General features: G+C 63.5%; 104 protein-coding genes, 1 tRNA gene and 2 pseudogenes (2 of these 107 cut by a window edge). 69 read left to right on the top strand and 38 right to left on the bottom strand.

Features of this window, described 5'->3' with window-relative positions; all coding sequences use genetic code 11:
* Positions 1–1637: the 5' portion of an ATP-binding protein gene (locus QRN63_RS16410; RefSeq protein WP_285031721.1), read on the bottom strand. 979 nt of this gene lie to the left of the window's left edge; 1637 of the gene's 2616 nt are visible here — the first part of the coding sequence; the start codon lies at positions 1635–1637; its stop codon lies beyond the left edge, outside the window.
* Positions 1638–2518: 881 nt separating this feature from the next.
* Between QRN63_RS16410 and QRN63_RS16405 the strand changes: the two genes are divergently transcribed.
* The 5 genes from QRN63_RS16405 (at position 2519) to QRN63_RS16385 (ending at position 9153) form a co-directional block, all read left to right on the top strand.
* Positions 2519–3625 carry a hypothetical protein gene (locus QRN63_RS16405; protein ID WP_285031720.1) on the top strand — a complete coding sequence of 369 codons (1107 nt, stop codon included), beginning with the start codon at positions 2519–2521 and terminating at the stop codon, positions 3623–3625.
* A gap of 278 nt (positions 3626–3903) precedes the next feature.
* On the top strand, positions 3904–5550 hold the full coding sequence (locus QRN63_RS16400) for a peptide ABC transporter substrate-binding protein (RefSeq protein WP_502888147.1): 1647 nt from the start codon (positions 3904–3906) through the stop codon (positions 5548–5550).
* Positions 5551–5553: 3 nt separating this feature from the next.
* Positions 5554–6480 carry an ABC transporter permease gene (locus tag QRN63_RS16395; protein WP_285031719.1) on the top strand — a complete coding sequence of 309 codons (927 nt, stop codon included), beginning with the start codon at positions 5554–5556 and terminating at the stop codon, positions 6478–6480.
* Positions 6473–7432: an ABC transporter permease gene (locus tag QRN63_RS16390; RefSeq protein ID WP_285031718.1), complete on the top strand. Its 960-nt coding sequence runs from the start codon at positions 6473–6475 to the stop codon at positions 7430–7432. Before QRN63_RS16395 ends, QRN63_RS16390 begins: the two co-directional genes overlap by 8 nt.
* Complete coding sequence (locus tag QRN63_RS16385) at positions 7432–9153, top strand: dipeptide ABC transporter ATP-binding protein (protein ID WP_285031717.1); 1722 nt, start codon at positions 7432–7434, stop codon at positions 9151–9153. The genes QRN63_RS16390 and QRN63_RS16385 overlap by 1 nt, the downstream gene beginning before the upstream one ends.
* Before the next feature lie 113 nt (positions 9154–9266).
* On the opposite strand, the gene QRN63_RS16380 is transcribed toward QRN63_RS16385, so the two are convergent.
* A complete protein-coding gene (locus QRN63_RS16380; RefSeq protein WP_285031716.1) occupies positions 9267–10418 on the bottom strand; it encodes a GGDEF domain-containing protein in 1152 nt (383 codons plus the stop codon).
* A gap of 550 nt (positions 10419–10968) precedes the next feature.
* Between QRN63_RS16380 and QRN63_RS16375 the strand changes: the two genes are divergently transcribed.
* Together QRN63_RS16375 and QRN63_RS16370 are read left to right on the top strand one after the other, a co-directional pair.
* Positions 10969–11103, top strand: a complete 135-nt coding sequence (locus tag QRN63_RS16375; RefSeq protein WP_285031715.1) for a hypothetical protein — start codon at positions 10969–10971, stop codon at positions 11101–11103.
* A 115-nt stretch (positions 11104–11218) separates the two neighbouring features.
* Positions 11219–11968, top strand: a complete 750-nt coding sequence (locus tag QRN63_RS16370) for a TetR/AcrR family transcriptional regulator (RefSeq protein ID WP_350224448.1) — start codon at positions 11219–11221, stop codon at positions 11966–11968.
* A gap of 162 nt (positions 11969–12130) precedes the next feature.
* On the opposite strand, the gene QRN63_RS16365 is transcribed toward QRN63_RS16370, so the two are convergent.
* Positions 12131–13435: an MFS transporter gene (locus QRN63_RS16365; protein ID WP_285031712.1), complete on the bottom strand. Its 1305-nt coding sequence runs from the start codon at positions 13433–13435 to the stop codon at positions 12131–12133.
* Positions 13436–13663: 228 nt separating this feature from the next.
* On the opposite strand from QRN63_RS16365, the gene QRN63_RS16360 reads away from it, so the two are divergent.
* The 5 genes and pseudogenes from QRN63_RS16360 (at position 13664) to QRN63_RS16340 (ending at position 17736) form a co-directional block, all read left to right on the top strand.
* Positions 13664–14206, top strand: coding sequence for a TetR/AcrR family transcriptional regulator (locus tag QRN63_RS16360; RefSeq protein ID WP_285031710.1), 543 nt, complete (start codon positions 13664–13666; stop codon positions 14204–14206).
* A 50-nt stretch (positions 14207–14256) separates the two neighbouring features.
* Positions 14257–15492 carry a phytanoyl-CoA dioxygenase family protein gene (locus tag QRN63_RS16355; protein ID WP_285031708.1) on the top strand — a complete coding sequence of 412 codons (1236 nt, stop codon included), beginning with the start codon at positions 14257–14259 and terminating at the stop codon, positions 15490–15492.
* Positions 15493–15861: 369 nt separating this feature from the next.
* A pseudogene (locus QRN63_RS16350) lies at positions 15862–16142 on the top strand (3-ketosteroid-9-alpha-hydroxylase); the annotation flags it as partial.
* A 32-nt stretch (positions 16143–16174) separates the two neighbouring features.
* The gene (locus QRN63_RS16345; protein ID WP_285031706.1) at positions 16175–16927 is read left to right on the top strand and encodes an SDR family NAD(P)-dependent oxidoreductase; all 753 of its coding nucleotides are present in this window, start codon (positions 16175–16177) and stop codon (positions 16925–16927) included.
* A gap of 125 nt (positions 16928–17052) precedes the next feature.
* A complete protein-coding gene (locus QRN63_RS16340; RefSeq protein ID WP_350224451.1) occupies positions 17053–17736 on the top strand; it encodes a GNAT family N-acetyltransferase in 684 nt (227 codons plus the stop codon).
* Between the two features lie 531 nt (positions 17737–18267).
* On the opposite strand, the gene QRN63_RS16330 is transcribed toward QRN63_RS16340, so the two are convergent.
* Together QRN63_RS16330 and QRN63_RS16325 are read right to left on the bottom strand one after the other, a co-directional pair.
* A complete protein-coding gene (locus QRN63_RS16330; RefSeq protein ID WP_285031704.1) occupies positions 18268–18966 on the bottom strand; it encodes a TetR/AcrR family transcriptional regulator in 699 nt (232 codons plus the stop codon).
* Positions 18967–18978: 12 nt separating this feature from the next.
* Positions 18979–19398 (bottom strand): hypothetical protein, encoded by a 420-nt coding sequence (locus tag QRN63_RS16325; protein WP_350224450.1) that lies wholly within the window; start codon positions 19396–19398, stop codon positions 18979–18981.
* Between the two features lie 387 nt (positions 19399–19785).
* On the opposite strand from QRN63_RS16325, the gene QRN63_RS16320 reads away from it, so the two are divergent.
* Both QRN63_RS16320 and QRN63_RS16315 read left to right on the top strand, forming a co-directional pair.
* Positions 19786–20175 carry a BlaI/MecI/CopY family transcriptional regulator gene (locus QRN63_RS16320; protein ID WP_285031702.1) on the top strand — a complete coding sequence of 130 codons (390 nt, stop codon included), beginning with the start codon at positions 19786–19788 and terminating at the stop codon, positions 20173–20175.
* Entirely contained in the window at positions 20172–21116 is a 945-nt protein-coding gene (locus tag QRN63_RS16315; RefSeq protein ID WP_285031701.1) for a M56 family metallopeptidase, read from the top strand. The genes QRN63_RS16320 and QRN63_RS16315 overlap by 4 nt, the downstream gene beginning before the upstream one ends.
* Before the next feature lie 60 nt (positions 21117–21176).
* On the opposite strand, the gene ripB is transcribed toward QRN63_RS16315, so the two are convergent.
* Positions 21177–21845 (bottom strand): NlpC/P60 family peptidoglycan endopeptidase RipB, encoded by a 669-nt coding sequence (ripB, locus tag QRN63_RS16310; protein WP_502888146.1) that lies wholly within the window; start codon positions 21843–21845, stop codon positions 21177–21179.
* A 436-nt stretch (positions 21846–22281) separates the two neighbouring features.
* Here ripB and QRN63_RS16305 point away from each other — a divergent pair, with 436 nt between their 5' ends.
* From QRN63_RS16305 to QRN63_RS16285, 5 genes and pseudogenes are all read left to right on the top strand, one after another.
* Positions 22282–22539, top strand: a complete 258-nt coding sequence (locus QRN63_RS16305) for a hypothetical protein (protein ID WP_285031700.1) — start codon at positions 22282–22284, stop codon at positions 22537–22539.
* A 219-nt stretch (positions 22540–22758) separates the two neighbouring features.
* The gene (locus QRN63_RS16300; RefSeq protein WP_285031859.1) at positions 22759–23604 is read left to right on the top strand and encodes a polysaccharide deacetylase family protein; all 846 of its coding nucleotides are present in this window, start codon (positions 22759–22761) and stop codon (positions 23602–23604) included.
* A gap of 113 nt (positions 23605–23717) precedes the next feature.
* Positions 23718–26285, top strand: a complete 2568-nt coding sequence (locus QRN63_RS16295) for a heavy metal translocating P-type ATPase (RefSeq protein ID WP_285031699.1) — start codon at positions 23718–23720, stop codon at positions 26283–26285.
* 126 nt (positions 26286–26411) lie between these two features.
* A pseudogene (locus QRN63_RS16290) lies at positions 26412–26620 on the top strand (lipase family protein); the annotation flags it as partial.
* Positions 26621–26788: 168 nt separating this feature from the next.
* On the top strand, positions 26789–26926 hold the full coding sequence (locus QRN63_RS16285) for an SDR family oxidoreductase (protein ID WP_285031698.1): 138 nt from the start codon (positions 26789–26791) through the stop codon (positions 26924–26926).
* A gap of 66 nt (positions 26927–26992) precedes the next feature.
* On the opposite strand, the gene QRN63_RS16280 is transcribed toward QRN63_RS16285, so the two are convergent.
* Positions 26993–28054 carry a flavin monoamine oxidase family protein gene (locus tag QRN63_RS16280; protein WP_285031697.1) on the bottom strand — a complete coding sequence of 354 codons (1062 nt, stop codon included), beginning with the start codon at positions 28052–28054 and terminating at the stop codon, positions 26993–26995.
* A gap of 229 nt (positions 28055–28283) precedes the next feature.
* Positions 28284–29507 (bottom strand): PucR family transcriptional regulator, encoded by a 1224-nt coding sequence (locus QRN63_RS16275; protein ID WP_285031696.1) that lies wholly within the window; start codon positions 29505–29507, stop codon positions 28284–28286.
* Positions 29508–29728: 221 nt separating this feature from the next.
* Between QRN63_RS16275 and QRN63_RS16270 the strand changes: the two genes are divergently transcribed.
* The gene (locus QRN63_RS16270) at positions 29729–30580 is read left to right on the top strand and encodes an alpha/beta hydrolase (RefSeq protein ID WP_285031858.1); all 852 of its coding nucleotides are present in this window, start codon (positions 29729–29731) and stop codon (positions 30578–30580) included.
* Between the two features lie 17 nt (positions 30581–30597).
* Positions 30598–31530 carry an SDR family NAD(P)-dependent oxidoreductase gene (locus QRN63_RS16265; protein ID WP_285031695.1) on the top strand — a complete coding sequence of 311 codons (933 nt, stop codon included), beginning with the start codon at positions 30598–30600 and terminating at the stop codon, positions 31528–31530.
* Here the strand turns inward: QRN63_RS16265 and QRN63_RS16260 are convergent.
* Both QRN63_RS16260 and QRN63_RS16255 read right to left on the bottom strand, forming a co-directional pair.
* Positions 31518–31949 (bottom strand): nuclear transport factor 2 family protein, encoded by a 432-nt coding sequence (locus QRN63_RS16260; protein WP_285031693.1) that lies wholly within the window; start codon positions 31947–31949, stop codon positions 31518–31520. The two genes, QRN63_RS16265 and QRN63_RS16260, sit on opposite strands and share 13 nt — an antisense overlap.
* The gene (locus QRN63_RS16255) at positions 31949–33073 is read right to left on the bottom strand and encodes a phosphotransferase (RefSeq protein WP_285031691.1); all 1125 of its coding nucleotides are present in this window, start codon (positions 33071–33073) and stop codon (positions 31949–31951) included. Before QRN63_RS16255 ends, QRN63_RS16260 begins: the two co-directional genes overlap by 1 nt.
* Before the next feature lie 98 nt (positions 33074–33171).
* On the opposite strand from QRN63_RS16255, the gene QRN63_RS16250 reads away from it, so the two are divergent.
* On the top strand, positions 33172–33813 hold the full coding sequence (locus QRN63_RS16250) for a hypothetical protein (RefSeq protein ID WP_285031690.1): 642 nt from the start codon (positions 33172–33174) through the stop codon (positions 33811–33813).
* A gap of 101 nt (positions 33814–33914) precedes the next feature.
* On the opposite strand, the gene QRN63_RS16245 is transcribed toward QRN63_RS16250, so the two are convergent.
* The gene (locus tag QRN63_RS16245; RefSeq protein WP_285031688.1) at positions 33915–34433 is read right to left on the bottom strand and encodes a winged helix-turn-helix transcriptional regulator; all 519 of its coding nucleotides are present in this window, start codon (positions 34431–34433) and stop codon (positions 33915–33917) included.
* Positions 34434–34525: 92 nt separating this feature from the next.
* Between QRN63_RS16245 and QRN63_RS16240 the strand changes: the two genes are divergently transcribed.
* A complete protein-coding gene (locus tag QRN63_RS16240) occupies positions 34526–36118 on the top strand; it encodes a phytoene desaturase family protein (protein WP_285031686.1) in 1593 nt (530 codons plus the stop codon).
* Positions 36119–36151: 33 nt separating this feature from the next.
* On the opposite strand, the gene QRN63_RS16235 is transcribed toward QRN63_RS16240, so the two are convergent.
* From QRN63_RS16235 to QRN63_RS16205, 7 genes are all read right to left on the bottom strand, one after another.
* On the bottom strand, positions 36152–37297 hold the full coding sequence (locus QRN63_RS16235) for a sulfotransferase family protein (protein ID WP_285031684.1): 1146 nt from the start codon (positions 37295–37297) through the stop codon (positions 36152–36154).
* Positions 37294–38076: an SDR family oxidoreductase gene (locus QRN63_RS16230; protein ID WP_285031683.1), complete on the bottom strand. Its 783-nt coding sequence runs from the start codon at positions 38074–38076 to the stop codon at positions 37294–37296. The genes QRN63_RS16235 and QRN63_RS16230 overlap by 4 nt, the downstream gene beginning before the upstream one ends.
* Positions 38077–38078: 2 nt before the next feature.
* Complete coding sequence (locus QRN63_RS16225) at positions 38079–39206, bottom strand: hypothetical protein (protein WP_285031682.1); 1128 nt, start codon at positions 39204–39206, stop codon at positions 38079–38081.
* A gap of 140 nt (positions 39207–39346) precedes the next feature.
* On the bottom strand, positions 39347–39844 hold the full coding sequence (locus QRN63_RS16220) for an SRPBCC domain-containing protein (RefSeq protein ID WP_285031681.1): 498 nt from the start codon (positions 39842–39844) through the stop codon (positions 39347–39349).
* Between the two features lie 103 nt (positions 39845–39947).
* On the bottom strand, positions 39948–40304 hold the full coding sequence (locus QRN63_RS16215) for a carboxymuconolactone decarboxylase family protein (protein ID WP_285031680.1): 357 nt from the start codon (positions 40302–40304) through the stop codon (positions 39948–39950).
* Positions 40305–40332: 28 nt separating this feature from the next.
* Positions 40333–41118 carry an SDR family NAD(P)-dependent oxidoreductase gene (locus QRN63_RS16210; RefSeq protein WP_502888145.1) on the bottom strand — a complete coding sequence of 262 codons (786 nt, stop codon included), beginning with the start codon at positions 41116–41118 and terminating at the stop codon, positions 40333–40335.
* Positions 41119–41134: 16 nt separating this feature from the next.
* Complete coding sequence (locus QRN63_RS16205) at positions 41135–42169, bottom strand: alcohol dehydrogenase catalytic domain-containing protein (protein WP_285031679.1); 1035 nt, start codon at positions 42167–42169, stop codon at positions 41135–41137.
* A 205-nt stretch (positions 42170–42374) separates the two neighbouring features.
* Here QRN63_RS16205 and QRN63_RS16200 point away from each other — a divergent pair, with 205 nt between their 5' ends.
* The 4 genes from QRN63_RS16200 (at position 42375) to QRN63_RS16185 (ending at position 45881) form a co-directional block, all read left to right on the top strand.
* On the top strand, positions 42375–43268 hold the full coding sequence (locus QRN63_RS16200; protein WP_285031678.1) for a LysR family transcriptional regulator: 894 nt from the start codon (positions 42375–42377) through the stop codon (positions 43266–43268).
* Between the two features lie 142 nt (positions 43269–43410).
* Entirely contained in the window at positions 43411–44475 is a 1065-nt protein-coding gene (locus QRN63_RS16195; protein ID WP_285031676.1) for a flavin monoamine oxidase family protein, read from the top strand.
* A 5-nt stretch (positions 44476–44480) separates the two neighbouring features.
* Positions 44481–45008, top strand: a complete 528-nt coding sequence (locus QRN63_RS16190) for a DinB family protein (RefSeq protein WP_285031674.1) — start codon at positions 44481–44483, stop codon at positions 45006–45008.
* 24 nt (positions 45009–45032) lie between these two features.
* Positions 45033–45881, top strand: coding sequence for a PhzF family protein (locus QRN63_RS16185; protein ID WP_285031672.1), 849 nt, complete (start codon positions 45033–45035; stop codon positions 45879–45881).
* Between the two features lie 17 nt (positions 45882–45898).
* On the opposite strand, the gene QRN63_RS16180 is transcribed toward QRN63_RS16185, so the two are convergent.
* Entirely contained in the window at positions 45899–46141 is a 243-nt protein-coding gene (locus tag QRN63_RS16180; protein WP_285031671.1) for a three-helix bundle dimerization domain-containing protein, read from the bottom strand.
* 150 nt (positions 46142–46291) lie between these two features.
* Complete coding sequence (locus QRN63_RS16175) at positions 46292–47668, bottom strand: tetratricopeptide repeat protein (protein WP_285031670.1); 1377 nt, start codon at positions 47666–47668, stop codon at positions 46292–46294.
* 605 nt (positions 47669–48273) lie between these two features.
* Here QRN63_RS16175 and QRN63_RS16170 point away from each other — a divergent pair.
* Positions 48274–49479: an MFS transporter gene (locus QRN63_RS16170; protein WP_285031668.1), complete on the top strand. Its 1206-nt coding sequence runs from the start codon at positions 48274–48276 to the stop codon at positions 49477–49479.
* Between the two features lie 76 nt (positions 49480–49555).
* On the opposite strand, the gene QRN63_RS16165 is transcribed toward QRN63_RS16170, so the two are convergent.
* A complete protein-coding gene (locus QRN63_RS16165) occupies positions 49556–50608 on the bottom strand; it encodes a class I SAM-dependent methyltransferase (protein WP_285031856.1) in 1053 nt (350 codons plus the stop codon).
* 571 nt (positions 50609–51179) lie between these two features.
* Between QRN63_RS16165 and QRN63_RS16160 the strand changes: the two genes are divergently transcribed.
* A complete protein-coding gene (locus QRN63_RS16160) occupies positions 51180–52391 on the top strand; it encodes a hypothetical protein (protein ID WP_285031666.1) in 1212 nt (403 codons plus the stop codon).
* Positions 52392–52542: 151 nt separating this feature from the next.
* On the opposite strand, the gene QRN63_RS16155 is transcribed toward QRN63_RS16160, so the two are convergent.
* Positions 52543–52986, bottom strand: coding sequence for a hypothetical protein (locus QRN63_RS16155; protein WP_285031854.1), 444 nt, complete (start codon positions 52984–52986; stop codon positions 52543–52545).
* Positions 52987–53332: 346 nt separating this feature from the next.
* On the opposite strand from QRN63_RS16155, the gene QRN63_RS16150 reads away from it, so the two are divergent.
* Both QRN63_RS16150 and QRN63_RS16145 read left to right on the top strand, forming a co-directional pair.
* Positions 53333–54979, top strand: a complete 1647-nt coding sequence (locus QRN63_RS16150; protein WP_285031664.1) for an FAD-binding protein — start codon at positions 53333–53335, stop codon at positions 54977–54979.
* Between the two features lie 82 nt (positions 54980–55061).
* Positions 55062–55451 (top strand): nuclear transport factor 2 family protein, encoded by a 390-nt coding sequence (locus tag QRN63_RS16145; RefSeq protein WP_285031663.1) that lies wholly within the window; start codon positions 55062–55064, stop codon positions 55449–55451.
* Positions 55452–55705: 254 nt separating this feature from the next.
* On the opposite strand, the gene QRN63_RS16140 is transcribed toward QRN63_RS16145, so the two are convergent.
* From QRN63_RS16140 to QRN63_RS16130, 3 genes are read right to left on the bottom strand one after another with little or no spacing between them, the layout of a single operon-like run.
* The gene (locus QRN63_RS16140; protein ID WP_285031662.1) at positions 55706–56455 is read right to left on the bottom strand and encodes an SDR family NAD(P)-dependent oxidoreductase; all 750 of its coding nucleotides are present in this window, start codon (positions 56453–56455) and stop codon (positions 55706–55708) included.
* Positions 56452–57702: an MBL fold metallo-hydrolase gene (locus QRN63_RS16135; protein WP_285031660.1), complete on the bottom strand. Its 1251-nt coding sequence runs from the start codon at positions 57700–57702 to the stop codon at positions 56452–56454. Before QRN63_RS16135 ends, QRN63_RS16140 begins: the two co-directional genes overlap by 4 nt.
* Positions 57699–58958 (bottom strand): sulfotransferase family protein, encoded by a 1260-nt coding sequence (locus QRN63_RS16130; RefSeq protein ID WP_502888151.1) that lies wholly within the window; start codon positions 58956–58958, stop codon positions 57699–57701. Before QRN63_RS16130 ends, QRN63_RS16135 begins: the two co-directional genes overlap by 4 nt.
* Before the next feature lie 397 nt (positions 58959–59355).
* On the opposite strand from QRN63_RS16130, the gene QRN63_RS16125 reads away from it, so the two are divergent.
* The 3 genes from QRN63_RS16125 to QRN63_RS16115 all read left to right on the top strand — a co-directional run bounded on the left by QRN63_RS16125 (position 59356) and on the right by QRN63_RS16115 (position 62142).
* The gene (locus QRN63_RS16125; protein WP_285031658.1) at positions 59356–60357 is read left to right on the top strand and encodes an LLM class flavin-dependent oxidoreductase; all 1002 of its coding nucleotides are present in this window, start codon (positions 59356–59358) and stop codon (positions 60355–60357) included.
* A 254-nt stretch (positions 60358–60611) separates the two neighbouring features.
* Positions 60612–61622 carry a zinc-dependent alcohol dehydrogenase gene (locus QRN63_RS16120; RefSeq protein ID WP_285031656.1) on the top strand — a complete coding sequence of 337 codons (1011 nt, stop codon included), beginning with the start codon at positions 60612–60614 and terminating at the stop codon, positions 61620–61622.
* A gap of 49 nt (positions 61623–61671) precedes the next feature.
* Positions 61672–62142, top strand: a complete 471-nt coding sequence (locus QRN63_RS16115) for a nuclear transport factor 2 family protein (RefSeq protein WP_285031654.1) — start codon at positions 61672–61674, stop codon at positions 62140–62142.
* 151 nt (positions 62143–62293) lie between these two features.
* Here QRN63_RS16115 and QRN63_RS16110 read toward each other — a convergent pair whose 3' ends face one another.
* Positions 62294–65407 (bottom strand): cellulase family glycosylhydrolase, encoded by a 3114-nt coding sequence (locus tag QRN63_RS16110; RefSeq protein WP_285031652.1) that lies wholly within the window; start codon positions 65405–65407, stop codon positions 62294–62296.
* A 217-nt stretch (positions 65408–65624) separates the two neighbouring features.
* Between QRN63_RS16110 and QRN63_RS16105 the strand changes: the two genes are divergently transcribed.
* From QRN63_RS16105 to QRN63_RS16070, 8 genes are read left to right on the top strand one after another with little or no spacing between them, the layout of a single operon-like run.
* Positions 65625–66395, top strand: coding sequence for an MlaE family ABC transporter permease (locus QRN63_RS16105; RefSeq protein ID WP_285031651.1), 771 nt, complete (start codon positions 65625–65627; stop codon positions 66393–66395).
* Entirely contained in the window at positions 66392–67252 is an 861-nt protein-coding gene (locus QRN63_RS16100) for an ABC transporter permease (protein ID WP_285031649.1), read from the top strand. Before QRN63_RS16105 ends, QRN63_RS16100 begins: the two co-directional genes overlap by 4 nt.
* Positions 67253–67260: 8 nt before the next feature.
* Entirely contained in the window at positions 67261–68448 is a 1188-nt protein-coding gene (locus QRN63_RS16095; protein WP_285031648.1) for an MCE family protein, read from the top strand.
* Positions 68445–69467, top strand: coding sequence for an MCE family protein (locus tag QRN63_RS16090; protein WP_285031647.1), 1023 nt, complete (start codon positions 68445–68447; stop codon positions 69465–69467). The genes QRN63_RS16095 and QRN63_RS16090 overlap by 4 nt, the downstream gene beginning before the upstream one ends.
* The gene (locus tag QRN63_RS16085; protein WP_285031646.1) at positions 69467–70549 is read left to right on the top strand and encodes an MCE family protein; all 1083 of its coding nucleotides are present in this window, start codon (positions 69467–69469) and stop codon (positions 70547–70549) included. The genes QRN63_RS16090 and QRN63_RS16085 overlap by 1 nt, the downstream gene beginning before the upstream one ends.
* Positions 70546–72012 carry an MCE family protein gene (locus QRN63_RS16080; protein ID WP_285031645.1) on the top strand — a complete coding sequence of 489 codons (1467 nt, stop codon included), beginning with the start codon at positions 70546–70548 and terminating at the stop codon, positions 72010–72012. The genes QRN63_RS16085 and QRN63_RS16080 overlap by 4 nt, the downstream gene beginning before the upstream one ends.
* On the top strand, positions 72009–73232 hold the full coding sequence (locus tag QRN63_RS16075; protein ID WP_285031644.1) for an MCE family protein: 1224 nt from the start codon (positions 72009–72011) through the stop codon (positions 73230–73232). The genes QRN63_RS16080 and QRN63_RS16075 overlap by 4 nt, the downstream gene beginning before the upstream one ends.
* A complete protein-coding gene (locus QRN63_RS16070; protein ID WP_285031642.1) occupies positions 73232–74788 on the top strand; it encodes an MCE family protein in 1557 nt (518 codons plus the stop codon). The genes QRN63_RS16075 and QRN63_RS16070 overlap by 1 nt, the downstream gene beginning before the upstream one ends.
* Positions 74789–74854: 66 nt before the next feature.
* Here QRN63_RS16070 and QRN63_RS16065 read toward each other — a convergent pair whose 3' ends face one another.
* Complete coding sequence (locus QRN63_RS16065; protein WP_285031640.1) at positions 74855–75367, bottom strand: Rv2253/PknI dimerization domain-containing protein; 513 nt, start codon at positions 75365–75367, stop codon at positions 74855–74857.
* Positions 75368–75688: 321 nt separating this feature from the next.
* On the opposite strand from QRN63_RS16065, the gene QRN63_RS16060 reads away from it, so the two are divergent.
* The 3 genes from QRN63_RS16060 (at position 75689) to QRN63_RS16050 (ending at position 77570) form a co-directional block, all read left to right on the top strand.
* Positions 75689–76117, top strand: a complete 429-nt coding sequence (locus QRN63_RS16060) for an Rv2576c family protein (RefSeq protein WP_285031639.1) — start codon at positions 75689–75691, stop codon at positions 76115–76117.
* A gap of 161 nt (positions 76118–76278) precedes the next feature.
* On the top strand, positions 76279–76965 hold the full coding sequence (locus QRN63_RS16055) for an Rv1363c family protein (RefSeq protein ID WP_285031638.1): 687 nt from the start codon (positions 76279–76281) through the stop codon (positions 76963–76965).
* Positions 76962–77570, top strand: a complete 609-nt coding sequence (locus QRN63_RS16050; protein ID WP_285031636.1) for a twin-arginine translocation pathway signal — start codon at positions 76962–76964, stop codon at positions 77568–77570. Before QRN63_RS16055 ends, QRN63_RS16050 begins: the two co-directional genes overlap by 4 nt.
* A 43-nt stretch (positions 77571–77613) precedes the next feature.
* Here QRN63_RS16050 and lipP1 read toward each other — a convergent pair whose 3' ends face one another.
* Positions 77614–78537, bottom strand: coding sequence for a LipP1 family hormone-sensitive lipase (lipP1, locus tag QRN63_RS16045; RefSeq protein WP_285031634.1), 924 nt, complete (start codon positions 78535–78537; stop codon positions 77614–77616).
* Positions 78534–79376: an IclR family transcriptional regulator gene (locus QRN63_RS16040; RefSeq protein WP_285031632.1), complete on the bottom strand. Its 843-nt coding sequence runs from the start codon at positions 79374–79376 to the stop codon at positions 78534–78536. The genes lipP1 and QRN63_RS16040 overlap by 4 nt, the downstream gene beginning before the upstream one ends.
* Before the next feature lie 204 nt (positions 79377–79580).
* On the opposite strand from QRN63_RS16040, the gene QRN63_RS16035 reads away from it, so the two are divergent.
* The 8 genes from QRN63_RS16035 to QRN63_RS29660 all read left to right on the top strand — a co-directional run bounded on the left by QRN63_RS16035 (position 79581) and on the right by QRN63_RS29660 (position 87166).
* Positions 79581–79961, top strand: a complete 381-nt coding sequence (locus tag QRN63_RS16035; RefSeq protein ID WP_285031631.1) for a hypothetical protein — start codon at positions 79581–79583, stop codon at positions 79959–79961.
* A gap of 21 nt (positions 79962–79982) precedes the next feature.
* The gene (locus QRN63_RS16030; RefSeq protein WP_285031629.1) at positions 79983–80282 is read left to right on the top strand and encodes a hypothetical protein; all 300 of its coding nucleotides are present in this window, start codon (positions 79983–79985) and stop codon (positions 80280–80282) included.
* 114 nt (positions 80283–80396) lie between these two features.
* Entirely contained in the window at positions 80397–81470 is a 1074-nt protein-coding gene (locus QRN63_RS16025; RefSeq protein ID WP_285031628.1) for a ferredoxin--NADP reductase, read from the top strand.
* Between the two features lie 109 nt (positions 81471–81579).
* The gene (locus tag QRN63_RS16020; protein ID WP_285031627.1) at positions 81580–82761 is read left to right on the top strand and encodes an acyl-CoA dehydrogenase family protein; all 1182 of its coding nucleotides are present in this window, start codon (positions 81580–81582) and stop codon (positions 82759–82761) included.
* A gap of 14 nt (positions 82762–82775) precedes the next feature.
* On the top strand, positions 82776–83684 hold the full coding sequence (gene bphC / locus QRN63_RS16015) for a biphenyl-2,3-diol 1,2-dioxygenase (protein WP_285031626.1): 909 nt from the start codon (positions 82776–82778) through the stop codon (positions 83682–83684).
* Positions 83684–85153 carry an FAD-dependent oxidoreductase gene (locus QRN63_RS16010; RefSeq protein WP_285031625.1) on the top strand — a complete coding sequence of 490 codons (1470 nt, stop codon included), beginning with the start codon at positions 83684–83686 and terminating at the stop codon, positions 85151–85153. The genes bphC and QRN63_RS16010 overlap by 1 nt, the downstream gene beginning before the upstream one ends.
* Positions 85154–85235: 82 nt before the next feature.
* A complete protein-coding gene (locus QRN63_RS16005) occupies positions 85236–86051 on the top strand; it encodes an IclR family transcriptional regulator (RefSeq protein ID WP_285031624.1) in 816 nt (271 codons plus the stop codon).
* A gap of 509 nt (positions 86052–86560) precedes the next feature.
* On the top strand, positions 86561–87166 hold the full coding sequence (locus tag QRN63_RS29660; RefSeq protein ID WP_350224449.1) for a Dabb family protein: 606 nt from the start codon (positions 86561–86563) through the stop codon (positions 87164–87166).
* Between the two features lie 39 nt (positions 87167–87205).
* Here QRN63_RS29660 and QRN63_RS15995 read toward each other — a convergent pair whose 3' ends face one another.
* Positions 87206–88093 (bottom strand): SDR family NAD(P)-dependent oxidoreductase, encoded by an 888-nt coding sequence (locus QRN63_RS15995; protein WP_285031622.1) that lies wholly within the window; start codon positions 88091–88093, stop codon positions 87206–87208.
* Entirely contained in the window at positions 88090–90015 is a 1926-nt protein-coding gene (locus tag QRN63_RS15990; protein ID WP_285031621.1) for a flavin-containing monooxygenase, read from the bottom strand. Before QRN63_RS15990 ends, QRN63_RS15995 begins: the two co-directional genes overlap by 4 nt.
* Positions 90016–90118: 103 nt before the next feature.
* On the opposite strand from QRN63_RS15990, the gene QRN63_RS15985 reads away from it, so the two are divergent.
* The 11 genes from QRN63_RS15985 to QRN63_RS15935 all read left to right on the top strand — a co-directional run bounded on the left by QRN63_RS15985 (position 90119) and on the right by QRN63_RS15935 (position 101604).
* Positions 90119–91705: an acyl-CoA synthetase gene (locus QRN63_RS15985; RefSeq protein ID WP_285031620.1), complete on the top strand. Its 1587-nt coding sequence runs from the start codon at positions 90119–90121 to the stop codon at positions 91703–91705.
* 13 nt (positions 91706–91718) lie between these two features.
* A complete protein-coding gene (locus tag QRN63_RS15980) occupies positions 91719–92825 on the top strand; it encodes a zinc-binding dehydrogenase (RefSeq protein WP_285031619.1) in 1107 nt (368 codons plus the stop codon).
* 16 nt (positions 92826–92841) lie between these two features.
* Positions 92842–94266, top strand: a complete 1425-nt coding sequence (locus tag QRN63_RS15975) for an aldehyde dehydrogenase family protein (RefSeq protein ID WP_502888144.1) — start codon at positions 92842–92844, stop codon at positions 94264–94266.
* Positions 94263–95039: a crotonase/enoyl-CoA hydratase family protein gene (locus QRN63_RS15970; protein ID WP_285031617.1), complete on the top strand. Its 777-nt coding sequence runs from the start codon at positions 94263–94265 to the stop codon at positions 95037–95039. Before QRN63_RS15975 ends, QRN63_RS15970 begins: the two co-directional genes overlap by 4 nt.
* Entirely contained in the window at positions 95036–96193 is a 1158-nt protein-coding gene (locus QRN63_RS15965; protein ID WP_502888143.1) for an acyl-CoA dehydrogenase family protein, read from the top strand. The genes QRN63_RS15970 and QRN63_RS15965 overlap by 4 nt, the downstream gene beginning before the upstream one ends.
* Positions 96190–97257, top strand: coding sequence for an acyl-CoA dehydrogenase family protein (locus tag QRN63_RS15960; protein ID WP_285031850.1), 1068 nt, complete (start codon positions 96190–96192; stop codon positions 97255–97257). The genes QRN63_RS15965 and QRN63_RS15960 overlap by 4 nt, the downstream gene beginning before the upstream one ends.
* Positions 97258–97347: 90 nt before the next feature.
* On the top strand, positions 97348–97836 hold the full coding sequence (locus QRN63_RS15955; RefSeq protein WP_285031616.1) for a polyketide cyclase: 489 nt from the start codon (positions 97348–97350) through the stop codon (positions 97834–97836).
* Entirely contained in the window at positions 97833–98696 is an 864-nt protein-coding gene (locus QRN63_RS15950) for an SDR family NAD(P)-dependent oxidoreductase (RefSeq protein WP_285031615.1), read from the top strand. Before QRN63_RS15955 ends, QRN63_RS15950 begins: the two co-directional genes overlap by 4 nt.
* 1 nt (position 98697) lies before the next feature.
* The gene (locus tag QRN63_RS15945) at positions 98698–99738 is read left to right on the top strand and encodes an alpha/beta hydrolase (protein ID WP_285031614.1); all 1041 of its coding nucleotides are present in this window, start codon (positions 98698–98700) and stop codon (positions 99736–99738) included.
* Positions 99725–100801 carry a hypothetical protein gene (locus QRN63_RS15940; RefSeq protein ID WP_285031613.1) on the top strand — a complete coding sequence of 359 codons (1077 nt, stop codon included), beginning with the start codon at positions 99725–99727 and terminating at the stop codon, positions 100799–100801. Before QRN63_RS15945 ends, QRN63_RS15940 begins: the two co-directional genes overlap by 14 nt.
* Positions 100802–100821: 20 nt before the next feature.
* Positions 100822–101604 carry an SDR family NAD(P)-dependent oxidoreductase gene (locus tag QRN63_RS15935; protein ID WP_285031612.1) on the top strand — a complete coding sequence of 261 codons (783 nt, stop codon included), beginning with the start codon at positions 100822–100824 and terminating at the stop codon, positions 101602–101604.
* An 88-nt stretch (positions 101605–101692) separates the two neighbouring features.
* On the opposite strand, the gene QRN63_RS15930 is transcribed toward QRN63_RS15935, so the two are convergent.
* Complete coding sequence (locus QRN63_RS15930) at positions 101693–102280, bottom strand: TetR/AcrR family transcriptional regulator (RefSeq protein WP_285031611.1); 588 nt, start codon at positions 102278–102280, stop codon at positions 101693–101695.
* A gap of 276 nt (positions 102281–102556) precedes the next feature.
* Between QRN63_RS15930 and QRN63_RS15925 the strand changes: the two genes are divergently transcribed.
* On the top strand, positions 102557–103489 hold the full coding sequence (locus QRN63_RS15925; protein WP_285031610.1) for a hypothetical protein: 933 nt from the start codon (positions 102557–102559) through the stop codon (positions 103487–103489).
* A gap of 47 nt (positions 103490–103536) precedes the next feature.
* On the opposite strand, the gene QRN63_RS15920 is transcribed toward QRN63_RS15925, so the two are convergent.
* Together QRN63_RS15920 and QRN63_RS15915 are read right to left on the bottom strand one after the other, a co-directional pair.
* Positions 103537–103821, bottom strand: coding sequence for a ferredoxin (locus tag QRN63_RS15920; protein WP_285031609.1), 285 nt, complete (start codon positions 103819–103821; stop codon positions 103537–103539).
* Between the two features lie 2 nt (positions 103822–103823).
* Positions 103824–104972, bottom strand: a complete 1149-nt coding sequence (locus QRN63_RS15915; protein WP_285031608.1) for a 3-ketosteroid-9-alpha-monooxygenase, oxygenase component — start codon at positions 104970–104972, stop codon at positions 103824–103826.
* A 144-nt stretch (positions 104973–105116) separates the two neighbouring features.
* Between QRN63_RS15915 and QRN63_RS15910 the strand changes: the two genes are divergently transcribed.
* Positions 105117–106844 carry a 3-ketosteroid-delta-1-dehydrogenase gene (locus QRN63_RS15910; protein WP_285031607.1) on the top strand — a complete coding sequence of 576 codons (1728 nt, stop codon included), beginning with the start codon at positions 105117–105119 and terminating at the stop codon, positions 106842–106844.
* 12 nt (positions 106845–106856) lie between these two features.
* Here QRN63_RS15910 and QRN63_RS15905 read toward each other — a convergent pair whose 3' ends face one another.
* Positions 106857–107525: a helix-turn-helix transcriptional regulator gene (locus QRN63_RS15905; RefSeq protein ID WP_267316131.1), complete on the bottom strand. Its 669-nt coding sequence runs from the start codon at positions 107523–107525 to the stop codon at positions 106857–106859.
* A gap of 389 nt (positions 107526–107914) precedes the next feature.
* Here QRN63_RS15905 and QRN63_RS15900 point away from each other — a divergent pair, with 389 nt between their 5' ends.
* Entirely contained in the window at positions 107915–108511 is a 597-nt protein-coding gene (locus tag QRN63_RS15900; RefSeq protein WP_285031606.1) for a PaaI family thioesterase, read from the top strand.
* Between the two features lie 795 nt (positions 108512–109306).
* On the opposite strand, the gene QRN63_RS15895 is transcribed toward QRN63_RS15900, so the two are convergent.
* The 3 genes from QRN63_RS15895 to QRN63_RS15885 form a co-directional block, all read right to left on the bottom strand.
* Positions 109307–109380 (bottom strand) — tRNA-Met (locus QRN63_RS15895).
* Positions 109381–109535: 155 nt separating this feature from the next.
* Positions 109536–112523, bottom strand: coding sequence for a UPF0182 family protein (locus QRN63_RS15890; protein ID WP_267318057.1), 2988 nt, complete (start codon positions 112521–112523; stop codon positions 109536–109538).
* A 79-nt stretch (positions 112524–112602) separates the two neighbouring features.
* Positions 112603–113628 (bottom strand): YlbL family protein, encoded by a 1026-nt coding sequence (locus QRN63_RS15885; protein WP_285031605.1) that lies wholly within the window; start codon positions 113626–113628, stop codon positions 112603–112605.
* An 89-nt stretch (positions 113629–113717) separates the two neighbouring features.
* Between QRN63_RS15885 and QRN63_RS15880 the strand changes: the two genes are divergently transcribed.
* Both QRN63_RS15880 and QRN63_RS15875 read left to right on the top strand, forming a co-directional pair.
* On the top strand, positions 113718–115079 hold the full coding sequence (locus QRN63_RS15880; protein ID WP_285031604.1) for a zinc-dependent metalloprotease: 1362 nt from the start codon (positions 113718–113720) through the stop codon (positions 115077–115079).
* A 56-nt stretch (positions 115080–115135) separates the two neighbouring features.
* Positions 115136–115343, top strand: partial view of a bacteriocin biosynthesis cyclodehydratase domain-containing protein gene (locus QRN63_RS15875; protein WP_285031603.1) — the 5' portion only. 650 nt of this gene lie beyond the right edge of the window; the window shows 208 of its 858 coding nt (coding positions 1–208); its start codon is at positions 115136–115138; the stop codon falls past the right edge of the window.

Genomic DNA, 115343 nt, shown 5'->3' with positions numbered 1-115343 from the left:
GCCTCGATCGCCGCAGGATCAGACCTGGCCCGCCGCCAGACGTCGTCGACCGACGACCACTCGTCAACCCCGCGCGTCACCCGTGAGATCGCTTCGAAAGCTTCTGCCCACAACGCTGCGACCGGAGTGCGCTCCGCCGCACCGAGCCCTAGCGTCTTCGATGCGAAGTCGGTGGCTGCGGCATGGTCATAGGTCAAGCAAGCCAATTGCGTCCGGTTGGCATAAGCCCACGCCAACTCGGGGGTCGCGCCCAGCGGCTCGAGCAACTCGACCGCTCGCTCAGCCAGCTCGCGAACAACGTCAAGGCGCGTGAACGGGTATGACCGATGGGAAAGCAGCCGGAGATCGTCGCCTTCGCGCAGTGCGTCGCCTACCTCGCGACGCAAGGCCACCGCCTCACTGATCGAGTGAACGGCGTCTTCACGTAGCCCGTACAAGTAGGCGGCCCGGCTACGATCCTCCCACCACTGAGCACGAATCTCGGGCGACACACCATCGGCATGCCGAAGCGCCCGGGCGTACTGGTCAACAGCCTCGCGATGCGCGCCGAGAGCGGCCGCATGATCGGCGGCCCGCGGCGCAAACCCCAGCACCGCGCTGGTATCGCCGGCTTCCTCGGCGTGAAATGCCAATTGCGGCAATATCTCTCGGTCCGGCGACGCGAGGGCCAAGGCGCCCACCACCGCAGCATGCAGCGTCCGCCGACGGGCAGGCGGAATGGCCATCCATACCGCACGCCGGGCCAACTCGTGGCGGAACTCCAGACGCTCACCGATCAGCTTCAGGACACCGGAGGCAACGCATTCGGCAACGCCGGCGCCGGAGCCGGGCGCCACTCGCTCAACCAGATCCGGCGTGGCATCGGGACCCAGCACCGCCACGACCGCAGCAGCGTCGCGAGCCGCCGGACCCAGCCGAGCCAACCGCTCCTCCATCGAATAGCGCACCGCCGCCGGCGTGTCACCCGCCCAGCCCGCGGCGAGCGCCTCGGTCACCAGAAACGGATTGCCTCCCGTCACGCGGTGTAATTCCGCGACGTCGACGTCAGGACGCGCACCGACGAGCGCACGTACCCCGCTGAGACTCAACAACGACAGATCAATGCGGGCCACGGTGTTCGCCCCGACGACATCGCCGAGCGCCGCGGCCAGCGGGTGCCGCGTACCGACCTCATCGTCCCGATAGGTCACCACCAGCAGCACCGGAATTCGAGCCAATCGCCTTGTGACGTAACGCAACACGTCGAGAGTGGCACTGTCGGCCCAATGAACGTCCTCGATCACCCAGATCAGTGGCGCAACCTCTGCGAGCACCGATGCGACCGCGTACGGAACGCCACCTGAGCCCGGCTGTCCCGTGATTGCAGCCGTAAGCCGGCGACTGACATCGTCGCCAAGCTGCTCACGCAGCCCGAAAACCGGTCCCAGAGGAACCGGCGCGGACGCCGAAGCACAGTGACCGATGACCACCCGGGCACAGCCGACGGTGCCGCAGAACGCACGGACCACAGAAGATTTGCCGATTCCCGCCTCGCCTCGAATCACCACGAGCCGTCCGGCACCCGACAGCGCAGCGGTGGCATGCTCGTCCAATTCCGCCAGCGCCCGGTCGCGCTCGACAAGTGGTGCTGGGCGCATATCCGCGCATCGCCAAGCACCTTGGCCAGCACACCTCTGCGCAGTCATATGTTCGTACGACATTTCAGCCCCGACTTGAATATCCGCTGGTCAGCAGCTTACCTAGCCAAAGAAAATACATAGTTGATTCACACCGATCACTAAGTAAATGCTATCTGCCAGGGTTCGACTGGTAGCCCGAACTGGCGGAACCAAAGCTGTCGTGCTGCCATGGGGTAAGCATCACGCGGACCGGATCGCACCGCCCGAGTACCGAGGTACTCGATTTCCAGCGCTGCGCGCCGCCGTACTACCCGCAACCGCCACGTCCGCACCGCGTAGCTCCGATCTGGTGCAAGCAATTCTTGGCGCAGCTGCTTCTCGATCGCCGAAACCGTTTCGAAGCACTGTCCCGGAGATAAGGTTGTGCGTGAACGGAGCGCGCTGACGTAAGTAGAGGTGGCGCTTTGGCTGATCGTCTAACTTTTGTCCGGCATCACGCTGCGATGCCGGATGGCTGGGTGCGCAACTTACGTAACTCCGGACGCGCCAATCTTGCACCGAACTCCAGTACTGCCACACCGCTGCTCGAACTTCAGCGGCTGGCCGGGAACCGGGCGGTCACACAGCTGCTGAATCAGCGGCAGCACCCCCCGTCCGCCTGCACGGCATTGTCCTTGCTGCCGCTTCAGAGAACACCACCGACACCGACGCCCGCTTCGACATCGACGGCACCGGCAGGCGTAGCACCAACTGTTGCGCCTGGAACAACGACCCCACCTGCTGCGCCCGCGTGGCGGACAGTCGACGAGGCGACCAGCGCGCTGGTAAACGCGGTCGCCGAAGGTGACGCCGCCGTTTTCAACGCGGCAAAACTATGGATCTTTCCGCGCCTCAACGGGATGAACCCCGAAGGGTTGGTCGCCGAACTCGGCACCGTGCAACGGATCGATGCGCTGTACCGCATGATTTCCGCCGAGACAAGCGTGGACGTCCCGCGCCTGTCGACCGCGTTGGCCGGTGTCATGTCCAAAAAGCCGACCGACACGCTCACGGCTCTCGAAATGCTTGACCGCCTCCGTAACACGGGAGGGTCGGAGGCATTCTGGACCGAGACCGTTGCGCCGTTGTCCGCTGCGCATCTGCGGGAGGTGCTGCTGGTCGCCGACCGCGCCGTTGTCGTTGCGCTGCGCGACGCCCTGGACCAGGCGCCACCCAAGGTGCATCAGAAAGTCGGCCCGGTACTCGCCAGGATGTTCAACCCGCCCGCCGGCGATATCGTGCTCGAGTTCGTACCGGACCAATTCGACCAACCAGCGATGATCACGCTGCCGGACGGGACGGTGACCAAGGGGCATGCTCCGATCGGCGCGCTGACCGCCAGAGTCGCAGGACGAGTCGCAGCCAGCGTCGCGGCGCAGGGCGGGATGTGGCAGTCACAAGACGCCGGCGGCGGACACCATGCCGATCCCACCAAGCCTGGCATCCACAAACTCGGCGGCCGCGAGAAGGTGCGAACGGCGTTCTGGCAGGCCTCGCAGCTCGCGCAGGGAACACCCCTGCGCGAGGTGACAAAAGCAGGCAAACTCGCGGTGGAATACCGGGGTGACGACGGCCGATGGCACGACACCAGGTCGTTGGCCAAACCGATCAGTCGCGACGACATCCTGGCCTACGTCACCGGGCTACGAAAGTCGCTCACGGAACCCGCGGCCCTGGCCCTGGTACCTGACGGCGTCGTACCTTCGACGTGGATTTTCAACGACTTTGGCGACCATGCGTACCGCATCCTGGGCACCGACCAACTCGTCCACACCAGCCCCAACCAGGAAGTCGAATTCCGCGCTGGGATCCACGAGCAGATCGGCTGGAGCCATGGCTGTCTCCACTTGCGACCGAGCGGCCGGGACTATCTGGAGAAGCTGAATCTACTCAAGGGCGGCGTCACCCTGAAAGTTCACGCCTACGTCAAAGGGGTCAGAGAATACGGGCGGGCACCTGGCTTCTGATGGACGATAGGGCGCGCCAAGGGCGCGCATCAGATCTCGGTTACCGCGCTCGACCCTCCTCGTGATCGACTGTCGCACAAGGGAATCGAGCACTTCGAATTCGTCGACGTTGCCGGCCGGAGCGTGTGAGCGCACGGACAGACCGATGCGCAAAACGATCTCGTTTCGTGCCGCACGATCCCACGCTTTTCGACCACGACGGCTCACACCTGGCGTTCCTGCATGGCCGACGGGATCGACCTGTGGGAATGTGAAGACCCGCGATCGGAGGTTCCGAAGTGAAATGGGCAGCAAGGGCATTGTGCGCGGCGGCGACGGCCGTGGTGCTCGCCGCGTCGGCATGCAGCCTGGACGGCGCGCGCGGCAACTACGGCACCGGCCCGGACGCGATCATCACCGTCAACGGCGGCGAGCCACAGAACGGTCTGGTGCCCACCAACACCAACGAGAACATGGGCGGTCGCATCGTCGATTCGTTGTTCACCGGGCTCTACAGCTACACCGCTGACGGCACCCCGGTACTGGCGAACGCGGAGTCCGTGGACACCACTGACAACCAGCACTACACCGTTCACCTCAAGCGGGACTGGACCTTCACCGACGGCACTCCGGTGCGGGCCGAAAACTACGTCCGCGCATGGAATTTCGGTGCGGCCACCGTCAATGGGCAGCTGCAGCAGAGCTTCTTCTCACCGATCGAGGGATACGACGCCGTCGCCGCCGAGGGTTCCCCGCTGACCGAGATGTCGGGCTTGAAGGTGGTGGACGACTACACCTTCACGGTGCGCCTCGCCAGCCCCAACATCGACTTCAAGCTGGGGCTCGGGTTCACACCGTTCAAGCCATTGCCCGACGTGTTCTTCACCGCGGGCGCGGCCAAGTTCGGCGAGCATCCCGTCGGGAACGGCCCATACATGCTGAAGGGCCCGGACGCCTGGCTGCACAACGTCAAACTCGACGTGGTGCGGAATCCGAATTACAAGGGTCCGGACAAGCCGAAGAACGGCGGCCTGAGCTTCATCTTCTACAGCAGCTTCGACACCGCGTACACCGACCTCGAGTCCGGCAACCTCGACGTACTCGACACGGTGCCGGTAAGTGCGTTGGGCACATATAAGAAGGTGCTCGGCAGCCGGGCGTTGACCAAACCGACTGCCCAGAATCTGCAGCTCGGAATCCCCTACTACCTGCCGCATTTCAGCGGCGAGGAGGGGCGCCTTCGACGCGCGGCGATTTCGATGGCGATCAACCGGCCCGAAATCATCAAGGCGATCTTCCGCGGCGCCCGCGGCGCGGCGCAGGACTTCACCGCCCGGTCGCTCCCCGGCTGGGACCCGAACATCCCGGGCAACGATGTGCTGAAGTTCGATCCGGTCAGAGCCAAGCAGCTGTGGGCGCAGGCTGACGCGATCGCCCCGTGGTCGGGTTCCTTCGAGGTCGCGTACAACTCCGACGGCGATCATCAGGTGTGGGTGGACGCGTTGTCGAACCAGCTCAAGAACACGCTCGGCATCGACGCCCACGGCGCTCCGCAGCCGACGTTCAAGCAGGTCCGGGACGCAATCACCAAGCGGACCATTCGGACCGCGTTCCGGAGCGGGTGGCAGGGCGACTACCCGTCGATGATCGAGTTCCTCCAGCCCCAGTTCGTGACCGGCGCGGGCTCCAACGATCCGGTCTACAGTTCACCGGCATTCGACGCGAAGCTGACCGAGGCCGAGCGGGCGCTCGATCCGAACCAGTCGTATGCGCTGGTCAATCAGGCCCAGGCGATCCTCCTGCACGATCTCCCGGTGATCCCGCTCTGGGACTACACCGCTGCCGGCGGCGTCGGGCCGGGTGTGACGGCCCAGCTGACCTGGAACGGCCTCGCTGATTTCACCCAGATCACCAAAGGCGACGTCGCCGAGAACACCAAGGGATAACCGATGCTGAGATACGCATTGAGCCGGGCCGGACAGCTGGTGATCGTGTTCTTCGGCGCCACTTTCCTGATCTATACGCTCGTCTTCCTGCTGCCCGCCGACCCGATCTCCGCGCTGGGCGGCGGCAAGCCCATGTCGCCCGCACTGATCGCGACGCTACGCGCGCAGTATCACCTGGATCAGCCGTTCTACCTGCAGTATTGGCACTACATCAGCGGCGTGTTCCGGCTGGACTTCGGCACGTCCTTCTCGGGCCAACCGGTGTTCGACGTGATGAAACGCGCCTTCCCCGTCACGGTCGACCTCGCGCTCATCGCGATGGCCGTCGAGGCGGCGTTCGGTGTGACGTTCGGTGTGCTCGCGGGTCTGAACAAGGGAAAATGGTTCGACACCACGATCCTGATCGTCACGCTTCTCATCGTCGCTGTTCCGATCTTCGTGATCGGCTTTGCGGCTCAGTACCTGTTCGGTGTGCGCTGGCAGCTCGTCCCCGTCACCGTCGGCGGCCACCTCGACCTCTATCACCTGCTGCTGCCGGGATTCGTGCTCGGTGCGGTGTCGTTCGCCTATGTTGTCCGGCTGACCCGCTCGTCGATCGCGGAGAACCTGTCGGCGGACTACGTGCGTACCGCCACGGCGAAGGGGCTGTCCCGCCCACGGGTGATCGTGGTCCACGTGCTTCGCAACTCGCTGATCCCGGTGGTGACGTTTCTCGGCGCCGACCTCGGTGTGCTGATGGGCGGCGCGATCGTCACCGAGGGCATCTTCAACATTCCAGGAGTGGGCGGAACCATCTATCAGGCGGTGATCCGGGGCGAGTCGTCGACCGTCGTGTCCTTCGTCACCGTGCTTGTGCTCATCTACCTGGCGTCCAACGTGGTGGTCGACCTGCTCTACGCCGCCCTCGACCCGAGGATCCGCTATGCCTGAGACCCCGGCCCGACCCACCCTGTACCCCGGCCAGGAGCGATTCGTCGCCGGCCCCGACGCGGTCAGCGTCGCCGCCGTCGACGCGGTCGCCGCCGACGTGGATCCCGCCGGCTTCTGGAAGTCGGCGTGGCTGGAGCTGCGCACCAAACCGCAATTCATCGTGTCGATGATGCTGCTGGCGGTGATCGTGGTCGTCGTGCTCTTCCCAGGACTGTTCACCAGCCAGGACCCGCATTACGGTTCGCTCGAGCAGTCGCTGCTCCCGCCCAGCTCCGAGCACTGGTTCGGGACCGACCGGCAGGGGTACGACATCTACACCCGAACGATCTACGGTGCCCGTGCTTCGGTGGCGGTGGGTGTGCTGACCACGATCGTCGTGGTCCTGATCGGCGGCCTGCTCGGCAGCGTTGCCGGGTTCTTCGGTGGCTGGATCGACTCGGTGATCGCGCGGCTGGCGGACATCTTCTTCGGTATCCCGCTGATCCTGGCGGCAGTGGTCACCATGCAGATGATCAGTTCCCGCACCGTGTTCACCGTCGTGATCGTGCTCGCGATCTTCAGCTGGCCGCAGATCGCGCGCATCGCCCGATCGGCCGCGATCGCGGTCCGCGGCGAGGAGTTCATCACGGCGGCGCGCTCACTGGGAGCGTCTCGGGTTCGCACCCTGTTCACCCACGTCATCCCCAACGCGCTGGGTCCGGTGATCGTGGTCGGCACCATCTCGCTGGGCATCTTCATCGTCACCGAAGCGACTCTGTCGTATCTCGGCATCGGACTACCGTCCACGGCGGTGTCGTGGGGCATTGACATCGCGGCCGGGCAGCAGTTGCTGCGGGAGGGCACGCCTATCTTGTTCTATCCGGCGGCAGCGCTGGCGATCACCGTGCTCACCTTCATGATGCTCGGTGACGTGCTGCGCGACGCCCTGGACCCGAAGGCGAGGACCCGCTGATGACCCAGACGTCCAAGGACGGATCCGGGCCGCTGCTCGACATCCGCGACCTGCGGGTCGCGTTCCGGGTACAGGGCAAGTCGGTGCCCGCAGTGCGAGACGCGAGCCTCACCGTTTACCCGGGGCAGACAGTCGCCATCGTCGGAGAGTCCGGGTCGGGCAAATCGACCACGGCCGCCGCGGTGCTCGGCCTGTTGCCGGGGACCGGCAAGGTGACCGGCGGTCAGATCCTCTTCGACGGCCAGGACTTGGCCACTGCGTCCCGTCGCGACTTCGAGAAGATCCGGGGCAGCGGCATCGGTCTGGTCCCGCAGGACCCCAACACCAACCTCAACCCGGTGTGGCGCGTCGGATTCCAGATCCGCGAAACCCTGCAGGCAAATGGCGCGGCGAAGCGGGGCGACGCGCGCCAACGCGCCATCGCGCTGCTCAGCGAGGCCGGCATGCGCGACCCCGACAAGCGGGTCAATCAGTTCCCGCACGAGTACTCGGGCGGCATGCGTCAGCGGGCACTGATCGCGATCGGACTCGCGTGCCGCCCGAAGCTGCTGATCGCCGACGAGCCGACCTCGGCCCTGGACGTGACCGTGCAGCGGCAGATCCTGGACCATCTCGAGGCGTTGACCGCCGAGCTCGGCACCGCGGTCCTACTCATCACGCACGACCTCGGCCTGGCCGCGGAACGCGCCAGCCACCTGGTCGTCATGTACAAGGGGCGGGTGGTCGAGTCGGGACCCGCCCTGCAGATCCTGCAGGACCCGCACCACGAGTACACCAAGAGGTTGGTACGCGCGGCGCCCTCCTTGGCTTCCCGGCGTGCGCACGGCAAGACTCTCAGCGACCTGGACCACGGCGAGCTCGTCGGCGATCAGGCTCTGCCGATCAAGGTCGGCACCACCCAGCACGCGTCGTCCGGCCCTCAGGACGTGCTCGTCGCGGCGAACCTCGTCAAGGACTTCCCGATCCGCGGCGCCGTCCCGTTCCGCGGCGGCTCCACCTTTCGGGCCGTGAACGACGTCAGTTTCACCCTGCGGCGCGGGACGACCACCGCGGTGGTCGGCGAGTCCGGCTCGGGAAAGTCGACGGTGGCGCGCATGGTGCTGGGTCTCTTGGAAGCTACCTCGGGCACAGTGCATTTCGACGGGAAAGACGTCACGTCGCTGCGCGGCGCCGACGCGAAGGAATTCCGCCGCCGGGTGCAGCCGGTGTTCCAGAACCCGTACGGGTCGCTGGACCCGATGTACTCCATCTACCGCGCGATCGCCGAACCGCTGAACATCCACGGCATAGGAGACAAGGCCTCCCGCACCGCACGGGTGAAGGAGCTGCTGGACCTCGTCGCGCTACCGCAGTCGGTCATGCAGCGCTTCCCCAACGAGCTGTCCGGCGGCCAACGGCAGCGTGTCGCCATCGCCCGCGCGCTCGCCCTCAACCCCGAGGTGGTGGTGTGCGACGAAGCAGTGTCGGCGCTGGACGTCCTGGTGCAGGCGCAGATCCTCACGCTGCTGCGCGAGCTGCAGAACGAGCTCGGCCTGAGCTACCTGTTCATCACCCACGACCTGGCGGTGGTGAAGGAGATGGCCCACAACGTGATCGTGATGTCCCGCGGCGAGGTGGTGGATTCCGGGCCGACCGACCAGGTGTACGAGAACCCGACGTCCGACTACACCCGAATGTTGATCGACGCGATCCCGGGCGGAACGATCGAGCTCGCGGGCTGATCGACTCGTCGAGTTCCGTTGCTGCTCACGACTATTGGCGGGCTTGTGAGCTTGCGCTTGATGTGCGAGCAGTACAACTCGAGCTCGGGGTCAACACGTCGACGCAGTCGACGTCACTGGCCGATGGATATCTGGTTTCGCCCCGCAGCTTTGGCCTTGTAGAGCGCCTTGTCTGCCGCCTCGACCAAGTCGGTCAGCTGCGACTGGCGGTCACCCGACGCGATCCCGAAACTGGCCGTCACACTGGTGATCTCGCCGCTGAGATCGACCGCGTGTGCGGCCACTCGAGTCCTAATCGTTTCGGCCCAGCCGACCGCGTCGTCCAATCCAGTACCGGCGAGAAGGACCGCGAATTCCTCACCACCGATGCGGCCGACGAGCTGCCGACCATCCACAGAATCGGTCAGGATCCGCGCGAACGCGATCAACACCTTGTCCCCGCCGGAATGGCCCGCGGTGTCGTTGACCGCCTTGAAGTGGTCCAGGTCCGCCACGACCAACGCGGCGCGCTCAGCGGTTCTGAGCATTGCTTCCGCTCGGCGGTTGAAGCCGCGGCGGTTGAGCAGACCGGTCAGCTCGTCGCAGTCGCGCTGGGACCGCAATTCCCGCGCGATGTCGATGACCGTCACGGCGAGCATCATGACCATGAGACTCGGCAGGACAATCGTGCTGGACACGATCAGGCACAACTCAAGACCGGTCCTCATATAAATGTCGAGGTCGGCCCGTGTCACAAGCTCGCGTGGAATCGGCGAGAACGGCGCCACGATCACGGCAATGCCCAGGGCGAAACCGAATACCGCGGTCGCTGCGAGGGCGGCCCAGTTCGGTCCCGTTCTCGGCATTCGCTCCCAGAGCCGACGGACGACCACCAACATCAACAGCGCGGTCAAGAGGTTCTGACTGACCACCCGTCCGACCAATAGCTGTGAGACGTAGGCGAAGAACCAGACGATCACAACCATCGGGAGCAGATAGGTGAGCACCAGCGCGCGAGGCACCCGATCCCCCACCCGCCTCAGCAGACCGTCGGCCAGCAGGAGCATCGCAGCGGGAAACAAGACCCCATGGATCGAGGACGCCAGCGCAGCCGGCAGACCCACCGACAGCGCAACCGTTCCGGCGATGTAACAGCCGATGGACCCGGCAAACACGAGAGCATTGTTTCGGTCGCGGTCGACACTCCAGAGAACGACGAAGAGCAGCCCGATACCGGCCATGGCGAATGAACCCAGGTTTACCGCCAGCAACCAGTCCTGAGACATGCCCGCCCTCCTAGCCGGTAACGCCAGCAACGATCAACCGGACATTCCCGCAAGACTAGATGCCGGGTTCGATGTCAGCTCTGCGAACCTCAGCTGAGCCCGTTGCCGGTCGATACGCAGCCGAAGAACATGGCGTCCCGAGCCAATGAAAAACGACTCCCGGAGAAATCTCCGGGGACCATTTTCGCTAGTAGCGGGGACAGGATTCGAACCTGCGACCTCTGGGTTATGAGCCGACCGGTGACGGTTTCACCTGATCGCCGATGGTTTATTTGTCCAGATCAGGCGTCTCTGCAGTGCAACAAACGCCCCATCCGTTACGCCCAGTTTCAGTGGTTTCGTGAGGTTTTGTTCCCAAATCTGTTCCCAACGGAACCGGCGAGCGAACCGTCAAGAGTCTGGTCTGCGCCCCCGTCGGTGCCTTCGCAACTGCGGTGACCGCACTATCGCCGAGGACTACAGCGGGGACGTTGCCTCCACGCGCACGGCGAATCAGACTGGACTGGTCATCAGCAACCCCGCCGATGTGGCGCGACAAGGACTGCACCACGTGCCCCAAAGCCCCGTCCACGTCGCCGGCGCCGACAGCGAGGCACTTGCCCACAGCAATCGCGCCGATCGGGCCGCAGTACTTCTGGAGACCCAACAGCTGACGCGGGAATTGCTCGGCGCTCAGTCCAAATAGCCTGCTTTCCGAGTAACACCACTGCCAACCGTCGAGCGCAGCGCGCGCTCCGCCCTTTCATCGCATCCCAGTCACCGGGTAATTCACTGCCGCCCGACGTCGTCGGCCTGGCTGGATGGAAGGCGGCAACCGCCAACATGCCGCGAGAACGTCTTCACATCGACGCCTACAGAAGGAGCTGACGATGCCGCAGTGTCGTCCTGGGTACGCTGCGTCGTCCACGCTGCGCTTGAAGGACCTAGCCCGACGCGCGGAACGGTACGAACGGATCGTCGCAGCTGCCACCACATTGGCCGCACGAGGCACCTTTGACTGCCAAATCCGTACAGTCGCGGAGGCTGCAGGTGTGGCGCCAAGCACTGTGTATAGGTACTTCACTTCCAAAGATGAAATTCTGTTGGCATGTCTGCTCCGATGGCTGCGCGAATTCTCCACCAGTACAATGGAAACCGGCAGCGGTAAATTTAACTGCCACCAAAGGGTTTTAGAACTCGCCCGGAAACTTACCGCTTCAATGTGCGCGACTCCCGGATTCACTGAAGCCGTCATCCGACCGTACGTGTACGCGCACGGGGCGGCGGCCTCCACCCGGGCCGAGATGGTGCGCGAGGAGCTCATCCATATCTTCTGTAGAGCGATGTCCGACGGAGAACCATCACCCCTGCACCGCAGCGTCGCCGAGCTATTCACCGACGTCTGGGTAACCAACATCGCGGCCATTTGCCAACATCGGATAAGCATCGACGACCTACTGCACCGACTTGCCCTGATAGTCGACGCATTGACGCAAACGGATAGACATGCCGAATCCGTTGGAGAGTCCCACAAGGCAACCGAGGTCCCCGACGAGAAGGATGTCGCATGACCGGAGCCGCCCCTCCCCGTTGACCACGCAGATCGGGCTCATTTCTCCGATCCCGTCCTGCGACAACCGTTGACTCACAAAGCGTTTTGAGGGCCATACGGTGGCATATAGCAGGAAGCGAAAGCCCAGCGATCGACAACCATGCTACGAGATGGCGGGTGCTCAGCGACCACTACGGCGCCCGGTCATGCGAATGGTTGGAATCGTAAGGGCCGCACTCACCGACGCTACGAGAAACAGTGTCGTGTAGCCGGCCCCGTCCGTGGCGGTCCTCAGGATCATCGGAGCGAGCAGCGGAGCAACTGAGGTCGCCATACCTCCGGCAATCGCGTACATCGCCATGGATCCGCCTACATTCACGCTGCCGTCAGGTATCAGCTCTGCCGCCAAGGCCAAGTCGGTCGCGCTGAATGTGCCGATACCGCCAAGCATTGCCATGACCGCGACGCCATAACTCAACAAGCTGTGCGACAAGGCAATTCCCACCATGCCAGCGGCGACCGTACTGCCGCCGAGATAGATCATGGGCTGACGGCGCCCCAAGCGATCAGAAACAGCACCGGCGGCGAATGCGGAGGCAGCTGCCACTGCGATGCCGACTACGGCAAGGACAGCCATCTGGTGCGCGGCCTGCGCCGGGTCCATGCCGAATCGATCCAAGACGAAATACAGTTGGTAGGTGGTGAAAAATCCAACAGCCAGCTGCATAAAGAACTTGCCCGCCAAGAGCCATGCAAATCGAGAAAGGTTGGGGCCGAACAATATTTGCTCCATCTGACTGCGCTGGGATGGCCGCGGAGGCGACGAACTCCGACGGGCGACGACCCCGTCCGGCACCGCTACCAGATACACCAGACTTCCGACCGCCAGCACGGCGACCGGAACCCCGAACAGCAGTACTACCTTTGACGCCAACAGCGCGCCAGTAAGCGCGGCCGCAACGCCCGCCAGCTGGACGGCCATCCCCGCGAGCGCCGCGACACGACCACGCTGATCCGGCGGAACCACCTCCGCGACGAACGGTCCGATACCGGCTCCCGCGCATGCTGCGCCAACGCTCGCGACCCCCCATCCGGCTCCCACCATCGCAACCGACGTCGCCGGAATCATCAGTCCTGCCCCCAGCGCGCTGAAGGCGACACCGACGACGATGAACGGACGCCGCCGACCCCAACCGAGCCTGCAACGGTCGCTGAGCAATGCCGCGACCGGGCCTGCGGCAATGCCGACCACGGAGCCGATAGCCACCACAGCACCGAGGGCGCCCTCTTTGTCCCGCGGTTCGACGATCTGGATCTTCAATGCCAACCCCATAAGGGCCGGTGTCATTGCGGCCAGATTGATCGTGAACATCATAATCAGGTACGCCACAACGGTTCCCGTTCGTGGACGACTGGTCACCGTCGGGACGACGATCTCGGCGGTGTCGCTCACGGGACTGTCGAGCCCCTCAGCGACGCGCGCCATCAATCCGATCCCTCTCAAGCGGGCGGTCGTCGCTAGATAGGGTCCCCGGCACCCGAGTCATGGGCTCGGCGGGATGCGGACATGCGCTCATCACGAAAACCGAGTGTAGACTCGGTTTTGAGTTCGCGCTTCCGCCGATACCAAGGAGGCACCGCCCTGAGCACGGAAAAGCCCACAACAACAACACGGGGGCCGTACGCCAAGTCGGCTCTACGTCAACAACAGATCATGGAGGCAGCCCTCGAGGTCTTTTCGGTGTCCGGATACAACCGAGGGTCTCTGCGAGCAGTAGCCGAGCGCGCAGGATTGGCCGAAGCGACTGTGCTGCATCACTTTCCCACCAAAGAAAAGTTGCTCATCGCCGTTTTGGACAACAGAGAAGAGCTGGTCCGCGAGTATTTGGGAGCCAATCCCGCCCTCGATGCGCGTTCAGCCTTGTTGAGCACCATCGACCGCGAGGACGATCCCCATGGCACCTATACCGCGCTGTTCTGTCGATTGACGGCCGAGGCCACCGATCCAACCCATCCTGCTCACGGTTACATGTTGTCCCGCTATGCGCGTGTGCGCGCTGAGCTAACAGGCGCATTCAGCGATATGAGCCGTGACGGCCAACTTCGTCACAACATCACGCCGTCATCAGCGGCGAACATGCTGATGGCGCTCTGGGATGGCCTTCTGCTGCAATCGCTCCTGGACCCCGAGAGCGTCGATGTCCGCCGACGTCTGCGCGAGTTCGTTTCCATCCTCACCACGGACGCACCTCGGTAGAGGTTGCAGTACACCCCGCCAAGCCAACACTATTGAAACGGAGCGCAGTCATGGGCAGCCTTGATTTCCGCACCCGCTACGTCGACGACGCTGTTCAGCTAGAACCCGAAGCCCTTGTGTCACAGCTACAATCCAGCCTTCCCGCCGAACGATGGCATGAAGCCGGCCGATCAGCCGCCAGGATGTCGTTGGCGCCCATAACGTTCGACATCGATGGCGCGGAGATCTCGCTCGCGATCGACGGCGACCGACTGGCGCTTCGCTCCGGCGACACTCCGGGTCTCCGGGTGTCCATAGGCGCCGACGCATTTTCTGATTTGCTGCAGGACGTGGTCTCGACAGCGTGGTTGACCACGACGCAGCGAGTGGACATCCGCCGGGGCACCGTCACCGACTTCGTGCGCTGGGAACCCGTACTGCGACACCTGCTCGATGGAACGCCGGTATTTCAAAGCGGTTCCATCGAGTTCAGAGACCGGCACGGTGCTGCCCTGGACATCAATCGCAGCTTTACGCTTGAAGACGACCCCGCTGACCTCGGCCACTTCCTAGAAGAAGCCGGATTCCTCCACATCGCCGGGGTTTTCACATCCCGCGAGATGGCAGCGGTATCCGACGAACTGGACGCTGCCATCGCCGATTCCCACCCCGAAGACGGCCAGTCATGGTGGGCCCGTACGGCGTCAGGCCAGCAGTATCCAGCACGAATACTTGCGTTCAACGAGAAATCACCCACGCTGCGAGAGCTTTTGAACGACGACCGGTTCATGGATATTGCCCGATTGACCGACGATCAGTGGATCCCGCCCAACCCCGACCGCGGTGATGCTGCCGGTGGCCTACTCAAGAAGATCGGTGTCGTCGAAGGAATCTCGGACCTGGCCTGGCATAAGGACTGCGCATCGGGAAACCACAGCCGCAACTGCGCCAACCTTGTGGTCGGTGTTTCAGTCACCGGGTCGGGACCAGAGAGTGGTGAAATCGGTGTGGTGGCCGGATCACACCGGGCGAACGTATCCCCGGTACACATCGACGACATCGACCTTCCGCACCGTGCGTTACCCACTCGCACTGGCGACCTTACGATTCATTGCAGTTGCACGCTCCACATGAGTCGCCCGCCGCGAACCGCCGAACGGCGCGTGGTGTACAGCGCCTTCAATCTGCCGCCACGCGAGCACGATGCGCCAGCGGAACCCATAAGAGACCGTCGCGAACGTCTTGCACAAAACGACCATGTCCGACGATGGCAGCGTATGCAGTCGTCTGCGGCCACGGAAAAATGAAACTGTGTGCCATGCCGAGTCTCCCGGGGCGCCCGCCGGAATCATCCACATCGACGCCAACACAGAGCGCACGGGCTGGCGGCGCCAGCACTACCTGCATCCGAGGCACCATCACCATCTGATCGACCGCCACTCAGCCAAACGGGCGCCACACCCGGACCCCCTCAACACAATCACGAATGCTTGCCAAATTAAGCGTCGTCGCTTATTTTGACATTGCTTGCCCTCCGCTCAGTCGGCCCCGGAAGGAAACCTGTGACCGCCTCGTATGGATCGATCTGCCAAATCGACTGGTTCACTGAAGAACTCGACGCCACCGAACAGTTGCTGAGCAAGCAGTGCGAGGTCGGCAACATGGGTCCGGATGGCGACCAAGACCGAAAGCTCGCCGCGACACTGAGCCGCAGCCTCGGGGACGGTTTCCTGCAAGATGGAGAGATCTGGTGGAGCAAGACCGGCATCGAAAACCTCTGCTGACCGAGGAAGACAGCCCAGCCTGCCAGCATCGCCGCTGGTACGCGCAGTTCTACGTCGATGGCGCCGACGTCAAATCCGACATGATCGCCCGCTTCGAGCGGGAAGTCGATACCACCCACGCCAACGACCTCTGGGAGGACGAAGTGGCCCGCAACATCGCCGAGTTGCCATGACCCGCTATACATTCGAAAATAAGACAGCGTTCGTGACCGGAGCCGCCTCTGGTATCGGCCGTGCCCTGGCGGTGATATTGGCTGAGCGCGGGGCCACCGTCTACGCCGCCGACCGCGACGCCGAGCGCCTCGCCCAGCTCGACGGCACCACCGGCATTCACGCGGTTCCGCTCGACGTCAGCGATCGAAGCGCGGTGACCGCAGCAGTGGATCGCGTCGTCAGCGAATCCGGTGGGCTGGACCTGATGTTCAACAACGCCGGCATCGTGGTCGGCGGCGATTTCGCAGAGATGACCCCAGATGCCTGGCAGCGCATCGTCGACATCAATTTCTGGGGCGTCGTGCACGGCACGGAGGCCGCCTACGCACAGATGCGCAAGCAAGGCCACGGCCACATCATCAACACCTCCAGCAGCGCCGGCGTCATGCCCGTCGTGCGATCCGCGGCCTACGCGGCAACCAAGCACGCCGTCGTCGGCCTCAGCACATCACTGCGAGCCGAAGCCGCCGAGCACGACATCAACGTCACCGTCGTGCTACCCGGGTTGGTGGATACCAATATCTTCAGCGCCGCAACCAATCTCGCCTCCTACAACTACGGCGCTGCGGTCGAACGAGTACCGATGAAGAAGGCGACCCCGCGCCAAGCCGCGGAAGCCATCTTGCGCGGCGTCGCCCGCAATGACGAGTTCATCGTCTTTCCGCTGCTGAATCGCCTAGTCATCCAGCTCTACCGGGCGATGCCGAAACTCATGGGTCCCATCGTCACTCGTGGCGGCATGTAGTCCTTGGCGCAAGTCCTCCACGTCTCAGCGGAAAAGTACTTGAAGGCTGCGACGCGTGCTGCCACGCTGGGCCCGTGCCCTTCAACGAGTCGTTACTTGTCAGGCCGGCTGTGGCCGCGGACTCGATGGCTGTTGCGCAGGCGCATGTCCGCTCATGGCAAGTGGGCTACCGCGGCTTGCTTCCGATCGACTATCTGGATGCGTTGCGGCCTGAGGACAGGGCTAGCCGGTATGGGTTCGACCAGATGAATGCGGCAGGTCCCTTCACTCAGGTCGCCATCGACGGGGGGACGGTATGCGGACACGTGACCACGGGGTGGTGCCGGGATACGGATCTGCAAGGCGGTGGGGAAATCTGGGCGCTCTATGTCGATCCAGAAAGGTGGGGCTCTGGAATCGGGCGCTGCCTCATCACCGCTGGTTGCGCACAATTGTCTAGCCATGGCTATGGCACAGCTTCATTGTGGGTGTTGTCGGGAATGATCGCGCTCGACGCTTTTACGAACGCGCCGGGTGGTACTGCGACGGCACCGAGCGAACGGACTCGATTGGCGACCATGGCGTCCACGAAGTCCGCTATCAGCGGTCGCTCCGAGCCTCCCCGTCTCGTTTGTAGAGACCTCCGATCACGTTACGAGTCAAGCGTTCTGAGATCTTCGAGGCCGAGAAACTCGCGTACTGGAGTTACGCCGTGCGGCTCGATGTCGCGACGTCGTAAGGTGTGCCATTGGTCACAGGACATCGAGAACGTGAGCGCGGCGTCGGGTTGGTGGCGGCGGAATTCCTCGGCGCTTCACCCCCGGGTATAGGGTATTCCGCGCATGATCGCGAGCGAGGCGATGTTGTCACGCCAAGCACGGACGGCGTACCAGGTCAGCATCGACACGGTCCACCAAGCCCTTGGTTTCCAAGCGCCATACAGCCCGGCCCGGACCAGCCGAGTGCCTGGCATCCCGCAGATCCCGGTGTGCCTTCGGGTAGCCAAGAGTCCTCGTTGACCAATACTTAACTCGTTGTCCCACAGCAGTTTCCGAGGAACCGCGACGATACGCTGGGAAGCCAAGTGTCAAATGCCGGCCAGCGAAACCCCGGTGACCTGACCCGCAGCGGGACCAGAATCGCGGCTGCGAACCGTGAGCAAGCGGCGATTGTCGCCGGCACCGGAAATGAGCGCAGCACCTCAGCGTGATCAGGCACCAGCAATTGTTAGGGGTTGCGAATTGAATCTCGTTGGGAGGGCGTCGACTCGACCGGACCGTGCTGACGACGTGGACGACGGAGGCCTCGCCGGCGGTGTGATCGTGGCCGGCACGGTTTACGACATCGACTCACCGGGCTGTTCAGGGCTTGAGGAGTGCGACCATCGCGGCTATCTGCTTGCGATTGAGCACTACCGTTGACCCGTCGGGTAAACCGAGGATCCGGTCCGTCGCGATACCGTGGAGCTTGGTGCGCTTCACGCAATCATCGATGGCCTTCCGTCGCGATCTCGCGTCAGGTGCATTGAGCACATGAACCAGGTTCGCCTGCAGGCTGGCTGCGAATCCCTGAATCATGTCACCGACGCCTTCGGGATCGAAGGTGTCGAACACACCCTCGCGTACCCCCTGAGTGATGACTTCGGTCAGCACCGGCCGGAACAGGTCCTCCCAGATGGTCACGATCCTTCGGAACAGGGCCTGGTTGCCCGGCTTCAGCAGTGATGCCATCGCCGCGATCTGTTCGGGAGCCGCCATCGCCATCTTGACGTCGTAACTCGCCGCAAGTCCGGCATTGAGGCGTTCCAGCGCATTCCTGCCGGGCTCGTCGAAGGCCGGGCGCAACACTTCGAAGGCTTCAGCGGCGCTGCGTTGAGCAAGCGCACTGATCAGTGCCTCCTTGGACGGGAAGTAGTGGTAGAAAGCGCCTTTCGGAGTACCTCCCGCGGCAAGAAGGTCGTTGAGGCTGACATTGTCGTAACCGCGTTCAAGGAAGAGCGCGAGTGCCTGGTCGAGCACTTCGGCCCGCCGGACATCCTTGGTTTTGACCACACGCGACATGGCGGTATTGAATCAGTCCGCCTTCTTCGCCCACCCGACATATGCCAGATACAAACCGCAGAGTGCGAGTAGACCGAAGCCGACCCGCACGACGCCCAGCGTGGGACTCGACGTCTCGGTGGCCGTTTTGGCTCCCTTCACGATCAGCTGTGGGATGGCGAGCAACGCGAAACCCCGCAGCAGTAGGAACCAGCCGAACAGCGAGATGATCACGGCGGCGGCGCTGCGCCAATACTGGTGGAACGCAAGGATGAACACGCCGCAAAAGAAGAGCAGAGCGCCTGCCGCCCACGCCCACATCGGGTCTGCCGCGAAACCAGATAACTCCCTTCCGATACTTCCGGCTCTGATCGCGAGGATCGCAGGAACCACGGCGATAAACGGTCCGAGAACGCGTGCGAATGAACGCGTGCGCTGTGTGCGATCGGTCATGGTGACGGCGGATGTGCGCACGGTTACGACTCCTTTTCGACATGGCGGTGGAGGGCTGCTTCCTGCTTTTTTAGACCACCGGTCTATAGAGTAGACCATCGGTCTAAACGCACTGCAGCAATGTCGTCCGCGTCGACATATTGTCGAGACCGATATCCGCTGCTTCACCACTTGCCGCCGGTCCGAATCGCACTTTCGAGGTCACCTGAGCCAATCCGCGTCGAGGGTATGTCGAGGTGGTCGTTGGCGCAGACGAAGGGAGGTCCGGCAGTGCAGTGAAGAGCCAGGACAACGACTGAGCCACCGGCGTTGGGAGTTCGCGTCGGAACCCGGCTGGGCGCGCGGCGGGCGGTAGGCTCAGTCCTCAGAGATGAAGGGTGTTTGAGCGTGCGGTTGCGAGGTTTCGGGGAGCTGGAATCGGTTGTGATGGATCGCGTATGGAAGCGTGACCCCGACACCGTGACCGTCCGGGACATTTACGAGGAATTGTCCAGCGAGCGGCAGATCGCCTACACCACCGTGATGTCAACGATGGACAACCTGCACACCAAGGGGTGGCTGGCCCGCGATCGCGATGGCCGCGCCTACCGCTACCGGGCCGTGATGAACCGCGAAGAACACACCGCACACCTGATGCGCGAAGCCCTCGATGGCGGCGGCCGCTCCGACTTGGTGCTCACCTACTTCATCGAGCAGATCAGCTCGGACGAATCCGAACGGCTGCGAGAGGCACTGCGAAGGGTGGCGCGACGGGCAAACCGGGCGAAAAAGCCGTGAGCGCAGCGACCTGCCTGGCCCTGTACTACGGCGCCCTGGTCGCATTCGGGCCTCGGGTGCTGGCTTGGCTCACCCGGGGCGGTCAGGCGCCCCGCGCCGGTGTCGCCGCGTGGCTGATCGCGGTGAGCAGCTTCCTGCTCACCGGGCTGACAATCTGTGTCCTGATCGTGCGCGACGTGATCGCGCACTGGGGGCAGCCGAGCAATCTCGTCGTCACCTGCGTGGAACTGCTGTGCGACTTCGCCTCGGGCGCCCACGGCTCGGCAGCACAAATTGCAGTGATCACAGCAGTTTTCGCGGTGGCCATCACCACTGCAGCGATCGGCGTTGGGGTCGGACGGCGCATCCACCGGCTGCGTGGCTCCGCCCGCCACCACTGCGATGCGGTGCGGATGGTCGGCCAACCGCTGTATGGCCCCCACGTGTACGTCCTGCAGGCACCCGAGCGCGCGGCCTACGCGGTGGCGGGCCGGCCGCCGGCGATCGTTGTCACCAGCTCGGCAGTGGATGCCCTGGGTAAGCGCGAACTGCACGCGGTCATCGCCCATGAGCGCGCACATGTAGCGGGCCATCACCTCACCATCGCTACAGTGCTGCGCGCACTGGCAACCGCGCTGCCACACGTTGGCCTGCTCACCCGCGGCGCCGAGGATGTCGCGCGGCTGCTTGAAATGTGCGCCGACGACGCCGCAGCCCGCCGATACGGGCGTCGCGCACTGTTGGCCGGTCTGGTGGCCCTGGTCGGCACAGCCCCGGCCGGTGCCCTTGGCGCCGCCGATATCGCGGTCCTTCACCGCGCGGCGAGGCTGGCATGCCCGGCCACCGGCCGTGCTGGTCTGGCTGCACACACAGCGCTGATCGCCGCCGCTACCGTCATTGCGTCGAGCCCGATCGTGATCGGAGTCCTGGACCTGTCTGGCACGTGGATGTGCCCCGCCTAAGTCTTGCGACCATCGGGCATCACTCCGTCGCCGATCGGGGTGCCCATGCGGTGCGGCGGTTCAGCTTTCGATGACGCGGGTCACATACGGTGTCATGCCGCTGACGCGCACCGGCGAAATCTTCACCGGCACACCGGTTTGTTGCGCTTCGATCATCTGGCCGCCACCGAGGTACAGCGCCTCATGCTGGCCGCCATCTGGACCCCAGAACAACAAGTCACCGCGTTTGGCTTGCGACGGCGGCACTTTCCGGCCAGCGTTGTACTGATCACCGGAAAACCGTGGCAGCAGTACTCCCACGCCCGCGAAGGCATAGCGGGTCAGCCCGGAACAATCGAAGCCGACCGTGCCTGCGCCGGAATCGATGCCCCGGCTCGGCCCGGTCAGGCCTCCCCCGCCCCACGAATACGGCACCCCGATCTGGGAACCGGCACGCCGAATCGCAAACTCGATCGCCTGCGCGCCGTATACGCGGTTGCCCTGCAACGCCGGACCAGGAGTAACGGCTGCGCCACGAAAACCCAAGCCGGACAGAAATTTACGCCCCAAATCCATTGTCGTCTGAGCTGCCAGCGCACTGGCCTGAAACGACGCATTCGCGATCGCCACCGGATCACCTGGAGCACCCGCGCTGAGCACACTCGGTAGCGACGGATCCCACGGCCCCGTGCCGGGCGCAGCGCCAGCGGGCGGCCCCGTCGTAACCACTACCACTACCACCGAGGCCAATGCCGCAGTGCCACATGCCCACCCGCGGACACCCCGGCACGGACTCGCAGGCTCAGCCTGTCCGCCGCGGCAAATGAAGTTGCGCACCACTGATCTACACCGCACCACGTCCACGCCTCCTCACGCCAGGGGATCGGCAGGCTGCGCCGCCAGCCACCGCAAGCCGGCAGGCACCGGTAATGCCGATCTACGCCGCCTTCACGTACGTAGTTAAACCGTAGAAACGAGACTCACGTTACATGACACAAGCCACATAGGTAACTTTGGCCACAATTTCAGCCACGTAATTCGTGGCGCGGGCCCGAATTCGTATTTCCACGCCTTCGCGCGGACGCGTACACCACCAGGCTTAGCCGTGCTCGAACGCGGAGGTGATGTCTACTATGTAGAGCAGTACTAGATCACTACATATGTCCTACGGAAGGGAGAACTGCCGATGAGTCCGATCCGGCGCGGCCGCGCACCACGACTGTCGATCTACACACCCGGCTTCCGGCGTGAACGGCGCCGCCGGGCGGCAGGCTGGCTACTGGTCGGCGTGGGCGCCGTGATGGCGCTGGTGCACATGGTGACGCACCTGGGCCGCTTCGCCCTCGTCGGGTACCAGGATCTGCTCATGGGCTATCCGATGGCCGCCGTGTTGATCCTGGCCGGATTCATCCTCATCGGCTGGGTCAGCACACCGTCGCCTTGACGGGCGGTATCAGCCACCGACTCCGGCGGCCAGACCGTGCACAACTCGCAGGCACGTCGAGGTGAGCCATCACCATCACGGCACGACAACAGGTCCGTCAGGATCAGACCAACAAAACTACGGCTGATGTCAGTACGCTACAGATACGTAGACAATGTGCGCACTTGACGTCGGGCAGTTCAGGCAGGAGAACACGTGGGGCGCTTGCGTTCGCGTTGGATGTGGCAACTCGGTGTGCTGGTCGTGGTTCTGAGCACGGTCACGGTGCTGGTAGTCGCGGCGGCGCGCCGTCAACGCGACCTGGACGCGGATCACGTCGACTGCTCGATGCACAAATGCGTGGCGCTGACGTTCGATGATGGCCCTACACCGTTCACCGACCGTCTGCTACGGGTGCTCAGTGGCCGTGGCGCCAAAGCCACCTTCTTCCTCATTGGCAACAAGGTCACTGGCAACCAAGACTCCGCCCGCCGCATCAGCAATGCCGGGATGGAGATCGGCAGCCACACCTGGGAGCACCCGAATATGTCGACCATTCCGGTCGACGACATCCCCGACCAACTCCACAAAGCAACCGCCGCCATCGCGGCAGCCACTGGCCGCGCACCCACCCTCTATCGACCTGCGGGCGGGCTGTCCACACCCGCGGTGCGCGCCGAAGCCCGTCGACAGGGGCTGTCCGAAATCCTCTGGGATGTAATACCTTTCGACTGGATCAACGATGCCAACCTCTCCGCCAGCACCTACATGCTCAAAACCCAGATCAAACCCGGATCAGTGGTGCTCCTCCACGACACCTACTCCAGCACCGTCGACCTGGTGTACCAGTTCCTGCCGGTCCTGATCGCCAACGACTACCACATGGTCACCGTCAGTCATCTGCTCGGCTACCGCGAAGCCGGAACCAGCTACGGGGGCCGCGAAAACGGCCCAGCTGCAAATGCGCTCACCGACATCCCGGCCGACCGGATACCAGTGCTTCCCGCTACACCTTCACCGCGACCGGCGCCCAACTTGCCGATCACCGATATTCCCAACCAGAGTCCCGGCGGCCCACCCGCCTAACCACGCACCCTGCGCGCCGAGCGCGCATAAACCTACCTGCTCCCCGAGCGGCGCTCACGGACCGCCCGGTAACCCGACAACCACCCCGATCTCGCGACGACAAGGAGCAGATGATGTCGAACATCGACGCCATAGTGATCGGGGTGGCCGTCGCAGCCATCGCCGGTTTGACGTGGTTCTTCTTCGGCCCCCGCACCGCACACGCGGCCGCGGTCAGCGGCGGGGTCCAACGCCTGCAGGTCACCGTGCGCGGCGGCTACAGCCCCAACATGCTGCAAGTGCGCCAAGACATTCCAGTGGAGATCGAATTCGACCGGCAGGAAACCGGCGATTGTTCCTCACACGTGACCTTCCCGGACTTGCAGCTGTCCGCGGCGCTGCCCGCCTATCAACGCACGACAGTGCGGTTCACCCCGCACCGGGCCGGGTCGTTCGGATTCTCCTGCGGTATGAACATGATCCACGGCACCCTCGTCGTCACCCCAAACGAAACAGGTACCGCCGGCGAGGAATCCGCGACCCACGAACGGATGCGACCTGCCGGGGCTGCGACCACCCCGGAACCGGCCGCTGCTGATCTGGAAGCCGCCCAAGCCGAAGAACGGCGCGCAGAAATCTCCGACCTGACCCACCGCGTCGTCATCGGCGCGGTCCTGACCGCTCCGGTGCTCTTCGCCGCGATGGCCCAAACCTTCGGTGCCACTTGGGTGCCCGCGATCCTGCTCAACCACTGGGCGCAGCTGGCGCTGATCAGCCCGGTGATGTTCTACGTCGGCTGGCCCATCCACCGCACCGGCTGGCTTGCCCTGACCCATAGCAGCGCCGACATGAACTCCCTGATCACCTTGGGCACCGTGGCCGCCTACGGCTACAGCCTGCTGGTCACCGTCGCGCCGGCCCTGGTGCCGGCCACCGTCCGCAACGTGTACTTCGAAGCCGTCGGGGTGATCATCACCCTGATCCTGCTGGGCCGCTTGCTCGAAGCCAAAGCCAAAGCCGGTACCGGCGAAGCCATCCGGGCCCTGCTCGGGCTGCAAGCCCGCACCGCGCGGGTGATCCGCGACGGTCTCGAAATCACCATCGCGGTCGAGGACGTGATGGTCGGCGACGACATCCTGATCCGGCCCGGCGAGAAGATCCCGGTCGACGCCACCGTGCTGTCTGGGCAATCCGCGGTCGACGAGTCCATGGTCACCGGGGAATCGATGCCGGTCACCAAACACCCCGGCGACACCGTCATCGGCGCCACGGTCAACACCACCGGCTCACTGCGGGTCCGCGCGGCCAAGGTGGGCGCGGACACCATGCTGGCCCAGATCGTGCGCATGGTGCAGCAAGCCCAGGCCTCCAAAGCCCCGATCCAGCGCCTGGCCGACGCGATCTCGGCCTACTTCGTGCCCGCGGTCATCGTCATAGCCATCATCGCGTTCACGGTGTGGTTCGTCGCCGGACCACCGCCGGCGTTGACGCTGGCGCTGGTATCTGCGGTGTCCGTGCTGATCATTGCCTGTCCCTGCGCGTTGGGACTGGCCACCCCGCTATCGATCATGGTCGGCACCGGCAAAGGCGCCCGCGCCGGCATCCTGATCCGCTCCGCCCAAGCCCTCGAAACCGCGCACAAACTCGATACCATCGTCCTGGACAAGACCGGCACCATCACCGCCGGCAAACCCGCCCTCACCGACATCGAGACCGCCGGCTCCCTCAGCGCCCAGCAGCTACTGACGTTGGTGGCCGCCACCGAAGGCGACAGCGAACACCCGATGGCCACCGCCGTCGTGGCCGTAGCACGACAGCGCGGCATCACCGTTCCCACCGCGGCGGACTTCACCTCCATCACCGGCAAAGGCGTGCAGGCCACCGTCACCGGACACACCGTCCTAGTCGGCACCGCGACCCTGCTGGCCGAAAACGGTATCGACACAAACGAACTCGAACACATCGCCACCCGCCTCGCCGGGGAAGGCAAAACCGCGATCCTCGCCGCCGTCGACGGTGCCCCGGCCGGGGTGCTCGCGGTCGCCGACACCATCAAAGCCGACTCCGCCGCAGCCATCACGGCCCTGAGTCAGCTCGGGCTGCAGGTAGTGATGATCACCGGCGACAACGCCCGCACCGGCGCCGCGATCGCCCGACTGGTCGGGATACCGCGGGTGCTCGCCGAGGTTTTGCCCGAACACAAGGCCGCCGAAATCGCCCGCCTGCAAGCCGAAGGGCGCCGCGTCGGCATGGTCGGCGACGGCATCAACGACGCGCCCGCGCTCGCGCAAGCCGACGTCGGGCTGGCCATCGGCACCGGCACCGACGTCGCCATCGAAGCCGCCGACATCACCCTCATCTCCGGGTCACTCGCCGGCGTGGTCACCGCCATCAGGCTCTCGCATGCCACCATGGCCAACATCCGACAAAACCTGTTCTTCGCGTTGATCTACAACGCGGTCGGCATCCCGCTGGCCGCCGGGGTGCTCTACCCGCTGCTCGGGCTGCGGCTGTCCCCCATGATCGCCGCCGGCGCGATGGCCCTGTCGTCCCTGTCGGTAGTCGGCAACGCCAACCGGCTACGCCGCTACCACAGCCAACCACTGCCCGCACCCGCACCGGCGACCACCGAGCCACAAGTGCAAACCGGCACCACCCACGCCGACCCGGACCCCATATCCAAAGCTCAAGCGCCGCAGTGACACCCGAGAAGGACTGCCCCATTCGCGCACACCACGTTCGCCGACGCCGTTGCCCCGGATCCCTTCGTAGCGATCCGGCCTAGGCACGGCTTTGCGTCGATTTTGAATAGTCCCTCCGCTCCAACATCAGGGCAGCTCGGGCGCTTCGTGGGAACCGGCACTCGGATCATGTACCGCAGCACTGATGCCCAGGGCCGTCCGGTCGCAGTGACTGGAACCTATATCGAACCGGATAACCCTGGCCAGGCAACGGTCCACGCCCGCTGCTGGCCTACGCGACGGCGCCCTATGGAATGGGTGAGCAGTGCGCACCGTCGCGGATGTTCAGCCAGGGGCAGTCAATCTTGTTGCACTGCAACGGGGCAAAGAGCGGAACCCGTAATGGCACGCCCCAATCGCCGGCAGCGTCGTGAAGGCCGGCGTTCTCCGAGCGCTTGTGGTCCTTCAGCAGCGCCCGCCTCCGACGTTCCCGCCACCTGTGCGAACCAACCTTGGACCGCGCCGTGATGATGCTGCTGGATCGTACCGTCACCATCGGCGATGCAGCCGATACCATCGTCTGTCTGTGCTCGCCCATATCTAATTACGTTACGGCGCAACTCATCCCCGTCAACGGCGGTGCCCACGGCGGGATGACCTGACCTACCTCTCGCCTGCGCTCATGTTCCCGATTGCGCCCAGTGAGCACAGCCATCTTCGGCGTCTGCTCAGGCGCGGGTCAGCTGTGCGTTGTGCTCGCCGGTCAGCCGCTTCGCGACCTGCTCCCCCGCCTGGATCGCGCCGTCGCTGTGACCTGCGTGCGCCGTCGCTGTTTCGGTGGACGCCCAGTGGATTCGCCTCATGATCGGCGACTGGAACTCGTTCGCCCCGTGGTTGGCCACTGTCGCTTCTGCGCAAGGCTGCGGCGGTGACGTGTAGCGTTCACGACTCCAATCAAGCACGTGCACAGTCCGAGGCTGCCCGGCGTCAGGACCAAACAGCTGAGTGAGCTGGTCGATGAACGCGTCGCCAGCGGCAGTCGGCGTTGAGTCGACGAATCGTGTTGCGGGAGCGAATCCGAACAATGCCGGTGGTTGTCTGTTCGGACCGCTGTGATTGTGGAGCTCGAAGAAAGGGCCGCGAGATGCGATGTCTGTACTAACAATCTGCTTCTCGTCCCAGACTGGCTCATCGTAGATCGCGACGACTTTGACGACGTGGCCCAGAAACACCGGGGTGCGTTCAGCGAGCGCGCGAAACTGAGGAGGCAAGCTCGGCCGAAACATGATCTGGCTGACGGCCAGTGCGGGCGGAAGGGCGATCACTACATGCTCAGCCGTAAACGACCCACGACTCGTACCGATAGCGACGTGGCCGTCATTGACGTCCACCTCGTGGACTAGTGCTGCCAGCCGCAGCACGCCGTCGGGAAGCTGTTCTGCGAGTCGGCGAGCCAATTCCTGTGCACCGTTTACGAATCGGTGCGCGGGCGTATCGATGGCATAGCCCGGCAAGCGCCACCCGCCATCGCTCAACGTTTCTGGGTAACTTTCGATACCTAGCCGGCTGACGAGCGCTCGAATGAGCGGCTCGTTTGACCACCACCAGTTTGCGCCGAGTTCAATATGTCCCCCACCTGCGAGTGAGACCGAACGGATGCGTCCTCCCGCCTCGTCGCGCGCTTCGAGCACCGCGACTCGCTTGCCCGCCCGACTGAGCCCGTCGGCGGCCGTCAATCCCGCGATTCCCGCACCCACAACGATGACGTCGTATTCCGATGCGTCCCTCATCGGTCGATAACCGTTTCGAGACGCCAAGTGGCAGTACGATTTTGCATGACCACGTACACATCAGGAATCTCAATCGAGTCGCTGCGCATCCTGGCCATCATCGGCTGCTCGGGGACGCGCTCGGGCCGGGAAGTTCGCTGACTAGAGCAGTTGAAGCCGCGGTGCACACGATGAGTTTAGCCGTTCTACCCCCTCCGTCGCCCACGGATCCAGATCGACTGGTCCTCCCTCAGCCAATCCAGCGCGCCAGTTCGAGTGCGATGGCGACCTCAATGCTGTTGTGAATCAACGGTTTCGGCAATAGTCGTTCGGCGCGTGCCACTCGGGACAAGATGGTATTGCGGTGGGTGAACATGCGGGTTGCGGTTCGTGGCGCGTTGGACTGCTCACGCAGATAGATGCGGACGGTTTCGCACAGCTCAGGGTCGGAGTCCGCGAACGCGCCAAGGGTGTGCGCGACGAATTCCCGAGCCCGGGGCTCGTCGTGACTCATCAATGCCACGAGCTCGACCGACTCCCAGCGCGCCAGCCGCGCACGCTGCCCGCGCATCAGTAGCCTCTGGGTGGCCAGCGCCTCGAGGTGACTGCGGCGAAACCCTTCCACGCCAGCCGCGGGAGATCCGATGGCCGCGAACACATCTGGGTGGCGACCCAGGACGGCGTCAACGGGTGAGAGGTCGGATGCTTCCGCGTTGGAGAGCCATACCCACAGCGCGTTGACAGCGGGAACGATCGTCAGCGGCCGACGCACACCGACGGCGGCGGCGAGTGCCTCGACCGCTTCGTCGAGCACTTCGGCGACCGGTTCGGGTTGGTCGCTCCACACGATGGCGGCCAGATGTGTCTGTCTCAAGCTGTAGTTCAGCCGCGACTCGGCCATCTCGAGGCGGATCGGTGCACCTTCGAGAATGAGGGTCACGGTCTCCAGTCGTTCGGCCTGGCTACCACTCGTGAGTCGTTTTCGTTCCTCGCGCATCTGAGCTGACACCAGTGCCGTTGTCGCATCGACGAATTCGAAGATCGACCGGGCACTGTAGTCCAGAAGTTCGGCAAGTTCGCGAGCGTCGTCAGTCAATCCGAAAGCGATGCTCATCCAGCGCCGCCATGCCGTGTTCTGGCCGGCGCGCCAAGCCTGCAGGACGGTGTCATCCAGCCCGCGACGAATGAGGTCCCGAGCGATGATCTTGGGCTCGGCGCCCGGGTTAGCCGGGACCGCGGCGGCCGGATTCCGTTGGACGGATTCGGCCCAAAACAGGTAGTTCGAGCGGTTGCTGCGGCGCATCGCGGCCGTCAGCGTGGGATCTTCTGCCAGGGCGGGATCGTGGTCGGCGAGCGTGGCCGCATCGATCTCCTCGAGGAACTCATCGAGGACGTCAGCCGAGGGCTCCAGAATCTGCCGCGCGCCAGCCTGCATCAACTCCGCAATACGCGGGGACGGCTGCAGCCACACCATAGAGCCAGCATAAGCCCAATCAGTGCAGATGCACATTTACTTGCGTCAACTGTAGGCATTTGCCTATTGGCATGCGCGCCGCCCGAGAGGAGCATCACTCGTAGCGCCGGTTACGGCGCAGATCACTGCTTTGTTCGGAGGTACAGGCGTTGCCTGAATTTCAGTCGTCGAACGACACAACAGGCGCCCGCCTCGATGTCGAATTCGCTTCCGGCGACGCGATGTGTCGCGCATGGCTCTATCTGCCCCAAGCTCAGCAACCCCGCCCGGTGGTGATCATGGCGCACGGCTTGGGCGGCGTCCGCGAGATGCGCCTCGACGCCTACGCCGAGCGGTTCACCGCCGCCGGGTACGCGTGCCTGGTTTTCGATTACCGCCATTTCGGCGCCAGCGACGGCCGACCGCGTCAACTCCTCGACATCAACCGGCAATTGGCCGACTGGTCGGCCGCGGTCGCCTTCGCGCGCACCCGCACCGACATCGACGGCACACGAACCATCCTGTGGGGCACCTCGTTCGGCGGCGGCCACGTCATCGTCGCGGCGGCTCGAGAGCCCGACATCGCAGCGGTCATCTCACAGTGCCCGTTCACCGACGGACTCGCGTCGGCGCGGGCGACGTCTCCGCGGAGCTTGGCGAAGGTCGCCTTCTACGCCATCGCCGATGTGGCCGGGGCACTGCGCGGGAAGGCACCCGTCATGGTGCCGCTCGCCGGCGCGCCCAAATCGGCGGCGTTGATGACCGCACCGGATGCCGTGCCCGGGTACCTCGGGCTGGTCCCCGACGGGGCGCCGCATCGAAACGAGGTCGCCGCCCGTATCGCATTGCACGTCGGCTTCCATCGCCCCGGACGTTACGCCCGGCGGGTGCAGTGCCCAATCCTGTTCTGCGTGTGCGAATCCGACAGCGTGGCTCCGGCCGGAGCCACGCTGCGCCACGCCCGCACCGCGCCTGCGGGCGAGGTGCGCCTCTATCCGGAGGGCCACTTCGACATCTACGTCGGCGCACCGTTCGAGCGCGTCATCGCCGACCAGATCGCCTTCCTGCATCGCCACGTCCCTGTCGGCCCTTGATCCCGCATTGAAATCGATTGAAGGAAACCATGACTCGTTATGACCTGACCGGACGCACTGTTGTCATCACCGGTGCCACCGGCGGCCTTGGTTCCGCCCTGGCATTGGCTCTGCGCCGCCGCGGCGCCAACTTGGCGTTGTTCGATCTGGACCTCGCCGCCGCCACCGCCCAGGCAGCCCGCCTCGGCGACGACGCAGTCGCCAAGGGCTTTCACGCCGACGTACGCGACATGGCCGGTCTGGAAGATTCAATGGCACAGGCAGCCAAGCACTTCGACGGGGTCGACGTCGTAATCGCCAACGCCGGCATCGATACCGTCGGCCCGATGGCCACCCTCAATCCGGCAGCGTTCGAACGCGTCATCGACGTCAACCTCACCGGTGTTTGGCGCACGTTCCGCGCCGCCCTACCCCACGTGCAGGAACACTGCGGCTACCTACTCGCGATCTCGTCGATGGCTGCGTTCGCGCATTCGCCGCTGCAAGCCTCCTACACGGCCAGCAAAGCGGGAACGTGGGCGATGTGCGACAGCATCCGCCTCGAGCTGCGTCATCTCGGCGTCGGTGTCGGCAGCGCCCACCCAACGTTCTTCCGCACACCGTTGATGGACGACGTCGTCGCCGACCCGGCAGGTCGAGAACTGTGGGGCGGCAACGATAAAGGGCTGTGGAAAATGGTCCCGCTCGAAACCGTCGTCGCTGGGATCGTCAGCGGGATCGAACGCCGCGCGGAACAGATCATCGTCCCCAAAAGGCTGACCTTCGCCGCGAAGGCTCCCGGCGTCTTTCGCCCGCTCATCGAGCGGATCGGCTTCCGGCCGAACACGATTCAACGAGCAATCGAGTTGGCCTCACCGGCAGGCTGGCACGACCGTCACGCGGTCAGGCGTCACCAATCGAATGTCGAATCCGCCGCTGATCTGTCAGTCCCTGCTCCTCAGGTGTTGTAGTCGAGCACCTTCTCTTCGCGTCGTGTCGTGATACGCCATCCGTTCGACGTCCGGCGGTAGGTGTCGTGGTACCAGAGTCCGTAGAACTGAACTCGGTCCTTCTGGTGTTCGAGTCTGAGCGCCATCGGGGCCAGGCAGATGGAGCGCCCCGTCGCCTCGTCGTCCTCGACGGTGATGATGTGGTTGGTGGTGATGTGCAGCATGCCGTTGAACCAGGACAGGGTGTCGCGCAGCCACTGCTTGACCTCTGGGTAGTATCCCGCGATGCCGCCCATGGCCCGGTAGTCGACGTACGCGTCAGGGGTGAACACATCATCGAGTGCGTCGAAGTTCTTCGTGTCGATTGCCAGGGAATAGCGGTAGGACAATTCGGCGATCGCCGTCCGATCGCTGAGAGTTTGTAGCGAATGCCCAGTCATCATCGCTCCCCCGCCGTCGTCGCCTCGAGTTGCGCGAAGGCTTCCTTGGACTCCAAGTCGCGGTAGGCGGTAGCCAGCCGGATTTGGTTGGCCACGTTGATTTCCCAGCCGTAGTTCTCGATGGGAGTGGTGAGCCAGCCGATGTAGAAACACCACGCGGCGGCCAGGCGGTATTCCTGGGTGAGCTCGTACAGTGTCGGCGCCTCGGTGACGCCGTGGTGGCTGAGGCGCTGGCGGTAGTAGGAGAGCAGATCGGTTTCGTGCTCGCGTCGGTCCTGCACGGACAGACCGGTGATGACGATGTAGGCCACGTCGTGCATGCAGTAGCCGTACGACGTCAGTTGCCAGTCGAGCAATCCATAGCTGCCATCAGGCATCCGGTACGTGTTGCCGATGTGGGTATCGCCATGGACCAGCGTGCGCGGTAGGCCGGCTTGGTGCTGCTGAGCCAGTGCGACATTGCGCAGCAGAGATTGGCCTGTCTCACCCACGGATTCGACGAGTTCGCGTTTGAACTGTTGCGTCTGGATCTCCCAGTTGACCAACATCGGTACGCCGCCCTCGTGATTGAACAATTCGTGCAACGGTCCGCTGATGTGGGGATGCACCCACGCCAGGTCGTCATCGAACCGAGACGATTGCCAGTACCTGGCGTGCAGGGCGGCCAGCTGATCGAGCAACCCGCGGATGTCCGCGGCGCTCGTGGGGGTCAGGACGGAAGGGAATTCGGCACCGCGCGGCCGTAAGTCTTCCAGCACCAACCCAAACGAACTGCCCTCAACGTCGCGGTACCCACCCACACAGCTGGGGGTGTTCACCGGCAGCTCATCACCCAGGCGCGTATAGACGTTGACTTCGTTGTCGTAGAGCGGCAAATCGCCGAAGCCGGGCCGAGCCACCTTGACCATCAGCCGCTGTGGCAGATGGGGAGCACCGCCTGCGAAATCGACGTCCATCGCGATGCGCCGCGCAGTCGAGACCCGTTGCTCCCCTTCGCTGGACAGAGCCGCATCAACGATCCGGATGTGCTCCACGGTCACGTCGGGGTACTTCGTGCGCACCAGTCGTTGAACCAGCGACTCGTCGAACTCCTCGGGGGTCAGCGGTATGGGCAACTCTGTCATCGTTCCTCATCTCCCACCTCTGCCTGGAGGTGTCGTCAGTCCGCCACACTAAAGCGAATGCTTTAATCCGTCAATAAAGCATGTGGTTTAATGGCGGGATGGCAGAGAGCCGCGATACCGAGGACCGCTCACGGGCGGGCGCGGCGACGCCCGCGCGTGAACGCCTCATGGATGCCACCGAATTCCTTGTGGCCGAACGCGGATTGGCGGTCAGCGCCCGCGAAATCGCGGCGCACGCGGGACAGCGCAACAACTCCGCGGTGATCTACCACTTCGGCAATCTCGATGGCCTTCTCGCCGCCACCCTGCAACGACGCATGGACAGCCTGGAACGCCGTCGCATGCAATTACTCGACGAGATCGCTCCGGCCCATGAACCCTCGATTTCCGACCTGCTGACCATCATGGCCGAGCCGGCGTTGACCATCCCCTACCTCGAAGGCGCCACACACTACGCGCGTTTCGTCGAACAGATCCGCCACCACCCGGTGATTTCCGAGGCGGAGTCCAGCATTGAGAACTGGCCCGGCATGACAACGATCCTGCGGAGCCTGAACCGCAAGATTCGCTCTCACCGTCGGCTGCAGAAGCGGCGGATCACCATGATGGCCACCGCGATGTACGCCCTCGTCGCCGACTACGAACGCCGCGGCGAACTGATCACGCCTCGCGGCAGAGCAGCCGCTTCTGCCGAACTGGTCACCGTGCTGACGGCGATCCTCACCGCCGTCCAGGCCTAAGCGAATTACCTTCCGCGGCAGCGGATATTGCGCGCCGCCAACTGACGCCTGCAGCCTGTGAGGCGACAGTCACGGTAGCGAAGCCCGTCATCGGGCGACTGCTAATGCTTGTGCGCGGGGCGCGCGCCAGGGCCTGCCGCGGCGACCATGTCGGCCACGGCCGTCACTTGATGCCCGGCCTCGCAGGTGACGGTGGCATGGATCCGCTGCCCGCAGTCGCGATGACGCAGAGAGACCGTAGCGGCGTCCGGTTCGAGCAGCCATCGATCGGCCCAATCGTTGAGCGCGAGCAGTATCGGCGCCAGACTGCGGCCCTTGTCGGTGAGCCGGTATTCGTCGCGCTCCCTCGTGCCCGGCGTCCGGTACGGCACCTTCTGCAGCAACCCGTCCGCCACGCATGCCCGAAGGCGCGTTGCGAGCACGCTTGGACTGACACCGCAGTGCCGTTGAAAGTCGTCGAATCGACGAGTGCCGTAAAACGCCTCTCGAATGATCGCGCCCGTCGTGCGCGGACTCAGCGCGTCCAGCGCCAGCGCGATCGAATCCGGTTCGAGATTCCAGGCCTCACGATCCCAGTGGCCATCGCGGCCGTTGTCGGTTGGTTCGGCGGTGTCGCTCACATCATCTCCAGTGCCCATTGTTTGTGCTCGACCCTATCGACAAGATAGCCTGACTTTGGTTTATAGAAGTCAGCATATGGAGGTCGTGACCAATGTCCGTAGGTCGGAGTTACCACCGCAGCACCGTGGGGGATTCGTGGGATGTAATCGTCGTCGGATCCGGAATCGGAGGCCTGGCAGCCGCGGGTCTGCTGGCTCGCGCCGGACGGCGGGTCCTGGTGCTGGAGCGACACACCACGGCCGGCGGGGCCACCCAGACGTTCAAGCGGTCGGGATACGAGTGGGATGCCGGGCTGCACTACATCGGCCAGGTCCACAGCCCCGCGAGTACGCTGCGCCGGGTCTTCGACTACATCACCGACGGAAAGCTGGCGTGGGAACCCATGGCCGACGTCTACAACCGGATCATCGTCGGTGATCGCGAGTACGAATACCCCTCGGGGCAAAAAGCATTCACCGACCGCATGAAGAAATACTTCCCCGACGAGGCCGCCGCGATCGACCGGTACACGGAGCTGGTAACGGAAGCAAATCGCACCTCACGCAGTTTCTTCGCCCACCGGGCCCTACCGCGTGAGCTCGCCGAGGGTCTGTACGCCGATATGTGCGAACCGTTCCGCGCGTTCTCCGACCGCACCGTGTCCGAAGTGTTGTCCGAGCTGACCGACAACAGCGAACTGAAGACCGTCCTTTGCGGCCATTGCGGCGATTACAGCCTCAACCCCGCACGGGCGTCCTTCGCGATCCACGCGATGCTGATCCGGCACTACATCCATGGCGCCAGCTACCCAATCGGCGGCTCCGGCCGCTTAGCGGAGACGATCACCGACGTGATCCGCGCTGCCGGCGGCGAAGTCCTCATCAGTGCTGACGTCGACGCCGTCGAACTCGACGAGGCGGGACAGGCTTGCGGTGTCACGATGGCGGACGGCCGCCGGTTCGGCGCGCCCGCGGTGATCAGTGACGCCGGTGCGCACAACACGCTCACCCGACTACTGCCATCTGAATCAGCTGACGCCGGCCTGATCGAGAGTTGTCGGTCCGTCGGTCCGTCACTGCCGTGGGTCGTGCTCAACATCGGCATCCGCGCATCCGGCGACGACCTCGACCTGCCACGTGGCAACATCTGGATACATCACGGGCCAGACATCGACAACGCGGTGACGGCGTACGAGTCCGACCCCACGAATCGCCCAATGCCCCTGTACTTCCTCACCTTCCCCTCGGTCAAGGACCCGTCCTGGCTACAGCGCCACCCGGGGCGCACCACCGTCGACATCGCGGGCGTGACCAGCTGGAAACTGTTCGAACAGTATGCGGAAACCGCCTGGATGCGCCGCGGTGCAGCGTACGAGGATTTGAAGGCTCAGCTGACCGATGAACTACTGCAACAACTTCTGCGAGTCTGTCCACAGCTGGAAGGCCGGATCGACCATCTCGAGCTCGCGACGCCGCTGAGCTTCAATCACTTCCTCAACCGGCAATACGGCGACTTCATGTCATTGGCGGCCACACCTCAAAGGTTCGCACTGCGAAACCTCAGCGCCCACACGGCAATTCCCAATCTCTACCTCAGTGGACAGGACGTTGTGGCTGCCGGCGTGGTCGGTGCCCTCACCGGAGGAGCCGTCGCCGCGTCTGCCGTCCTGGGGCGAGACGTATTCGCCGACCTCCCCACCGAATGAGAGCAGGCGCCGCCTAAAGCGTCAGCGGCGTGGTCAGCGGGCCTGGAACCGCGACCGCACCACGTCGGAAGTCAATCCGTAGTCCTCGAGGGCGTAGCGGTGTTTGGGTGCACGAGGTCCATGGCTGGACTCGGCGTGGGCTGCCTCCATCGCCAGTACTGCCTGGTCGGTCAGCGTCAAGCCGAAGTATTCGTAGACCTTGCAGGCGGTCCCGACCGGATCGGCGACGAAGTCGAAGTAGTCCACGTCGTAGAAATGCCGCGGGTTGTGCGTCGCACGAGCCGCGTCGAACTGCTCGATCCCCCGCGCCCAGGTGTCGAGTACATCCTGTCCGAGTTGTGCGCCGGCGAACGTGGTAGACCAACCCTCGGTGGAGTGTTCGGCCAGCGAACACATCGAGGCCAGGAGTGTTTCGGGAGGGCGGTGGCACTGCACGATCAGCGCGTCCGGATAGACCTCCAGAATCGCATCCAATGAGAATAGATGGCTTGGATTCTTTAGTACCCAACGTTTTTTGGCGTCGTTAAGGCCGATCAGCTGCAGATTCTTACGGTGCCTCCGGAACGACGGCGCCCAATCTTGCCGGCTCAGCCATCGCGCATAACTCGGCACGTGCGCCAGCGACTCGAATGACACCGAGTGCATGGACTGGCGCAGCAACTGCCAGCATTCTTCGAGGACGTTCTCATCGATGTAGTGCAGACCGAGGAATTCCGGATTCTCCCTGTGTGCTTTGGCGTAATAGGCCTTCAGCTCACGGTATTCGGGAAATGAATCCCACTCGAGCCGCGGCGGGCGCGGCTGCGGGTACTCCGCCAGCCACAATTCGAGCCCCTGATGGCTGGGGTCGGCGCCCAAGAGGCGGTGCAATGCGGTAGTGCCGGTCCGAGGCAGACCCGTCACGAAGATGGGCCGCTCGATCTCGACATCAGCGTGGCCGGGGTAGCGCTTCCAGGCGGCCTCGCTGAGGAGCCGGGCCACCAGCCCCGCGCGCAGGAAATACCGCGTCATCGCCGCGCCCAGCGGTGTGAAGTCCGATTCGCTTGCGTATGAGTCGAGTAGAACGCCGAGCGCCTCGCGGAAGTTGTCGTCGTCGCTGCCGAAGTCGTGGTGTCCGGCCGTAGCGACGGCGTCGGCGCACAGGTCATCTACGGTGCCGACATCGGTTCGTGTTGTCATGCCTTGTGCTCCCCACAGTTGACATCGAGTGTTTGGCCGGTGATACCGGCGGCCAGGTCGCTGGTAAGGAAGATGATTGCCGAGGCGACATCGTCTTCGGTGACCAATCGCTTCAGGTCCGATTGCGCCGCTGCGGCCGCGTAGACCGCATCGACGGATACGCCCGACTCGCGTGCCTGGCGCTCGAAATACTCTTGGAGGATCTTTCCCCAAATGTATCCTGGCGCTACGGAATTCACACGGATACCGCCGCTGCCCAGCTCACTGGCGAGTGACTGCGACATCGCTAGCAGGGCAGATTTGGCTAGTTTGTACGGACCGTATAGCGGATCGGAATGTCTGATCACCATCGAGCTGAGGTTGACGATCGACCCGTTCGATTCAGTGAGTGCCGGCGTGAATGCCTGTATGGTGCGCAGCGCTCCGAGAACCGTCAGTTCGACAGAGTCACGAATGTGGCTATAGGTGGTTTCGCCGAAGGGCTTCATCGACGGGTGCATGAACGCGTTGTTCACCAGGGCGTCAACTTTGCCGTAGGCCGACAGCGCTGTTCGAGCAAGCTCACTGACCTCGGCGTCGACGGTGATGTCGGTGGGCACTGTCACTGCGCGTCGCCCCAAGTCGGTGATGGCGGCGGCGACGTCGTCGAGGCGGGCCGCCGACCGCGCCGCCAGCACGAGATCGGCGCCTTCTTCGGCACATCGACGGGCCAGGGTTGTACCGAGACCGGGCCCGACGCCGCTGATGACGACGACCTTGTCCTGAAGTAATCCTGTCATGATCAGCCCAGCATCCTGCGACCGATTTGGCTTTGCCGCAACGCTATTCGCGCCTTCCAGTCGTGCTCAGAAATCTTGTTGTGATCGTAGAACGGAAGCGCGGAGGCGATCTCGTCGAAGGCGACGAGCTCGACGCTCGGCCCGTCGGCTGCGGTCATCTCACGCGACAGCCGCTGCCAGCGGAACTGCAGATATCCGCGCCGATGCCCCAGGGTCTCTACCCAGTTCGTCACTCCCGGGTTGTACTCGGCAACGACGATTCGCACCTTTCCGTCCGGGTCGATTTGTGTCTGCGCGCCGTTGAGCGACGTCTGATGGTTGATGTAGTCCAAGGAGACGTACCACATGCTGCCGAGCTGAAATCCTTGGTACGGAGCGTCGCTCGCCGGCAATGTAATGATCAGCGCCTGGTCAGGCGTCAAATCGAAATGCCCGGCTGACGAGTATTGGGTGGTCAGCCCACCCGGAGTACTGCGTGGCGCCACGAGTGTGTTCACGGGCAGGTTCAAGTAGAACCACTGCGGGAATTGCAGCCAGGTCTTCACCCGATTGGTGAGTTCGACTGCTGCCGTGGCGAATTGCTTCTCCGCGAGTCCGACGCTCGGCAATGAGGGAGCCGTGCCCATCGTGTCGGCGCGGTATATCGCCAATGAGCCGCGCCGCTGCGACCAGTCGCCGTACACCTCACGGATGACGAGCTGCCCCGAACGGCTGGGCGTGAATCTCCATTCGAAACTCCCGTCGGAGGCGATATCGAGTTCGCGATCGTCGAAAGCCACTTCACTATCCGGGACGGAATCATCCGTGTACTCGCCGGACAGATACTGAAAGCTCAGGTCGGTGGTGGTGCCACGCACACCAGTGACGACGTACTCGAAACCAGCGAGCAACTTGGCGCCGAAATACAGTGTGTCCGGATTGTCGAGCCCCATCTTGGTGAACGGTCCCGTCCCGGACAGAAGAAACGGGTGGTCGGGATGCTGGTGAAATGCCTGATGCACGCAGCCGGCGACACAGCCGGCCAGGTACTGCAGTCCTTCGGCGAGGTCAGCATCACCGTCTATGTGCGGTGCCGTTGCTACGAGATGTTCGGCGTCGGCTATCGCACGCGTCAGCGGTTCGGAGTACATACCTACCGACGTTAAGTAGACTACTTCTCGAGAAAAACCGGGCTAACCGCTCAGCGGCACATCTTCGCCAATAGCGTTGGGTAGCAGCATTCTTCACGCCCAGCGCACGAATCACTGGCCGCGTGCCGGTCGGACGTGAATCAGCGACGGCTGCGTATCGCGGCGCAATGCTCGCTTCGTTTCTTCAGTGCCACAGCCGTGTCGTCGAATGCACGCTTTACCCATGCCCCGCAGTCGGCCATGACGTCACGCGCGTAGTCACCGAGGAACGCGTCCGTGGAGTAGTACCGGCAGCGGTCCTCTGCAATGGGTTCGATGACTTGGTCGCGTCGCGCGCCATATGGCGATTCGGGGGTCGCCCGCATCTCCCAGGAGATCAAACGCTCGGGAACGACGGCGCAGACATACTCGGTGTTGGTGGACGTGCCACCAACACCGGTGTAGTCGGCAAGAACCATCTCAACTGCCGCGCCCATCTCCAGAGTCGAAACAGCAGATATACAGAACGGATTCCACTGCGGATAGTTCTCGAGGTCGGTCAGGACCTCCCACACGATGGCTGCGGGCGCATCAATCTCGACGGTGATCGACCGCACCAATGTGCTCGGGTCGTAGCCTGGGATGGACAGTTCCGACATCGAGCTCCTTGAAAGAGATTGCGCCGAGCGAATTCAGCGAGTGCGCGTTGGCCGGGACCAACGCTGGCACGGCTGACATCAGCTGCGCAGGATGCCTTGCCGCTCAGCGGGAAAGGTCGTCCTTTCCGTCCTGAGCCTGTTCGAAGAACTTCATGGCCATGAAGCCGTGGGCATAGCTGCCGCCTGCACGCAATGCGGCGGCGATCATGGTGGTTTCGGCAATCTCTTGCTCAGTGGCCCCTTCGGCGTGAGCAGCGTTGGTGTGCGCCTCGATGCAGTAGGCACACTGTGTCGTGAGCGCCACGGCCACGGCCATCAGTTCTGCGTACTTGCGGGGGATAGCGTTGTTCTCCCCCCGCATCACTTCCTTGTCCCACGCCATGAACGCTTTGAACGCCGCGGGGGCGCCGTTGCGGATCTGGCGGGCGTACTGGTGGTCGGTGTGTTCGTGGTAGGTCATGGTGGTCCTCTCGAGTTGGGTTTCGGGTTTAGTTGCGTCCGGCCATCACGCCGCCGTCGACGTCCCAGACAGCTCCGGTGACCCAGGAGGTCTGGTCGGAGAGCAGGAAAACGGCGGTGGCGGCGATGTCGTCGGGAGTACCGACGCGGCCGATGGGATGAAGGGCGTCAAAGCTGTCGAGTGCGGATTCGACCTCGTCCTTGGGGATGAAGGCTTCGTAGATCGGCGTGCGCACCACCGCGGGCGCGATGGCGTTGACGCGGATGTGCTGGGGGCCCAGCTCGATGGCGAGGTTTTTGGTGAGCGCGTGCAAGCCGGCCTTGGCCATCGAGTACGCCGAGGATGGGGTGGCCGCCAGCGCTTGATGTGCCCACATGGAGCCGAGGTTGACCACCGCACCGCCGCGCCCGGACTTGGCCATGTTGGCGGTGACGGTCTGCGTTACGAAGAACAACGCCTTGTTGAGCTGGTGGTACGCGTCGTAGTCGGACTCGGTGTGCTCCAGGAACGGCTTCGGCGAAAACACGCCGGCCGCGTTGACCAGCATGATGGCGTCCGCGTGATCGTCGTTCAGGCGTTGACGCAGTTCAGCGAGCTGCGTGGCGTCGGCAAGGTCGGCCGCGATGGCCGTGACGTCGGCGGCGCCGGCGGCCCGCAGCTCCGCCGCGGCCTTGTCCGCCTTGTCCGCGCGCAGGCCGGTGACGACGGGGGTGCCGCCGTGTTCGACGATGCGGCGCGCAATGGCGAGACCCATGCCAGAGGTGCCGCCGATGACGATGGCTTTGCGGCCGGTGAAGTCGATGTCAATGGTCACGAGATAATCCCTTGTGTCAGTGTGAATCTGGAGTGAGGACGGTGCGATAGCGGGGCCGACCTTCGCCGAGTGCCCGCAGTGCTTCCAGGGCGCTCGTCAGCGGAACGGTCTCGATGCGGGGGCGAATGCCAGTGTCGACAGCGAACTTCATCGCCTGTTCGGTGTCGGCGGTGCTGCCGGTGAGCTGGCCGCCAACGGTGCGAGCGCCCATCACCAGCCTGTCGACACGCAGAGCGACGCTCATGTCACCGCCGAGGCCGACGACGGTGAGATGCCCTCGAGTCGCCAGACCATCGACGAGTTCCGGGATCGGGCCGGTGGAAGCGGCGGTCGAAATGGCCAGTGCCGCACCGCCAAGGGCACGCAGGGCTTGCCCCGGCTGTTCGCGGGCGCTGTCGATGTAATGGTGCGCGCCCAGCGCGCGGGCGTCGGCTTCCTTATCGTCCCCGCGCGCGATGGCGACCGTTTCGTAGCCCATGCGCGCCGCGAACTGCAGGGCCATGTGCCCGACGCCTCCGATTCCGAGGACGGCGACCAGGTCGCCGGGCTGCGGGTGGCCGGTGCGGACCGCATTGAACGCGGTCACCCCTGCGCAGCCGAACGGCGCGGCTTCCGCCATGGTCAAACCGTCCGGAATCGCCGCGAGTGCAGAAGCTGGCACGGTGATTGAGCCGGCCCAGCCGCCCGGGTACGAGACCCCGGGCGTCCGGCGCTCCGGGCAGTGCACCGGGTCTCCGGTCCGGCAGGCGGTGCAATGCCCGCAACTTCCACCGAACCACCCGACGGCCACCCGGTCGCCGACGGCGTGCCCTTCGACTCCGTCCCCGAGTTCGGCGATGATTCCGGCGATTTCGTGACCGGGGGTCACCGGAAAGCCGTACGCCGAGCTGCGCGCGGCGACGAGACCGATGTCGGCGCCGCACACGCCACTCGCGTGTACCGTGACGCGAACCTGCCCTGGTCCCGGCGACCCTGTCGGAACGGCGACGGCCTCCAGCTCCGCACCCGGTTCCAAGAGCTGCATTGCCGTGTGCAGTTGCGTGGTTGACATCGCGGTCGTCCCTTTCCTGTTCGAGTTCCTTGCGTGATGGGCAGCCACACGGTTTCGGTTATGGCTGCGTCACCTTTCTCGTGGGGCACACTGAGAATCGCGAAGGTGTTCGTCAATCAAGGTAGGCCCGGCATCGGCAGGCCGGTAGATGAGCACGACGAATACAGAGATATCCGTAGGTTATGACTCTTGAGGGAAGGACGCGATGAACATCGAGGGGTTGCGTTATGCGCATGCGGTGTCGCAAACGAAGTCGTTCAGTGCGGCGGCACGCGCGTACGGAGTGACCCAGCCCGCCCTCTCGAACGGTATCGCTCGGCTGGAGCAACAGCTGGGACTCCAGCTGTTCGACCGTTCACCTCGCGGGGTGAAGCCGACCGTGTCGGGGACGGTGATGTTGCCGCTCATCGAGCGCGCATTGGCGGCCTTGGACGCCGTGGCTACCGAGGCCGAACGGCTGGCCAGCCCCGGACCGGACAAGATCCGATTGGGGGTGTCGCCATTGATCGGATCAGACCTGGTGGCCCGCGCCTTCAGCGCGGCGCGCGAACTCACCAGGCCCAAGGCCCTTGTCCTGCGCGAAGCGGATCTCGCCGAATTGCGCCGCGGGCTCAGCGACGGGGAACTCGACCTCATACTCATCCCCGCGGTAGAGCCCGCACCACGGCTACATCACCGGGTCATTCACCGTGAACCCATCGTCGTGCTCGACCCGACCGCGCCACCCGGGGACGGCCCGGTGGAGTTGGAGGTAGCGGCCGCGGCGTCCTACATCCTCGTGCCCGGTACGTGCGGCCTGCGCACCTTCACCACAGGCCTTTTCGATGAGGAAGAACTCGCATTGCAGACGTATGCCGGGGAGGCGTCGAACTATCGGGTCCTGGAGGAATGGGCTCGGCTTGGTCTTGGTGCCGCGCTGCTTCCACAATCCAAGATCAGCAGCTCAGACAGCTGTCGCCCCTTGGTGCGAGCCGGCCGGCCGGTTGAGATCTCCTACGAAGCCGTCTGGCCGCGCACGTCCACGGTGGGCAGCGACGTGGCCGACCTCGTCGAGGCCATGGCGGGTCAGCAACCGGTCGCCCATTCGCAAGGTTTATAGCCGCATCACCTCCGCTCCCCTTCCCGCCTATTGCTCAGGTCCGTAGCGTGGCCGACGCGGCCGACCACCGTGGCCGCCAGGGAGCGTCCCGAGCCATAGCCAGGTCTGATCGCTCGAACCATCGAGAGGGGGACCGATAGCCATGCACGCGCACCATGAAGTGATCGTCATCGGCGCCGGCGTCGCGGGCCTGACAGCCATGCGAACGTTGACCGCAGCGGGTGTTGACGCTGTCTGCCTGGAGGCGCGCGCCCGCGTGGGCGGGAGATTGCTGACCGCTCAGACCGACGTCGGCCCGCTCGACCTCGGCGCAACATGGCTCTGGGCGCATGAGCGACGCATCACCGGCCTCGTCCGCGAGCTCGGTCTGCCAACCTTCCGCCAGCACGCCGACGGAGCCGTCCTGCTCGACGGTCGGGCAGTAGAACGCTTGGCCGACACGGACTTCAGGCCATCCTTGCGCTACGGATCAGGCGCCGCCGCGATCACCGAGCACCTATTCGCCAACCTACCGCCCGACTCGGTGCGCCTTCAAACCCCTGTCACAGCCCTGGCCGTTGACGGCACAGACACGCTGCAGGTGCGCACCCCCACCGCGACGCTGCACGCCGAACAGGTCATCGTCGCCGTTCCGCCGGCACTCGCAGTTGCTCGCATCGACCTTCCTCCCGAACTCCCCACCCGCCTCGTGCAGGTGGCACGGTCGACTCCGGTCTGGATGGGCAGGGTCACCAAAGTCGTTGTGCGCTACCGCAGCCCGTTCTGGCGCGACGACGGACTTTCCGGGACCGCCTTCAGCCGTCGTGGCCCGTTGCAGGAAATCCATGACATGTCAGGCCCGCACGCCCGACCCGCGGCCCTGCTCGGCTTCGTGGTTGGCGGATCCAACCGGCCCGACCTGGTCGCCGACGTCACGACCCAGCTGCAACGGCTGTTCGGTTGGCGCGCAGCGCATCCCGAAGAGGTCCTGGTACAGGACTGGAGCACCGAACACTGGACGTCCCCCTCCCACGTGTACCAGCTGACCGACTTCACGACCTACGGCCACCCGGCCTACACCCAACCCACGCTGGGTGGACGGCTGCACTGGGCAGCTACCGAAACCTCGACCGAGCACCCGGGCCATGTCGAGGGCGCCCTCGCCGCCGCCGAACGAGCCGCCCGCGCCGCCATAAGTCGGGCAAGCACGACCCTCACGAGAAAGTGACAAAGATGTTCGACATAGACGAACTCCTGCGCGAATATGACCGTGCCCGCGCGTACACCGATTCCCTCTGGCGGGATCTGACACCCGAGGAATTGGTCTGGCGCCCCCATCCCGAGTCGAGCGCGATCGGCTGGCACCTCGGCCACCAAGCTCACGTGGCCCACTTCATGATTCGCAATCTCACTGCGGCAGAACCCAGCCCAGATCCCCTGCTCGACGCCCTCATGGATTCCGCCACTCCCGAATCTCAGCGCGGCGGACTCCCCCACGCAGCACGCCTGGCCGCATTCCGCACCGCCGTCGGCGACCGGGTCCACGCCCGCATGATCGACATCAAGGATGGCCGAACCGGCGCCCCCGCACAGCTCACCGTCGTCGCCCAGCATCTGCTCACCACCGTGATCAACCACGAGTACCAGCACGACCGTTGGATCGGCGAGGTTCGATGCAACAACCTGGGGCACGCGCTGCCCCCGGACCCAGAATCAGACAAACTTGTCCATACCGACGGCTATTTGATGATCGCGTCCTGACGCGATCCGGATCGAGGACACCACATGCCCGCACCGCACGCCCGCGACTTCGCTCAAGTCGACGTCTTCTCCACCACGCCCTACCGCGGCAACCCCGTCGCCGTCGTGCTCGACGCCGACGGCCTCGACGAGCTCGAAATGGCCGCACTGGCCCGCTGGACCAACCTGTCGGAAACCACCTTCGTCCTCGAACCCACCACTCCCGCAGCCGATTACCGGTTGCGGATCTTCACCCCCGGCGGCGAGCTGCCCTTCGCCGGGCACCCGACGCTCGGATCCGCACATGCTTGGCTCGAACACGGCGGCACACCCGCCGCGGCCGGCACAATCGTGCAGGAATGCCAAGCGGGATTGGTTCAACTGCGCCGCGACGCCGAAACGCTCGCGTTCGCAGCACCGCCAACCACGCGTACCGGTCCCCTCGACGAGGGCTATCTGCACGCCATCGTCGACGCCTTCGGCATCACGCGTGATGAGATCGTCGACCATCAATGGGTCGACAACGGGCCAGGCTGGGCAGTGGTGCAACTCGCCACGGCCCAACAGGTCCTCGAGCTCGAACCCGACCTGGATGCGATACCGCATGCGATGGTCGGCGCTTTCGGGCCCTACCCAGCGGGGAGCCCGCAGGCATTCGAACTGCGGACGTTCGCGCCCGGTGTCGGGGTCGCCGAGGACCCGGTTTGCGGCAGCATGAACGCCAGCATGGGCCAATGGCTCACCAAGACCCGCAAGGCGCCATCGAATTACCAAGTCTCCCAAGGCGCCCGCCTTGGACGGGCCGGAATCATCCACATCGCCGCCGACGAAGACGGCACAGTCTGGGTCGGCGGCGCGACCACCACGTGTATCCGCGGCACCATCACCATCTGACCGAGCGTCGTCCGTGATCAGCTCTGGCGGCGTGAAGCCGCTGGCGAACCCGCCGACACACGCTGCGCGGTGCGTGCCAGCTGTGTGCGCACGCGACGTTCTACCAACAGCGGCACAAAATCACGAATAGTGCTGTACTCGAAGTACTCTCGGGCGGCAAGGACCGCGTCAGCAATATCGCCTGGCGACAGATGCGCATACGCCGCGACAAGCCGCCGTTCAAGATCGGCAACAAGCACGTCTTCGCTGATCTCTAGCATGGGACCACGATGGCTCCGCCCGCGTGCGGCAGGCAACTCGCCTGCCCGCTCAGCGGAAGAGGGGCACCCAGGCGAAACTAGCCCCGCAGGAACGCCGCCGCGTTCCTGCGGGCCAGTCCGAAACACGCTGCTTTCCAGGATAAAATCCGTTCACGCCCGTGTCCCTGCTGACGCGACACCCACAGCGTGGCCTGCCGTTAGAGCATTCGACATTCGCCGCACATACGCGTCCGTGAGTGGTGTGGAGCGCAACGCGCGCCGCTCATTCAGCAATGACCTCCACAGTTTGGTTCGGCCGGCGCGTTCTGCAGCGACAATCAGCGTCTGAGCCAGGATGTCTCGCTGCGCATGAGACGCGCCGATCCTGATCACCCGGTAGCGCACCGGCAGAAGGTCGTCCAAGGCGGCGTCGTATTCACCTGCGGAAAAGGCGAGGGCGCCGTCGATAATGCGCCTTCCGACGCTGACGGTGACGTCCTTGTTATCGCCGGAACCGTCGCGCTCGAACCGGTCGAGCGAGTCGCGAACCCGCGTCAGATCGCCGGCGTTGCCACCTCGAGCGACACTCAGGGCCAAGTGAAGATCGTTGAAGGCCAACACATGATCGTCGACGCGAGCCATCCACTGTCGACTCAACTCAGCCCAACGGTCCCCGACCGATGCTCCCGCCAACTCCAAGCGCCACAACATCGCGGTGCCGTCGATCATCGCGAGAAGATCGTTGGCGGCGACGAGTGGCTGCACAAACTTGTCGTAACCTGCCAGAGCTTCCGCGAATCGACCACTCTCGATGAGGTAGAGCGCCAGGTGCCAACCGTTGTGCACCGCGAGGTTGTGCGATTTACTCCAGCCTGGTTGTGCGGTCTTGAGGAATTCAATGCCCTCTTCGTGGCGGCACTCGTCCTCCATTACGTGAGCCAAGGCATGGACGGCCCATCCGTCTTCGTGGTCGAGGGCGATTGCTCTCCGCGCCATCTCTTCGGCGCGCCGCAGGTCACCGGCTTCCTCGAGACCAAACGCGTACTGGCCGAGAATTCGGCCGTAGAAGGCATCCGAGGCACTCCAGTACGGCAGCGTGCGCGCGACCGAATCGCGAATCCGCTGAGACTCGCCCAAATACAAGTACGCCTCTTGGGCAAAGCGGCTGGCGAGTGCATCACGGGGATCATCGAGCAGAATCGACTCCCAGATGTCCGTAGCTTGATACATCAACCCTGCCGACAACGCCTTTGCGGCCTCGAGATGCATGCGCTCACGGACTGAAGCCTGTTGTGCCGTCGACTCGGCATCCGTGATCGCCGCGGTGACCTCAGCACTATTTCCCGGGTTTCCGCCAAGCACGAGCATGGTGGCCGCCGCACTGTTCCCGAGCGAGAAGTCAGGGTCGGCCGACGCTGCCTCGCGGAGCGCCTGCGCGGGAGTGCCTCTCCAGCTGCAGTAGTCGACCACCGCCGTGTCGAGCGTTTCCACGCTCGAGACCGAACCTGTGACAGGAAGTCCGTGGGCATCGCGCAACAACTGAATCACCTCTCTGAAAATGTTTCTACTTGGCCCCGGCCGCGTGCAGCAGCCACGTATCCGAGCAATGCGCCGGAAACGCTTTGTCTGCCGACGCCGCCCATCGGGATACGCGCCCGACGGACACCTCGCAATTTGGTCCGTCAGAACGAACGGCCAAATTTATCAACCGAATTCGGCGAGTTTCGCTTCAACCGCTATGAGCGTCGCATATCCGCCGCGGAGCGCGCAACGCCGAATGTCATAAGATTCTGTTATACCGCCATAGACGGCATCGCTATCGAAAGCTCCTCACTCAAGGAAAACTCCGAAGAGCGAGAGTTCGCGATGTGCCGCTGCATCCATCAATGTTGGCTCCACTAGCTGATATTCGACAAAGGATTCGACATAGCGCTGTGGCCCGCGTGCGCAGCTCACGACCTAGCCAACATCGCTGATCATTCACATTGAATATTGCTACATTCGCCGGTGGCACCTACTCCGATCCTCAGCGAAACCCTAAGCTGACGCTGAATTCTCATGTGCCTGCCGGGTATCTCACCGGCGGCCGGGCTGATACCGAGGAGACGATTCGTCGTGCACACATCAACCATCTTGGGCGGATGATCGACCAGATGCCGTTGGTGGCCGGGGAACTCAGTAACCGCGCAGCACGGTCCCAGCGGAGCCTGATCGCGATTGCCGCCATAGCCGCGCTGTCGTGTTGGTTCTCGGCGTCGGCCGTCGCCCCGAGCCTCGCAGCGTACTTGCGTATCGACACGGCCGGCTCCGTCGCACTGACCTCGATTGTTCAGTTGGGATTTGTCGTTGGCGCTTTCGCCTCCGCGGCATTGAACTTGGCCGATCGATTGCGCCCTAACTACATGTTTGCCATCGGCGCACTACTCGCGGCAGCCTGCACAGCATTGGTGCCGTTGTGCGCCAACGATTTCCAGACCGCTATGGCTCTACGCTTCGCGACCGGCTTCGTCTTGGCAGGTGTGTATCCGACGGGAATCAAACTCATGACCAGCTGGGCCTCGGAACGCACACGGGCGCTATCCCTGGGTGTCCTCATCGGCGCCCTGACGCTCGGATCTTCTCTGCCGCAACTGATTCGTGGACTCGGACCGCTACCCTGGCAGACCGTCATGCTCGTCGCAGCTGCGATCACAGCGTGCGGCGGCGCAGTGGCAGCGACGCTGGTCGGTGTCGGACCACATGTCGTCCATGCCACCAGCCCTGTGCGCGAAATGGGCTATGCAATCAGAATGTTCACCCAGCGACGTCCGCGACTGGCCAATCTCGGCTACCTCGGCCATATGTGGGAGCTGTACGCGTTGTGGGCCTGGATGCCGGCTTTTGTGGCAGCCAGCCAACAGGCTCGGGGTGTGCCGCCAGGCGCCGCGGTATACCTGACAGCCTTCTGTGCGCTCGGTGTCTCTGGCTTCGTGGGCTGCGTCGGCGGCGGTCATCTCGCGGACCGCCGCGGACGCTCCACTGCGGCGGTGGTGTCCATGGTCATCAGTGCTACCTGTTGCGCGCTATCCGTACTTCTATTCGCGACACCGTTGCCGCTGCTCTCGGTGTTCCTGTGCGTGTGGGGAGCCGCGGTGATCGCTGACTCGGGCGTGTTCTCCACGGCACTCAGTGAAAGTGCCGAACCGGCGCTCGTGGGCACCGCGCTGACCGCGCAGATGGCGTTCGGCTTTCTTTTGACAGTCGGCAGCATCCACCTCGTGCCTATCCTTGCCGGCGTCTTGGGCTGGCGTTACTCACTGGCAGTTCTGGCGGTCGGTCCCATGCTGGGTGCGGTGGCCATGCGTCGCTACGGCAGTTGAGCCGCGGCAGTGCCTCTCCCGCGACAACCACCGGATCACCGCGTCAATGGGCGGTGACGCTCAGGTGGCGAGGCGCTCACGTCCGGGCAATGTAGTAATAGTTGAGCGGATCTGCCTCCGTCTCGACGATTTGAACGTCCGTGAATCCGGCGTCCGCCAACATCGAGGTGGCCACCTGATAGCCCCACATCGTCCCCAGTCCAGCGCCACCAAGGCCAAGAGAGACCGTCATGCAATGCATCAACGACACTGTGTAGCGGTAGGTCGACATCGGGACCCCAACGTTGTCCTGGAGCCGGCTTGAACCTTTCACATCGACCATCAGCAGCACACCGCCCGGCCTCAAGGACCGATGGATATTCGCCAGTACACGGGCCGGCGCCGCCTGATCGTGGATGGCATCAAACGCAGTGACGACGTCATAAGCCTCAACAACATTCAGCTCAGCCAAGTTTCGACTCTCGAAGGTCACGTTTGTCAGCCCACGTCGGGCAGCTTCACGCGTAGCGGCGGCTATTGCGTCATCAGAGAAATCGATTCCCGTGAACCGGCTCGCCGGGAACGCCTCGGCCATCAGATTGCCGGCGTGGCCACTTCCGCAACCAAAGTCCGCAACAGCGATCCCCGTCCGAAGACGTTCGGGCAGACCGGGAACGAGTGGGAGAACCACGTCGATCAAGGAGCGATCGAAGACTTCACCGCTACGTTCCGCCATCACCTCGTGGAAACGCGGGTAATCGGTGTAGCTCAGACCACCGCCGTCACGAAAACAATGAATGATCTTCTGCTCGACTTCGGCGAGCAGGGGGATGTACTGGGTGACACGGGCGAGATTTGCAGGTCCCGCAGCACGGGTCAAGACTTCCGCTCGATGAGGGGGCAGGCTGTACGCGGCGGTGTCGGCGTCGTACTCGACGACGCCTGCCGCGGTCATGCCGTCCAGCCATTCGCGTACGTAACGTTCATCAAGGTCCGCTGCCTCGGCGATCTGGTCGCTCGTCGCAGCTCGCCGACCCGCCAGGACGTCCAACAGCCCCACTTGATGTCCCACGCTGAGGAGCAACGTCAAGCCAGCGCTGTCGATCGCCGCTACCACGCGTTGCGCAAAAACCTCTGCGGTCTCAGTCATTTCCGACGTTCCGCTGCCATCACTCACGAAAGCAACACTACACGGCCGTAGCTGCGCCATAGTAAAGGGCGGAACGTACAAAATTGACCAGCAGGCAAGCAAGACAACGTCATTCACGCCGCACCAGAGGCCACGCCAGGAGAATTCACCACTATCCGAACTCACCGACCACCAGGGCCAACCGGTCGCTGATTCGGCCACCAGCACGTCGGGATGCGTTACTGGGCAACGCATTTCACGCAGCCGCATCGCGACGGTCTGTTCTGGCAACTGGATAGGCGATATCGACCGGCGTTCTGGTCAGCGGGAAAGCCCCACGGCGGTAGACGCTTTCGGTGTTATAAATGGTTGACAATCGTAATCAGCGACCACAACGGAGATGGCGGTTGTGACGGGGTTTCGGTCCGAAGTGGCTACTGGAGAGCACCCCCTGGCGGTCGACGCGCTGGACGAAGGAGCCGGATGCGCCGCCGGATAGCTATGTCGCCAGGGGTTTTCTCGATATACCAAGGGGTGGCAAACCTGCTTCTGCCGACCTGCGAATCAATGGAAAACAACGCAAGGAGAGTTTGTGAGTATGACAGCGGGCGAATCTGGCTCCGAGCCGTTCCTTTCGGTGTGGAACAATTTTGTTGACGGTTTGCGCGACCTCGCCCCGGCGATGCTGGAAAAGCTGCCCGAGCGGCTTCGCGAGGATCAGCAGACCCAGCACGAGATCGGTCGGTTGATGTTGGAGACACTCGGCGCGCGGATTCTCGACGCGGTCGGCGCCGATGGGGACCACCCCCTGTTCCTTCCGGCACTCAATGTCGTGCTCAATGTCCATCAGCCCAATGCCGATACCGCATACAAGACCGCGCAAATCACCCCAGGTGGCAGCTATCGACTTCGAGGGCGGGTGGGATCGATGCGGATCGCCAAAATTGGCGCACTGGGCTCTCCCGCGGCGAACGGGACCGTGCAGGCGATCACGTACTACGACCTCAACACCCTTACCACCGATCAGGATGGCGCCTTCGACGTCCTCTTCAGCCCGATCAAGCCGCATGACTACGAGGGCGATTGGTGGCAACTCGATCCCGGCGCCCCTATACTGCTGTTGCGCCAGGTCGCATACGACTGGCGGAGCGAGACGGACGCCGTTCTTTCGATCGAACGCACCGACGTCGCGCCTACGCGGCACCGACCCGCTCTCGTCGAACTTGAGCGTCGACTTCGAGAATTGCCCAGCGCAACCGCACAGGCTGCGATGTTGCTCGTCGATCACGGCGAGCAGCTGCGCAGGGAAGGATTTGTCAACACGTTCAAGGTCTGGGACGTCGTGGCCGAGTACGGCGGACTGTTCGGCCAGTTCTATTATGAGTGCTTCTTTGATCTGCAGGAAGACGAGGCATTGATCATCGAATCGGATTACCCGGAAACGTTAACCTATGCCTCGCTCATCCTGACCAACCAGATCTTCGAGACAATCGACTGGTACAACAACCACAGCAGCCTCAACGGTGCGCAATGGAAACTCAATTCCGACGGCAAGCTTCGCGTCGTTGTGTCCACGATCGACCCCGGAGTTCACAATTGGCTCGACACCGCGGGCTACCCCACCGGCGTCGTCCAAGGTCGCTGGCTGGAGAGCAGTTCGACACCGATGCCCACGGCGCGCAAAGTCAAGCTCAAAGACGTCCGCGACCACCTGCCAGGTGACACACCAACCGTCACTCTGGAAGAACGTGATCGAATCATCCGCGAGCGCCGCGCTTACCTCCAACAACGCGTGCTCTGGTAAATCCCTATTCAAGGCGCTGCGGCTACATCAATGCGCGTGGCTCGTCGGAGAGCGTGGCACGCGATTGGCTGACGGACTCCCGTTCGGACCTGGCAATGTGCCTGTCTCCATTATCGAGCGCACGCCACGATCGTTCCTCGCGACGCTCAGATCACATCCATACCAGCGCGAACGGATAGCTCAGTGTTTCCTGAGATGTTCCGCCGCAACCCGCGGCCGACGACGAAGTCAGCGTCCCCGACTGTGTCGCGGCGTCCCAGGAGTACACATCACGCGTTGGTATCACAGGACCGTAGTAGATGTCGCCGCAACGCAGCCCGTCTGGCACGTCGACGCTAAATGTGTAGCGCCCGTCGATCAGTTGCGCATCAGCCTGATAGCCGAACGCTTTTGCCGCAGGTTGGGGAATCGCTTGCACGTGGACGCAATTGGCAGGATTTCCTGGGCAACTCGAGATCGCCCATATCCATGTGTGAAAGTCGTACCGACCGTCGATCCGTAGCTCAAAGTTTCCCCGCGGCATATCCGCGTGAGCCAATGGCATTGCTAGCACCATCGCGCCGGCCAGAGCCAAACCCGCGGTAACGGTTCTCATATCCCACTTCCCCGCCGAGGTCACCATCGTGCGCATCTCCGATATCAGGCGATCAGCCAGCGAAATCGCAACGCTCCGCACGCTTGTGAACAATAGTTGTTGTGGCTCCCCGGGCCTTAGCCGTGACCGCTGAGCGGACATCTTCTGAAACCGGCGGTCGACGGATACGGCGCATGCCGGACTCTCCCGGTAGCCGGGAGTCCGCCTAGTTCGAAATCATCTTCCTTTCCTACCTTTTTCACTGGCGATCCAAGATACTTTCTGACTGAGCGCAACACGCGAATGTAGTGGACACGCAAGACCGGCAGCCTTTTTCGAACCCACCACCCCGCGGCAAGGAGTCATCTTGAAGGCGGCAGACCAGCGCCACGAACACTACGACGTGATTGTCGTGGGCTATGGACTCGCAGGCATGTGCGCCGCAATCGAGGCCGCCGACGCGGGAGCTCGCGTCCTCGCGCTGGACCGCGGATATGGCGGCGGGGCGAGCGCACTGTCCGGGGGAATCATCTACGCCGGCGGAGGCACCGACGAACAACGCGACGGTGGCTATCAGGACACCACCGAGAACCTGCGGGACTACCTCAAGCAAGAAATCGGCGATGTCGTGGCCGACGACACCCTCACACGCTTCTGCGAACAAAGCCCCGCGATGATCACCTGGCTGAAAAACCAAGGCGTCCAATTTCGGGGCGGACGCGTATCTGAGTACAAGACCTCGTACCCCACCGACCGCCATTACCTGTACTACTCGGGTAATGAAAAGGCGTACCCGTTTGTCGAACACGCATCGCCAGCACCGCGCGGCCACCGTGTCCTCGCGCCCGGCATGAGTTCGGGCAAGGTGCTCTGTCAACATATCCGCCAATCAGCGGAAGCCAAAGGCGTCGATTTCGTTCCCCTGGCCCGCGTCGACCGGCTACTCGTCGACGATGGGCGGGTCGTCGGGGTGCACTACCGCTCAATGGATCTGGCTCACTCCGACGTGCGGTTACACCGTGTGTTGACCAAGATCTGCGGGAAGGTGGGTAACTGGCTGCCTGGCCTGGTGAAAGGGCTGGTCGCGAAGGCGGATCAATTGTGGGCGAACGCCGCGGTGGCCCACAGCGCGTCCGGGACTACCGTGATCCTGGCCGCAGGAGGGTTCATCTACAACCGTGAGTGGGTTCAGCAACACGCACCCGAATTCATAAAGATCTCTCCATTGGGTACCCCGGGTGACGACGGCGCCGGCATCGCCCTCGGTCTGCAAGCAGGAGGCATGACCGACAAGATGGACAATGTCACCGCCTGGCGATTCCTGGCTCCGCCGAGCGCATTTCTCGAAGGTCTGACCGTCGGCGCCGACGGTACCCGCATCGCCAATGAGGATCTGTACGGCGCAACGCACGGGAACATTCTGATGCGGCGTTTCGACGGCACCGGGTGGGCAATTTACGATGCGTCGACCTGGCGAAAGATCAAGTCTCAGATCAGCGAGCAAACCCAGATATTCCAACGTTTGCAACTGCTTTATCTCTTCGCCCGAGGCCACAAGAAAGCTAAAAGCATCAAAGCACTCGCCTGCGCCAACGGTATCGATCCGGCCGGTCTGCAGCGCACGATCGACGCATACAACGCGGGCCTCGAAACTGGTATGGGAGATCCCGCGCACAAGGCCGCGGATCTAAGCCGGCCCTTGACCTCCGGGCCCTTCTACTCGATCAACATCTCTGCCGATTCGTCGATGTTCTACCCGATTCCCGGGCTGACGTTGGGCGGCCTCGTCGTTGCCGAGGAGACCGGCCAGGTCCGCCACCGAGACGGCGGAGTCATCGCCGGACTTTACGCCGCCGGCCGTAACGCCGTCGGACTCTGCTCCAACAGCTACGTCAGCGGACTATCCCTCGCTGACTGCATTTTCAGCGGAAGACGTGCTGGGGCCCACGCCGCCCGAACGGATCGTGGCGAGAGCCAATCCGCGCCATCATCCAACGATGAACTAACTCGGTGACGGACGGCATCCTCTACGCGCGCATCCCGGTAGGCGGGCTCAGTCGGTGACGACCTATGGCACGGACGATAGCTTTACGAATATGTCCAGCGCAAACAATCGAGCCGAATCCTTGACGGCAATCGTGAAGCAATACGTCGAACTCATCGGAAGCGGGTCTGCCGATGACATCCTCGCCCTGTTCGCTGAGCAAGCCTCAGTTGAAGACCCCGTCGGCAGCGATGTACTGACGAGCCGCGTAGCGATTCACGAGTTCTTTTCGGCGCTCCAGACATTGGATCGTTCCGCTGAGCTCCTTACGGTGCGCGTGTCTGGTAATGAAGCTGCGTTTCAGTTTGCCCTGACCTTCAACGGTGGCGAAGGCGTCGTCCGGCTGTCGCCGATCGACACCATGGTGTTTGACGAGTCCGGCAAGATAACGTCAGTGCGTTCATACTTCTCACCGTTCAACTTCGAACCCATCGACGCCTGACCGAATTCATCCAAGTTTCGATCGGTATCGATGCCCACGGAACCTGTTGCGCCGCCGCGATCAACGCCTGATCGCGGCATACTCGGCACCAAATGACCACGTCGACAGGTCAATACATCCCAGTATCGATGTAACTGGCCGCTGCCTGGGGCGATGTGGCGGTTCAGCCTACTCTGTCTCGGCTCGACACGCGTAATCGACTACCGCGGGACATCGTCGCCCTCCGGGCATTGCCGATACCCCGCGGTAGTCGATTACAGGTTGCTGTATCCGCCGTCAACGACGAGGGCCGCGCCGGTGGTGTACGCAGCAGCGCCGCTGCACAGATATGCGATCGCCGTTGCTATTTCATTCGGTTCGGCGAAGCGTCCCAAAGGAATGTGATCGATCTGGGCCTGCTTGGCTTCGGGCACATAGTCCATGGGTGCGGTCATGCGCGTCGCGGTCACACCTGGCACCACAGCGTTGACCCGGATGCGATCCGGTGCCCATTTGACCGCCAGATTGCGGGTGAGTGCCAAGATACCCGCTTTGGCCGAACCGTAGCCGGGGACAATCGGCACCGCACGGAGTGCTGCCAGCGATGCCAGCATCACCACCGAGGCGCCGCCAGCAGCCGACGAACGGGCAAGTGCCCGATGGCATGCACTGGTGAGGCGATACGGTGCCAGAAGGTTCAGCTCTACCGACGCAGCGAATCCCTCAGACGTCGATTCATCGAGTCCACCAGGAAAATTCGCGCCTGCGTTGTTGACCAGTACATCGACGCTGTCCAGTTCCGCCGCCAGGGCGTCCACGGAATCATGGTCGGTCACGATGAGCTGCCGATAGGTCAGCCCCGCCAGGTCCACTTCGTAATCGGAAGCTGAGGCTCTGGTGCCCGTCACCGTCACATACGCGCCGGCGTCGCGCATCAAAGTCGCTGTCGCATGGCCGATCCCACTGGTGCCGCCGGTGAGCAGCGCAGTGGTGCCAGCGAAGTCGAATCGGATGTCATTGGTCACGACAGCTCCTCAATTTGCTTGCGCAGCCACGCTGATTCCCAGAAATTGGTGCTGGTCGCCAGGAGCTGTGCGTGTGCGTCGACGAGAACGAGTTTGGCTTTCTGATGTTCTGGGTCGACGCTCTGCACGATCTCCGCCAGATAAATTGCCTGCAACGGTTGTGCCTGCTCCACATACTGGGCAGCTCTGGCGATCAAGGCGTCCGCACCCGCGAGCTCGATCAAATCTGCGGAAACACTCTGGGGCCCTTCGGCGTAGAGTTCGGTCGTTGACTCATGGTGGAACCATCCGGCGTAGTTCTCCCAGATCGCACGCACGTCCCAGCTGACCTTGCCGTATCCTTCTCCAACCTGCAGTTCGGGAGGTAGGACGACCTCGCGCATCAAGGTGCGCACGTCTTTGCCAGCGTTCATTCCCGCCACGGTGGCGTCGTGTACGTAAGCTACCGCATCACGCAGCCTGGTGAGCTCGGCGTGGATGTGTTGACCACCGGTGATCGGTCCGAAATGACCGGTGAGCAATATTTCGGCACCCAGGTCACGGACCTTCTCAATTGAGGCGATGACCGTGGCGGCGTCACGATACCGGTCGCCGCGCATGGTGACCAGGTTGGGGATGTGACCGAACAGTGCACCAAAGACGTTGCCACACAGACATATTTTCTCGTCGGGCAGCCAGATCACCAGGCTGTCGGTTGTCTCGCCGCCTGGCGTGGCCAACAACTGCAGTCTCCGCCCGCCCAGAACCAACTCGAGGGTGTCGTCGAAGACGAGGCCAGGGGTCGGAGCACTTTGCTGTGGCAGGGCCGGCCCGAAGCGCTCCATCGTGTGCGCCGCCGAGGCCATCGTCGTTTCGAGCCATGCGAAAGAAGAATTCGCAATGCGGAAGTTCGCAAGCAACTCGTTGTCTGTCCGCCAGGTGCTCCAGTTGGCCTGCGCAACAATCGTTGTGTCAGCATCGCGCAAAGTGTCGGCGCCGCCCACGTGATCGTAATGTCCCTGCGTGAGGATGAGGTAACGGACCGGCGCGTCGTCGACTGCATCGAAATTGGCGCGATGCACCGGCCCCTCGAACCCCATACCGGCATTGACGACGATGCGTCCTTCAGCGGTGGTCAACAGGTACGCGTTCGACAATCCGGGCGACAGCCAAATCCCCGGTGCCACTTGCTCCGCGGCAGGCGCGTTGGCGCCCACAATGTCTTCGGCGCCTGGGCGTACACGGTACTCGAGTCGACGGTCAGTCACAGTTCCTCCTTGACGCCGAAACGCTCGAAATAGAAGTCGAACCGGGCGCGCATCTGTTTGGCAGAGCGTCCGAAGTTCCTTTCAAGGTCGTAGACCATGCGGCCATGCTTGCCTCGCGGATTGGCATCCAAGTACCCCTGTAGGTCAGCGGCCGACTCCGGGGACAGCGTGGTGCCATTGAGTTCGTACAGCTTGTCGACGATGGCCATCTCATTGCCGTTGAGCTCGTGGAACAGGACATCGATGCTCCGGTCCTGACCAATCAGGTCGCGATCACGCACACACGCGCGGAGCAATCGTTCAATCCGATCCACCCAGTAGTCAACCAGCCCGCCTGGGTCGATGTCATGCCGACGGATCCTGTCGCCGTAAGCCAACATCGTTATCGCCGACTGGATTACCGCAACGGGATCGCGATGGGTAAACGCAATCGTGGCGTCGGGGAAGGTGGAAATCAAGGGGCGCAACTGCTCAGCATGCTGTGGGGACTTCAGTACCCAGCGGCGCGGCCCACGCAGGAATGTCAGTGCCTTCAAAATGGTCCGCAGGTATGCGTAGTGGTCGAACTGGTTCAGCGCCAGGTAAAAGTCCCGCCACTGCGGAACCCGGGCATGCCACTCCAGGACGTAGCTGGCGAAGTCGATGTCGAGGAGCTCGACCTCTTCCTCGATCGCGGCGGGAAAACGATCGTGCATCGCCTGCAGGTGTGGAGTTATGGTCTTGGCGTACTCATGTTCGGCGACGCTCCGTAGGAAACGCGGGTCCAGCCCATTCACATCGGGCGCCTCTCCCCTGCGGGGGAACGGCTCCTGGCTTTCCCAGAATGGAAGTGCACGACGCCCCCGATCTGCGGCGATCAGGTTGACCAAATGTGTGGTGCCCGAGCGGGGGAGCCCCACCACAATGATCGGTTGCTCAATTTCGACGTCATGAATCTCGGGGTAGCGCCTTAGCAAGTCCGTTAGCAACAGACGTTGGGTCAACAGACGCACGATCCGGTTGCGCAAGATGAAACGATTCAGATTCGTGTTGCCCGTGTCAGCTTCGATGGCCGCCACATAGGCGTTCAGGCGGGGCCGAAAGCCGTCGTCGCCGAAGTCGTCAAGACCGGCGTCGGCCATCGCATCTGCGATCAATGCGGCGGGATCGAGTCCGATGTGCTGATTGCTGAACGCGTCGAGGACCTGCTGCTGCACAGGTTCGAGACGAGGCGCCACCAAATCATCGATGGCTAGGGCTGATTGTGATGACATCAGGGATGTTCCTTCGCTGCAGTGGCAACTGGTTGAGCCTTCCGCGGTGACGGTCGCCGTACCGGAACTATGCGGTGCGGGCGTGACTGCTGGAGCGGGCATGTTAGGGGCTCGGTTGTTGCCGGTACCTCACACGTGACCGACACGAAGTCATTTCTACGCGTCACGCGCCATCGCCCGCGCCGCGAATATCCGCTCACCGGAACGCTTCCAGCGGTCCTCCTCGACGGCGAATCTGATGAAGTACGTGGCTTGTGACCCTGTTCCGGTCAGTGAGATTGCCCCTGACGCCAGATATTTCGCTGATGCGACGCTTCGTAGATACCCGGACGGCGACAGGCACACGACAGTGACGCCAGAGGTCACGGGCCGGACCATCAACTGCCACGTAGAGGTTGCAATGACTACATCGGTCATCAGGTTCACCTTCGCGACGCCGCGGCCCGACGCTGACGTGCGACGCGAAATCATCAGCACTGCAGCCGAACTCGTACAGTGGGCCGATGGATGCGGCGTCGCCGCCGTGAGCATCGATGAGCACCATGTCACCGGACACGGCTGGAGCAGCAATCCTGTTCTGGCTGCGACGATGTTCTTGGCACGGACTGAGCGTCTTTACGCGAGCATCGACTGTGCGCTCGGACCGTTGTGGAATCCGCTACGGCTAGCGGAAGATATCGCGTTCGTCGATGCTATGAGCGGCGGACGTTTGATCACTACCGTAGGCCTCGGTTACCGGCCAGTCGAATACGCCGCCATGGGCGTTTCATTCTCGCAGCGGGCAGAACTCATGGATCGACTGCTGGGTGAGATGTTGAGGGCGTGGTCAAACCTGCCGATCGTCGATATTGATCCGGGCTCGTCGATTGGGTCGAGGTCGTGGGTCCAGCCGCATCCGCCCCTCTTTGTCGGCGGCGGTGTGCGCGCAACCGCACGACGAGCGGCTCACCACGGCCTTGGTTTGAGCCTGCCCGACTACCTGCCCGATATCGCAGACTACTACCGCGAATTGTGCGCGCAGGCAGGCACAACTCCCGCAATCATCATGCCGGCCCGCGTCAACCGGGGAATGATCTTCTTGCATGAGGATCCGGAAAAGGCATGGACCGACCTTGGTGAACACCTCCTGTGGGAGGCGGCCACCTATGGCGGATGGTCACCCGCGGTGGCTCGTTCGTCGATGCACCTGCCGGGCGTGCACACATTGGACGCGGTACGTCGATCTGGCCGCTACCGGTTCTTGACGCCCGAGGAACTGATCGACGAAGTCCGGGAGTCCCCTGACTACGGCCCCATTGTGCTGCATCCGCTAGTGGGCGGCATGCCCATAGACGAAGCGTGGCGATCGGTTCATCTGCTGACCGACAAGGTTCTGCCTGCGCTCGCCGAAACCTCGCCCTGACATCGCCATTAGCACCTGCGTCGTCAGTCCAAAGGTGGCACTGATCGCGACCCGAGCCGAGTGTTCCGCTGACCGGACACAAGGATCGACGGACCGCCGAAGACGCGAAGAGACTGACCACGTTTGATTCCAAACACCAAAGGTCGACCGCATCGGCGCCTATGGCACGCTCATTCGCCCGGCAGCGATTCCTCATGGACGGGCCATTGAGCCTTGAATATTATTGCCTCACAACCGATTATAAGGAGATCGCGATGAAGGCCACCGTCGTAACCGCACCCGGAATTGCGAAAGTTGTTGAGCAGTCCGTTCCCTCAGTTGGCCCGAACGACGTGCTGGTCCGCATCCGAGCCTGCGGTATCTGCGGCACCGACGCCTTCTACATCGCTATCGGCGGACTGCCCCCACACCAAGGCGCCATGCCGCTTGGCCACGAACCGGCGGGCGAGATTGTCGCGGCCGGAGACGACGTGACGGACATCAATGTCGGTGATCACGTCGTCATCAATCCGATGGCCAGCCCCACCAACATCATCGGCAACGGCGGCTCTACCGGTGCACTTGCCGAGTACCTTCTGATCGAAGGCGCTGTCCGCGGACAACATCTTGAAGTCATACCCCAGCACATCCCGTTCGAAGTGGCAGCGCTCAACGAGCCCATGGCGGTGGCAAGGCACGCAGTTCATCAACTCGACCCGAAGCCAACCGACAAGGTCGTCGTCATCGGGGCGGGACCCATTGGCCTGGGCGCTGCGATCGCGCTGAAATCGCTCGGGGTAGCCCATGTCGTGGTCGCCGACCTCCTTCCCGGACGGCTCGACAAGGCGCTGGAGATCGGCGCGGACGCGGTCATCAACTCCGGCGAGGAGGACTTCGGTGCACGCCTGATCGCCATGCACGGTTCAGGAGAATCGATATGGCCCAACAAGTCCGACACAGATATCTACCTCGACGCCGCCGGCGCACCGGGCGCTGTCACTGCAGCTCTCAACAGTGCCAAGCGAGGCTCAAAACTGGGCATCGTGGCGGTCCACAAGGAACCGGTATCGATCGACCTGATGAATGTGATGAGCAACGAGGTCACGATCATCGGCTCCATGGGCTACCCAACCGAGATCTTCGAGGTCACGCCTGACATCGTCGCCAACTGGGAGAAGTACGCCCTCATCATCAGTCACAAGCTGCCCTTCGCCGACGTCGAACAAGCGTTACTGTCAGCGGCCACTCCCGGCGCCGCAGACAAGATCGTCGTGACGTTCGACTGAGCAGGGCCAGCGGCTTGCACGCACACACGCCCCACGCGCAGAACAGGCAATGACATTGATCCCTACACTGCCCCCGACTGACGATATTGAGGCCATCGGGCAACTCAAGGCCCGCTACTTCCGCTTCATGGACACCAAAGATTGGGCATCGTGGCGTTCGGTATTCGCCAGCGACGTGGTCGGTATCTTCGATAATGCGGTGTCAACCGGCGGTGAGGACGCCCCGGCCAATCAGACATGGCACGGCGCCGATTCACTGGTCTCCTCGATCCGCGCCACGATCGGCGAATGCACCACCGTTCATCACGGGCACACCCCGGAAGTTGCGCTCACCTCACCGACCACCGCGACCGGCATCTGGGCCATGGCCGACATCGTCGAATTTCCAGATGGCTCGGTCCTGCACGGCGCAGGGCACTATCACGAGACCTACACCAAAATCGATGGAGATTGGCGCATCCAGTCGATTCACTTGACCCGCACCAGAATGGCGTTCGTCGCTCCGCCCAACCCGAGCTGATCACACCATGCGCCGCGATTTACGCACCAGCTAGGGCGTCCTGTCCTGCCGGACCCGTTCGGCGGAAAGAAGAGTTTCCGAACGGGTCCATTCCTGCGGCTTCAGTGAGGCTCTCCGACCGGGCTCACCGTGTGGGGCCACCCATCCGCGGTCAAGCTGCGACCACCGCGCTGACGGTAACCTTGATCGTGCTCGCACCATCGTCGGAGGCGATGACGAGTCGCGGCGCGTTGGGGGCCGAAACCACTTGGCCACCAACGACAGTGACCTGGTAGCCATTGGGATACTGGACAGCAGGCACCGAGATCACGGTCTGCGAGCCGCCGGCGAACTGACCCTGACCGTCAGCCCGGTCCGTCGAATAGGTGAATTGGAAGCTGCCGTTCTTGTACGAATAGGAACCGGGGGTACCTGCCACCAGTTGCGGGTATGGCCTAGTCAGAGTCTGCAGTGTGGCAGTGTTGACGTTGTCGCCCGTAAGTGGCTTGCTGGGATCGTTGACCAGCCACTCGGGTGTGCCGTCGATGCCGCCATAGCCCGTATTGCTGTAACTCCATTCGGTCCAACCGATCAGGTCATGGTTGGCCGGGTTCACGGTGTCGATGATCGACTTCTGGTTGCTGCTCGAACCAAACTCGGTCATGAAGGCCGGGACGCCATGTGCTCGGGCCCAGGCCCTGGCGTTCTCCTCGATCACGTTGACCAACGGCAGCACACCCAACGGCCCGGCATCGATGTAGGCGTAGTTGTGGAACGACAACGCCGTGTTCGACGCGTTCACAGTGCCCAGCCGGATCGGAATCATCGCTGTAGCAAGGAAATTGGGTTCATAGAAGATCGTGGCGTTGGGGTTCACCGCCCTGATCGCGGAGGCCACCTGGTTGTAGAACGGTGTCAGCTGCTGGGCGTCGAAGAAGTTGCTGCCCAAGATGGTCGGTATGGTTTGGTTGCCCGGCAGCGGCTCATTCATGATCTCGATACCCATCACCGAGGTATCGCCATTGAAGTAGTTGGCCACATGTTCCATCATCAGCGCGTAGTTGTTCTGCAGCCCCACACCGTTCGACGCAGTCCCGTTCGCCCAGAATTTGTCCAGGGCGTGGTTCTGCGCCGGGTCGAAGAAAAGCCCAAGCGGGAAGGGCAGATGTGCTGAGGGCACTCCGCCGGTGTCGATCGACCAGGATGGCCCCAGCTGCTGGTGCATGTCGAGCAGACTGTAGATCCCGTGGCTCGCCAGCATTTGGACGGTTTCGTTGATGGACGCCAGATAGGTGTCGTCGTAAACGCCGGGCTGGGGCTCCAACCGTGACCAGTCGATTCCGAGACGGACCGCGTTGAATCCGTTGGCGGCCAAGAACGCTGCGTCATCAGCGCTGAACCCGGCTTCGGAAGGCGTCAGCAGTTGGGGACTGATATTCACTTGGTTGGTGCCATGCATCAACACGACCTTGCCGTCGCTGTCTGTGATCCACGTGCCGGTGGTGCTGAGCGGCGGTAGCGACCCCGTTCCCGGCGATGGCGTGGAGGAGATCCCCGCCTGGGTACCCGCCTTGCCAACCGACCCGTGGGTTCCCATAAACGCGGCATTACCTCCGGCACCGCCGAGCGCTGGTAGCCCCGCACCGACGACGCTGCCGTTGCCGGCATCCCCGCCGCGGCCGCCGCTGCCGAGCAGCCCGACTGCACTGCCGCCGTCACCGCCGTGACCGCCGACGCCGCCGTCACTGCCGTTACCTCCAGCACCACCGATACCGAAGAACCGACCGGGCGCGGCACCACCGGCGCCGCCGGCGCCTCCCGCGCTGTCGACGGTCGCAGCGGCGCCGCCGTTACCGCCGTGGCCCCCAACGCCCATCAAAGTTCCACCGGCTCCGCCGATTCCGCCGGCGGCGCCTGCCCCACCGTGGCCGCCGGAGCCGCCGGTACCAAGGATGCCGGCAGCAGCACCGCCGTTTCCGCCGGCGACGCCGGCCTGCGTGCTGTTCCAGCCCGCTCCGCCGTCGCCCAGCAGCCAACCGCCGGCGGTGCCGTCGTGGTGCGTGGCGCTGCCGGCCACGCCATTACCGATGGCGTAGGAGCCCAGTGCGGTGTTGATGAAGGCATCGACCTGCCGCCCCAAGGGGCTGTTGATCCATTGCTGGGTGAATGCGTGCAGCGGGACGTAAATCAATCTATTGAACTGTTGAGTGATATCCCCAGGTGCCACGGGCGACGACGCCGCAGGAATGACCGCCGCCCCGGCGCTGGGAACCGCGGTGCCAGCGGTAGGGGTGGTGCTCACAACTGCAGCGAGCTTGACGGTCGCGGCGGGTTGGGCCGAATGGGATCGGGTAGCAGTGGCGGACAGCTCGCGTCGCGCCGCCGCCAGCGCCAGCCACGCGGCCGGCGTATCTGACGGCGTGGTCGGCGAGTTCCCGCCGGTGAACGGGTCCAAGACGCCGTTGATCAGCTTCGCCGCCACTCCCTCGATGACGTTGGGCACCGCGGCCACCGGCTTGGCTGTCACGACCGGGGTCGACGCGGTGGCGCTTCCCGTGGACTGTGCGCCCGCCGCCGGGGATCCGGCCGCCGACGATGTAGAAGACGAAGCCGACGCGGTGGGCGTTGATGCGGCGCCACTGTCGGTGGGTGAGGACGTCGCCCCGACATTACTGGCATTACTGGCCGTGTCATGTGTTGATCCAGGAGTGCCACCCGCACCAGCAGCGTGGGCCGACGAACCGGAGGACGATGTCGCCGAACCAGACACTGGCACATGAGGTTTCGACAAGCTATGCCGTGGACGTGGGTTGCTGCGCTTGCCAGAGCCTGGAGTCGTGGCCGCAGACCCCTGCGTCTCATCCTTGCCCACCGAAGTTGTGGACGTCGGGGTGCCGCCAGCAGCCGTCGGCTTTGCATGATGCGCCGAGGATGGGCCATCAGACGTCGACGACCCATCAGATGACGGAAGCGCCGAAGCCACACCACAACCGGTGAAGAACGCTACGCCGACCCCGAGTGCGAACGCCAGCCCCCCAACGCGACCCACATATTTCGCGCCACCCATCGCTTCTGCCTCCTTGCAGTTGAACAGCCGCCAATCGACCCACAAACAGTGGCAGTGACGGAGATCACGGGTCTGCCGCCATAACCGCTGAGCGGGAAAATGGCGCCCGCAACCCACTTTCGAGCTCATCGGAAGCCGGCTAGCGACGCACAAATAGACACTTGCCCAATCGATTTCATGCGTGTAGCAGTAATTTTCCATCCACGCGACCCGCACCATTCGCGGCGGGCGGCCGCACACCGCGGCGCCCTCGCTTTACGCGGACCGAGGTGGTTCCGCCACGACGGCGGGAGGGCGGCCGGTCGCCGTCGCCGCGGTTTTCCCGTCAGGCGGGAATCGGCATGGCGGCGCCGGAAGCGAGACTGCCACTGTTCCCCGGTGGACGTGTCCCGAGTCACATCGACTCGTGGGTCGTGTCCGAGAAACGGAGTACCTCATGCCGCAGCGGCCATTTGCCGGTCCGTTACAGGCCGTCGGCGGGTTGTTCGCGATGACAGTCGATGCAGCCAAGTTCGCGTTTCGTCGTCCGGTCCAGTGGCGCGAATTTCTTGACCAGTCATGGTTTGTCGCCCGTGTATCGCTGGCGCCTACCCTCCTGGTCGCAATCCCTTTCACCGTGCTGGTCTCGTTCACGTTGAACATCTTGTTACGTGAATTGGGTGCCGCCGATCTGTCGGGGGCGGGCGCTGCGTTCGGCGCGGTCACACAGGTCGGCCCCATGGTGACGGTGCTGATCGTGGCCGGCGCGGGAGCCACCGCGATGTGCGCCGACCTCGGATCGCGCACCATCCGGGAGGAGATCGACGCCATGGAGGTGCTCGGTATCAACCCGGTGCAGCGCCTCGTCACTCCTCGAATGCTGGCATCCGGACTTGTGGCGCTACTGCTCAACAGTCTCGTCGTCATCATCGGCATCCTCGGCGGATACCTGTTCTCAGTGTTCGTTCAGGATGTGAACCCCGGCGCATTCGCCGCGGGGATCACCCTGCTCACGGGCGTTCCCGAGGTCATCATTTCGTGTGTCAAGGCGGCGTTGTTCGGCCTGATCGCGGGCGTGGTCGCCTGCTACCGCGGACTCACCATCTCGACCGGCGGAGCCAAAGCAGTCGGTAATGCCGTCAACGAGACGGTCGTCTACGCCTTCATGTCCCTGTTCGTAGTCAACGTGGTGGTCACCGCCATCGGTATCCAGATGACTGCACGATGACGCAAACTACAGCTCCGCTTCGTTCCACATACCCGCGGCTAGCCCGCGCGGTGCGCTCTCCCGTCAGAATCATCGGCGACATCGGCGAACACATTCTGTTTTACGGTCGCGCACTGGCCGCGGTACCCTACGCCGCCGCTCATTACCGACGTGAAGTCGTTCGCCTGATAGCTGAAATCAGCATGGGTGCAGGAACATTGGCGATGATCGGTGGCACTGTCGTCATCGTCGGATTCTTGACGCTGGCCACCGGCGGGGTCTTGGCGATCCAAGGGTATAGCTCGCTGGGCAACATCGGCATCGAAGCATTGACTGGATTCTTGGCCGCATTCATCAACGTTCGTATCTCAGCACCGATCGTCGCCGGCATCGGCCTGGCGGCGACCTTCGGCGCCGGCGTCACCGCTCAGTTGGGGGCGATGAGGATCAACGAAGAGATCGACGCCCTGGAATCGATGGGTATCCGCTCCGTCGAATACCTGGTCAGCACCCGCATTGCGGCCGGAATGCTGGCCATCACCCCGCTGTACTCCATCGCGGTGATCCTGTCCTTCGTGGCGAGCCAGTTCACCACGGTCGTGTTGTTGGGACAATCCGGCGGCCTGTACGACCACTATTTCGACACATTCCTCAACCCCATCGATCTGCTCTGGTCGTTCCTGGAGGCCGTCCTGATGGCACTGGCCATCTTGTTGTTGCACACCTACTACGGGTTCTTTGCCAGCGGTGGTCCGGCCGGTGTCGGTGTGGCGGTCGGCAACGCCGTCCGCACATCGCTGATCGTGGTCGTGTCGATCACATTGCTGATCTCGCTGGCGATCTACGGGTCCAACGGCAACTTCAACCTTTCGGGCTAAGGCACCAAATGTCACGTGACTCAGTACGTTTCCTAACTGGCCTCGCCGCGATCGGCATGACCACTGTGATCGTCGTCGGCGCCGTCGTGCTGTTCCGCGGTGGCACGACCGACACCGCACCAGTGACGGTCCTGTCACCGCGGGTCGGCCTGATCATGAACCCTGATGCCAAGGTGAAACTGCACGGCGCGCAGGTAGGCAAGGTGGCATCGATCGATTCCCTGCCGGACGGGCGCGCCGCCATCCATCTGGCAATGGATCCTGGTTATCTGCCGCTGATACCCACCAACACAGGGGTGCGGATCGCATCCAGCACAGTGTTCGGCGCCAAGTACGTCGAACTGGTCCCGCCGACAGACGCGTCGGCCCAGCCGCTTCATGCCGGACAGATCCTCGACGCCAGCCACGTGACCGTTGAGATCAACACGGTATTCGAGCATTTGGTCTCAGTACTTGCCCAGGTCCAACCAGAGAAGCTCAACGAGACCCTCGGCGCAATGGCTCAGGCGCTCAACGGCCGCGGCAACGCCCTCGGTCAAACCATGGCTGACCTCGACGTCCTGCTAACCAAAATCGATCCCAGCCTTCATGCCCTGCGGCACGAAATTGCCGTGGCTCCAGAGGTTCTCACCGCGTACGCGGACGCCGCCCCCGACCTCATGGGCGCCGCGCGCAACGCAACCAGACTCAGCGACACCATCACAGACAGCCAACACGATCTCAATGCCGCGCTACTGAGCGCCATCGGCCTGGCCGACGTCGGCAACGACGTCGTCGGCGCCAACGGCGACGCACTCACCAACGCCATGCACCTACTGGTCCCCACCACCGACCTGACCAACCAATACAACCCAGCGATCACCTGTGCGCTCAAGGGCATTGAGCCACTGGCGATGGGTCCCCCGCAGCCGTTGCCCGGGATCATGCTGCTGGACTCATTCCTGCTGGGTACCGAACGCTACCGCTACCCGGGCAACCTGCCCAAGGTCGCCGCCTCAGGCGGACCTCAGTGCATGGGTCTTCCCAATGTGGGGTTCCAGCAACGGCCACCGTTTGTGGTTGCCGACACCAACGCCAACCCAGCACAATACGGAAATCAAGGAATCTTGTTGAACTCCGACGCACTCAAACAGGCGCTGTTTGGCCCCATCGATGGCCCTCCGCGCAACACCGCACAGGTGGGGCAACCCGGATGACACGGACCGCGTTGAAGTTCGGTGCATTCGGCGTAACGATGCTGCTGCTCACCGGAGCGCTGTTCGCGATCCTCGGACAGTATCGAACCGGGTCCACAAACAGCTACTCAGCCGTATTCACCGACGCATCAAGCCTGAAAGTAGGCGATTCGGTCCGAGTGGCGGGCATTCGCGTCGGCACAGTCAATGACATCGACCTGCGATCTGACAACACGGTAGTCGTCGGCTTCGATTCCGACCGCAACATTGTGCTGACGACCGGCACCAAAGTCGTTGTGCGCTATCTCGATCTGGTCGGCAACCGATATCTGGAAATACTGGACGGGCCGGGATCGACAAAAATCCAGCCGCCGGGATCTCAGATTCCAGCCAACCGCACCGAGCCGGCGTTGGATCTCGATCTCCTTCTCGGCGGACTCAAACCGGTCATCCAAGGACTCAACGCACAGAATGTCAACGCGCTGACCAACTCCCTGATTCAAATCCTGCAGGGCCAAGGTGGAACCATGGAATCGCTGCTTTCCCAGACGAATTCATTCACCACAGCCCTGGCTGACAACGGCCAGGCCGTCCAACAGATGATCGACAACCTCAAGACCGTCACTGCCACGGTCGCCAAGGACGGCGACAAATTCTCCGGCGCTGTCACCCGTCTGCAACAACTGATCACCGGCCTGTCCGAACAACGAGATCCGATCGGCGACGCGATCAGTGCCCTGGACAAGGGCACCGCATCCCTGTCTGATCTGATGACGCAGGCCCGCCCGCCTCTGACCGGAACGGTGAACCAGCTCAGCCGCATGGCCACCTTGCTGGACAACGACAACGACAAATCGCGCATCGATCTCGCGTTGCAAAAGGCACCTGCCAACTACCGCAAACTGGTGCGCCTGGGCGCTTACGGCAGCTTCATCAACCAGTATCTATGCGGCATGAACGTCCGGGTGACCGATCTTCAGGGTCGCACCGCGTACTTCCCGTGGATCATGCAGAACACCGGACGCTGTGGGGAACCCTGATGCTCAAATACCGTGGATCGCAACTTCTCCGTACCGGACTGATCGGTTTGGTACTGGTCATACTCGTCGTCGCCGTCGGACTGCAGCCGCAAAAGCTGTGGTCGTGGGCCACCTCGATCAAGTATCACGCGCTGTTCACCGAAGCCGGCGGCCTTGCCCCGGGCAATGACGTCAAGATCTCCGGCGTCACCAAAGGGAAGGTCACCGAGGTCACCCTCGATCACGGCAAGGCCCTGGTGACGTTCAGCCTCGACGGGACGGTCCGGCTGGGTTCAGAAACCTCTGCCCATATCAGGACCGGCACCGTCCTCGGCGCACGGATGCTCACCGTGGAACCTGCCGGGTCCGGCACTCTCCACGCCGCCGACACCATTCCCCTCGCTCGGACCGGCTCGCCATATTCGCTGACCGACGCGACCAGTGACTTCACCGCCAACACGGCCGACACCGATACCGCAGCTTTGACACAGTCGCTGGACACGCTGTCAGACACCATCGACCGCACGGCCCCACAGTTGGGACCGACGTTTGACGGACTGACCCGCCTGTCACAAACGCTCAACAGCCGCAACGAATCCCTGAGCGCTCTGCTGAAGGACGCGGCCGACGTGACCGGCATTCTGTCGCAGCGCAGCCAGCAGGTGAACACGCTGCTGCTCGATGCCAACGCGCTGACCGGGGTCCTCGATCGCCGCCGCTACGCGATAGTCAATCTGCTGGCCAACACCTCAGCCCTGGCACAGCAACTGTCCGGCCTTGTACACGACAACGAAAAAGTTCTGGCGCCGACGCTCCAGAAGATGAACTCCGTGACCGCAATCCTGGAAAAGAACCGGGACAATATCGCCAAAGCCCTTGCAGGACTGGCGAAATACCAGGTTACCCAGGGCGAAGCGGTGAACAACGGCTGGTACTACAACGCCTTCATCGGCAACCTGCTCCCCTCACAGACTCTGCAGCCGTTCCTCGACTACGCCTTCGGATTCCGCCGCGGTACCAACGCGGGCCAACCCCCTGACAACGCCGGCCCCCGCGCAGAATTCCCCTGGCCCCACAACGGCATTCCGGGAGGTACCCGATGATCAACCGCCACCGCAAACCGCTGACTCGCATCGCCCTGGCTCTGCTGGTGACCGTGATGATCATCGGAACTTCAGTCCTGGTGCGGCAGCGCGTCTTCGGTCCCACCACGGTCACCGCGTACTTCACCTCGGCCACCGCGATCTACCCAGGCGACGAGGTCCGCGTCGCCGGCGTCAAAGTCGGAACCATCACCAGGATCGAACCCGCCGGCGGTCAGGCACGATTGACCCTCGCCATCGATCATGGAGTACCGATCCGCGCCGACGCCAAGGCGATCATCATGGCGCAGAACCTCGTTGCCGCGCGGTACGTGCAGTTGGCACCGGCGTATGAGGACGCCGGACCAAGAATGGCAGACGGCGCGCAGATCGGCGTCGAACGTACGGCGGTGCCGGTGGAATGGGATCAGGTCAAAGACCAACTCATGCGGTTGGCCACCGATCTGGGACCAGTCAACGGCACTTCGGCGTCTGCACTCAGCCGCTTCATCGACAGCGCGGCGGCCGCCATGGATGGCAACGGCGACAAGTTGCATCAAGCGATCCGCCAACTGTCGGGCATCGGAGGGATCCTGGCCCGAGGTAGCGGCAACATCGTCGAGATCATCAAGAACCTGCAGATATTCGTCACGGCTCTGCGCGACAGCAGCACCCAGATCGTTGAATTTCAACACAGACTGGCCAGCGTGACCAGCATCGTCGACGGCGCCAGGTCCGATCTGGACGCCGCGTTGACGAATCTGGCTTCAGCGGTGGGCGAAGTCCGACGGTTCGTCGACGGCTCGCGCGATCAGACCGTCGAACAGATACAACGATTGACCAACGTCACCCAGAACCTCGTCGACAACAAACTCAAGCTCGAGAATGTCCTGCACGTGGCACCAAATGCCATCGGTAACGGCTACAACATCTACAACCCCGACAGCGGCACTGCCGTTGGTGCGTTCGCGATGTCGAACTTCGCCAACCCGGTAGCGGTGGTTTGCTCAGCGATCGCGGCGGTAAAGAACGCGACCGCAGCCGAATCGGCCAAGCTGTGCTCTCAATATCTCGGTCCGGCGCTGTCGCTGTTGAATTTCAACTACCTGCCCATGCCGATGAACCTCTACCTCAAGAAAGCCCCCAGCCCGGAGAACCTGGTGTACACCGATCCGAAACTCGCTCCGGGGGGATCCGGCGGTAGGGCCGACGCGCAAGCCGAAGCCCCGGCGGTGTCGGCTTACACCGGCGCCAACGACGTGGCGCCTCCGGCTGGATGGGGTGCGGCGCCAGGACCTCCAGGCGCGTACGCGCCCAACGGATTACCGGCAGATCCGGCGCCCGCACTGTTTCCCGGCGCGCCGATCCCGCCCGGGGCACCGGCCGCCCCGGTTCCATCCCACACTCCCACCGTGCAGGACTTGCTCCTGCCCGCCGAAGCTGCCCCGGCGCCTGCTGCCCCGGCCCCCGGAGGTACACCGTGATCGCGAAACGGTCCATCACCCGCCTGACGGCGATCTGCGCGTGCGCACTGGTATCCGTCACCGGCTGTACATTTCACGGACTGAACTCCCTGCCACTGCCCGGAACCGTAGGTCGTGGCCCCAATGCCACGACCTACCATGTGGAGCTGGCCAATGTCGGTACGCTGGAAGCCAATTCGCCGGTCATGATCGGCGACGTCATCGTGGGCAGTGTGTCTCGGATGGGCGTGCGGAACATGCACGCCGACGTGGAGGTATCGGTCAAACCCGATGCGGTGGTCGCCTCGAATGCCGTCGCGGCCGTCGGGCAAACCAGTCTGCTCGGGTCCATGCACCTCGCTCTGGACCCGCCCGTAGGCCAGCCACCGACCGGGCGCCTCGCGCCGGGCGCCACGTTGGAGTTGAACCGCACATCGACGTACCCCTCCACTGAGCAGACATTGTCGTCACTGTCGGTCCTCGTCAACGGCGGCGGGCTGGGCAAGATCGGTGAACTCGTCACCGAGTTCAACAGCGCACTCAACGGCCGGCAAGGCCAGATCCGCGATCTGCTCAGTCGCCTCAACAACTTCGTCGGCACGTTCGCCGACCAGCGCGACGACATCAATGCATCGATTACCGCGCTGACCCGACTGTCAGGAACGATGGCCGGACAGAACGACGTGATCACCCAAGCGCTGCAACGGATCCCGCCGGCACTAGATGTCTTGGTCAAGGAACGGCCCAACATCACCACGGCGCTGCAGAAGTTCGGGCTGTTCAGTGACACTGCCACCAAGGTCATCAACGCGACCCAGGCTGACCTGGTGACCAACTTGCGCAACCTTGAACCCACCCTGCGGGCCCTGGCTGATGTCGGTCCGAACCTGGGCACCGTGCTGGCGTTCGCCCCGACGTATCCATATCCACAGAACTTCATCGACCGAGGGATACGCGGCGACTACCTGAACGAATTCATCACCTTCGACTTCACGATCCCTCGACTCAAACGCGGCCTGCTCCTCGGCACCCGCTGGGGACAGGAAGGCGCCCCCCTGGTCCCGGCGCCCGGTGATCCCTGGTTCGCCAACTACACCAAGGACCCGTTGGGCACATTGCTCACGGCTCCGCCGAAAGCGGTTGCCACGATGCCACCACTTGTCGATGCCAAGGCCGAACCGCCGCAGCCGGCGCAGTCCGCGGCGACCGACCCCGCAATCTCGAAGGGAGGCACCAACTGATGCTCACCCGATTCGTTCGCATTCAACTGGGTATCTTCGCTGCCGCCTCAGTCATCGGCTTGTCTGTGATGCTCGTCGCGTACCTGCAGGCACCAACGTTGTTGGGCATCGGGCGAATGACCGTGACGATCAACCTCCCGGGTACCGGAGGGTTGTATCGCTTCTCCAACGTCACCTACCGCGGCGTGCAGATCGGCAAGGTCACTGATGTACAGCCCACCCGCGAAGGCGCCGTAGCCACTCTGTCGCTGAACACCACGTCGAAGATTCCCGCTGACCTACACGCCGCGGTCCGTAGCGTGTCCGCAGTCGGTGAACAGTACGTCGACCTGCAACCGCGCAACGACGCCGGACCGTATCTGCACGACGGATCGATCATCGCAGCAGCGAATACTTCGATACCCCAGGCCGTAGGGCCGATGCTTGATCAGGTCAGCTCGCTGATCAGCAGCATCCCGAAGGACAAGATCAGTCCGCTGCTCGACGAAGCGTTCAAGGCGTTCAACGGAACTGGATATGATGTCGGGTCATTGTTGGATTCCTCGTCGAAGCTGATCCGGGATGCCAACGGCGTCAGCGATCAGTCCCGGACCCTCATCGAAGACAGCGGACCGCTGCTCGATGGACAGGCTCAATCCGTCGACGCCATTCGGACCTGGGCACGCAGCGTGGCCGGAATCAGCCAACAGCTGGTCCACGACGATCCTCAGGTGAGAACTCTCCTCAAGGAGGGGTCGGGAGCGGCTGACGCAGGCACCCGTCTGTTCAACCAAGTCAAGCCCACCCTGCCCGTGTTCTTGGCCAATCTGGCGAGCCTTGGGCAGGTGGCGGTGACCTATCACCCGTCGATCGAGCAACTCTTGGTGCTCCTGCCACCAGTGGTGGCATCGACGCAGTCCTACGGCGCGCCCAAGAACAACCCGACCGGAATGTCGTTGGGCGACTTCACCCTGAACATCGGTGACCCGCCGGCCTGCACGGTCGGATTCCTACCTCCTTCGGCCTGGCGATCGCCGGAGGACACCAGTGACACTGACACTCCCGATGGGCTGTACTGCAAGTTGCCGCAGGATTCACCGATCGGCGTCCGCGGGGCCCGCAACTATCCGTGTATGGGCAACCCGGGCAAGCGTGCTCCCACCGTCGAAATCTGCGACAGTGACAAGCCTTTCGAGCCATTGGCGATGCGCCAACATCCCCTCGGTCCGTACCCGATCGATCCGAACCTACTCGCCCAGGGGATCGCGCCGGACTCCCGCGTCGATCACGACAAGACGATCTACGGTCCGCTCGAGGGCACGCCGATGCCGCCGGCGGCCGGTCAGCCATCTGCCCCCGATTCGGCGCCGAATACCCCACCAAGTCCGGGTACCAACGCACCATCAGTAGCTCCGAGCGCGTTCGGCTCCCACGTACCGACAGGGCCGTCGGTCGCCATCGCCACCTATGATCCGAGCACCGGCCGCTACGTAACCCCGGACGGAAAGGTGTACCGCCAAACCGATTTGGCGCCGCACACCGATCGCCGAACGTGGAAAGACCTGTTTACCGCCTGAGCCGGACACGCTGAGGGGCCGGCCCGATCCACGGATGGGCCGGCCCCTCGGCGGTCGCCGACGCGTTCAGTTGCTCTTGACCAACTTGAAGGGCATCGTGATGAACAGGACCTTGCTGGTTCCGCACGAGCCGCTGCGGCCGGTGGTCGAGTCCTCCCCCAGCAAGGTCGTCGACGTCGGATCCGTAGCGGTGCCGTCAGCTGTCGCGGGATAGAACCGGAACACCTGCAGGCCCGGGCCTGCGGAGCCATCTGGGCAGGGCTGCCAGTTGTCCACGGTCTTCTTGACATACCAGACACCGGCTTTCATGTAGATGGGAGCCGTCCATCCCCAGTCGGTGGCGACGGTCCCGGCGCATTCAGTCGGGTAGCTGCACCTGGTCGCGATGGTCCAGACGCCGCGGATACTCGCCTCGTCGTGGTAGATATCGTTGGTCTTGGCCCATTCGCCATTGGACGTTGCGACATAGGTGCCGTTGAGACCCCAGTCGTTGGATGCGGTGGCAACAGGGCCGTCCGGCCCACTCAGCAGCGAGATGGTCAGAGCCACTACTGCAGCCGACGACGTTGAGATCCTCATGACCAGCTCCTTGTACACCGAACACAGCGAACACGCACCGGTCCGCACGGGAACACGCAACCAAAGATGCTGCCGCGCAGTCGGGACACCCACTACTGTCCCGAGCACGCGGCGTCGTGTGACAGACAAAATCCCGCCAGGCGGGCATTGCAGCCACCCGGGGCCGGCGGCGTGCCACAGTGAAAAGGGCGCAATTTCATCCGGCAACGAGATCGGAAAATCTGTCGCCGCAACGCTCGTCCGGTGAATGCCGTCGCGCTGAACACACGCGCCGAGGTGCTCGCTCGATCACCGGTCCACCGCTACTGAAGGGCGCCCGCGATGCGAATCCACCGTGTACGACAGGCGATGGGCGCAGTCCTGGCAATCGCCATCGGTACAACGGCAACGCCGCCGGCACGTGCGGACGACGACTCCCTACCGCACCGTGTGACCTATAGCGTTACCGCCGACCTACCTACCGCCGCGGGTATCTACTACCGAGACGTCCAACCGCCCACTTGGGCCGAATACAGCCATGACCCTTACCAATTCAGTCCGCGCGACGACGTTCAGCTCCAACCGGGAAAATCCTGGCTCCGCGAAGCCACACTGACCGATCCCGGGCAATGGGCGATGGTCACCGTTACCGCCGCCGGCCAGGCGCCACGACCCGGACAGGTTCTGCACTGCACGCTCGCGGTCGACGGGACGGTGGTCGCGCGCGCCGAAGGAGCGAACGGCGCGCTGTGCTCGCCGCGAAACTGGTGACTTATCAAGCGATCACGTGACAACGCTGACCGCTGGGCGGGAATTCAACACCACGCCGGCTCCGATCGCGCTAGCGTCGTAAATGTCATCGCCAGGCTGGACCAACAGGGAACCGGAGGTGGATCATGCGGTTACTCAACCGCTCCGAGCCCTCGACTCAGATGAACACCGCCGACTCGCTCGTCGAATGCGACCCTGCACAGGCGGACGACCCGTCATTGATCAGCCAGGCGGAAGCGGAGGCCGTGGCCGCGGAAGAACTCGCGGCCGCCGCCCGAGCTCGGGCGGAAAAACTTCGCGCAATGACCAACGAAGCCGACAGTTCGCCTGAAGGCGAGACGACCGCACGGCGGCGGCTACGTCGCCCTAAGCTATCGACGATGCTGGCGGTCTTCGCGGTACTGGTCAGTGCGGCGCTCCTGACGGCGGGCGGATACATGTTCAACTACCGCCGCCAGCTCGAGCATGAACAGCAGCGCCGCGCCGAGTTCGCCGCCTCAGCATCGCAAGCCGTTGTGACCTTGATGTCCATCGACGGCACCAAGGCCGAGGACAACATCCGGCAGATCATCGCCAATTCCACCGGACAGTTTCGAGACGATTTCCAAGCGGACGCAAAGGATTTCGCCCAGGTTGCGCGCGACTCCAAGGCATCGACGCAGGCAGCGGTCCGCAGCGCCGCCGTGGAATCGATGACCGCGGATTCGGCAGTTGTGCTCGTGACCGCCGCCACCACCGTGAGCAACTCGGCAGGGGCAAACCAACAGCCACGAAACTGGCGGCTCAGCGTCACCATGATCAAAGACGGCGCACAGCTGAAGATGTCGAAAGTCGAGTTTGTACCGTGACCACAAGCACCGCTGAGAACGTCGATAACCACCTGCCCTGCGACGACACCGATACTCCGGCCGACGGCCAGCGCGAAGGCGACACTTCGGGACCAAGCGGTGGTCGGCGACTGGCTCGTCTTCTCGCGCGTCGCTGGCGTCCCGTCGTCGTCACGAGCCTTGTCCTGGCGTCGGCCGGCACCGCGGCGACGCTGTACCTCGACGCGTATCGCGGTGACCGCGCAAGCACTGAGGCCGCGACAGAGGTCGCCAAAGCCGCGTCAGAGGGCGCCGTGGCGTTGTTGTCCTATGCACCTGCGAGTCTGGACAGCGACATTGCTTCCGCCCGTTCGCACCTCACCGGCGGTTTCTTGACGTATTACAGCCAGTTCGCCGACCAGTTCGTAGCCCCCGCAGCCAAGCAGAAGGACATTCACGCCGTCGCATCGGTGGTCCGTGCCGCCACAATCGACGCGCATGCCACTACCGCGCACGTGTTGATCTTCCTCAACCAGACCACGACCAGCCGCGAAAACCACGAACCTGCTCAGTCGGCCAGCAGCGTGAATGTGGGACTCACGAAAGTCGATGGCGTATGGCGTATTTCATCGTTTGATCCGATCTAGTCGCCCACGCACGGCCGTCCCGCGGCATACCTGCATCACTCGACTAGCGACGCAGCATGTCTCCGAGCGCGCGGCTGGCCTGCTGACGGGCATCATGGGCGATGTCGAACATCGGCATCGTCATGAAGCCGTGGATGCCACCGTCGAACAGCAATTGCTGGACCGTCACTCCAGCCGCGCGCAACGCGTCGGCATAAGCCAAGCCTTCGTCTCTCAGAGGATCGTGACCGGCGATCACCACGACAGCTGGGGGCAAGTCCCTGAGTACGCCGCGTAGGGGCGACGCGTAGGGGTGGTCGCGATCGCTTCGGTCCGGAACGTACTGGTCCCAATACCATTGCAGCGCTTGGCGCGGGTTGTAATAGCCCGCACCGAATTCTCGGAAGGACTCAGTGTCGAAATCTGTGCCGATCACCGGGTAGAGCAGCATCTGGGCAGCGACCGATATGTCACCACGATCGCGTGCCATCAATGCGGTCACAGCAGCCAGATTTCCCCCCGCGCTATCACCGCCGACGGCAAGGCGTTGCGCATCGGCACCGAACTCAGCCGCATGGTCAGATATCCAACGGGCCACGGTGTACACGTCCTCAGCGGCGGTGGGCCAAGGGTTCTCGGGTGCAAGTCGATACGCCACCGAAACCACCACCGCTGGAATGAGATTCGACAAATTGCGGCACAGTCCGTCATGACTGTCCAGATCACAGAAGACGAATCCGCCGCCGTGGGCGTACACCAGAACCGGCAGCATCCCGGAGGCCTCGGGACGGTATATCCGGACCTGCACACTGCCGCCGTCCACAGCGATATCGGCATCGCAGACGGTGGCCACAGGTTCGGGGTGCTGGTTCGGCACGAAACGAGCGCGAATCGCGGCCCTCGCCTGCGCGCCCGTCATCGTGTGCACTGGCGGAAAACCCGAATCAAGCGTCTCGATCAGATTCGCGACCTGCGGATCGAGGCTCATGCCGGACGCAGGCTCGACGACATGCGCGACTGCGCGGTATGAACCGGCCCAGCGCCCCGCAGCGGTCGCATCAGCATCGGCGTCGCATGGTCACGGACCGCTTCGGCATTGCGCCAGATTGCTGTCGCCGTGATTCGCACCGGCGTGACCAAACGTCGGTCGAATGTCATCTGCGCCAACGGACCACACACCGACACCGCGGCAACCGCTTCGCCTACGCGGCCGATCGGCGCGGCAACACAACCGAATCCACGCACAGATTCTTCTCGTTCAACAGCCACCCCGTGGGCCCGAACCTTGTCGAGTTCAGCGTCCAATTGGGCGTTGGTGGCAACCGAAAACCGTGTTCGCCGCTTCGCAAGATCGACCACAGCGGAGTCGCTGTAGGCCAAAATTGCCTTACCAACCGCCGTACAGTGTGCCGGTTGCCGGCCGCCGATGCGCGTGGGAATCGCGGCGATCAGCTGATCGCCGATCTTCTCCAGATACACAACATCGGGACCGTTCAACACGGCAAGGTGCACCACCAGTCCGGTCGCCCGGTGGAGATCGCGCAGCAGCGGAGTGGCGGCCTGATGTATCCGATCCTGATGCAGGGCGAGATTCCCCAGTTCCACCAAGCGCACGCCGAGCTCGTAATCGAAACCGTCACGCCTCAGCCACCGCAGCATGACCAGGCGCTCAAGCATGCGGTGCGCCGACGATCGCGGCAGACCGGTACGGCGAACGACCTGCGCCAGGGTAAGACGTCCCGGCCCGTCAAAGGCATCGAGCACGCGAGAGACGCGGTCGATCACGTTGCTCGGCGTTCCGACAACCACATCGGCAGTCACTGTCATCGAGACCTCCACAATTCCACCGGATAGTCATAATAGGAATAGTACTATTGTTACCATATGATGTGGTGGCTGTCACATAGCAGGTTGGGTGTGGCGCAGCCGGCTGAACGCTCAGGGATTCCGCTCAACGGTCGGCCCGATGTTGTTTGTCACGAGAGATCGGTACAGCTGACTCAGGACCCGATCCATGACCCGAGGACACGAATGCGCAATCACCTGCTGTTAGCCGTCATCGCCGGCACGCTCGCCATGACCTCGGCACCCGTGGGGGCCGCCGACGCTCCAGTCCCCTGCGAGGACGCCTTCTGCACACCAGGCATAGCCCCAGGCGTGGTTCTGGGGGCACCTTGCGGCGACACCTCGCGTTATGTATTCGGCACCACATCGTGGGGACGGCTGGTGTTTTGCGGTTCGCCCCGCCGATACGAGCCCCGCTACTTTCGCTCGCCGCCGATGAGGGGAATCAAGACCGAGGGCGCCGCCTGCCCCGAGTTCCTCAATGACGTCGCCCAGTCCCCCGACGGCTTGTTCTTGAGCTGCGTGGCCGTCAACGGCGCCACGCAGTGGACGCGCGGCGACCAATAGCCCGGGTCGAAGCCAATCCGCATGCACTACAAAGACATTCACAATCTCGCCTGGGAGTTCGTCGACGCGGCCCGCACCCGTCTCGACGCCCGCCTCGACGCAGCGCGGATGAACGCACTCTTCGTAGCGTTGGGAGTAGGCGACTACGAGGCAGCCATCGACACAGTGCTGGCTGAGTGCGCCGGCACGCGAATGACCGTTGCTCCTGCGTTGGCGACCAGGTTGTGTCGATGGGTGGCGATGTTTGACGAGCGCAGCGACCCGAACAGCCGACATGAAAAGCTGAAATCGATTCTGGGACCTTCTGATCGCGCTTGCTGAACGAGCCATCAAGCCCCGCCGCGGCGGATACTGGTCGAATCCCTGGGGATCGGAATCCCGGTCACCGGTACGCATGGTTGGGGCCGCGTACGTGACTCGCCAAGATGTCAGCACATGAACGATGTCGAAACCGACACCGAGATCGTCGGCGCCGGCCGCGGTGTGCGACTGACGGTCGCCGATGTGATCGACGAGAGCCCCGATGCCCGCTCCCTGGTGTTCACCGTCCCCGACGACCTACGTGAGCGTTTCACCTACCGGCCTGGGCAGTTCTTGACGCTTCGCGTCCCGAGTGATGTGACTGGCTCGGTGGCCCGCTGCTACTCACTGGCCAGCTCCCCCCATACCGATCCCGCACCCAAGGTGACCATCAAGCGAACGGCGGGCGGATACGGGTCTAATTGGTTGTGTGACAATATTTTTGTCGGCGACAGCATCGACGTGCTGCCGCCGGCCGGGATCTTCACGCCGACCTCCTTGGACACCGACTTTCTGTTATGGGCGGCCGGCAGCGGCATCACCCCGGTGATATCGATACTGAAATCAGCGATGACGTCCGGCTCCGGGCGGGCGGTCCTGTGCTACGCCAACCGCGATGAACGTTCGGTCATTTTCGCGGAGGAACTCCGTGAGCTCGCAGCTCGTTACGCCGGTCGCCTTACTGTCCTGCATTGGCTGGAATCGTTGCAGGGCTTACCAACTCGCGCGCAGATGACGGGGTTCACGCACACAGTTTTCGCCGGTTCGACAACCTTCGAGTCGTTCATCTGTGGACCTGCACCGTTCATGGCTCTCGTGAAGGAATCACTGGCCGAGGCCGGGGTTCCGCGTGAGCGTGTCCATCTCGAGGTATTCCAGTCTTTGTCGGGTGACCCATTCACAGAAGAAATCACCTCTGCTGTAGCTGATTCCGACGACGATGCGACCGTTCAGGTCGACCTCGATGGCGTCAATCACCAGTTGCGTTGGCCACGCAACGCCACGCTGGTCGACACCATGCTCGCGGCGGGACTGGACGTGCCGTACTCGTGCCGAGAGGGTCAATGCGGATCTTGCGCGGCGACCGTCGTGCACGGTCAAGTGCACATGTCGACCTGTGAGGTGCTCGCGCCCGAGGACCTCGCCGACGGCCTGATCCTGGCGTGCCAGGCCAAACCCGTCTCCGATGACCTGCACGTCGAATTCTGACAATGCAGTTTCAGCGCAACAGTTTTCCGCTCACAGGGAATTGTCCTGTCGATGGTGGAGCGTCCAACGTTAGACATCAGTGACAGCCAGTGACCGATAGGACCAGATGATGACTGAGCGGGTAATCGACCGAGTGCGTGAGAATGCCGAACAGATGCGCGCCCAAGGAGCTGAAGCCGAAAAGGCCGGAAAGCTCACCGACGAATCGGTCAAATTCATGAAGGCGGCAGGCAACATCCGTCTTTTGCAGCCAAAAGCGCACGGCGGCTTGCAGGTTCACCCACGTGAGTTCGCTGAGACCGTGATGGCCACGGCCGCACTCGACCCGGCCGCGGGCTGGATCAACGGAGTGGTGGGTGTGCACCCCTATCAACTCGCCTACGCCGACCCGCAGGTGGCCGCTGAAATCTGGGCTGACGATGTCGACACCTGGGTCGCCTCCCCCTACGCACCGCAAGGGGTGGCCACGCCGGTGGACGGGGGTTACCTCTTCAACGGTCGCTGGCAGTTCAGCTCGGGTACCGATCACTGCGACTGGATTTTCCTGGGCGCAATGGTCGGTGACAGTGATGGCAAACCGCTCATGCCGCCGCAGATGCTCCACATGATCTTGCCGCGCAAGGATTACCAGATCGTCGAGGACTCCTGGAATGTCGTGGGGCTGAGGGGCACCGGCTCCAAAGATGTCATCGTCAAGGACGCGTTCGTGCCGTCTTACCGGACGATGGATGCGTTCAAGGTGATGGATGGCACAGCCCAGCGCGAAGCCGGGATGACCGACACGCTGTATCTGATGCCGTGGTCGACGATGTTCCCTCTCGGCATCAGTTCGGCGACGATCGGCATCGCCGAGGGCGCGCTCGCTGCGGCGCTGGACTACCAGCGCGAGCGCGTGACCTCCAGCGGGGTAGCCGTCAAGGACGACCCGTACGTGATGTACGCGATCGGCGAGGCCGCTGCCGACATCAACGCTGCCCGTCAAGAACTACTGGCCAATGCCGACCGGATTTACGACATGGTCGACGCCGGACAAGAGGTGTCTTTCGAGGAACGCGCCGCGGGCCGGCGCACCCAGGTGCGCGCCGTTTGGCGCGCGGTGTCGGCGGTCGACGAAGTCTTCGCACGTTGCGGTGGCAACGCTGCCCGAATGGATAAGCCGCTGCAGCGCTACTGGCGAGACGTGCACGTCGGGCAAGCGCACGCCATCCACGTGCCGGGCACGGTTTATCACGCGTCGGCACTGAGCTCGTTGGGTGTCGATCCGCAGGGCCCGCTACGGGCAATGATCTGAGGGGAACAACTCACATGGCATTGATCAAGGGCCTCGGCTACGTCGCCGTTGCGGCCTCTGACATCGGACGCTGGCGTCACTTCGCCTTCAACGTTCTCGGCTTCGCTCAAGGCACCGGGCCCGATACCTCTGCGCTCTATCTGAGGATGGACGAACGTGCCGCACGCATCGTCGTCGTACCCGCAGACGTCGACAAAATCGTCACCGTGGGCTGGGAGGTGCGTGATCACGCGGACCTGGAACAGGTGAAGACGGCGCTGGAAGGCGCGGGTGTGCCCTTCAAGGAGTTGTCGCAGGTTGATGCCGACGCTCGGCGGGTCGAGGAAGTGATCGCGTTCGAGGACCCGGCCGGCACGTCGTTGGAGGTCTTCCACGGTGCGGTGCTCGACCATAGCCCGGTCGTGACACCCTTCGGCGCCAAGTTTTTGACCGGTGACCAGGGTTTGGGTCATGTCGTGTTGCCAGCGCTGGATGTCAACGGGCTCTTCGCGTTCTACACCGACGTCCTGGGCTTCAAGTCGCGCGGCGCGTTCCGGGTTCCGGTGCCCCCGGAGTTCGGGCCGGTGCGCGTCCGGTTCATGGGTGTCAACGAGCGCCACCACAGCTTGGCGCTGTGCCCCGCACAGACCCTGCGCGATCCTGGCCTCATCCACCTCATGGTCGAAGTGGACTCCCTCGACGCTGTTGGGCAGGCTCTCGATCGCGTCAACGCCGAGGGATTCCCGTTGTCGTCCACGCTGGGGCGGCACACCAACGACAAGATGGTCTCGTTCTACGTACGCACGCCCGGTGATTGGGATATCGAATTCGGCACCGCGGGCATGCGTGTCGACGAAACCTATTACACCGCAGAGGAAATAACAGCCGACAGCTACTGGGGACACCACTGGGTCACCGATCTACCGAAAGCGATGCGCCCGTGATGAACACTGAAGACATTCGCCCGATCTCCGCCGCCACGGTCACCGAGTGGGACCATGAGGCCGACGTGGTCATCGCCGGCTACGGAGTGGCCGGCGCAGCGGCGGCAGTAGAAGCGGCGCACAACGGTGCTGACGTACTGGTCCTCGAGCGCACCGGCTCGTGGGGCGGCGCAGCGGCCATGGCAGGCGGTTTCATCTACCTCGGCGGCGGCACCGACATCCAAAAGGCTTGCGGCTTCGCAGATTCCGTCGAAAACATGGCAGCCTTCCTCAACGCCGCCATGGGCCCCGGCGCCGACGAGAACCGCATCGCCGACTACTGCGAAGGCAGTGTCGCGCATTTCGACTGGCTGGTGGGCTGCGGGGTTCCGTTCAAACCCGAATTCTTCGGCGAACCCGGCTGGGAGCCGATGGGCGACCAGGGCCTGATGTACAGCGGCGGAGAGGATTCCTACCCGTTCAACACGGTCGCCACGCCAGCGCCACGTGGGCATGTGCCCCAGATGCAGAACAAGAAGCAAGGCGAGGCCAGCGCCGGGTTCATGCTCATGAAGGGTCTCGTCGACACTGCGACAGCGGCCGGTGCACGCGCACTGTACGACGTGCGCGTGCAGACCTTGATCGTGGAGCCAGACGGCCGGGTCGTCGGCATCCGCGCCCGGCGCTACGGCACTCAGATGGACATCCGCGCCCGGCGTGGCGTTGTGCTCGCCACCGGAAGCTTCGCCTACAACGACGCGATGGTCGCCCGGTATGCTCCGCGCATCGCCGGGCGGCAGGCCTCCGCGATAGAGCAACACGACGGGCACGCGATCCGGATGGCTCAAGCGCTCGGAGCCGACCTGGCCCATATGGACGCCGCCGAAGTGGCACTCTTCATCGATCCACAGCAGTTGGTGCGCGGGGTGCTCGTGAACGAACGCGGGCAGCGTTACGTCGCCGAGGACACTTACCCGGGGCGCGCCGGCCAGCTGACGTTGTACCACCAGAACAACACCGCCTATCTGATCATCGACGACATTGCCCAGCAGGAAGCACAGTCGTCCGTGACCCCGCGCCTGATGATGCGTCCGCCGACCTGGGTGTGCGAAACCGTCGGCGAGCTCGAGGACGAGATCGGATTGCCAACCGGTTCGTTGCAAGCCACCATCTCTGCCTACAACGACGGTGCCGCCCGGGGTGAGGATCCGCTGTTGCACAAGAAGACCCAGTGGCTCAGGCCCGTCGGTTCCCCGGTGGGCGCCATCGATCTGCGTGAGTCCACTGGCGGCTTCACTCTTGGTGGTTTGCATACGACGCTCAACTCAGAGGTGCTGCATGTAAGTGGCGAGCCCATTCCCGGTCTGTATGCCGCGGGCCGGTGCACTGCAGGGCTGGCCGCGTGGGGTTATGCCAGCGGCGTCTCGCTGGGGGACGGCAGCTTTTATGGTCGCCGTGCCGGTCGCGCCGCGGCGACCGCAGACCGCTGATCACTTATGTGACAGGGCGCACACCGTATGGTAATAATAGTCATACTACTTTTTTGACTATTCCAGACGCGGGAGGACCCTCATGACAATGGCTGTCGTGAAGGACGGCGATACACCCACCGCCGCCATCGATCGCATGTCCCTGGTGCTGGACGCGTTCGACGGAGCGGGTCCGCTGACAATGGTGCAGATCGTGCACCGCACCGGGCTTCCGCGCTCGTCGGTGCACCGTATGCTCGAGCGGCTCGTGCAGTTGCGGTGGTTGCGCCGCGAAGGCCGCGACTACGAATTGGGCACGCGCCTGGTCGAATTGGGATCGCTCGCCCTGCACCAGGGACGCATCCATCAAGCCGCGCTACCGCTCCTGCGCAATCTGCAGCGAGCGACGGACCTCGTAGTCCACCTGGCAATCCTTGACGGTTCCGAAGTCGTGATCATCGAGAAGATCGGCGATCAGCTGTCTGAGCTCGTCCCCACGAGCGTCGGCAGTCGTCTACCCGCGCAATGCACCGCCGTGGGCAAGGCGCTCCTTGCCGATAGTGATTGTGTCGACGTCGATTTCGCCGCACGCAAGACACGTTACTCAATAGGCACAGCTCAGCAGCTGAGGGCGGAACTCGACAAAATCCGCACGCACGGTGCGGCTTTCGACCGCGAGGAATCGATGCCCGGCATAGGCTGCGTGGCCGTGGCGATCGGCCAGCCGGGGCAAGCGGAAGCCGCGGTGTCGGTCTGCGGTCCGATCAATCGAATCGTCCTGGACCAGCGGTTGGCAGCACCGGTGCGGATGACGGCTTTGGGCATCTGGCGCAATGTCGTGTCTGGCACAAACCGGCTGATACCGACCGTACAGGGGCTGCGGTCAGCTCCCCCCGCGCACCTGCGCCAATTCAGCTAGTCATGTTCGGTCAGATCAAACCGATTGTCGCTCAAGGGATCACCCCTGAGATACCACGGAGAGCTTCCCGGCTATCGGGAACGCACCGACCTCAGACCTCCGCCAGGCCATAGCCTTATCCCGTGGAAGAGGTCTTCGTCGTCGATCGTGTGGTCACTGCCCCGGGGTGCGCCCAGAAATTCATCGACACCTATCTGGCCGACTACGCCCCCGGCGCTCGCAGCCGGGGGATGACCCTTCGCGACATCCTGGTCAGCCCACCCATCTGGTTCGACACCCAGTCCAACGTCGTATCCATCACCTGGTCGCTGCCCAGCCCACAGGCATGGTGGCAGATGACCTGGCAGGGTCGGAGCGATCCGGCGTTGGCCCAGTGGTGGGACAGCCTCGCCGACCTTGTCGTCGAGCGCAGCCGCAGTGTTGCGGCGCGACCTGAAAACGTGGCTCCGGCCGGCAATGTCGTACCACAGCGGCCGGCTGCTCCGTCGGCGACCGCCGCAGCCGTCGGTGTGACGCGATTGATTGACGTCGCGGAATCCGATCGCGACCGCGTGCTGACGCTGCTGCGCGACGCGGCCCGCAGCAGCGGAGCGCTTACGCACGTCGTGGAGCCGACACTGCCGGGTTCACGTAACGGCGGGGACATCTTGGTCCACTTGCGCTTTGGAGACTCCAATGCCTGGAGTCAAAGCACTTTCGACGCAGCACTGACCGATCCCGCGATCACGCAAGTCAACGGCGCCGTCTACCGCGGCACTCCCACCGCCACTGATCACGGCAGCGTGTACCGTGCGCTCCTGCTGCGGGTGGACCCTGCCGCGGAAGCCACCGCCGTAGCTGCCTTCGAACGTGAATTGGCCTCGATGCCAAGCTATGTCGACACGATCACCGCGTGGCAACTCAGTCGTGTCGACACCGCGATCGGGACGAGTCCGTGGACCCACGTGTTCGAACAAGAATTCAGTAACGTCGAAGGCCTGATGGGCCCCTACCTGATGCACCCGATCCACTGGGCAGTGGTGGATCGGTGGTTCGACCCCGAAACCACCGACGTGATCGTTCGCGATCGGGTGTGCCACAGTTTCTGCGAGCTGACCAGGCCGGTGATCGGCTAGCTGCCGTTTGGTTACGCACCGATGCCCGGTTCGCCGATCTTAGAGGCCTGCGGGCAAGATGTTCGGGTTCGCCGTCGCCGGCGGTTCCAGCTCCGCGAGCACTGTGCCCCCGTCCAGAGAGTGCACCGCCAGCTGCTGGGACCACGGATAGTGCAGGCTGAACGCGACCAGACCCGTCCGTTGCTCAGCGGGCAAGTGGCACATAGCGAGTACGGTCTCTGCGAGATATTCGACGGGCTCAGTGGGGAAGGTGTCGGGAATGAGTGCCGCAGCCCCGGGCGTCCGCACCGCTGTTGACGGACCTACGCAGTTGACGGCGATATTGGAATCCATCAACTCAGCCGCCACGCCTTGCGTGAAGCGGTGCAGCGCGGCCTTGCACGATGCGTAGACCACATCGCCGGCGGTCTTGTTGTAGTCCCGGTACGGTCGCACCGGCGCCACACCAGTGGCCGAGCCGATGTTGACGATCCAGCCCGCACCCTGATTTCTCATGTGCGGCACAGCCGCTTTCGTCAGCACAAACGGTGTACGCAGGTACTGTTCGACGGTTCGGTCGAACGTGTCGAGCGTCATTTCGTCGACCACCGAGTAATCGGCGAAACCCGCGTTGTTCACCAAGATATCGATGCGCCCGGTGCGTTCGACGACCGAATCGACAAGACCGGCACGGGCAGCTGCGTCTTCCAGATCCGCCGTCAGACCGAATGCCGATCCCCCGGCACGTTCGATGAGCGCGACGGTTTCATCGATACTCCCCGGAATTACCTCACTCACCCCGGCTCGCACCGAGGTTGATGGCGCATGGCCACGCGCGGTCACCGCGACTGTGGCGCCCTCAGCCGCCAGCCGTTGGGCTATAGCCCGTCCGATCCCCCGGCTGCTGCCAGTCACCAGTGCGGTCTTGCCGACCAAAAGCTGTGTCATCGCAGGATGAAGTCTTCCTCAATCGGTGCTCGGTGTTGCTGCCACAAATCGACCAGCCGATACGGAGTGGCCACGACAACCCGCCCGGATCCGGAGCGGTAGTAGGTGTGCGCCTTGGGGGTGTGGCACCAGACGGTCCCCTGCATCAATTCGTCGATACCAGCGACGTATTCATCATGGGCGCGTTGGGTCACTTCGATTGTCGATGTACCGCGCAGGGCCATCAGTTGCAGACACTCGACAATGTAGTGCGCCAGCACCTCCATCGAAAAGTTCGCTCCCGCACCATGGCCTGGGCTGTAGTTCGGTGCCGAGGTGATGAAGAGATTCGGGAATCCCGGCACGGTGCCGCCCCGGTAGGCGCGCGGGCTCTCACCCCACTCGTCGGACAGTGTTCTGCCGTCGCGGCCGCGTATGTCGACGGTCGACAGGAAGTCGAGGTGATAGCCGGTGGCATAGATGATGACGTCGAGATCGATCTGGCGACCGTCGACAGTGACGATGCCATTGGCATTCACTTCGGCCGGTTCACTGGCCTCGACATCAACATGGTCGCGGGCCAATGCCGCGTAGTAGCCGCCCGGATCACGGATGATCCTCTTGCCGTAGGGCGCGAAGTCGGGCGTCACCTTCTTCGCCAATTCTGTTCCGGCGCCGAACATCCGGTCGATGTATTCCTGGCACATCTGCAACAGCACGTCGTTGGCCGGCGAGATCGACAGGTGGGTCTTCGACCACTCCGGATCTTGCAAGATGACTGGGTAGTTGTTGTCCGCGGTTGCCCAGTAGGACTTCACCCGATGCCACATCGCGTAAAACGGCAGTGCGTGACCCAGGTAGCGGCGGTGTTCCGGCACGTCGTCAGACTGTCGCTTACGCGGGGCGACCCAGTGGGGCTGGCGCTGGAACACGGTGAGGTGGTCTACGTCCTCGACGCACGCGTCAACAATCTGCACCGCCGTGCAACCCGCACCGATGATGGCCACCTTTTTGCCCGCCAGATCCAGTTCTGGATCCCACTGGGCGGAGTGGATACTGATGCCGCCGAACGATTCCCGTCCTTTCAGGTCCGGAAACCGGGGGCGGTTCAAGTAGCCCGCGGCCGTCACTACGACCCTGGCGTAGTCGACCGTCTCGGCGCCGTCACCATTGCGCGAACGGATCTGCCACTGCTGCCTCTGTTCATCCCACCACAACGCCTCGACCTCGGTGTTGAACCGGGTGTGGCGGCGCAGGTCATGCTTGTCGGCCAGCGCTACCAGGTAGGCCTGATACTCGGCGCCCTGAGGGTAGTAGCTCGACCAGTCCGGGTTCACCTCACGCGACAGCGAGTAGTAGGCCGACGGGGTGTCGACGCCGATGCCAGGGTAGTTGGTAGTCAGCCATGTCCCGCCGACCTCGCTATTGCGCTCGAAGATCTGGAATTGAACATTCTCCTCCGCGGCAGCCAGAGCCACTGCGATACCGGCCAACCCAGCACCGATGATGGCGACGGAAGTGGTGGACGGGATAGGGGTTGTTCGGGGCAGTGTGGGCTGAGAAGGACGGAATCCTCCCTGCTCGATCAGCAGATCGACGTGTTCGTCGCTCACCTCACTGCCCAGCGCGATCGGCAGCAGCCGTACGAACAGGTCACGGTCGTGGGCCGGCGGCGCGTCAGTCGTTCGTGCACGGCCAAGTGCGGCGACGACTTCCTCCACGAGCGCCCGCATAGTGTCGGCGTCGGTGGTGCCCGCCCGCTCGGGAGGATCGGGCACGTGGTCGATCTTCGGTGCGTACCGATCGATGACCGTGGTGTCTCCAGTCATCTGAGCGAGCACTGCGACCAGCACGCCAGGATCTGCCCGTAGGAGATGCGCGCGCAGCACGTCGGAGTCCGGCGCGAGGGCTGCAGGCGAGGACGATTCGGTTGCGGCGATCATGGCTTCAAGTATCGAAGGCATCCTCGGCACGATGCCCCTGCTTTGACCTCTGAGCGGGATAACCCGCTACGCGAGGACCGCTGCCCTGCATACTCTTTGGCACATGGATTCTGATGACTTGGCCGCCGTCATCGCCCGCGCTCGCAGCCACAATCTCTCCGACATCCCACGCCGATCGGCGCGCAAACAGCCCGACAAGATCGCCATCATCGACGGCGAGGTGGCGCTGACTTTCGCGGAGTTCGATCACCTGGTGGATCGGGCGGCTGCGGCGTTGCGCGACAACGGTCTTGGCCCCGGCGACCGGGTCGCGTTGTTGTCTCGGAATTGTTGGCAATATGCGGTGTTGGCCTTCGCCACGGCGCGGGCCGGCGTTGTGCTGGTGCCGATCAACTTCATGCTCACGGCCGAGGAAATTGCGTACATCCTCGGCCACTGCCAGGCGGCGGGGCTCATCGTTGAAGCCGAACTTGCGCCCGTCGGCGAGCTCGCCATGCGGGACGGCACCACCGTGACAGTGAAAGCGGCCGTCGTGCCACCCGGCCAGTCATGCCCGCCAGGCTGGGCAGATTTCGACGAGTGGCTGGCCACCACGACCGCTGCGCCGGAGTGTCATGTCGACGACGATCAGCTTGTGCGTGTCATGTACACAAGTGGCACCGAGTCGCGACCCAAAGGCGTGATGCACAGCAGTCGTAGCCTGATGTGGCAGTACATCAGCACCATCATCGCGGGTTCAATGTCGAGCGACGACATCGAAATCCATTCTCTGCCTTTGTATCACTGTGCGCAGTTGGACAACTTCCTGGCCACTGATATCTACCTCGGGGCCACCAGCATCATCGTGTCACGTCCCGACCCCGAACTGGTTCTGCGCACCATCGAGCGCTACGGCGTGACCAATTACTTTGCGCCTCCGACGGTTTGGATCAGTCTGCTACGCAGTCCCGTGTTCGATGAGGTGGATCTATCCAGCCTCCGCAAGGGGTACTACGGCGCTTCACCGATGCCGACCGAGATTCTGCACGAACTGCGCCGGCGACTTCCGAAGCTGAAGCTGTGGAACTTCTACGGACAGACCGAGATGGCTCCGTTGGCCTCCGCGCTGGGACCCGACGAACAGGACACCCACGCCGGAGCTGCCGGACGCCCCGTCGTCAACGTCGAAACGGTCATCCTTGATCCGCACGACAATCCAGTGCCGGCCGGCGAGGTCGGCGAGATCGCGCATCGGAGTGGGCATTTGATGCTCGGCTACCTTGACGACGAGGACAAGACGGCCGAAGCATTCGCCGGCGGCTGGTTCCATTCTGGTGACCTGGGCTTCTATGACCAGAACGGTCTGCTGCATGTGGTGGACCGCAAGAAGGACATGATCAAAACCGGCGGGGAGAACGTCGCCAGCCGCGAAGTCGAGGAAGTGCTGTACCGGCACAACGGTATCGAGGAAGTCGCGGTCTTCGGACTGGCGCATCCGCAATGGGTGGAAGCCGTCGTCGCCGCGGTGGTCCGGCGTGCCGACGCCACCTTGACCGAAGGTGATGTGCTCGCCCACTGCCGCGAGCACCTTGCCGGTTTCAAAACTCCCAAACACGTGTTCTTCGTCGACTCGCTGCCGAAGAACCCCAGCGGCAAACTGCTCAAACGCGACCTGCGGGAGCGGTTCAGCGCAGAGTTCATCCAAAACTGAAGGGACACAATCTGTGTACACAGGTCGCATCGCGCGGTTTGACGAGCCGGGTAAGCCGTTCGAGATCGAGACCGTCACCCTGCCCGAAGTACGACAGGGAGAAATCCTGGTCCGCGTGACGCGCGCCAATATCTGCGGATCAGACGTGCACGCCTGGCACGGCACGTTCGCCACGCGCGGACTCGGAGGGCAGCTGCCGACCGTGCTCGGTCACGAAATGGTCGGTGCCGTAGAGGCGCTGGGCGACGGTGTTTCCACCGATTCCAACGGCCGGCCCTTGCAGGCCGGAACCCGGGTCGTGTTCCCGTACTTCTACTGTTGCCACAGCTGCCGCAATTGCTTGGCCGGGCGGCGAAACGCCTGTCTCAAGCTGAAGATGGCAATGCTGGGCCGCGCCGACGAGCCACCGTACTTCGTCGGCGGCTACGCGGATTACTACCTCCTGCCCGCCGGCGCCGTGCTCTACACCGTCCCAGACAGCGTCGCCGACGACATCGCAGCAGGCGCCAACTGCGCCCTGTCCCAAGTGATGTACGGGTTGGAGCGTGTCGATCAGCAACTCGGTGAACACGTCGTGGTGCAAGGGGCCGGAGCCCTGGGCCTCTATGCGATCGCAGTCGCCAAAGCCCGCGGCGCCGCAAACGTGATTGCTATTGATGGAATACCCGAGCGGCTGGAGCTGGCTACCGCCTTCGGTGCCGACACGGTGTTGGACATGAACGAGATGACCACGCCCAAGGAACGGACCAAAGCCGTCCGCGCATTGACAGAAGGGCAGGGTGCCGACGTAGTCGTCGAAGTCGTCGGGCACCCCTCGGCGATCGAAGAGGGTCTGCAGATGCTCGGACAGTTCGGCCGCTACGCCGAAATCGGCAACATCAACGTCGGCCGAACCTTCCCATTCGACCCGTCGCGGTTCGTCTTCACGAACAAAACCATGGTCGGCGTTTCCCTGTACGACCCGGCGGTGCTCTCCCGCGCGCTGAACTTCTTGGAAAGTCATCAGCACCAGTTGCCCTTCGACCGCCTCGCAGCGGCAACGTATTCGCTCGACAACATCAACGATGCATTCGCTGCCGCCGAAGGCAAACGCGATGTCCGCGCCAGCATCACGCCCTGATCGACAAAGGATGAACATGCAGCTCTACCAGCGCTCCCACCTCTTCATCGACGGCCAGTGGGTCACACCTGCCGGCCGGGGTGTCATCGATGTCGTCGACCCCGCGACCGAAGCCGTGATCGGGCACGTTCCCAACGGCAACGAGGCCGATGTGGACGTCGCGGTGGCCGCCGCACGCCGCGCATTCGACCCGCTCATCTCGGTACCCGAACGCAGAGATCGTTTGGCACGGGTCATCGCGGCGCTCGAGAAGCGCCTGCCGGATATCGCCGAAATCATCACCCGCGAGATGGGTGCGCCGGTCCGGATCGCGCAAACGGTGCAAACTCAGGTGCCGCTGGCGGTGGCCAACGGCTTCGCCGCGGTACTCGAGAGCTTCGAGTTCGAAGAGCGCATGGGTAATTCACTGGTACTACGCGAGCCTTATGGTGTCGTCGCTGCCATCACCCCGTGGAATTACCCGCTTTATCAAGTAGTCGCCAAAGTCCTCCCCGCCATCGCGGCCGGCTGCACCGTGGTGCTCAAACCGAGCAACGAGGCGCCACTGTCCGTGTTCGCGTTCGTTGAGGCGTGCGAGGATGCCGGCCTGCCTCCCGGCGTGCTCAATATCGTCTCCGGGCCGGGACGAGTCATCGGTGAGCGCCTTGCCTGCCACCCGGACGTCGACTTCGTCTCCTTCACCGGGTCCACCACGGTCGGTGCCCGGGTCGGCGAATTGGCGGGTCAGTCAATCAAGAAGGTTGCCCTGGAACTGGGTGGAAAGTCCGCCAATGTCATTCTCGACGGCGCCGATCTGGCCACCGCGGTCAAGGTGGGGGTAGGCAACGCGTTCCTCAACGGCGGCCAGACCTGCATGGCCTGGACCCGAATGCTGGTGCCGCACAACCGCTACCGCGAGGCACTCGAGCTGATCGAAGCGGCCGTGGGCCGCTACACCGTCGGTGACCCCTGGGACCCCGCCACTCGCATCGGACCATCGGCGTCACGGTCGCAGTTCGACACGGTGCGCGGATTCATCGAGCGGGCCCAGGGCGACGGTGCCCGACTGCTGGTGGGCGGTCCCGAACCGGTCCGTGACGTCGGGTTCTTCGTTGCACCAACGGTATTCGCGGACGTCGACCCGGACTCCGAACTCGGCCAAGAAGAAGTGTTCGGTCCCGTGTTGGCGGTCATCCCCTACGCCGACGCCGACGATGCGCTGCGCATTGCCAATGGCACGCCGTACGGGCTGTCCGGGGCGGTATGGGCCGCCGACGACGACACGGCGATCGCTTTTGCCCGTGGGGTGCAGACCGGACAACTGGACATCAATGGTGGTCCCTACAACCCGCTGGCCCCCTTCGGCGGCTATAAGAAGTCGGGTATCGGCCGCGAACTGGGCCGCCTCGGGTTCGAAGAGTATCTGCAGACGAAGTCCCTCCAACTCAAGGATGCACGGTGAACCCGCCCGTACAGGTCAGCACAGACGGTCCGATCCAGCTCTGGACAATCAATGTCCCGGAGGCGGGGAACGCGATCTCCGATCCCGCTGTCATCGCCGCCTTCGAGGCACACGTCGATGCGGCCAACCGTGACAGCGCGATCCGGGTGGTCATCGTCACCGGTGCCGGCAAGATTTTCTCGGCCGGCGGCAACGTCAAGGAAATGGCTGACGGACGCGGCATGTTCGGCCTCGACCCCATCGACCAGCGGCGCGCCTACATCGATGGGATCCAACGGATTCCGCGCGCCATGGATCGCCTGGAAGTTCCCGCGATCGCGGCGGTCAACGGTGCCGCTATCGGCGCCGGGTGTGACCTGGCCATGATGTGCGACATCCGTATTGCGTCGGAGCGAGCCTCGTTCGCCGAGAGTTTCGTGCAACTCGGCTTGATTCCCGGAGACGGGGGGACGTGGTTTCTGCCCCGCGCCATCGGCTACTCCCGTGCAGCCGAACTCACCTTCACCGGGGAACGCATCGACGCGATCACCGCGCTGGACTGGGGTCTGGTCAGCCGGGTTGTCGCCCACGATGATCTGCTCGCCGAAGCGCAAGCCCTGGCCGAACGCATTGCAGCCAATCCACCGCACGCGCTGCGGATGGCCAAACGGCTCCTGCAGGAATCGATCACCGGCTCGCTGGATTCCACGCTCGCCATGGCTGCGGCGATGCAGCCGCTGGCTCATCACGACGACGAGCATCAGCAGCGCATCGCACGATGGAAGACCACATGACAACCACGCTCGCGCGTCTGATGCCGGCGGCGGCAACGGCCAACGCCTCCGAGGGATTGTTGCGCGCCCAGGTGCGTGCGTTCCTGGCCGAGCAGTTGGCCGCCGGCGCATTCACGCCGTCGGTCGACGCCTGGCTGTGCGGTTGGGACGAGAACTTCACGGCCGCGTTGGCGCAGCAGGGCTGGTTGGGAATGACTGTGCCCCAACGCTACGGTGGTCACGGGCGTTCTTTTCACGATCGATTCGTGGTCACCGAGGAACTGCTGGCGGCTGGGGCGCCGGTGGCCGCGCATTGGATCGCCGACCGCCAAATTGTGCCCTCGCTGCTCAAATACGGCACCGAAGAGCAGAAACATGAATTCCTGCCGCGCATTGTCAGCGGTGAGTGCTTCTTCGGGATTGGGATGAGTGAGCCCGATTCGGGCTCCGACCTTGCCAGCGTGCGTACCCGCGCGGTACGTGTCGACGGTGGGTGGACGGTCACCGGCACCAAAGTCTGGACCTCTGGGGCACACCGGGCCGATGCGTTTATCGTGTTGGCCCGCACAGCACCGGTGGACCCCACACATCGACATGCAGGATTGAGCCAGTTCATCGTGGACTTGCGCACCCCAGGTGTCGATGTGCGCCCCATCGTTTCGATGAACGGCGGGCGCCACTTCAACGAAGTCGTGCTCGCCGACGTCTTCGTGCCCGACGCCATGGCCTTCGGTGCGATCGGCGAGGGCTGGACGCAGGTAACCTCCGAGCTGAGCTTCGAGCGCAGCGGCCCCGAGCGCTTCCTCTCGACGTTTCCATTACTCGCGGCAGCCCTTGAACACCTTGCCGCTGAGGATGTTTCGTCCGACGCGGAGATGGGGCGATTGGTCGCCCGCGTGACCGGCCTCCATCACATGTCGACCGCCGTGGCCGGCGCTCTGCAGCGTGGCGAGTCACCAGATGTGTCCGCCGCGGTGGTCAAAGTGCTGGGGACCACTACCGAAGGCGCAATCGCAGACTTTGCGGATCTGCGCACGAGCGACGGCAGCTCGACCGACATCGAGTGGCGCCGCATGGTCGCCGATGCGGTCGACCAACGCCCTGGTTTCACGTTGCGCGGTGGAACAAACGAAGTGTTGCGCGGAGTGATCGCGCGCGGATTGGGAATGCGATGAGTACGTCCAGCCTGCCGGCACCAGCTCCGTCGACGGTGGACCGTGACCTGATCGACGTGATGGAAGGGGTTTTCGCCGACTACCGCCGAGCGCACCGACCCGCGGCGCCAGGTGAACCCCTTGAGCTTGACCGCGCTTTGTGGCAGCAGCTCGATTCGCTCGGATTGGTGCGGCTGACGGGATCCGAACGATCTGGAGGCAGTGGTGGGGGCTGGCAGGAGTCAGTCGAGTTACTGACCGCGGCAGTGCGTCACGGGGTGCGGTTGCCTCTGGCAGAGCATGATCTGCTGGCTTGCTGGCTCTTGGAGGCCGCCGGTCAACCGATCGACGATGCGGTCCGCACCGTCCACATCGTGCCCGGTCCGGCACAGGCTGCTGAAGTCGCTCCGTGGGCCAGTGTCTCCGACCGGGTCGTCGTGCTGTGGCAGGCCGGCGAGGATTACCGCTTGATCGACGTCGACTCTGCGCAGCTGACCATCACCCCGGGAGTCAACCTGATCGGTGAGCCCCGTGACACGGTCGTCGTCGACACAGCGCGCTGGTCGGGGCACTTTGTGAAGTCCGAGCTGATCACCGAGCTGAAGCGAAAAGCGGCACTGTTGAGAGCGATTCAGGTATGCGCCGCCTTGGATTGCGCTGTGGCGATGTCCATCGAGCACTCGGCATCGCGCACACAGTTCGGGCGTCCGCTCACCAAATTCCAGGCAATCCAGAATTTGGTGGCCGATGCCGCCGCTGAGGCGGCGCTGGCGCGTGCCGCTACCGAATCCGCTCTGGCTACTGCGATCGAAACCGGTTGGACTTCGGCACATCTCGAATTCCAGATCGCGGTGGCCCGGTCGTGTACCGGTCATGCCGCTTCGGTCGTGACTCGCAACGCTCACCAAGTCCACGGTGCGATGGGCACGACTCACGAGCATCGCCTTCACGAAATGACCCGCGCAGCTCTGGCGTGGCGTTCAGAGAATGGTTCGGTGTATTTCTGGGATAGGAAGGTGGCTGCCGCCGCAGCCGGCGCAGGCTCTAATCAGTTGTGGGCGTTGATCACTGGCACCGATCGGTAACTGCCGGGCATTCCGCATCTGCGACGTCGATAATTCCGCTGACCGGTCACGGGTGATGTTCCCGACCACACAGGCTAGTTGACTTCCAATATGACCAACGAAATCACCCTGCCGGAGGCCCAGGAATTCATCGCTGGCTTCTGGTACCACTACGACCAAGGGCACTTCGCCGAGTTGGCAACTCGCGTCGACGAGGACGTCGAATACCTGAGCCGTTCCGAATCTGGCAACTGCCCATTCGAAGATAGACTGGCCGCTGAATTGCACGGAAGCGCAGAAACACTCGCGTGGTTCACGGACCACCGCAACGAGAACCCATATCCGTGCCGTCACCATGCAACCAACGTCTTCCGCACCGGCAGCGACGGCGACATCACCACCGTCCGGTTCTATCTGTACGTCAACCAGATCACCAACAACGTTCCGTTCGGTGTGTCCAGTGGGGTCGTCGACGCCGGTCTCCGCCGCCAGGACCACGGCCTGGTGTTCACCTCGTTGAAGGTGCTGCTCGACGCCGAGGACTCGGTCCCCTTCGCCGAGCACGCCGCCAAGACCACCACCAGCGTGCCAACGGCGTGAGCGCTAGCGAGACCTTCGGTGGCGGCGTTGCCGTCATCACCGGCGCCGGCGCCGGCATCGGCGCCGGCCTGGCACGACACGCCAGCCGGTTGGGAATGACCGTGGTATTGGCTGATGTCGATGCCGCCGCCATCGCCGCTTTACGTGAGGAGATTTGCGCCGCAGGGGGAACCGCGATCGACGTCGTGTGCGATGTGCGCGTCGCGACATCGGTCCAGGCGTTGGCCGACAAAGTCTTTCGCGATCTCGGCGCGGTGCGGCTCTTGATCAACAACGCCGGCGTGGAGCAGTTCGGCTACCTTTGGGATACGCCACTCGCCAACTGGCAGCGGATCGTCGATGTGAACATCAGCGGCGTATTCCACGGCATTCGTGCGTTCCTGCCGAAAATGATGTCCACCGCTAGGCCTGCGTGGGTATGGAACCTCTCATCCATTGGCGGGGTTGCCGTGGTCCCGCTACAGGCGCCCTACATCATGAGCAAACACGCTGTGCTCGCACTGACCGAATGCCTAGCCCTGGAAGTTGAGACGGCCGGTCATGCCGACCACATTCACATTCAAGCGGTCCTGCCGGGTGCGGTGGCATCCAACATCTTTGAATCCGCTGGAGGGGTGGACAGCGGCGATACCGGCGCCGCAGAGAGCCAGCGCGCGGCAATGCTCGATATCAAGGCCGAGGCGATGGACCCACTGGCCGCCGCCGAGGTGCTGTTTGACCAAGCCGTCTCGGGCCGCTTCTACCTCATCACCCAGCCCGAGTACGTGGGCTCGGCGATGACCGAGCGGGCTCGTGTGCTCAGCACCCAGCAAGCTCCCCAACTTCGCGAACACCGTCGGTTCGACCCCACCCAAAACTGAGATGCCCACACCACAACTCGATCACGATGCCGCTGCCCGGATCGCATCATTCGGCGAGCTCGCGCCGATGCGTGCTCGCGGTCTGCCGGCGGTACGAGCGGGCGTCGAATCCGCGCCCCGCCCTGAAATGCCTTGCATGGCAAGCATCGAGGAGTTCGCGGCACCTGGACCAGCTGGTCTCCTACCCATCCGGCTGTACCGGCCTCGCATCGATGAACGGCTCCCCGCTCTGGTCTACTTTCACGGCGGCGGACTGGTAATGGGGTCCAACCACTCCTTTGAGCCACTGGCCCGCGAGCTCGCCAATGCCAGCGGTGCCGCTGTCATCGCAGTTGACTACCGGCTGGCGCCCGAGTCGCCACCCCCTGCCCAGTTCGACGATGCCTACGCAGCCACCGAATGGGTGCTGGACAATGCCGACGACCTCAGAATCGACGCGGACCGGGTGGGCGTGGCCGGCGACAGTGCCGGCGGATCACTGGCGGCCGCAGTCGCATTGGCGGCCCGTGACCATGCCGGACCCCGTTTGCTGGTGCAAGTGCTCCTATACCCCGGTCTCGATCGGGACATGGGCGCCCGATCGATCACAGCCATGCCCGACGCACCGCTACTGCGCCACGACGACATCGTCTACATGCACGAGCTGGTCGACCGCGGTACCAATTGGCCGCGCTCCCACTATCAGGTCCCGGCATACGCGACCGACGTGTCTGACCTACCACAGGCCATCGTGGTCACCGGCGAATGCGATCCGATCAGAGACTGGGCCGAGCGATATGCCGAGCGCCTCCGCGAGGCGGGAGTACAGACCACCCTCACCCGTTATCCGGGGATGTACCACGGGTTCTTGATGCGGTCGGATGCCACATCGCGCGGCCGGCTGGCCATGGCCGAGGTCGGTGCGCTGTTGCGCGCAAAGTTCGCCCACCGGTGCAACCCGAATACCCAAGCTGAAAACAAAGCGGGCACCGAAAAGCCCGCTTCCCCAACGTCCACCGCCGACAACCCCACCAACGAAGGAGTTCACCATGTTGACCGATGAGCGTCGCCTTGAGCTATCCGACATCCTGCGTCCCGCCGCACCACCTCGCGAGATCACCGATGTTTACACACCCGATCAACGACGGCGGCTACTTGACGTCGCACACGATCACGGCCCGTGGAAGCTGATCATCGCGCAGCACTTCGCCTCCGCGGACGAATTGATGGCCACCATGAGCGGGTCGTTCCCGGAAGGTTTCACCCCGTCACTGGACCTGTTTCTCACGCCCTCGTTCCGCGGCTATCTCGCCAACTACGGTGCCGTCCTGTACCCGGAACTACATGACTGCTTCTACAACGGCGCCTTCATCGAGCACGCCAAGAGCTACTGGAACGCGCAATACGCGAAGCCGCAGATGATGTTGTTCAACATCAACGGCCCGTGCGCCAACCGCGATCCCGGCCACCTGGACTCACCGAGTTTCCGCGGCGTGCGCTACGAGAACGCGCCCACCTGGCTGTGCAGCGTGATGGGCAAATCGGGTTTGTTCACCGAGTACCTGATCAAAATGGCCCAGGTCATCACCTGGTTCTCCCTCGACTCGCAATCGGGCTTCACCTACTGGCCCGACGGACCGCTCAAGGCGCCCGGACGCGTACTGCCGCCGATCAACAACCGGGGCGTGGTTGTTCAGAACGAGATGATGTTGCACCGTGGAGAGGCCAATGGACCTCTGGCACAACAGGTTCCGGCCGGGCTGTCCTTCGATACCGTGTTTACCGGGGACCCCGCCGACCGTGATCAATGGCTACTGAAGAACGGTGAAGATGTCATCGGGCGGCACCACACCGACGAGCTGCGGTTCTTGGTGCACTGGTCCGCCGAAGTGTTCTCGGACTACGACGAACTCAAGAAGAACATGGACGGGTCCGACGACATCACGATCGAACGCGCCATCGGGATGATGGTCGATGACCTCAAAGGCAAGGGCATCAAGCTCGACGTCCCCAGCGAGCCTCTCCACGACGCCGCATTCATCGGCGCACTCAATGCGGCCTACGACTTGGGCGCCCCGACGACCTACCCGGAAGACGCGCCGGTCAGCGCGTTCCAACTCGCATAGACCGCGAAAGGCAGTGAAAGATGGATCGTTTCACCGATCGTAGTGTCATCGTGACGGGAGCCGGGTCCGGTATCGGCGCGGCCACCACCGCACGGCTGCTCGATGAGGGAGCCACCGTGGTGGCCTACGACATCTCAGCTGACGGACTGGCGACCACGGCTGCGGCCGCTGAAATCGCCGGCACGGCCAAGCGCCTGACGACCGCGACACTCGACATCTCGGACGAGGACGCCGTCATCGCCGCCGTCGACAGTGCGGTGGCCGAGTTGGGTGGGCTCGACGTATTGGTCAACGTCGCAGCGATACAGACCTGTTCGCACACGCACGAGACCACCCTGGCGGATTGGAACCGCACGCTCGCGGTCAATCTCACCGGCACCTTTCTGATGACGCGTCAGGCGCTACCGTCGCTACTGAAGTCGGGCAGAGGTGTAGTAGTGAATTTCACCTCCACCGCGGCGGCGTTCGCCCACCCCTATATGGCTGCCTACGCCGCCAGTAAGGGTGCGGTCCTCAGCTTCACGCACTCACTCGCTCTCGAGTACTCGAAACAGGGACTGCGGGCAGTGAACATCCAGCCAGGCGGCGTCTCCACTGCATTGGCCAACAGCACACTCGAGAAGATGCCTGAAGGCTACGACTTGGGGCTGTGGACGAAACAGACACCGCTGTTGCACGGCCGCGACAACGCTATCCTCGGCGATCCGAGTGCCGTCGCTTCGGTGATCGCCATGGTCGCCTCCGATGACGGCGCATTCATCACCGGCACCGAAATCCGCGTCGACGGAGGCGCGCACGCGTAGTCGCTCTGACCAAACCCCAGGCGCGCCGGTTCGGCACAGGAGGCTGTGCAGAACCGGTGCGCTCGTCTGTGCCAACCGAACGAGTCGGTCACGATGTCGGGCCAGCTCCCGACAAGCCCCCTATCACCATGCTCATCCCGGTCCGCAGCACCGAACGCAGGCGACCGAAGTCACCATGGGCCACCCATTGCAGGTATGCGTGGCGGCACGCCTGAATGATCAACTGCGCCGGTAACTCCCGCGTCATCGGATCATCGTCCAAGCCGAGACGGGCATCGAGAAACTCGGTGATCGGCTCGACAAGTTCTTGCCCCCAGTCCAGCCAGCGCAACCGATACTGAGGCGCACTGACCACCAGCGCCATGAACGTGCGGTCGAACTCGACTTGTCCGCGTCTGGGCACCTCGGTGCTGAATGCCTCCACAAGAACGTCCACGACATCGCCGTCTGGCGGCGCGCCGGCCAGGACTTCGACGCTGAGCGTGCCGAACTGCCGGAACAACGGCATCACGACGTCTTCTTTCACCGGAAAATGCCGATGAAAGGTCCGCGGCGCGATACCGACGGCCTGACAGATGCGCTCCACCGTCGCGGACGTCGAACCGTCCGCGAGGAAGATGTCGCGCGCGGCAATGGCGATATCCAGCCGGAGCTCTTCGGCACGTCGCTCCGTCAATGTCGCCGGCCTGCACTCAGCCCGCACGTGTGCCCCTCTCCCGAGATTGGCGCTTCATCGTATTTCCTTCGTCGACAACATGATTTGCATCCCGATGACAGGGAAAACCTGCAGTGATCCACGTCTCTCGAATACTACAGTCAGATGTGTCAGATTCTGCCATGTTTGCTGAATCTGACTGCGGGATGCCGCCGCGTCGCCTGCCGCGAAACAGTTGGCCGCTACTCGTCCCGCGTCTATCGATGCTCACGCAGCACAGCCCACCGAGGAGGAACCATGACCGCCGATACCGAGGAAACCACCACGGAGACCGAGGAATTGAACTACGACGACTACACCCACGACTTCATGGGCAAGGTCGGCAACATCCAGGACTTCTCCCGCGACTTTCTGGTCGGTCTGGCACGCGTGTTCGAGGATGTTCTGAACTTCATGCCGTATGCGCACGTGAAGATCTATTCGGAGAAGGTTGGTATCAACGCCGCGATGGACGTGACCGCCCAGGTCTCGCGGGCTGGGATGCGCCAGGTCATGCCCATGGGACGTTTCGTCGCTCCTCCCGGTTGGGATTGGAAAGAGGCGCAATACCAGGTTATTCCGTTCGACGTACAGACCGAGGACCTGACGAAGCCAGCTCTGATCCGTCTGATCAAGACCTACTGGGATCAGTACCTCAAGGGGCACAACTACCTCATCGACCAATGGACGAAGATCATTCCCGAGGAAGAGGTCTGGCTCGGGCTGCCCGACATGTACCAGCTCATCATCGACTACCAGTACCCAAAACTGGCGAAGGTCCTCAAGATTGAGCCGGTGCATGTGGTCGACTTCCTGAAACTGGCGGTGTTGAGCATCGATGGCACCCTGGGCTACGGCGGCGAGTACATCGTCTACAACCCGGATCACGTCGTGCTCAATATGCGTCGCTGTGAAGTGCTGCAGAAGTACACCGACGAGGGTCTCTATCCTCCGGCGCGCGCGTGGATGAACTGCACGTTCGAGCAACGAATCTCGGCACCGTTCTTCCCCGGCTGCAAACTAGCTATCAACCTGCCGCCCAAGGACTTCAAATTCGCCCAAGGCGAACCGTTCTGCGTGTGGACATACACCCGAGGCGACGAGAACCACGAGGCCGCCGCGGCTGCGCCGGATCCACGGGCTACCGCGATGGAACGAATCCCGCTCATGGACGTGACGGTGTCCAGCTAGGAACTAGTTGGGCTGCGCCGTAATTGACGGCGCAGCCCATTTCATCCTTAGTCCGAGCAGATGGCGTCGACGACCGGCAGCGTTCCCGCACGCGCGGCTTCAACGATCGCTCCGCTGAGCGCCGAGCACGCCAGGAACAGGTCACGATCTCCGTGCCCTGCCAATTGCGTTGCTGTGCAGCGCTCTTCACAACGCCCGAGGGCCGTGCCGGTCCACTGCACACTGGTCTGAGTCCAGCTACTCTTGCGCACCAGCACAGCAGCTCCGCACCGCCGGCAGTTCACCGGCACCATCGGAGTCTCGTCGAGGCGATTGTCGTACCGGACCGCCATCGTCACCTCATGGAATCGGCTGTCGCGGCCCGCGCAGCGAGGTTGGCCTCGACCTCTTTCATCCACGCTTCCCGGGGCCGCGTCGTGTCCAGCTCGAACTCGAACCGGTCGACCATGTCCGGCGTGATATCCGCGGCGTCGACATAGAACTGTTCGTACCAGCGCCGCAGCTGATACACCGGGCCGTCTTCTTCAACCAGCAGCGGGTTGTCGATACGGGTCTTGCTGCGCCAGATTTCGACGTCCTGCTCGAAGCCCATCTTCACGAAATCGCCCAGGGCAACAGCAGTCTGGACGGCGACTTCATCGGGCAGCGACGGATTCTTCTCGACGACGATGCCGTACTGCAGCACAAAGGAATTCTCGTCGATCGGATAGTGGCAGTTGATCAGCACGGTGCGCTGATCGAAGTCCTCGTAGTGGTAGGTCAGGTCATCGACCATGAATGACGGGCCGTGATAGGCGGCCAGGGAGGTCGTCCCGAGAATCGCCACTCCCTCCTCGGGGTCGCCAAGATCGGGCCGTCCCGCGCTTCTCATGTATTGGGTCGCCACGTGACCTTCAAAAATGTTCTTGAAGTGCGTGGGCATCGAGCCATGGATGTAGAAGAAGTGCGCCATGTCGACGACGTTGTCGATGATCTCGCGGCAGTTGGTGTGCACGACCGTGGTGTACCAGTGCCAGTCGGTCCAGCTGTCGCTGGTGGCGCCCTCGATTCGAGGGATGGTCACATCCTGTGGTGGTTCTTTGTGCTCCGGGTCATTCCAGACGAACAGCATGCCGTCCTGCTGCATTGTGGGCCACGCTGCGGTGCGGGCCAGCCGCGGTGTGCGCTTGGCATAGGGCACCAGCTTGCACCGGCCGTCCCCGCCCCAGCGCCAATCGTGGAAGGGGCACGCGATCTCATTTCCTTTCACGGTGCCCTGCGACAGGTCGCCACCCATGTGGCGGCAGTATCCGTCCAAGACGCTGACGGCGCCGTCCTCGCCGCCGAACACGACCAGCTTCTGCCCAAAAGCATTGATCTGATGCGGTTTTCCGTCAGCGAAATCACGGACGAGCCCCAGGCAGTGCCAACCTCTGGCAAACCTGGTCGGCACCGAGCCAGCTTCGATCAACCGGACGTCGTCGGTTTCAGGTTGGGCTGTCATCTGTCGGTCCGTCCTTCAATTAGTGAAATCGCCATATTGACAACATCATTGAACTGCGCCAACCACTCGCCGCGAGATCGGCGTTCCCGCTGACAGGAATTTCCCGGCGAGAAATGTGTCCCTGCAGTTTTAATGTCGTTGACCGTGACCGACTCGACGCACACGACAATCCCCGCTGGTCTGACCATCGCTGACACCGAGGTCGACCTTCTCGTCGTGGGGTCCGGCACCGGTCTGGGCTCCGCACTGGCCGCGCATGAGCAGGGCTTGTCGGTGCTCGTGATCGAAAAGTCGTCCTACGTGGGCGGTTCAACAGCCCGCTCCGGCGGTGCCCTGTGGCTGCCCGCGAGCCCTGTCATCGAAGAGTGTGGCGGCCTCGATACGGCGCAGCGGGCGAGCACCTACCTCGACGCGGTGGTTGGCGACTCAGCTTCGCAGGAGCGTTCGACCGCTTATCTGCGCCACCTGCCGGCGACGGTCGACATGCTGCGCCGGACCACGCCGATGAAGCTGTTCTGGGCCAGGGACTACTCCGACTACCACCCCGAGGCACCGGGTGGTTCAGCCGCCGGTCGCACGTGCGAATGCCGCCCGTTGAACACCGCGATTCTCGGTGAGTACCTGGCGGACCTGCGGCCCGGGGTGATGGAAGTCAGCATTCCGATGCCGACTACCGGCGCGGACTACCGCTGGTTGAACCTGATGAGCAGGATTCCCCGCAAGGGGCTGCCCACTGTCATCAAGCGACTCGCTCAGGGACTCGGCGGACTCGCGCTGGGTCGCCGCTACGCCGCCGGTGGGCAGGCCTTGGCCGCCGGCCTGTTCGCCGGAGCAATTCGCGCCGGCATCCCCATCTGGCTGGACACCGCACTGACCGGCCTCGTCACCGATCACGATGGCCAGGTGACCGGCGCGACTGTCGGCCACGCTGATGCCACGTTCACGATCACCGCGCGGCACGGCGTCGTGCTCGCCGCGGGCGGATTCGATCACGACATGGCCATGCGGTGGAAGTTCCAGTCCGAATCCCTCGGGCGCAATCTCAGCTTGGGCGCCCGATCCAACACCGGCGACGCCATCCGGATGGGCCAAGAGGTCGGCGCCGGCATCGGCTTGATGGACCAATCGTGGTGGTTCCCCGCCGTGGCCCCGCTAGCCGGAGCGGCCCCCGCAGTCATGCTCGCCGAACGCTCTCTGCCCGGATCATTCATCGTCGATCAGACCGGCCGCCGTTTCGCCAATGAATCGGCGGACTACATGAGCTTCGGCCAGCGGGTGCTGGAACTGGAGGCTGCGGGCACCCCAGTTGAGTCGATGTGGATCGTATTCGACCAGCAGTACCGCAACAGTTACGTCTTCGCCGCCGAGCTGTTTCCCCGGATGCCCATTCCCCAGCGCTGGTATGACGCCGGAATCGCCTTTCGCGCAGACAATCCCACCGACCTCGCCAGCCAGATCAACGTTCCGGCCGGCACCTTTCGTGCGACGGTGGACCGGTTCAACGAGAACGCGTTCGCGGGCGAGGACCCCGATTTTCAGCGCGGCCGGAGCGCCTATGACCGCTACTACGGCGACCCGACGATCACCCCGAACCCAAATCTGCGTCCCTTGATGAAGGGTCCGTTCTATGCCGTGAAAATGGTGCTCAGCGATCTCGGCACCTGCGGCGGGCTGCTCGCCGACAGCCACGCGCGCGTGCTACGCGAGGACGGCACCGTCATCGACGGCCTGTACGCGATCGGCAACACCGCCGCCAATGCGTTCGGCCGCACGTATCCGGGTGCAGGCGCGACGATTGCACAAGGCCTGGTTTTCGGCCACATAGCCGCTCAGCATGCCGCGCAGAGCCGACTGGCGGCACAGGCACAGTGAAGCGCCCGTACCTCACTCAACCGCGTCTTCGGCGGCCGCTCTGCGTTCGGTCTCGTACCAAAAGCTGAGATCGGGCCACGCGATGGCGGCTCCCTTGCTGGTGTTCGGCAGGGTCGCCTCCGCCTCCTCCAGATCCTTGATCAGGTTCAGGGCAAGCTCGCGCTCAGACGTGTAGTAACGGTCGGCCCAAATCAATGCAAGTTTGGCGTATCCCCAAGTGGGATCAGCGCCGGCCCATTTCGCTTCCTTGGCGGCTTCGCGTTGCATCTCGTCGATTTGTGCAACGTGCTCATGCAGAAGCTGTTTGAGTGCGGCCGGATCACTCAGGTGGCCCAACATCACGCGCAGGATCGCGGGATGCTTCAACGTTGGAAGCTCGATCGGCGCTTCCTTGGCCCACCGGGAAACCGCATCCAACCCTTGGTCGGTGATCTTGTAGAGCCGCCGATAACGAGCGCCCTTACCCTCCACTCGCGAGCTCAGCAGTCCGAGTTTCTCGAGCTTCTTCAGCTCTGCGTAGATTTGGCTGTAGGCGGGGCTTCCGAAGAAGAAGCGCATGCTCCAGTGAATCCACTTGCGGATGTCATAGCCCGACAGTTCCCGCTCGTACGACAGCATCCCCAGCAAGGCCCAATTCAGCGCGGGCAGCGACGGTATGTCTGACGTCTCGGGTTCTCCCACACGCTTAGGTTAACAATCGGACCTGCCGAGACGCCGCGCCTCAACCGCTAGCCGGGATTTTGCCTTGCCCGACGATCACCCGCCAACCAAGAGTGGTTCCAAGGCTATGAGTGGACGGAGGAGAGCGATGGGATTCGGTGAAGTCCTGGTGTGTGGCACAAACCGACCACCAAGACTCCAGAATGTGGGCGAACTACTCAGCCATGTCAGTACCGGAGCGGCGGTCATCACGGGTCACGACAGTTACCAACCCATCGGGTTCGTCCCTGGAGTGCTGGCCGTGGTGTCTGCTCATCCGCCGTATATGTCGTCTCGTCCACCCCGATCAGCGACCAACTGGCTTGACCGCATATGCCGAGCTACCGGATCAGCTCGTGCGACCTGACCAAATGACAGAAACGAATGCCCCTGTGCCAGAAGCTCTCTACCGCTCCCTCACAGATTCGGTTCGCCGGCTGGTCGATTTCACCATTCGCAGCCAATGCGACGCTCTCACTATCGAATCGGCTCAGGCCAAAATCGATGCCGCCGCAGACGAACTCGGCCGCGCCCTGACACCGGGATCATTTGGTGTCCAGCCCCAGCTCAACGGGTCGTCGCTCGCTTGGGGCAACGCAGTTATCGGGCTGCGTAACGCCCTCGCTCCCCCATTGGCTGTACACCACGACGACGACGGAACAACCTGGGCCGAAACCACATTGGGCGCCGCATACGAAGGACCGCCCGGCCAAGTTCATGGCGGAATCTGCGCCCTCCTCCTTGACCACATCCTGGGTGCGACAGCCCATAAGCCCGGCCAGCCCGCAGTCACTGGAACACTCACCCTCCGATATGAGAAGGGCACCGCACTTGGCCCTCTCAGGATCGAGGCGCGCATTGACCGAGTCGACAGAATGAAAACCTTTGCGGTTGGCAACATCACAACCCCTGATGGCGTCACCGTGCAGGCCGAAGGCGTCTTCATCACTCCACGCCCGACCAAGTGACGAGTCGCTCAATCCACAACTTCCGACACACATCGCTCGCCGTTAGTTTCTCACAAACGGACCGATTGCTCTACTCCTCGCGGCTCGCGAAATCGCCTACGGCGCAGCTGGTTTCTTTCCATGCCTCGGCGCGCACTCAGACAGTTTTCTCAGTGCACTTGAGTCCAGCAGTTCGGCGAGCTCACCGGGATCGCCGGCAAATCCGAGGGCGATGCTCAACCAGCGTCGCCACGCCACGTTCTGCCCTGCGCGCCACCCTTGCCGCACGCTGTCGTCGAGACCACGGCGGATTAGGTCGCGGGCGATGATCGCGGCTGAGGTCCGCGGTTGGGCGCCACTGGCACGGCGGGATCACGGCGCACGGCTTCGACCCAGAACAACAGGTTGCCCTGTTAATGCGGCGCAACGCAACCAGCGTCGGGTCCGGCGCCAAGCCCGGATCCTGGTCCGCAAGCGTCGCTTCATCGATCTCGGCGAATAGAGAATCAAGAACGTCCCCGGCGCCGATGCCGTCGACGTCGGTATGACAGCGGCGTAGGCCGCCGCTGACCGGCCAGTCGTCGTTGCCGCGACGTCGAGAGCAAAATGCCATCGCGTCCAGCCATCGCTGATGGCGACCACGCCGGTACAACTCCGGGAGTCAGGGACATGCCTATGGCCAGATTGGCTCACATCGACCCGGGTGATCCAACCTGAGAGCGTACAAAATCGTTAGCTTTGCGAATGTTCCCAATCGCGTTCCCAAGCCGATAGAAAACGGCCCCCGGAGAGTTCTCCGGGGGCCGTTCTCGCTAGTAGCGGGGACAGGATTCGAACCTGCGACCTCTGGGTTATGAGCCCAGCGAGCTACCGAGCTGCTCCACCCCGCGTCGGTGAATACAACGTTACCCAACGCTGCCGAATGAACCAAATCGTATGGTCAGACAGGGTTTTTGGACCCGCATGCCGAACCTGTGCCGAACAGAGAACTGCCCAACTCCCGAAGGAATTGGGCAGTTCTGTGGCTGCTGGCGCAACGTCTGGGCTACTTCGCCTCGCGGTACTTGGCCATGGCATCGTCGAGCTTCTGCAGCGCCGTGCCGTATTGGGCGAAATTACCGCTCTGCTGGGCCGCACGCAGGCCGTCCAGGGCCGCATTGACGTCTTGCAGGGCAGCGGCTTTCGCGGGCGACAACGTGAGCGGCACCCCAGGAGACTGCACCGCTGCCGGCGGAGGCTGCGGTCCCGCGGCGGGCGGCTGGACCGCACCCGGAACGGCCGCGGGAGGCGGTGTACCGGCCGGCACGTCGGTCGGGGCCGGACCCGTCGCGGTGGCGCCGGCACCGGGGCCGAAGATGCCGTTGAGGGCGTCCCGCACCGTCGGGCCGTAACCGACCTTGTCGTTGTACATCATCGCCACGCGGATCAGTCGTGGGTACGACGAAGCCGCGTCACTGGCACCCGGCGAGGCGTAAACCGGTGCGACGTAGAGCAACCCGCCCTGCCCCACCGGTAGCGTCAGGAGGTTGCCCCACCGGATCCGGTTCTGGTTGTCCCGGCCGATGACACCCAGGTCCTGACTGACGGCGGTGTCGGTGCTGATCGCGTTGAACGCCAGCTTGGGACCGTTCACCTGCCCCGGAATGGTCAGCACCGTGATCTTGCCGTACGTGGCCGGATCGGAGCTGGCACTGATGTACGCGGCCAGGAAGTCCCGCCGGAACCGGTTCATCGCCGTGGTCAACTGGAACGACGACGAATCCCCGCCCGTGGCAAGGTCTTTCGCGACGATGTAGTACGGCGGCTGGAAGCTGCTGGCCGTCGGGTTGGGATCGAGCGGCACGTCCCAGAAATCCGACGTCGAGAAGAACGTCACCGGATCGTTCACGTGATACTTGGCCAGCAGCATGCGCTGGACCTTGAAGAGATCCTCCGGATAGCGCAGATGCTCGGAAAGTTCCTTGGAGATGGCGGACTTCGGCTTCACGGTGTCCGGGAACACCTTCATCCATGCCTGCAGCACCGGGTCGTGCTCATCCTGCTCGTACAAAGTGACGGTGCCGTCGTAGGCGTCGACGGTGGCCTTCACCGAGTTGCGGATGTAGGACACCTGCTTGTCGGGCAACATCCGGTTCACCGCAACCTCATTCGAGTCTGCGGTCGCACTCGAGAGCGACGTGAGCTCCGAGTACGGGTAGTTGTCGAGGGTGGTGTAGCCGTCGACGATCCACACCATGCGCTTGTTGACGATGGCCGGGTAGACCGTCGAATCGGTGGTCAGCCACGGCGCCACCGCCTCAACCCGGCGTGCCGGGTCGCGGTTGAACAGGATCTTGCTGTTGGGCCCGATCACGCTGGAGAACAGGAAGTTCCGCTCGGCGAACTTCGCGGCGAAGACCGACCGGGTCAGCCAGTTACCGATGTCGACACCGCCGGTGCCACCGTAGGTGTAGTTCTTGGTCTCGGTATTGGTCTCGTAGTCGTACTCGCGGTCGACACCGTTCTTACCGACGATCGCGTAATCCGAAGGTGCACTGGCGATCACCGGACCGAAGTAGATGCGCGGCTGATCCAGGGGCGCCGGGCCTGGCGACACCGCCGCACCGTTGGCGCCGACGACGCTGGCCAGGAACTCCGGGTAGCCGCCGTTCTGGTTGGGGTCGTTGGCGATTCCGCGCACGGTGTTGGCGGGTGAGGCGATGAACCCGTTGCCGTGGGTGTAGACCGAGTGCTTGTTGATCCAGTCGCGCTGGTTGTCGATCAGCCGGTCGGGGTTCAGTTCCCGTGCCGCGACGACAAAGTCGCGCAGCTTGCCGTCAGGGCCGTTGTAGCGGTCGATGGACAGCTGGTCCGGGAAACTGTAGAAGTTCTTGCCCTGCTGGAACTGCGTGAAGGCCGGTCCGACGATGGTCGGGTCGAGCAGCCGGATGTTCGACGTCGTGTTCCGGTCGGCCGCCACCTGCTCGGCGGTGGCGGGCGCGTTGCCGCTGTAGTCGCGATAGGTCACCGAATCACCGGTCAACCCGTAGGCATCGCGCGTCGCCGTGATACTGCGACTGATGTAGTCGCGTTCCTTCTGCGCCGCATTGGGTTTGACGCTGAACTGCTCGACCAGCATGGGCCAGCCGGCGCCGACGATCACCGAGCTCAGCAGCAGCAGCACCAGCCCGATAGCCGGAATCCGCAAGTCCCGCAACACCAGTGCCGAGAACACCGCCACGGCGCAGATCACCGCGATCGCGAGCAGGATCAGCTTCGCCGGCAGCACCGCGTTGATGTCCGTGTAGCCGGCACCGGTGAAGGGTTTGCCGGCACGGGTGTGGCTGAGCAGCTCGTAGCGGTCGAACCAGTAGGCAACTGCCTTGAGCAACACCAGGATTCCCACCAGCGACACCAGCTGCATGCGCGCGGCGCGGCTGAGGGCACCCTGGCGACCCGACAAGCGGATACCGCCGAACACGTAGTGGCCCAACAGGTTCCCGACGAGCATCAGGAAGACGCCGACGAACAGGTAGCCGAGCACCAGCCGGTAGAACGGCAGGTCGAACGCGTAGAAGCCGAGATCCTTGCCGAATTCGGGATCGGTGATGCCGAACGAGCCACCGTGCAGGAACAGCTGCACCCGCACCCAGTAGGTCTGTGCCACGAATCCGGCCAGCAATCCGATGAATGCCGGGACACCGATCGCGAACAGGCGCAGCCGCGACAGGACAGTGGCGCGGTAACGGGCCACCGGATCGTTGGGCCCGGACGCCGGCACGAACACCGGCCGCGACCGGTACGCCAGTGCCATTCCACCGAACGCCACGGCGCCGATGAAGACGCCGGCCACCAGGAAGACCACCAGGCGTGTCACCAGAACGGTGCTGAACACCGAACGGAAGCCGATCTCACCGAACCACAGCCAGTCCACGTACGCGTCGACCAGTCGCGGGCCGACCATCAACAAGCCGACGATCAGCAACGCGATCCCGACCAGGATTCGGCTTCGTCGCGTCAGCTTCGGCATCCTCGCCGCAGGCCGCATCCCCACTCGTCAGCTCCAGTCTGTTGAAAAGTCCGTAACGCCAGCTTGCGATATGAACTCTACGCAACCAGGGGTGATCGCACGCTCAGCAGCGGGGAGGTTCGCCACCAGCGGACACGGCGTGCAGCGCGTCAACCGCGCCGCTGAGGTTCTCGACCTTGATCAAGCCGAGCCCGTCGAGATGGGCCGAGACCGCTTCGGCGCAGTTCTCGGCCGGCACCATGAACACCGTCGCACCGGCCTCACGGGCGGCCAGCATCTTGTGTGTGATACCGCCGATCGGGCCCACCTTGCCGTCGTCGCCGATGGTGCCGGTACCCGCAACGAACTTGCCGCCGTTGAGATTTCCGTCGGTCAGCTTGTCCACCACGGCCAGGCTGAACATCAGGCCGGCCGACGGGCCACCGATGTTGGCCAGGTTGAAGTCGATGGCGAACGGCGCCCACGGCGCGTTGAGCACCGTCGTACCGAGGTAGCCGTAATCACGGTCCTTGTTGGAGCCCAGGGTGATGGTCGCGACGCCGATCCCGGCGTTCTTGCGCCGGTAGTCGAGCACGACGTGGTCACCCGGCTTGGTTTTCTTCAGCAGCGACGTGAACTCCTCGACATTGGCCACCGGGACGCCGTTGACCATGTCGATGGCATCGCCGGGGCGCAACTGACTGGCCGAGGGCCCGGGATCGGCGACGGCCTGGACCGTCACCGCCTTCGGGTATTTCAAGTAGCTCAGCGCCGCGTACTCGGCGTCTTCCTCGGAGTTCTTGAAGTCGGCGTTGTTGGCCTTGTCGACCTGATCTTTGGACTTGTCCGGCGGATACACCAGGTCGCGCGGCACCAGCTGCTCGCGGCCCGACATCCACAGCGCCAGCGCCTGGCCCAGCGTCAGCCCGTCGCTCTGCGACACCGTCGTCATGTTGAGGTGCCCCGACGTCGGGTGCACCTTGACGTCGCCCTTGATGTCGACGACCTTTTTGCCGTCGACCTCACCGAGTGTGTCGAACGTCGGGCCGGGACCCAATGAGACGAAGGGCACCGTCACCACCGACACCAGCACGACGAACACGATGACCGGCACCAGCGCGACCACGAGCGTAGAAATCCGCCTGTTCACGCCGCCAACAGTAAAGCTCGTGGCTCGGTTCGCTGACAGCATGACCCGCGAAGCCACCCGCGGCCCGGCCTGGCAGTACCGTTGACGGTATGGCTGACCTGCCTTTCGGCTTCTCCAGCGGCGACGACGCCGACCGCGATAAATCCAAGAAAGAGCCTGGACCAGGCTCTTCCGGTGGCGCTTCAGACCCGTTCGGGTTCGGCGGCACCGGCATGCCCGACCTGGGCCAGATTTTCACCCAGCTCGGTGCGATGTTCAGCGGCGCGGGCGCGTCGATGACGGGCCCGCAGTCCGGCCCGGTCAACTACGACCTGGCCCGCAAGCTGGCCGCGAACTCGATCGGGTTCGTCAAGCCGGTGCCCGAGCAGACCAGCACGGCCATCGCCGACGCGGTGCACCTCGCCGAGACCTGGCTCGACGGCGTCACCGCCCTGCCGGCCGGCACCACCCGCGCGGTGGCCTGGACGCCGAGCGACTGGCTCGACAACACGCTGAACACCTGGAAGCGCCTGTGCGACCCGGTCGCCGAGCAGCTGTCGACCGTGTGGGTGTCCGCGCTCCCCGAGGAGGCCAAGGCCATGGCCGGCCCGCTGATGGCCATGATGTCGCAGATGGGCGGCATGGCGTTCGGCTCACAGCTGGGCCAGGCCCTCGGCACGCTGTCCAAGGAGGTGCTGACCTCCACCGACATCGGCCTGCCGCTGGGGCCCTCAGGCGTCGCCGCGCTGATGCCCGAGGCGGTCGAGGCGTTCGGTGAAGGCCTCGAGCAGCCGCGCAGCGAGGTGCTGACATTCCTCGCGGCGCGTGAAGCCGCCCACCACCGGCTGTTCAGCCACGTGCCGTGGCTCGCCAGCCAGCTGCTGAGCGCCGTCGAAGCCTTCGCCAAGGGCATGAAGATCGACATGAGCGGCTTCGAGGAAATGGCGTCCGGCCTGGATCCGGCGTCGCTGATGGGTGATCCCGGCGCCATGGAGAAGCTGCTGAGCCAGGGCATGTTCGAACCGAAGGCCACCCCCGAGCAGGCGGCGGCGCTCGAACGGCTGGAGACGCTGCTGGCGCTCATCGAGGGCTGGGTGCAGACCGTCGTCACCGCCGCACTGGGTGACCGGTTGCCCGGCACGTCGGCGCTGAGCGAGACGCTGCGCCGTCGCCGTGCCACCGGCGGACCGGCCGAGCAGACTTTCGCGACCCTCGTGGGCCTGGAACTGCGGCCGCGCAAGATGCGCGAGGCCGCGACGCTGTGGGAGAAGCTGACCACCGCCGTCGGCGCCGACAAGCGCGACGCCGTCTGGCAGCACCCCGACCTGCTGCCGGGTGCAGCCGATCTGGATGAGCCTGCGGCCTTCATCGACCGCGCGCTCGGCGGCGACACCACCGACCTCGACCAGGCGCTGGCCGATCTGGAGAAGGACCTGAAGCGGGACTCGGGAGACGACCAAGCCGACGGCTGAATCTGCCTGTGGATAACTGATTCGCCGAATCGGCGGGCCGTTGGCACAGTTGGGCCATGATCGCGGCCCGTCAGACCTTGAACCCGGCGCTGCCGGTGCTGCAGCGGCCCGACGGGACGGTGCAGCTCGGCTGGGATCCGCGCCGCGCCATCGGCATCCGGCCACCGGAAGGGTTGTCAGCCGGTGCGCTGGCTGACCTGTTGCGCGGTATGCAGAGCGGCGTCGATGCCGAGAGCAGCCGGTCACTCGCGTTGGCCGCCGGGC

This window comes from Mycolicibacterium sp. lyk4-40-TYG-92 (genome assembly GCF_030209435.1).
In the GTDB taxonomy this organism is placed as follows: Bacteria; Actinomycetota; Actinomycetes; order Mycobacteriales; family Mycobacteriaceae; genus Mycobacterium.
Note: the sequence above shows the minus strand (reverse complement) of the source record. Positions and strands in the feature narration are given on the sequence as shown.

What these genes read in the sequence shown, in the direction of transcription:
- QRN63_RS16405 (WP_285031720.1), top strand. Translation starts at nt 2,519, where the DNA reads ATGAACCCCGAAGGGTTGGTCGCCGAACTCGGCACCGTGCAACGGATC.
- QRN63_RS16395 (WP_285031719.1), top strand. Translation starts at nt 5,554, where the DNA reads ATGCTGAGATACGCATTGAGCCGGGCCGGACAGCTGGTGATCGTGTTC.
- QRN63_RS16390 (WP_285031718.1), top strand. Translation starts at nt 6,473, where the DNA reads ATGCCTGAGACCCCGGCCCGACCCACCCTGTACCCCGGCCAGGAGCGA.
- QRN63_RS16385 (WP_285031717.1), top strand. Translation starts at nt 7,432, where the DNA reads ATGACCCAGACGTCCAAGGACGGATCCGGGCCGCTGCTCGACATCCGC.
- QRN63_RS16380 (WP_285031716.1), bottom strand. Translation starts at nt 10,418, where the DNA reads ATGTCTCAGGACTGGTTGCTGGCGGTAAACCTGGGTTCATTCGCCATG.
- QRN63_RS16370 (WP_350224448.1), top strand. Translation starts at nt 11,219, where the DNA reads ATGGAAGGCGGCAACCGCCAACATGCCGCGAGAACGTCTTCACATCGA.
- QRN63_RS16365 (WP_285031712.1), bottom strand. Translation starts at nt 13,435, where the DNA reads ATGGCGCGCGTCGCTGAGGGGCTCGACAGTCCCGTGAGCGACACCGCC.
- QRN63_RS16360 (WP_285031710.1), top strand. Translation starts at nt 13,664, where the DNA reads ATGGAGGCAGCCCTCGAGGTCTTTTCGGTGTCCGGATACAACCGAGGG.
- QRN63_RS16355 (WP_285031708.1), top strand. Translation starts at nt 14,257, where the DNA reads ATGGGCAGCCTTGATTTCCGCACCCGCTACGTCGACGACGCTGTTCAG.
- QRN63_RS16340 (WP_350224451.1), top strand. Translation starts at nt 17,053, where the DNA reads ATGGCTGTTGCGCAGGCGCATGTCCGCTCATGGCAAGTGGGCTACCGC.
- QRN63_RS16330 (WP_285031704.1), bottom strand. Translation starts at nt 18,966, where the DNA reads ATGTCGCGTGTGGTCAAAACCAAGGATGTCCGGCGGGCCGAAGTGCTC.
- QRN63_RS16325 (WP_350224450.1), bottom strand. Translation starts at nt 19,398, where the DNA reads ATGACCGATCGCACACAGCGCACGCGTTCATTCGCACGCGTTCTCGGA.
- QRN63_RS16305 (WP_285031700.1), top strand. Translation starts at nt 22,282, where the DNA reads ATGAGTCCGATCCGGCGCGGCCGCGCACCACGACTGTCGATCTACACA.
- QRN63_RS16300 (WP_285031859.1), top strand. Translation starts at nt 22,759, where the DNA reads ATGTGGCAACTCGGTGTGCTGGTCGTGGTTCTGAGCACGGTCACGGTG.
- QRN63_RS16295 (WP_285031699.1), top strand. Translation starts at nt 23,718, where the DNA reads ATGTCGAACATCGACGCCATAGTGATCGGGGTGGCCGTCGCAGCCATC.
- QRN63_RS16280 (WP_285031697.1), bottom strand. Translation starts at nt 28,054, where the DNA reads ATGAGGGACGCATCGGAATACGACGTCATCGTTGTGGGTGCGGGAATC.
- QRN63_RS16275 (WP_285031696.1), bottom strand. Translation starts at nt 29,507, where the DNA reads ATGGTGTGGCTGCAGCCGTCCCCGCGTATTGCGGAGTTGATGCAGGCT.
- QRN63_RS16270 (WP_285031858.1), top strand. Translation starts at nt 29,729, where the DNA reads ATGTGTCGCGCATGGCTCTATCTGCCCCAAGCTCAGCAACCCCGCCCG.
- QRN63_RS16260 (WP_285031693.1), bottom strand. Translation starts at nt 31,949, where the DNA reads ATGACTGGGCATTCGCTACAAACTCTCAGCGATCGGACGGCGATCGCC.
- QRN63_RS16255 (WP_285031691.1), bottom strand. Translation starts at nt 33,073, where the DNA reads ATGACAGAGTTGCCCATACCGCTGACCCCCGAGGAGTTCGACGAGTCG.
- QRN63_RS16250 (WP_285031690.1), top strand. Translation starts at nt 33,172, where the DNA reads ATGGCAGAGAGCCGCGATACCGAGGACCGCTCACGGGCGGGCGCGGCG.
- QRN63_RS16240 (WP_285031686.1), top strand. Translation starts at nt 34,526, where the DNA reads ATGTCCGTAGGTCGGAGTTACCACCGCAGCACCGTGGGGGATTCGTGG.
- QRN63_RS16235 (WP_285031684.1), bottom strand. Translation starts at nt 37,297, where the DNA reads ATGACAACACGAACCGATGTCGGCACCGTAGATGACCTGTGCGCCGAC.
- QRN63_RS16230 (WP_285031683.1), bottom strand. Translation starts at nt 38,076, where the DNA reads ATGACAGGATTACTTCAGGACAAGGTCGTCGTCATCAGCGGCGTCGGG.
- QRN63_RS16225 (WP_285031682.1), bottom strand. Translation starts at nt 39,206, where the DNA reads ATGTACTCCGAACCGCTGACGCGTGCGATAGCCGACGCCGAACATCTC.
- QRN63_RS16220 (WP_285031681.1), bottom strand. Translation starts at nt 39,844, where the DNA reads ATGTCGGAACTGTCCATCCCAGGCTACGACCCGAGCACATTGGTGCGG.
- QRN63_RS16215 (WP_285031680.1), bottom strand. Translation starts at nt 40,304, where the DNA reads ATGACCTACCACGAACACACCGACCACCAGTACGCCCGCCAGATCCGC.
- QRN63_RS16205 (WP_285031679.1), bottom strand. Translation starts at nt 42,169, where the DNA reads ATGTCAACCACGCAACTGCACACGGCAATGCAGCTCTTGGAACCGGGT.
- QRN63_RS16200 (WP_285031678.1), top strand. Translation starts at nt 42,375, where the DNA reads ATGAACATCGAGGGGTTGCGTTATGCGCATGCGGTGTCGCAAACGAAG.
- QRN63_RS16195 (WP_285031676.1), top strand. Translation starts at nt 43,411, where the DNA reads ATGCACGCGCACCATGAAGTGATCGTCATCGGCGCCGGCGTCGCGGGC.
- QRN63_RS16190 (WP_285031674.1), top strand. Translation starts at nt 44,481, where the DNA reads ATGTTCGACATAGACGAACTCCTGCGCGAATATGACCGTGCCCGCGCG.
- QRN63_RS16185 (WP_285031672.1), top strand. Translation starts at nt 45,033, where the DNA reads ATGCCCGCACCGCACGCCCGCGACTTCGCTCAAGTCGACGTCTTCTCC.
- QRN63_RS16180 (WP_285031671.1), bottom strand. Translation starts at nt 46,141, where the DNA reads ATGCTAGAGATCAGCGAAGACGTGCTTGTTGCCGATCTTGAACGGCGG.
- QRN63_RS16170 (WP_285031668.1), top strand. Translation starts at nt 48,274, where the DNA reads ATGCCGTTGGTGGCCGGGGAACTCAGTAACCGCGCAGCACGGTCCCAG.
- QRN63_RS16165 (WP_285031856.1), bottom strand. Translation starts at nt 50,608, where the DNA reads ATGACTGAGACCGCAGAGGTTTTTGCGCAACGCGTGGTAGCGGCGATC.
- QRN63_RS16155 (WP_285031854.1), bottom strand. Translation starts at nt 52,986, where the DNA reads ATGAGAACCGTTACCGCGGGTTTGGCTCTGGCCGGCGCGATGGTGCTA.
- QRN63_RS16145 (WP_285031663.1), top strand. Translation starts at nt 55,062, where the DNA reads ATGTCCAGCGCAAACAATCGAGCCGAATCCTTGACGGCAATCGTGAAG.
- QRN63_RS16125 (WP_285031658.1), top strand. Translation starts at nt 59,356, where the DNA reads ATGACTACATCGGTCATCAGGTTCACCTTCGCGACGCCGCGGCCCGAC.
- QRN63_RS16120 (WP_285031656.1), top strand. Translation starts at nt 60,612, where the DNA reads ATGAAGGCCACCGTCGTAACCGCACCCGGAATTGCGAAAGTTGTTGAG.
- QRN63_RS16115 (WP_285031654.1), top strand. Translation starts at nt 61,672, where the DNA reads ATGACATTGATCCCTACACTGCCCCCGACTGACGATATTGAGGCCATC.
- QRN63_RS16110 (WP_285031652.1), bottom strand. Translation starts at nt 65,407, where the DNA reads ATGGTGCGGGTCGCGTGGATGGAAAATTACTGCTACACGCATGAAATC.
- QRN63_RS16105 (WP_285031651.1), top strand. Translation starts at nt 65,625, where the DNA reads ATGCCGCAGCGGCCATTTGCCGGTCCGTTACAGGCCGTCGGCGGGTTG.
- QRN63_RS16100 (WP_285031649.1), top strand. Translation starts at nt 66,392, where the DNA reads ATGACGCAAACTACAGCTCCGCTTCGTTCCACATACCCGCGGCTAGCC.
- QRN63_RS16095 (WP_285031648.1), top strand. Translation starts at nt 67,261, where the DNA reads ATGTCACGTGACTCAGTACGTTTCCTAACTGGCCTCGCCGCGATCGGC.
- QRN63_RS16090 (WP_285031647.1), top strand. Translation starts at nt 68,445, where the DNA reads ATGACACGGACCGCGTTGAAGTTCGGTGCATTCGGCGTAACGATGCTG.
- QRN63_RS16085 (WP_285031646.1), top strand. Translation starts at nt 69,467, where the DNA reads ATGCTCAAATACCGTGGATCGCAACTTCTCCGTACCGGACTGATCGGT.
- QRN63_RS16080 (WP_285031645.1), top strand. Translation starts at nt 70,546, where the DNA reads ATGATCAACCGCCACCGCAAACCGCTGACTCGCATCGCCCTGGCTCTG.
- QRN63_RS16070 (WP_285031642.1), top strand. Translation starts at nt 73,232, where the DNA reads ATGCTCACCCGATTCGTTCGCATTCAACTGGGTATCTTCGCTGCCGCC.
- QRN63_RS16065 (WP_285031640.1), bottom strand. Translation starts at nt 75,367, where the DNA reads ATGAGGATCTCAACGTCGTCGGCTGCAGTAGTGGCTCTGACCATCTCG.
- QRN63_RS16060 (WP_285031639.1), top strand. Translation starts at nt 75,689, where the DNA reads ATGCGAATCCACCGTGTACGACAGGCGATGGGCGCAGTCCTGGCAATC.
- QRN63_RS16055 (WP_285031638.1), top strand. Translation starts at nt 76,279, where the DNA reads ATGAACACCGCCGACTCGCTCGTCGAATGCGACCCTGCACAGGCGGAC.
- lipP1 (WP_285031634.1), bottom strand. Translation starts at nt 78,537, where the DNA reads ATGAGCCTCGATCCGCAGGTCGCGAATCTGATCGAGACGCTTGATTCG.
- QRN63_RS16040 (WP_285031632.1), bottom strand. Translation starts at nt 79,376, where the DNA reads ATGACAGTGACTGCCGATGTGGTTGTCGGAACGCCGAGCAACGTGATC.
- QRN63_RS16035 (WP_285031631.1), top strand. Translation starts at nt 79,581, where the DNA reads ATGCGCAATCACCTGCTGTTAGCCGTCATCGCCGGCACGCTCGCCATG.
- QRN63_RS16030 (WP_285031629.1), top strand. Translation starts at nt 79,983, where the DNA reads ATGCACTACAAAGACATTCACAATCTCGCCTGGGAGTTCGTCGACGCG.
- QRN63_RS16025 (WP_285031628.1), top strand. Translation starts at nt 80,397, where the DNA reads ATGAACGATGTCGAAACCGACACCGAGATCGTCGGCGCCGGCCGCGGT.
- QRN63_RS16020 (WP_285031627.1), top strand. Translation starts at nt 81,580, where the DNA reads ATGACTGAGCGGGTAATCGACCGAGTGCGTGAGAATGCCGAACAGATG.
- bphC (WP_285031626.1), top strand. Translation starts at nt 82,776, where the DNA reads ATGGCATTGATCAAGGGCCTCGGCTACGTCGCCGTTGCGGCCTCTGAC.
- QRN63_RS16010 (WP_285031625.1), top strand. Translation starts at nt 83,684, where the DNA reads ATGAACACTGAAGACATTCGCCCGATCTCCGCCGCCACGGTCACCGAG.
- QRN63_RS16005 (WP_285031624.1), top strand. Translation starts at nt 85,236, where the DNA reads ATGACAATGGCTGTCGTGAAGGACGGCGATACACCCACCGCCGCCATC.
- QRN63_RS15995 (WP_285031622.1), bottom strand. Translation starts at nt 88,093, where the DNA reads ATGACACAGCTTTTGGTCGGCAAGACCGCACTGGTGACTGGCAGCAGC.
- QRN63_RS15990 (WP_285031621.1), bottom strand. Translation starts at nt 90,015, where the DNA reads ATGATCGCCGCAACCGAATCGTCCTCGCCTGCAGCCCTCGCGCCGGAC.
- QRN63_RS15985 (WP_285031620.1), top strand. Translation starts at nt 90,119, where the DNA reads ATGGATTCTGATGACTTGGCCGCCGTCATCGCCCGCGCTCGCAGCCAC.
- QRN63_RS15975 (WP_502888144.1), top strand. Translation starts at nt 92,842, where the DNA reads ATGCAGCTCTACCAGCGCTCCCACCTCTTCATCGACGGCCAGTGGGTC.
- QRN63_RS15965 (WP_502888143.1), top strand. Translation starts at nt 95,036, where the DNA reads ATGACAACCACGCTCGCGCGTCTGATGCCGGCGGCGGCAACGGCCAAC.
- QRN63_RS15960 (WP_285031850.1), top strand. Translation starts at nt 96,190, where the DNA reads ATGAGTACGTCCAGCCTGCCGGCACCAGCTCCGTCGACGGTGGACCGT.
- QRN63_RS15955 (WP_285031616.1), top strand. Translation starts at nt 97,348, where the DNA reads ATGACCAACGAAATCACCCTGCCGGAGGCCCAGGAATTCATCGCTGGC.
- QRN63_RS15945 (WP_285031614.1), top strand. Translation starts at nt 98,698, where the DNA reads ATGCCCACACCACAACTCGATCACGATGCCGCTGCCCGGATCGCATCA.
- QRN63_RS15940 (WP_285031613.1), top strand. Translation starts at nt 99,725, where the DNA reads ATGTTGACCGATGAGCGTCGCCTTGAGCTATCCGACATCCTGCGTCCC.
- QRN63_RS15935 (WP_285031612.1), top strand. Translation starts at nt 100,822, where the DNA reads ATGGATCGTTTCACCGATCGTAGTGTCATCGTGACGGGAGCCGGGTCC.
- QRN63_RS15925 (WP_285031610.1), top strand. Translation starts at nt 102,557, where the DNA reads ATGACCGCCGATACCGAGGAAACCACCACGGAGACCGAGGAATTGAAC.
- QRN63_RS15920 (WP_285031609.1), bottom strand. Translation starts at nt 103,821, where the DNA reads ATGGCGGTCCGGTACGACAATCGCCTCGACGAGACTCCGATGGTGCCG.
- QRN63_RS15915 (WP_285031608.1), bottom strand. Translation starts at nt 104,972, where the DNA reads ATGACAGCCCAACCTGAAACCGACGACGTCCGGTTGATCGAAGCTGGC.
- QRN63_RS15900 (WP_285031606.1), top strand. Translation starts at nt 107,915, where the DNA reads ATGACAGAAACGAATGCCCCTGTGCCAGAAGCTCTCTACCGCTCCCTC.
- QRN63_RS15880 (WP_285031604.1), top strand. Translation starts at nt 113,718, where the DNA reads ATGGCTGACCTGCCTTTCGGCTTCTCCAGCGGCGACGACGCCGACCGC.